Below are 96316 nucleotides of genomic sequence, written 5' to 3'. Positions count from 1 at the left end.
TCTCAAGACCACCCTCGAGGCCATCGCCGCCGGCCATCCGCAAGGCCGCATCGACGAACTTCTCCCGTGGAACTTCAAGCCGTCAAGCTGAACCTGAGGTGGGATGCAGCCGCCGCTTACTGAGCAACGCCCTCGCGCCAATATAGTCGCTCACTTGCCCAGCGGTGACGAACAGATCGATCGGCCTTCCCTGACTGTCGCAAATGGCATGCTACTTGGTGTTCATGCCGCCTTTGGTTCGGCCGATCAGACGACCGCGCCCCCCTTTTTTTGACGCCCAGACTGGACGCCGTTCGGTGGGCCTTCAGGTAGGTGGCGTCGATCATCACGGTCTTCCTCTCGCCGTGCCCGGCTGCCAACCCGGCCAGCATCTGTGCGAAGATACCCTTATCGCTCCAGCGCTTCCAACGGTTGTAGAGCGTCTTGTGCGGACCATACTCTTTCGGCGCATCCCTCCAGCGCGAGCCATTGCGGTTTATGAAGATAATCCCACTCAGAACACGCCGGTCGTCGACACGCGGCTTGCCGTGGGACTTCGGGAAGTAGGGTTCTAAACGCGCCATCTGCGCGTCGCTCTGCCAGAAAAGATCAGACATGTTCACCGCTCGTTTTCGACCGCTGAATCATGCCGTTCCGCAGAAATCAATAGGTCCTGAGCCTAGACGTGGATTTCGCTTCGGTCTACCTCGGGGTATGATGGGTCGCCTATACTTAGGTTCAGGCAACGCATAACGGGGGGCTTCTGATCAGTCTCTCGTTGAGGTGCCGTCTTCGCAGAATGGTACGCATATTTTACGCTGTATTTGTTCTTTCGTATTGAAATATATGTACAAAATGATGCCGTGTGGGGGCACCATATCAGCATAATATCATTGATTTGTTTGGGTTTTTCGCCTGTTTTGTCCCACGCGCTTTTGTCGTGGGACACTTTGGGCATCACTGTAGCGGCGCGGTGGCTTTGGCCGAACGGGACGATTACTTTGGCGAAAAAGTTTTGTAGCCTAGGCTACAGACTCATTGAATTTCACAGCCAGAACAAGACGGTTGCGGCGAGCATGATCGTTGAGGAGAACGCTTCCGGGCACCTCTCATAGCGGGTTGCGACGGGCTTCCAATCCTTCAGGCGGCCGAACATGATCTCGATCACTGCCGGGCAGTGCATCGCGCAGCAATGTCACGAGAGGCGCAGTTGCGCAGTTTGTAAAGCCGCTTGTCGCATTTGACTACCGTCTTGCGGAGCCTGAATCACGCCAAAAGCCGGAAATCAATGGGGCGGGAGCTTATTCTTCCGGGCGCGGCTCCTGTGCTGGCAGCCCCTCCCGAAGCCGGCGCATGTGATGTTCGATCCGCCACAGGTGATAGCTGACGCGATGCAGCCAGCGCACCGCGTCCAGTTTCAGGCCGATGAGATCGCCGGGCTGGTTCCGCCGGGTGGCGTGGGACAGGATATGGGTCCGATAGGCCTCGCGCTGGTCGCGGAAAAGATGGCGGATACGGTCCATCCTCGCCTCCGTCTCTCCGGTGATCTGCGCCTGCGCGGCATCGGCGCAACTGGTGGCGAGGATTCGGCGCAGGCGGGACAGGCGGTGATCCCCGGCCATCACGGCGATCCGGTTGTCCTGGGTGCAGCGGAAATACAGCCGTTGCAGGTGGTCGAGCACGTGCCAGGCGGAGACCAGCCGGGCATTCACCGGATCGTCCGCTTGCAGGGCCGGGATCGCGTGGACGAAGCGGCGCACCTCCGAGATCGCTGTCCCGATCTCGTTGAGTCGGGTCCGGTCCTCCTCCGTCGGCTCCGGGTGCTGCAGTCGCATGGCCAGGAACCGCGACTGCGCGTCGACCGTCGCGGTCAGGGCGGCGATGGCGGCATCGGTGGCGGCGGGGGGGTCACGCAGCATCTCTTTGCCGAGGCTGCCGGTCAGCCCGGAGCTCCGGTCTCGCACGAGGAAGATCACCAGCCGGGCGAAGGCCGCGGTAAAGGGCAGGATGACGATCACGCCGACGATGTTGAAGCCGGAGTGAAAGGCCACCAGCGCGATCTGGTCGTCGACCTGTCCCTCCCAGGCGGCGAGCAGCGCGGTGTAGGGTGTCAGCAGGAAGAAGGCCATGACCCCCGTCAGGCAGTTGTAGATGACATGCGACAGCCCGGTGCGCCGCGCCGCGGTGGAACCGCCCAAAGTCGCCAGCACGGTCGTTGCCGTGGTGCCGACATCCATGCCGATCACCATCGCCATGGCCTGCGGCAGGTTGATGGCCCCGGCCCCCAGCGCGGCGAGGGCGGCGATGACACCGGCGCTGGAGGATTGGGTGATCAGGGTGATCGCGATCCCGATCCCGATCAGCTCGATCCGGCCCAGCAGGCTGTCCTGTGGAAAGTTCCCGGGGGTGACGACGCCTTCGAAAGCGGAGAGGCTGGATTTCATCACCTCGATACCGAGAAAGATCAGCGCGAAGCCGGTCAGCGCAAGGCCGATGAGCCGCAGCCGGGCACCGCCAAAGAGCCGGGCCATGGCGCCGATGAAGACCAGCGGCAGGGTGATCTCGCCGAGATCCATCTTGAAGCCAAGGATGGTGGCCAGCCAGCCGGTCATGGTGGTGCCGATGTTGGCGCCGAAGATGATCCCGAGCGCCTGCGGAAAGCTGAGCAGCCCGGCGCTGACAAAGCCGACCGCCGTAACCGTGGTGGCGCTGGAGGATTGCAGGATGGCGGTCGCGGTGGCCCCGGTGAGCGCCCCGCTCAGCGGGGTCTTGGTGAAGCGCGACAGCACCTGGCGCAGGGCCTGCCCGGAGAGCCCCCGCAACCCTTCGGTGAGCCAGATCATCCCGAAGAGAAACAAGCCGGCGCCACCGAGTGCATTCACGACATCGGCCAACATGATCCGAGTATTCTCCGGCCCGCCGGGCAATTCAAGAGGTGGGGGCAGGGGTGTCCTCAGGGCGAAGGGCCGAGGGAGGGATGGGAGTGGGCGGGGCAGGGGGCGTCTGCGGGGGCGGGGGATCGCGCAGCGCCGTCGAACGGGAAGATCCGACAGCGGCGAGGCGGGCGCCTCTCCTCTGTCCGCCCTCGATCCGTCCGAAGGCATGTCGCGCCGCCCCCTGGGGGGCGGACGCGTGGATCGGTTTCTGGCCGGTGGCCGGTTCCGGGCGGATGAGGGCTCAGTCCAATGTGTTCTTGAAGATCTTCCCGTCCTTCATGATCAGGTCGAAATTGGCAGCCGCGTCGGCGACCAGGTCGATGTCCTCCAGCGGGTTGCCGTCGACCAGGATCAGGTCGGCGTAAGCGCCGGGTTCGAGAACGCCGAGCGGGCCGGCCTGATAGGGGTGGCGGGGGCCGGCGAGCTCGAGCAGCTCGGCATTGGTCGACGTGGCCATCTTCAGCACCTCGTAGGGGGTGTACCAGGTGCTCATCTTGGCCAGGAACTTGCCCTGTTTCTCGGCCAGCGCCGCGTCGAACAGCATGTCGGTGCCGAAGGCGACCTTCACCCCGATCTCCTTGGCCATCTGGATCGAGGCGGTGGTGCCGTCGGTCACGTCGACCCATTTCTGCACGCTGACCGGATCCCTGAAGGTGAAGGCATCCTCATCGTTCAGCAGCGGCTGGACCGACAGCCAGACGTCGTGCTCCTTCATCATCTCGAGAGTCTCGCGGCTCAGAAGATTGCCGTGCTCTATGGTCTTCACCCCGGCCTCGATTGCCATCTGGGCGGCCGCATCGGTAAAGATGTGCGAGGCGACATAGGTGTTGTAGCTCTCCGCCACCTCGACGAAGGCCTTGAGTTCGGCCAGGGTGTACTGGCTCACGTCCAGCGGATCGTAGACCGAGGACACACCGCCGCCGCCGGAAATCTTCAGCTGGCTCGCCCCCATCCGCATGACTTCGCGCGCGCGCATGGTGATGTCGTCGACACCGTCGGCGATCAGCATCAGCCCGACCCGGTTCCAGTACCAGAGCGAGTCGCCGGGGTTCGAGGGCACATCCTGATAGGCGCCGTAATCGAAATGCCCGCCGGTCTGGCTCATCGGCGGGCCCGAGGGCAGGATGCGCGGCCCGACGATCTCTCCGGCGTCGATCATCTTCTTGGTGGCGAAGGGGTTGCCGCCGACATCGCGCACGGTGGTGAAGCCGCGCATCAGCGTGCGCTCCGAGCCCATGGCGCCGCGGATGGCGATTTCGAGGATGTCGCCGGTGGCGACGGTGCTCTGCGGTGCGCAGCAATAGGAGGTGTGCCAATGCACGTCGATCAGGCCGGGGATCATGGTGCGCCCGCCGCCGTCGATGACGGTGCCGCCGGCAACGGCGAGGTCTGCGGTCGATATCTCGGAAATCAGATTGCCGGTCACGACGACATTGGCATTTTCGATGAGCGCTTCGTGCACACCGTCAAAGACATTTACATTGGTGATCAGAATCGGCGTAGCATCCTGGGCGGTGGCCATTGCGGCCCCGGAGGTCATTAAAGCGGTTGCCAGTAAAATAGATCGCATAGCGGGCTCTCCGTTTGAAATACATTCAAACGCTAGCATTCGATCCCGACACCGCAGAGTGGAATCACTATGCAGAAATTTAAATCTGAAGATGAATTCCGCAGGGCGCCCCCCGTGCATTTCCGCACGACGACGGGCAGGCTTTTTCGTCAGGGGCTTGTGGACGGTCAGGTCGTCCAGTTCAAGCCGGGCGTCGGCAGGGATGCGCTGTCCATGCTGTTGTCGCCGACGCTGTGCCTGGCGCATCAGCTCTTCCCCCATAGCGCGGCAGTGTCCACGACGCAGAAAGCCGAGAACGCCAATTTCACCCTGCCGCTGGAAACCGGTGCCGCCTGGCGGGTGAATGGCCGCCCGGGCGCGCACCGGGTTCTGTTCCTGAATGCCGGGCTGACCGAGACGCAGATTATTGCGCCGAACCGCAATTCGATTTTCGGTCGGGTTTCCGAGGCGCGGCTTCAGGCTTCGCTCGATGCGCTGTCGGGCGGAACCGCGGCGGCGGTCAGAAGGTTTTCCGGCCCGATTGAACTGAGCGCCGCGAGCCATGCGTTTCTGCGAAACGCCTTTCTGGATATTCTGGAAGAGAGCCGTGAAATCTTGCCGCTGAATTCGGGGCAGGGCACGTATCTGGAACACAGCATTGCGGATATTCTGGCGCAGGGCCTTCTGTCCGCCGGCGACATGCGCCCCAGGCTCCCGCTGGTGGGCCGCGATCCCTATGCGCTTTACCGTAAGGTCATCGCGTATCTGGAGCAGGCCGGCGACAGGCCGGTCTGCCTGAGCGAGCTTTGCAGCGCGGCCGGTGTCAGCGCCCCGACGCTGACGCGCGCCTTTCGAGAGGTCGTGGGCGTCTCGCCGATGAAATTCGAACGCCTGCGGCGGTTGGCGCAGGCCCGCAATGACCTGCTGCGCGATCCTGATCCGAGGTCGGTGGTCAAGCGCTCCGCCCTGCGGCACGGGTTCCGGGAGCTCGGCCGGTTCAGCGCCCTTTACAAGGCGAGCTATGGGGGCTTGCCGTCTCAGGCCCGCGGTCCTTCGGGCTAGGCCGGCCCCGGTCTCTGTGGCGTCGTGGCCTTCCGGCTGGGCTCTTGGCGGGCGCTGCTGCCACGACTGCAGGGAAAATGACGCCGCACCGTTGCCGGGGGCCAAGGGATGTGGCACAAGCCATGCGAGGGACTGAACAAAAGAGTTTAGCTATGACAGACTTCGCTGCCCTGCGCCGGATGATGGTCGACACCCAGATCAGACCGGCGGATGTGACGAAATACCCGATCATCGACGCGCTGCTGGCTGTCCCGCGGGAGATCTTCGTGCCTGATGCGCTGCGCCCTGTGGCCTATGCCGGCGAGGATGTCGAGCTGGGCGGGGATCGCGTGCTGCTGGAGGCCCGGACGCTGGCCAAGATGCTCGATACGCTGGATCTGGGCCTGGACGAGCTGGTGCTGGATGTAGGCTGCGGGCTGGGCTATTCCGCCGCCGTCATCGCCCGGCTGGCGCAGGCCGTCGTCGCGGTCGAGGAAGACGAAACCATGGCCGCAGAGGCGCCGGCGCTGCTGGCCGAAGCGGGCGCGGACAATGCCATCGTGCATCAGGGGCCGCTGGCCGCCGGTGCGGCCGAACATGGCCCCTATGATGTGATCATCGTCGAAGGCGGCATCGAGGTGCTGCCGCAGGCGCTGGAAGACCAACTGAAGGAAGGCGGCCGGATCGCCTGTATCTTCATCGAAGGAGCCCTGGGCGAGGTGCGCGTCGGTTACAAGATCGACGGCAAATTGTCCTGGCGCTACGATTTCAACGCGGCGGCGCCGGTCTTGCCGGGCTTCGCGAGACAGCCGGAATTCGCGCTGTAAAAGTTTTGGGGGGCGCAGCCGGCCGGCCGCGCCCCCTGACAATCTTGACCCGGGAGCGACGGGACTTCGGAGAAGCAAGAGATGAGCAAGGCAGGGTTCAGAAGTTTTTTCAAATCGGCCGCACTGGCCGGTAGCTTGGCACTTGCGGCAACGCTGCCGCAGTCGGCCTGGGCCGAAAACATCGTCGATGCAATGATCGGCGCCTATAATACCAGCGGTCTGCTGGAACAACAGCGCGCGGTGCTGCGGGCTGCGGATGAAGATGTGGCCATGTCACTGGCGGCGCTGCGTCCGGTCCTCAACTGGACGACCGAAGTATCACGGACGCTGGCGCGGGCCCGCAACAGCGGGGTGCGCGTCAATTCCTACGAGACGGATTTCTTCACCGGCCTGACGCTCAGCCAGCTGCTTTACGATGGCGGCGCCTCGGTTCTGGGCCGGCAGGCGGCGCAGGAAACCGTGCTCTCCACCCGTCAGGCCCTGCTGAACATCGAACAGCAGATCCTGTTCCGGGCGGCGTCGGCATATCTGAACGTGGTGCTCTATTCCGAAAACGTGCGCCTGCGGGAAAACAACGTTCGCCTGCTGGGCGAGGAACTGCGCGCCGCGCAGGACCGCTTCGACGTCGGTGAGGTGACCCGGACCGATGTCGCCCTGGCCGAAGCTCAGCTGGCCTCGGCCCGCTCCAGTCTCGCCTCGGCGCGGGGTACGCTGGTCAGCGCGCAGGCGGAATATGTCAACGCCACCGGCCACAAGCTGGCCCGCCATGCCGGCGAGCCGCGGCTGCCGAAAGCGGCGGCCTCGCAGCAGGCGGCGACCGATATCGCCGTGCGCAATCACCCCAGCATCCTGTCGGCTCAGCACGATGTGAAAGCGGCCGAACTGGCCGCCCAGGCAGCGTCCAAGGCGATGGGACCGTCCGCCTCGCTCTCTGCCAGCTTCGGGCTGTCGGAATCGATCACTGGCGATGATTACACCCACAGCGTTGGTATCGGCGCTTCGGTGAGCCAGCCGATCTATCAGGGGGGGGCGCTGTCGGCGAACTATCGCGCTGCCCTGGCCCGCCGCGATGCCGCGAAGGCGGCGCTGCTGTCGGCGCAGAAGGATGTGATCCAGGGCGTGGCCAATGCCTATGTCCGGCTGGAAGTCGCCAAGGCCAACCTGATCTCCTCGGCAGAGCAGGTGCGGTCGGCTCAGGTCGCCTTCGACGGTATCCGGGAAGAGGCCAAGCTGGGCGCACGGACCACGCTGGATGTGCTGTCGGCGGAGCAGGACCTGCTCGACGCGCAGACCAACCAGATTTCGGCCCGCTCGGAAGAGGGGATCGCGACCTATCAGCTGCTGCAGGCGCAGGGCCTGCTGACGGCGGAGCGGCTGGGGCTGGCGGTTCAGATCTACGATCCGACGCTCTATTACAATCTGGTGCAGAGCGCGCCGTCGAAGGTCAGCAAGCGAAGCCGCGATCTGGACCGGGTGCTGAAAGCGCTGGGCAAGCAGTGACAATTCTCTCTTTAGGTTGTGAGAATCCGGCCGAGCGGCTAAGATTCCCTCCTGAGGTGAGAGTGAGAACAACAGATGCCTAAGCCGGTCACGAATGCGCAGATCGAGGATGTGCTGTCCTCGATCCGTCGTCTTGTCAGTGAGGAAACGCGGAACGAACCGCGCACGGTGGCGGACCCCGCCCCCGTGACGCCCGCAGGTGCCAGCGATCTCCGATCTGGCGGGAACTCCGATGCCGCGCCGGTTGCCGCTGCCGACCGTCTGGTCCTGACGCCTGCGCTGCGGGTGGATGAGGCGGAGGCCCCGTTGGCCGAGGCTGTGCCGCAGGTGCTGAGCGCGGAATCGCTGCCCGGTGAAGAACTTCTGCTCAGCCATTCCCATCGCTTCGATCCGGCCGCGCCTGCGGAGGAGGCCGGGCTTGCGATCGTCGATCCCGAAGCGGAGGCGGTGACCGAGGCGGAGCTTGCCATCTGGGATCTGGCCGAGCCGACTGCGGAAGAGGACTTCGCGTCCGATGGCGAGGCGGTGGCGCTGCCGGACGATATGCCTGTCGAGGATGGGGACCAGCCTGAAGCGGTGGCCGAAACCCTGGGCGCAGTGCTCGCCGCAGAGATCGAGGGCGCGACCGCAGAGGACGTGCCCGCGGTGGACCCCGTGGATGAGGTTCCCGCGACCGACACCACCGCAGACAGCGATATCTCCGCGGCTTTGCGCCGGGTGGCCGCGCTGAGCGGCGAGGCCCGGGCAGAGAGCGCGTCGGAACCGGCGGCAGAGGAAGAGGCGCCCTATATCGAGCCCGCCTTCCAGTCCAGCCGCAGCGAGGCGCTGAGCGCCAAGATCGCGGCGCTGGAGGCCGCCATCGGGCGCACCCGCGATCAATGGGAACCCGACGGCGACAGCAGCGATGCCTATGCCGGCACCAAGGTCGAAACCATCGCCTGGCGCGATGATCCGGCACCGCCGCGCGGCGAACGGACAGCGTCGCCGGACACGCTCGACGCGGTGACCGAAACGACGCCCGACGAGGCGCCGCTGATGGCCGAGGAAGACACCATCCTGGACGAGGACAGCCTGCGCGAGCTGGTGGCCGAGATCGTCCGCCAGGAGTTGCAGGGCGCGCTGGGGGAGCGGATCACCCGCAATGTCCGCAAACTGGTGCGTCGGGAAATTCACCGGGTGATGGCGGTTCAGGATCTGGACTGAGCGTTCGCGCATCGGCGCAGGCGCACCGGGGTACCGGGGCGTCGGGCGCATCTCGGGGGGGCTCAGGCCCGGCTTCAGGCCCGAATCGGGGCGGCGCAGCGCAGCAGGGCGTCGACGTCCAGATGCTGCTCCAGATGCTCGGCCAGCGCGTCCAGCGTGTGCTCCACATCCGCCTCATAGTTCAGCGCGGCGGTGTGGCCCAGCCCGGCCAGGAAATCGGCCCGGAAGGCATCCTCGGCGAAGAGACCGTGCAGGTAGCTGCCCCGAACCCGCCCGTCAGCGGAGGCGGCGCCTTCGCTCCGCCCGTCGATCTCCAGCCAGCCCCGGGCGCAGTCCGGCCCCTCGGTGCGGCCCAGATGGATCTCGTAGCCGCAGACCGGTAGCCCGCCGTGGCGGGTGGTGCCGTGGCGCCGGATCACTGTCTTGTCGCCGGTCATCACCGTCTCCACCTGCAACAGCCCCAGCCCGGGATCGCGCCCGGCCGGGCCCTCCAGCCCCTCCGGGTCGGCGATGCTCTGCCCCAGCATCTGATAGCCGCCGCAGAGGCCCAGAACATGGCCGCCGCGCCGCAGATGCGCCTGAATGTCGATGTCCCAGCCCTGGGCGCGCAGGAACGCCAGATCGCCCCGGGTCGACTTGCTGCCGGGGATCAGGATCAGGTCGGCATCGCCCGGCAGGGCCCGGCCCGGTGCCACGATCTCCAGCGTCACGGCCGGTTCAGCGGCCAGCGGGTCGAGATCGTCGAAATTCGCCATCCGCGGCAGCTGCGGCACCGCCACCTTGCAGGTACCGCCGGGACGCGAGGCGATGTCCATCATATCCTCGGCCGGCAGCCGCCAGGCCTGATCGAACCAGGGCACGACACCGAAACAGGGCCAGCCGGTGCGCGCGGCGATATCGTCGCGGCCGCGGTCGAACAGCCGCAGATCGCCGCGAAACCGGTTGATGGCAAAGCCGGCGATGCAGGCGCGGTCGGCATGGTCCAGTACCGCCTGGGTGCCGACGATCTGGGCGATCACGCCGCCGCGGTCGATATCGCCGACCAGAACCACGGGCACCGCTGCCGCCTGGGCAAAGCCCATGTTGGCGATATCGCCGACGCGCAGATTGGTCTCTGCCGGGCTGCCGGCGCCTTCGATCAGGACGATATCGGCACTGGCGGCCAGCCGGTGAAAGCTTTGCAGCACCGTCCCGAGCAGGGCGCCCTTGTTGGCCTGGTAAAACGCCGCCTCCTGGCTGGGCTGCCGGCGCCCCTGCAGGATCAGCTGTGCCCCGGTCTCGCTCTCGGGCTTCAGCAGCACCGGGTTCATGTCGGTCACCGGATCGCGGCCGGCAGCGCGCGCCTGCAGCGCCTGGGCGCGGCCGATCTCGCCACCATCGGCGGTGACGGCGGCATTGTTCGACATGTTCTGCGGCTTGAACGGAGCGACCCGCAGGCCGCGCCGGCTCAGCGCCCGGCAGAGCCCGGCGACCAGAAGCGATTTTCCGACGTTGGAGCCGGTGCCCTGGATCATCAGCGCGCGGGGGGCAGGGGGCATGGCGGGCGTTCCTTTACATGCGGTCGCATGGGCTGGGGGCCGTCCCCCGGCCAGCGGTGTCGCACAGCGGCGCAGCGATCACCAGCCCCGGGGCGCGGGGACGGGCGTGGAATGGACCAGCTGAAACGACAAACGCGCCCTCGTCGAAACGAAGACGCGTTTTTCAGAACCGGCCCCCGGATCGGGGGCCCGGGCAGTCTTGGGATCAGGCAGCCTCGGCCTCGGCCTGAGCAGCGTGGCGGCGTTCGCTTTCCTCGCGCGACAGGGCGACGGAGGTCCGTACCCCTTTGCCGACGAAGTCCATCAGGCCCGACACGACACGTTCGTTCGGGTCGATGCCGGCGCAGCTCAGCACTTCGCGGCCGTCGCGCGACCGGGCCCAGCGGGCGATCTGCTCCGGACCGTTGCCGTACTTCTTGTCGTCGGCGATGGCATCGTCGAGGGCGGCCAGTACCACGGCCGCGAACAGTTTACGCGCACGATTGCCTTGCTCGTTATTGAAGGCGGTGCCGTCAACGAAATCTTTCATCCCGTTTTCCTTGTTTTTCTTGCTCTTGCAATTTTCGGCGTGCTGCTGCTTATGCCGTATTGCTAACGATTCGGGCACCCCGTTTCTGCATGGCAGCATTGCCGGTGTCGCATGGCTCGGTCAGGATACAGCACGACATATCGTTGTCTTGCCAGGCAGCACGCTGCCAGATATAGGGGCGCGGACCCCTGCATCAACCTTGTGTCTAAGGATTTTCACTCAATGGCCAAGATCAACGGAAACGAAATCCGCCCCGGCAATGTTCTTGAACATAACGGCGGTCTGTGGGCGGCTGTCAAAGTTGACCACGTCAAGCCGGGCAAGGGCGGGGCCTTCGCCCAGGTGGAGCTGCGCAACCTTCGCAACGGCTCCAAGCTGAACGAACGCTTCCGCAGCGCCGACAAGGTCGAGCGTGTGCGCCTGGAGCAGAAGGACATGCAATTTCTCTATGAAACCGATGGGATGCTGGTTTTCATGGATACCGAGACCTACGATCAGGTCGAGCTTGCCGCCGAGATCCTCGGCGATCGTCGCCCCTTTCTGCAGGATGGCATGACCATCGTGGTGGAATTCTACGATGCCGAGGCGCTGAACGCTACGCTGCCGCAAAAGGTCACCTGCAAGATCGCCGAGACCGAGCCGGTGGTGAAAGGTCAGACCGCGGCCAACAGCTTCAAGCCGGCGATTCTGGAGAACGGCGTGAAGGTCATGGTGCCGCCCTTCGTGGGTCCCGACGAGGACATCATCGTCAACACCGAAACGATGGAATACGCCGAGCGCGCCTGAGCCGCCCGGCGGACTTCGGCCGAAAACGAAAGGCGGGTGGCTCTCACCCGCCTTTTTGCTTGCTTGCAATTTGTCAGAAGTTTTCCAAAATCGCCGCCCGCGCGCGAATCAGGCTGCGCTCATCGACGAAACGCGGGGTAGAGTGCATGTACTCGCGGAAGGCCTCGCCATAGCCCTGCAGCAGCCAGCGCTCCTCGTTCAGCACGAAGAGGAAGTAGAGCAGGAACAGCACTGCGGCCAGTCCCAGCGTGATCGGAGAGCCGCTGGCGATGCCGAGCCCCACCGTCGCCAGCACCGAGGTGACGTACTGAGGGTTGCGCGAATAGGCGTACATGCCGCCGGTGACCAGCCCATCGCTTTCGCAATAGGTGTTCTCGATCCCGAGGAAGCGATAGCCCCAGAGCGTGATGCCGAAGGCGGCGACCATCAGCGGCACACCGATGGCATAGCGGCTCCAGTGGCCCCAGCCATGGGTGCCGATTTCCAGCAGGGCGAAGACGACGGTGCTGCCGCAGAAGATGCGGAACAGCCCGAAGGCGAGGTGGTGGCGCAGCGGCGCTTCCTCCCCGGCGGGCCAGAAGCCGAAGCGCGGGCGATAGAGGTTCCAGGCCAGCGCGCCGCCCAGCAGGACGGCGGAGACGATGGTGGCGATCAGCGCATAGCTGTGGATGGTCAGCAAGAGGTCGGTCATGGATCTGTCCGGTGTTGCAGGGGCTGTGGATCGAATGCCGCCCCGGCAAAACACGGCGATGCAACACGCCGGTGACAGTTCGATGTCACTTCCTCTGCATTTGCTCCGGCCACTGGTTTCGATCCCGGAACCGTTCCTGGCAGCGGCAGGGCAGGGGGATCAGATCAGCCGGACCGCCTGGCCCGCCGCCTCCATCTCATCGCCGGCGCGGTCGAAACGCAGATAGGCGATGCCGTCGCCGCCCGACTGGGTGTAGAGCACGCCCACCGGTTTGCCCCCGGCGGTGATCTCTGTGCCCACCGGCACCTCGGCGGCGACGGCGACGCGCCGCAGGCCCTTGCGCAGCTCGGTCTTGTGTTTCATCCGCGCGGTGACCTCCTGACCGACATAGCAGCCCTTGCGGAAGTCCACCCCGTTCAGCCGGTCGAAGCCGGCCTCGAGGATATAGCTGTCCGGCGTCAGCTCGATCCCCGCTTCGGGGATGCAATGGGCGACGCGGATGGCGTCCCAGTCGCTGCCGTCATCGGCTTCGGGCTCCGGGCTGTAGCGCCGCCAGCCGAGCGCCGGGTGGCGCGGATCGGCCAGCGCCCCTTCGGGGGCAGGGCCGGTGCCGCGCTGCAGCTGCAGCCCGGAGGGCCCGATGGCGACCTTCGAGCGCAGCTTGTACATGGTCAGCCGGCGGGTGAGATCCTCGGCAAACCCCTCGGCCACGTCGAGCAGGACGCTGCCGTCCGCCTCGCGGGCGAGGAAGAAATCGGCCAGGAACTTGCCCTGCGGCGTCAGCAGAGCGGCATAGACCAGCCCCTGATCCAGCCGGCCCACGTCGTTGCTGATCAGCCCCTGCAGGAAATGATCGGTCTCGGGTCCGGTCAGGCGCAGGATGCGGCGCTCGCTCATGATCGACTCTCCGTCATGGTTTCTTGTCGCGGTTGCTTCGTGATATAGGAAGGCGCCGGGGCTTGAACAGGGCCGTTCTGGCGCCCCGGGGACGACAGAAGGACCTGCCCGTGACAGCACCGATCAGCCTGGTGATCCCGACCCTCAATGCCGAAGCCGAGTTGCCCCATTGCCTCGCGGCCCTGACCGAGGGGCTGACGGCGGGTCTGGTGCGCGAACTGGTGATCAGCGATGGCGGATCGGGCGATGCGACCCGGGAAATCGCCGATGCGGTGGGGGCGGAGCTGATTGAGGGACCGGCTTCCCGCGGCGGGCAACTGCGGCGGGGCGTGGCGGCGACGCGCGGCGACTGGCTGCTGGTGCTCCATGCGGATACCGTGCTGACACCGGGCTGGACCGCCGCCGTGGGCGCGCATCTGCGGCAGGACGATGCGCCGCCGGCCTATTTCCGGCTGCGGTTCCGCGATGGCGGCCGGCGCGGCCGGCTGGTGGCGGGCTGGGCCAATCTGCGCGCCGGGCTTTTCGCGCTGCCCTATGGCGATCAGGGGCTGCTGATCCGGCGCCGCGATTACGAGGCGGCGGGCGGTTATCCCGATCAGCCGCTGATGGAGGACGTGGCGCTGGTCCGCCGGCTGGGCCGGCCGCTGACCGCGCTGCCGGTGATCGCCGAGACCTCGGCCCGGCATTATGCCCGGCGCGGCTGGCTGCGCCGGGGCGCGCGCAATCTCTGGACGCTGGCGCGCTATTTCGGCGGTGCCGATCCCGAGGGGCTGGCGGCGCGCTACTACCGCTGAGCGGTCCCGATCCTCGCCGCGGGTCGGGCAGGGGGCGTTGCCCCCTCGGGCCTGTGGCCCTCACCCCCAGGATATTTCCCCCCAGGTCGAAGGGGGCGGGGCGCCTCAGCCGAAGAGCTTCTTCAGGCCGCGGCGCAGCCAGCCGGAGGGCGGTCCGGCATCGGCAGGGGTGCGGGGCGCCAGCGCGGCGGTGCCCTCGGGGTCGATCACCGTCTTGCCGTCCTGGAACTGCAGCCGGTAGAGATCGGCATAGATGCCGCCGCGGGCCAGAAGCTCCTCATGGGTGCCCTGATCGACGACCTGGCCGCGATCCATCACCACGATCTTGTCGGCATTGCGGATGGTGGCGAGCCGGTGGGCAATGACCAGCGTGGTGCGGCCGCCGGAGAGCTGGTCGAGGGCCGACTGCACCACTTTCTCCGATTGCGCGTCGAGGGCGCTGGTGGCCTCGTCCAGCAGCAGGACGGGGGTGTTGCGCAGCAGCGCGCGGGCGATGACCACCCGCTGGCGCTGGCCGCCCGAGAGCGCCGAGCCGCGCGGCCCCACCAGGGTGTCGAGACCGGCGGGGAGCTTGGCGAGGAAATCGCTGACATGGGCGGCGTCGAGCACGCGCTTGAGGTCCTCCTCGCTGACATCGTCGCGGCCGAGCAGGATGTTCTCGCGCAGGGTTTCGTCGAAGAGGAGTGCGTCCTGGCTGACCACGGAGAACAGGCCGCGCAGATCGCCCAGGCTGAGATCGCCGACCGCGACATCGCCGACGGTGACAGCGCCGGCCTGCGGATCGACCAGCCGGGTCAGCAGGTTGAAGACGGTGGATTTCCCCGCCCCCGAGGCGCCGACCAGCGCGGTGGTCTTGCCGGCCTCGGCGGTCAGGCTCAGCCCGCGCAGCACCTGCGCCTCGCCGTAGTTCAGGGTGACATCGCGCAGCGCGACATCGGGCAGGCCCTGAGGCGCCGGTTTCGGATGTTCGGGCGAGAGCAGGCGGATCGGCGCATCGGCGAGCTCCTTCAGCCGTTCCAGCGCGGCGGCGGCGACCTGCCAGGCGGCGCTGATATTGGCGAGCCGGCGCATCGGGTCGAAGGCGAGGCCGATGGCGGTGAAGAAGCTCATGAACTGGCCGACGGTCTTTTCGCCGGCGATGATCTCGGAGCCGCCGTAGAGCAGCACCCCCATGAAGCCGAGCCCGGCCATCACGTCGATCAGCCCGGAAATCGTCGCGGTGCCCACCGAGGCCTTGACCTCGGCGCGGACGAACCCGTCCATGTGGCGGCCGAAGCGGTTGGCCTGATAGCTTTCCAGATTGTTCAGCTTGATCGGCACGATGCCGTGAAAGATCTCGTCAAGCCGGGTGGAGAGATCGGCGCCCAGATCGCGGGCCTGCGAGGCTTTCTTGCGCACGTACCGCTGGGCGGCGGCCACCGGGATCAGGCAGAGCGGCACGCCGAAGAGCATCACCGCGGTCCAGCGCCAGTCGACGTTGACGGCGACGCCCAGAAGCACCACCAGCGCCACCAGGTCGCGGCCGGCGCCGGTGATCACCACCTGCCAGACCTGGTTGATCGAGGTGACATCGGACTGCACCCGCTGGATCAGGAAGCCGGGCGGGTGGCTCTGGTGAAAGGCGGTGTCCTGGCGCACCAGCCGGGCCAGCAGGTCGCGGCGCAGATCGGCGGCCGACATCTGCGAGATATAGGTCAGCAGCACCTTCTGGATGCCGCCGGCGATGCCGCGCAGTGAAAACAGCACCAGAAAGGCGATGCTGACCCAGACCAGCGCGCCGGTATTGCCGGCGACGAAGATGTCGTCGAACATCGGCTGCATCATGTAGCTGACGGCGCCGACGGTGGAGCCCTCGATCAGCATGAAGGCCATGGCGAGGAGGATCAGCCCGAGGTGGCGGCGCAGATAGCCCGACCAGAGCCATGTCATCAGCTCGCGAGAGGAGGTGGGTTTGCGGCTCATGCGCGGTGGCTCCCGATCCGGGCCGGGCTTGGGGTGTGCGTTTGGCTCATGCGCCGGAATTAAGCTGCATGAGCCCGGCGCGCAAGTCGCAGCCGTTCCGGGCGCTTTGCGATTGACGAGGGCGGTCGCGGGACTACTCTGGCGCGGAATTCCGAAGACAGGCTTCCGACATGAGCAATGATATCTCTCTCGCGCAGGGCCGCGAGTATCTGGCGATTCCCGGCCCCTCGGTGATGCCCGATGCGGTGCTGCAGGCGATGCACCGCCCGGCTCCCAATATCTACGAGGGCGCGCTGATCGATATGGTGGCGGGGCTGATCCCCGATCTCAAGCGGGTGGCGCGGACGGCGCATAACGCGGCGATTTACATTTGCAACGGTCATGGCGGCTGGGAGGCGGCGCTGGCCAATACCGTGGCGCCGGGCGAGAAGGTGCTGGTGCCGGCGACCGGGCGGTTCGGCATGGGCTGGGCCGACACCGCGCAGGGCCGCGGGATCGAGACGCAGATCCTCGATTTCGGCCGCAAGACGCCCTGGGACCTGGATCAGGTGGCCGAGGCGCTGCGGGCGGACAGTGGCCAGACCATCAAGGCGGTGCTGGCGGTGCATGTGGATACCTCCAGCTCGGTCCGAAACGATGTGGCGGGGCTGCGCCGGGTGCTGGACGAGGTCGGCCATCCGGCGCTGCTGATGGTGGACTGCATCGCCTCGATGGGCTGCGACCGGTTCGAGATGGACGCCTGGGGCGCCGATGTGGCGCTGACCGGCAGCCAGAAGGGGCTGATGGTGCCGCCGGGCCTGGCCTATGTCTTCTTCAACGACCGGGCGGCAGCGGCGCGGGCGAAGATGCCGCGGGTCAGCCGCTATTGGGACTGGAGCCCGCGGGCCGAGCCGGAGGCGTTCTTCCAGTATTTCGGCGGCACCGCGCCGACGCATCATCTGTTCGGGCTGCGCGCGGCGCTGGACATGATCCATGCCGAGGGGATGGAGCATGTCTGGGCCCGGCACGCCCGGCTGGCGCAGGCGATCTGGGCCGCCTGCGAGGCCTGGGGGACGGAGGGGCCGCTGCGCCTCAATGTCGCCGATCCGGCCTATCGCTCGCACGCGGTGACGGCGCTGCGGATCGGCGCGCCGCATGGCACTGCGCTGCGCCGCTGGGTGCAGGACAACATCGGGCTGACGCTGGGGATCGGGCTGGGCATGTCGGAACCCGACGACCCGAAGGGCGACGGATTTTTTCGGCTGGGCCATATGGGCCATGTCAACGGCCAGATGATCCTGGGTCTGCTGGGCGGACTGGAGGCGGGGATGACGGCGCTGGAAATCCCGCATGGCGCCGGTGCGATCGAGGCGGCGGCGGCGGTGATCGCCGGGCGCTGAGGAGGGGAGGGGGCGCTGCCCCCTCTTTGCGCGGGACGCGCAAATTCACCCCCGGAGTATTTTCGCAGAGAAGAAGCCGCCGGCGGGTCTCCCCTCCGGCGGCGGGATCAGCGCGCCGCGGCGGCGGTGAGCGCGGCGGGCAGGGCGGCGGCGAAGGCGTCGAGATCGGCCGGGCGGCCGCAGCTGACGCGGATGCAGCGGTTCTGGGGCGCGGCGAAGGGCATGCGGACGAAGATGCCGCGGGCGCCGAGCTCCTCGACCACCGCCTTGGCGAAGGCGCCGTCGCGGCCGCAGTCGATGGCGACGAAATTGGTCGCTGAGGGCAGGGCGCACAGCCCGTGGTCGGCGGCGATGGCGGCGATCCGGTCGCGGGCGGTGGCGATCTCGGTCCGGACATGCGCCAGCCAGTCGGCATCGCGCAGCGCCGCCAGCGCGCCGGCCTGGGCGGCGCGGTTCATGCCGAAGTGATTGCGCACCTTGTTGAAGGCGTCGATCAGCCCCGGCGCGGCGATGGCATAGCCGACCCGGGCCCCCGCCATGCCGTAGATCTTGGAGAAGGTGCGCATGCGGATCACCCGGGGATCGTCGGCGTCGATCGGCGCGGCGGTGCCCTCGGGGGCGCATTCGACATAGGCCTCGTCGAGGATCAGCAGGCTGCGCTCCGGCAGGTCCTGCATCGCGGCGACGATCTCCGCGCCCGGGCGCCAGGTGCCCATCGGGTTATCGGGATTGCAGAGGTAGACCAGCTTGGCATCGACCTCTGCCGCCTTGGCGAAGAGGCTGGCGGGATCTTCGCGATCCTCGACATAGGGCACCTTGTGCAGCACCCCGCCGAAGCCCGCGACATGATAGTTGAAGGTGGGATAGGCACCTTCGGAGGTGACCACGGCATCGCCTTCGCCGACCAGCAGCCGCACCAGATAGCCCAGCAGCCCATCGATGCCTTCGCCGACCATGATGTTCTCGGGGCGCACGCCATGATGCGCGGCCAGCGCGGCGCGCAGATCGTGGCTCTGGGCATCGCCGTATTTCCAGATCTCGGCCGCTTCGGCGCACATCGCCTCTACCGCCCGGGGCGAGGGGCCGAAGACATTCTCGTTCGCGCCGAGGCGGGCGGTGAAGGGGGTGCCGCGGTCGCGTTCCTGGGTTTCGGGCCCGACGAAGGGCACGGTGGCGGGCAGGGCTTGGACAAGCGGGGTGTAACGCGGTTCAGTCATGGCCGGCAGATACTCCGGGAACGGGGCTTCGGGCAAGCGGTTTGAATGCCCTAACGTCCGACTGGATTTCAGCGCCGGCTCAGGGGCACAGTGGCGGCGCAATCAGAGGAGGGGATGCCATGGCGCGCGTCGCGGTGGACTATCAGGATCATATTGCCCGGGTGACGCTGACCCGGGGCGACAAGATGAACGCGCTTGACGATGCGATGGTCGATGCGATCCTCGCCGCGGGCGAGGAGGTGGCAGCCTCGGACGCCCGCGCGGTGGTGCTCTCGGGCGAGGGCAAGAGCTTCTGCGCCGGGCTCGACATGGCGAGCTTTGCCAAGATGGGGCAGATGTCGGATATCGAGAGCTGGCTGATGGAGCGCACCCATCACGACGCCAACAAGATGCAGGAGGTGGCGATGATCTGGCGCCGCCTGCCGATGCCGGTGATCGCGGCGATCCGGGGCGCGGCCTTTGGCGGCGGGCTGCAGCTGGCGCTGGGGGCGGATATCCGCATCGCGGCCAGGGACGCGAAATTCGCGGTGATGGAGATGAAATGGGGCCTGGTCCCCGACATGGGCGGCATGGCACTGCTGCCCGGGCTGGTGCGGTCCGACGTGCTGCGGCTCTTGACCTATACCGCCACGCCGATCGGGGCCGAGCAAGCCGAGGGCTGGGGGCTGGTGACCGAGCTGGCGGAGGATCCGATGGCCCGCGCGCTGGAGATCGCGACGCATATCGCCGGCCAGAGCCCGGCAGCGATCCGCGCCGCCAAGCGGCTGATCGAGGTCGCCGAAAGCGCCGGGCAGGCGGAGGTGCTGCTGGCCGAATCCCGCCTGCAGGCGGGGGTGATCGGCAAGCCCGAGCAGATGGAGGTCGTGATGGCGCAGATGCAGGGCCGAAAGCCGGTGTTCAAATAGACGCAGAGATGCGGGCCGGGCAGGAACCCGGCCCCCGAGTGTCCGGTCAGCAGGGCGCGGCCAGGCGGTTGCGTTCAGTCGGGTGCGGTCAATCCAGCGGCGGGCCGGTAAACGTCAGGTGATGGCGTTCGGCGGCGGTCACGATGGCCGGCATGTCCTCCGGGATGCGGAACTGCCCCGCTGCCATCTCAGCGAAGAAGCCTTCGAACCCGCCCGGCGTCAGGATGATCAGATGGCGGCTCTCCCCATCGCCGGTCACCTTGAAGGTGTGCTCCTTTCCGCGTGGGATGAACACGGCTTCCCCGGCCGCCGCGATCTGTTCCGCGCCTTCGATCCAGACCCGGCATCGGCCGGTCAGGATGACGAAGATCTCGTCCTCGTTATGATGGATATGCCGCGGCGGGCCGCTGTCGGGAGGCGAGGTGCTGTCGACGATGGACATCGTCCCGTTGCTGTCCTCGGGGCTCAGGATCGTCTTGTACGTCACGCCGAGCCAGTCAATCACGTCGCGGTTCTGTGCAGAATGTGCCACCGCAGCCTCCTCCCAAAGTATTTTCAACAATAAGTGTGAGGGAATGTGGCGCCACCGCCGGCGTTCAAGTCAAGCCACCATTTCCCTGACGGCAGGAGAGGAGGGCGCCCGGCGTGCGGAAACGATAGGGGCCGGGGAAATCTTCCCCGGCCCCGTCGGTTTGCGGTTCTGACTGCGGCAGCGCCTATTCCAGCTCGGCGAGCCGTGCCAGCGCTTCTTTGATCCGGGCCTCTTCCTCCTCGCGGGCGGCGAGGTTGGCGCGGGTTTCCTCGACCACCTCTTCCGGGGCGGATTCGGCGAATTTGGGGTTCTTCAGCCGGCCGCGCAGACCGCCGAGTTCCTTGGCGAGCTTCTGCAGCGCCTTTTCCAGCCGCGATTTTTCCTCGGCGATATCGATGATGCCGGCCAACGGCAGGCCGAAGGTGGCGCCCTCGGCCGGGATCGTCACCGTGCCCTTCGGCAGGCTGTCGGCGCTCTCCAGCCCTTCGATCCGCGCCAGCCGCTTGATCAGCGTCTCGTTGCGGTCCCAGGCGGCCTGGCCGGTGGCGTCGATTTCGGTGACCAGCATCGGCACGTAGAGCCCGACCGGCACATGCATCTGCGCCCGGGCGGAGCGGACCGCCTCGATCAGCGCGATCACCCAGTTCATCTCGTGATCGGCCTGGGCGTCGACCAGATCGGCCGGTGCGTAATCGGGCCAGTCGCCATGCACCAGCATCTTGGCGCGGGTGCCAGACAGGCTCCACAGCTCCTCGGTGATGAAGGGCATGATCGGATGCAGCAGGATCAGGCACTGATCCAGCACCCATTTCATCGTCAGCCGGGTTTCCGCCTGAACGCCGGCGTCTTCGCCCTGTAGCAGCGGTTTGGCGAATTCGACGTACCAGTCGCAGACCTTGCCCCAGACGAAGGCATAGAGCGCGTTGGCGGCATCGTTGAAGCGGAAGTTCTGCAGCGCCTCGTCAACCTCGACCCGGACCTTGGCAGTTTCGCCGATGATCCACTTGTTCACCGTCTGCGCCGGGGTGGGGATGCTGTCCGCCGCCACCTCGAACACGCCGTTCATCTCGGCGAAGCGCATGGCGTTCCACAGCTTGGTGCCGAAGTTGCGATAGCCGGCGATCCGCTGGGTATCGAGCTTCAGCACCCCACCGAGCGAGGCCATCGCCGCATTGGTGAAGCGCAGCGCGTCGGCGCCGAATTCGTCGATGATCTCCAGCGGGTCGACCACGTTGCCGACCGATTTGGACATCTTCTTGCCCTTGGCGTCGCGGACGAGGCCGTGCAGATAGACCGTGCTGAAGGGGATCTGATCGACCACCGCCAGCTGCATCATGATCATCCGGGCGACCCAGAAGAACAGGATGTCCTGCCCGGTGACCAGCACGTCGGTGGGGAAATAGCGGCCCAGCTCCGGCGTCTGCTCCGGCCAGCCCAGCGTGCCGATCGGCCACAGGCCCGAGCTGAACCAGGTGTCCAGAACGTCCGGGTCCTGCCAGACCGGATAGACCAGCTTGGTCGGATCCTGATCCATTTCATATTGCGCCAGGCTCGCGGCGAACATCTCCACCGCGGCGTGTTTGTCGGCCACCTCGACGATGCGGGCATCGGCGATCGGCACCGGGGTATCGGCCAGTTCGTCGCGGAAGGCCTGCGTCACCCCGTCGAAATCGGCGGCGCAGTGATGCACGGCGCCCATATGGACCAGGCCGTTCAGCAGCAGCCGGCCCATTTCCACCACGTCGAGCGCGCCATCGCCCTCGTCATCCTTGAAATCCGGCGCCGAGAGGTCGAGCCCGTACCACACCGGGATCTGGTGGCCCCACCACAGCTGGCGCGAGATGCACCAGGGCTCGATATTCTCCAACCAGTGGTAATAGGTTTTCTCGCCGCTTTCGGGGATGATGGTGATGTCGCCGCCGCGCACCGCGTCCAGCGCCGGGCCGACGATCTTGGCGGTATCGACGAACCACTGATCGGTCAGCATCGGTTCGATAACTACCTTGGAGCGGTCGCCGAAGGGCTGCATGATCGGCTTGTTCTCGACCAGGGGCACCCGTTCGTCGTCCTCGGCGGTGATCATCACCGCCAGGCCTTCCTCAGTGATCTGCTCGACCACCCGTTTGCGCGCCTCGAAGCGGTCGAGCCCGCGCAGATCGTCGGGCACCAGGTTCAGCGTGTCGACTTCCAGCTCGGTGAACTCGGCGCCACCGGCGATCTCCTGCGCCCGGGCCGCGCAATCGGCATAGGAGAGGCCGTCGGCGCGCAGATGGCCCTTGGTGTCCATCAGCCGGTACATCGGAATGCCGCCGCGCTTGGCCACCTGATAGTCGTTGAAATCATGCGCGCCGGTGATCTTCACCGCGCCGGACCCGAAGGTGGGATCGGGGTATTCGTCGGTGATGATCGGGATCAGGCGGCGGAACTCTTTCGGACCCACCGGGATTTCGCAGAGTTTGCCGACGATGGGGGCATAGCGTTCGTCCGAGGGGTGCACCGCAACGGCACCGTCGCCCAGCATGGTTTCGGGCCGGGTGGTGGCGATGGAGATGTAATCGCGTTCCTCTTCGAGGATGACGTTCCCGTCATCGTCCTTCTCGATATAGGTATAGGTCTCGCCGCCGGCGAGCGGGTATTTGAAATGCCACATATGGCCGGCGACTTCGATATTCTCGACCTCGAGATCGGAGATCGCGGTCTCGAAATGCGGGTCCCAGTTGACCAGCCGCTTGCCGCGATAGATCAGCCCCTTGTCGTACATGTCGACGAAGACCTTGATCACCGCATCGTGGAAGTTGCCCTCTTCCCCCGCCGGTGCCCCCGGCGCGCCGGACATGGTGAAGGCGTTGCGGTCCCAGTCGCAGGAGGCACCGAGCCGTTTGAGCTGGTTGATGATGGTGCCGCCGGACTGCTGCTTCCATTCCCAGACCTTGTCGGTGAAGGCCTCGCGCCCCATCTCGCGGCGTGACGGTTGCTGGGTGCGGGCCAGTTCGCGTTCCACCACCATCTGGGTGGCGATGCCGGCATGGTCCTGACCGGGTTGCCACAGCGTGTCGAAGCCGCGCATCCGGTGCCAGCGCACCAGAATATCCTGCAGCGTGTTGTTGAAGGCGTGGCCCATGTGCAGGCTGCCGGTCACGTTCGGCGGCGGGATCATGATGCAGAAGGTCTCGGCCCGGCTGGCATTGGCGCCGGCGCGGAAACAGCCGGCCTCTTCCCAGGCCTTGTACAAACGGTCTTCGGCTTCCGCCGCGTTGAAGGTCTTGTCCATCGCCATGCGGGAGGATCCCCTGATCAGTCACTGTCGGTTTGGCCCAATCTCCTAGCGAATGGGCCGGGCAAGGGAAAGGTGGCGCAGAGACTTTTTCCCCATTGCGGCCGCGGCGAAAGCGGGTGACAGCGCCGCCCCCGGCGGGCAAACATGCGGCAGCGGCCCGGTGAACGGGCGGATCGGACGGGGCAGGACAGGACGGAGACAGGCGCATGGACGAGATTCGGGTCTATGGCTTCGATGGCAAGGGCGGCGCGCGCCCGCTGCCCACCGACCGGCTGCGCGCCCGCGATCCGGCGGCCACTGGCTCGGGCTTCGTCTGGGCCCATGTCGACGGTTGGACCGCGCCGGGGCGCGACTGGCTCGTGGCCACCGGGATGGAACCGCTGGAGCTGGAGGCGATGCTGGCTGAGGAGACCCGGCCGCGCTGCGCCATTCACGGCGATATCGTGCTGGTGAACCTGCGCGGGGTGAACCTGACCCCGGGGGCGGAGCCGGAGGACATGATCTCTCTGCGGCTGTTCATCTCGGAACATGTCGTGATCACCACCCAAATGCGGGATTTGCAGGCGGTGGACGATCTGATGGATTCGCTCGACCGCGGCGCGCCGGGGCCGGTTTCTCCCGGCGATCTGATCGCGCGGCTGGCGCTCAGGCTGGCGGATCGGGCCGAGCCGGTGGTGGCGGCGCTGAACGAACGCGCCGACAAGCTGGAGGATGCGGTGGACGCGCCCGAGGGACCGGGCCGTGAGGAGCGGGCGGAACTGGCCGACATCCGCCGCGAGGCGATCCTGCTCAGGCGCTACATGTTTCCGCAGCGCGACGCGCTGTCGACGTTGGAGATCGAGGACCTGGCCTGGCTGACCCAGCGCGACCGCGGCCGGCTGCGCGAGGCGACCGAGCGGGTGACCCGTCTGGCCGAGGAACTAGATGCGATCCGAGATCGGGCGCAGGTGGTGCAGGATCAGATCACCGATCTGCGCGCCGAGGCGATGAACCGGCAGATGCTGCTGTTGTCGGTGGTCGCCGCGATCTTCCTGCCGATGAGCCTGCTGACCGGGCTGCTGGGCATCAATGTCGGCGGCATTCCCGGGGCGCATTCCCGGCTCGCCTTCTGGCTGGTCTGCCTGCTGCTGGTGGCGATGGGTGTCGGGCTGGGCTGGCTGTTTCGCCGGCTCGGCCTGCTGGGCAAGTGAGGGGAGCGCGCTGGGGGCGCTGCCCCCGCCGCCTGCCGGCGGCTCCTCCGGGGCATTTCGGGCCAGAAAAAGCCCCGCGGCGGCGCTCAGGGGGCGTGGTCGATCCTGGTGCTGAGGTGAATCAGGCTCTCCAGGCTTTCGACGCCGTCGATCGCGCCGATCCGGTCGAGCCGGTCCTCCAGTTCGGCGGTGGTCCGGGCGGCGATCTGGATCATCAGGTCGAACCGGCCGGAGGTGGTGTGCACCATTTCGATCCCGGGAAGCCCGCGCAGCGCCGCCAGCACCGCAGGCCCGCTGCGCGGGGCGCGCGACAGCAGCACCGTGGCGCGCAGCGGCGGGCCGTCGATCGGGGCGGTGCGCAGGGTGTAGCCGGCGATCACGCCGCTCTGTTCCAGCCGGTCCAGCCGGGTCTGGACGGTGGTGCGCGGCAGGTCGAGACGGCGGGCGAGATCGCTGACCGGCCTGCGCGCATTCTCGCGCAGGAGCGCAAGCAATTTGCGATCATTTGTATCAATCTGCATAATATTTATGGCACTCTGACGAAAAATACTTGTCGTTATGACGTATTTCAGCGTGATTTCGACGAAAAACAAGGTCAGGTTGGGAAAATGTGATGAGAGGACATCCGGTGAAACATCTGGCGACGCCCTGGGTGGAACCAGAGACCTACCTGACGCGCATGCGTCCCGATCATCCGGTTCTGTTCCTGTCACCGGACGAGCTGCAGAGCACGGCGCGGCGGTTTCAGGAGGGGTTTCCGGGGCTTGTCACCTATGCGGTCAAGGCCAATGAGCGCAGCGAGGTGCTGTCGAACCTCGATGCCGCCGGGATCGCGGGGTTCGATGTGTCCTCCCCGTCGGAAATGCGCGCGGTGCGGGCAATCAATACCGCGGCGGTGCTGCACTACAACAACCCGGTGCGCAGTCCGGCCGAGGTCACGGCCGGGATCGAGATGCGCGCCGCCAGCTGGTCGGTTGATGAGCTTTCGGAGCTGCGCAAGCTGGAGGAGGTGCCGCGCAGTACCGAGGTGGCGGTTCAGTTCGCCCTGCCGGTGGGCGGCGCGGCCTATGACTTCGGGGAGCGCTCCGGTGCCTCGCCGGCGCGCGCGGCAGAGCTGCTGGCGGTGGTCGCGGCCTCCGGCTGGCGTCCGGCGCTGTGTTTCCATCCCGGCACCCAATGCGAGGATCCGCAGGCCTGGGTGCGCTATATCGAGGTGGCGGCGCAGATTGCCGAACAGGCGGGGGTCCGGATCGCCCGGCTGAATGTCGGCGGCGGCTTTGCCGCGCATCGGTCGGGCCGCGCGCCGGACCTGCAGGCGGTCTTCGATGCCATCGGGGCGGCGACGGCCCGCGCCTTCGGCGACGCGGCGCCGGCGCTGATCTGCGAACCGGGGCGGGCCATGGTGGCGGAGGCTTTCACCCTCGCGACCCGGATCAAGGGGATGCGCGACGATGGCCGGGTGGTGTTCCTGAACGATGGAATCTACGGCGGGCTGATCGATCTGCGGGACATGGGGCTGCCGGAGCGGGTGCGGGTGCTGAGCCCGGAGGGCACGCCGCGCCAGGGGCTCAGGGTGCCGCGCTGCGTCTTCGGGCCGACCTGCGACAGTCTCGACCGCCTGCCCGAGGGGCTGCTGCTGCCGTCCGATGCGATGCCGGGCGACTATGTGCTGTTCGATGCGATGGGCGCCTATTCCATCGCCATGTCGACCGGCTTCAACGGTTATGGGCTGCGTCATGTGGTGACGGTGCTGGGGCTGGGTGGACTTTCCGGTCAGGCGGATTAGGCTTCGCCCCGGGAGAATTCGCAGGAAAAGGCGCGCCAATGGAGAAATTCGGGAAAAGCCAGCCGGTTACGCGGGTGGAGGATCTGCGGCTGTTGACCGGGCACGGACGGTATGTCGACGATATCGCGCCGGAGGGCGCGCTGCATGCCTATGTTCTGCGCGCGCCGGTGGCGCATGGCACCATTGTGTCGCTGGACGTGGAGGATGCGCGCACCGCCGAGGGGGTGCATCTGGTGCTGACGGCCGCCGATCTGGAGGCCGCCGGGATCACCGCCGGGATGTCCGGCGTGGTGCTGGACAACCGCGACGGAACCAAAGCGGCGGCGCCGCATCGGCCGGTGCTGGCGGAGGAGAAGGTTACCCATGTCGGCGAGCCGATGGTGCTGATCGTGGCGGAGACGCTGATCCAGGCACGCGACGCTTCGGAGATGATCACCTTCGATATCGAGGATTTGCCGGCCAAGATGGACCTGGTGCCGGGGGGCGCGACGATTCACCCGGAGGCGCCCGACAACCGCGCCTTTGACTGGGGGCAGGGGGACGAGGCCGCGACCGAGGCGGCCTTTGCCGAGGCCGCCCATATGGTCAGTCTGGAGGTCGGCGACAACCGGATCATCGTCAACCCGATGGAGCCGCGCGGCTGTTTCGCCGAATGGGACGGGCAGCGGCTGCATCTGGCCTTCGGCGGCCAGGGGGTCTGGGGCATGAAGGCCGAACTGGCGCGGATACTGAATCTCGACAAGGCGGACGTGCGGGTCACCAACCCGGATGTCGGCGGCGGCTTCGGCATGAAGGCGGCACCCTATCCGGAGTATTTCGCGGTGGCGCAGGCGGCGCGGACGCTGGGCCGTCCGGTGCGCTGGATGGCCGATCGCAGCGAATCCATGCTGTCGGACCACGGCGGCCGCGATCTGGTGTCGCTGGCCGAACTGGCCTTCGATGCGGATCACCGGATCACCGCCTATCGGGTCAGGACCCGATGCAATCTCGGCGCCTATAATTCCAACTTCGGCCAGGCGATCCAGACGCGGCTGTTCTCCCGCGTGCTGATGGGGGTCTACGACGTGCAGACCACCTGGCTGCAGGTGGAGGGCTATTACACCAACACCACCCAGGTGGACGCCTATCGCGGCGCCGGCCGGCCGGAGGCGATCTATGTGCTGGAACGGGTGATGGATCGCGCCGCGCGCGAGCTGGGCACCGATCCCTGGACGCTCCGTCGCAAGAACTTCATCCGGCCGGAGCGGTTCCCCTATACATCGGCTACCGGCGAAACCTATGACGTCGGCGATTTCGACAAGGTGCTGAGCCGGGTGGAGCAGGAGGCCGATGCCGCCGGTTTCGCGGCGCGGGCGGCGGCGGATGCGGCGCGCGGACTGCTGCGCGGGCAGGGGCTGTGCTATTACATCGAAAGTATCCTCGGCGATCCGAGCGAGGGCGCCCGGGTCGAATTCTGCGACGACGGCACGGTCAACCTCTATGTCGGCACCCAGTCGAACGGGCAGGGACACGAAACGGTTTATGCCCAGTTCCTGTCGGATCAGACCGGGATCCCGGCGCATCTGATCCATGTGGTGCAGGGCGACAGCGACCGCATCGCCAAGGGCGGCGGCACCGGCGGATCGCGGTCGGTCACCACCCAGAGCACCGCGACGCTGGCCGCGGTGGATACCATGATCGCGGCCTTCGCCCCCTATCTGGCCGACAAGATGGGGGTCACCCCCGAGGCGGTGGGCTTCGACGAGGAACGTTTCCGCGCGCCGGGGTCGAACCTGAGCCCGACGATGATCGAGGCGGCGGAGATGGCCCGGCAGGATCAGCGCAGCGATCTCCTGGTGCACGAGGCGCGGGCGACGCTGCCCGGGCGGTCCTATCCCAACGGCGCCCATGTCGCCGAGGTGGTGATCGATCCCGAAACCGGCCGGGCGCATGTGGACCGCTATACCGTGGTCGACGATTTCGGCAATCTGATCAATCCACTGCTGGCCGAAGGTCAGGTGCATGGCGGTGTCGTGCAGGGGCTGGGACAGGTGTTCTGCGAACATGTGGTCTATGACGAGGACGGTCAGCTTCTGACCGCCAGCTTCATGGATTACGCCTTGCCGCGGGCAGCGGATGTGCCGATGATCGGATTCACCTCTGAGCCGGTGCCCTCCACCGCCAACCTGATGGGGATGAAGGGCTGTGGCGAGGCGGGCACCGTCGGGTCTCTGGCGGCTGCGGCCAATGCGGTACAGGACGCGCTGTGGCCCCTGGGGGTGCGGCAGGCCGACATGCCGTTCACGCCGCTGAAACTGTGGGAGTTGCTGAAGGATGGTGCTGAGGCGGCTGCGTGACCGGGTCTTCGGCTGGTTCAGCCGGCCGCTCCGGTCGGAACATTCTGCCGAGACCCGATATCGTGGCCCGCTGACCCATGTGATCATCCTCGACGGCACCATGTCGTCGCTGGAGCCGGGGTATGAGACGCATGCCGGAACGACCTATCGCCTCTGTCGAGAGATGGGGGCGCGGGTCTCGGTCTATTACGAGGCGGGAGTGCAATGGCCGCATTGGCACGCCACCGCCGATGTGGTGATGGGGCGCGGCATCAACCGGCAGATTCGCCGGGCCTATGGCTATCTCGCCTCGCGCTATCATCCCGGCGATCGGATCTATCTGATGGGCTATTCGCGCGGCGCCTATGCGGTGCGCTCGCTGGCGGGGATGATCGATCAGGTCGGGCTGCTGCGTGCCGAGAGCGCCACCGAGCGCAACATCCGCAGCGTCTATCGTCACTATGAGATGACACCGCTGAGCGCGGCCGCCCGGGCCTTTGCGCGGGCGCATTGCCACCCGTCGGTGGAGATCGAGATGGTCGGGGTCTGGGACACCGTCAAGGCGCTGGGGCTGCGGCTGCCGTTCCTGTGGACGCTGACGGAGGAGCGGCACGCCTTTCACAATCATCACCTCGGCGCCTCGGTCCGCAACGGGTTTCACGCGCTGGCGCTGGATGAGACCCGGGCGGTCTTCGAGCCGGTGCTGTGGACCGGATCGCGCGACTGGCCGGGACATGTGGAACAGGTCTGGTTCCGTGGCGCCCATGGCGATATCGGCGGCCAGTTGGGCGGCTATGAGGTGGCCCGGCCGCTGGCCAACATGTCGCTGGTCTGGATGCTGGAGCAGGCCGAACGCTGCGGCTTGCCGTTGCCGCAGGGCTGGGCGTTGCGGTTCTTCACCGACCCCACGGCGCCCTCGGTCGGGACCTGGCGCGGCTGGGGCAAGCTCTTCCTGCTGCGCAAGCCGCGGGTGGTGGGCGTCGATCCCTCCGAACGGATCTATGAAAGCCTGTCGTCGACACGCCACTGAACACGTCCCCGGACGAGAGGAGGGCTGCCGGTGACAGCGGCTCCGCGACCGGGAGAGTTGGGGGGCTCTGCCCCCGGCGCCTCTGGCGCCTCCCCCGGGATATTTGGACCCAGGTCGAAGCAGGCAGGGGGCGGGCTCAGCCAGGCAGGCGCATGACGATGCAGGTGGTGGAGCCGGTGGCATAGAGCTTGTCGTCGGCGACGCCGCGGATTTCGCCATGGGCCACGCCGGTGGAGCGGCCGACGTGATCGGCGATGCCGATGCTGTCGACTTCCACGCCGATCGGCACCGGGCGCAGGATGTTGATCTTGTATTCCAGCGTTGTGTAGGTGGCGCCGCGATCGACCATGGTCTGCACCGCGCAGGCCATGGAGCTGTCCAGCAGCGTGCCGTACCAGCCGCCGTGGACCGAGCCCAGCGGGTTAGTGAAATCGAAGCCGGGGCGGCCGCGGAACACCACGCGGCCCTTTTCGATCTGATGCAGGCGATAGTTCAGCGTGCGGGAGATCGGCGGTGCCGGCAGTCGGCCGTCGCGCATCGCCTCCATGAATTCGAGCCCCGAGAGCTTCGACAGCTCTTCGGGGCTCAGCAGATCGTCCAGGCTTTCGGCGTATTTCATGGCATGTCCTCCTCCTCGCGCCGGGACGCTAGCATCCCGGTGGGGGCGGACAAGCCGTTACGCCACGTTCTGCAGGTTCGCTTTCGGCGTCACGCCGAGGGCGTGGCAGACATCGCGGGTCAGTTCCGGCCGGTTCAGCGTGTAGAAATGCAGCCGCTCGACGCCGCCGGCCAGCAGATCGCTGCAAAGCTCGGTGCAGAGCGCTGTGGCCAGCAGATCCTCGCGGCCATCGCGCACTGCCTTGTCGAAGGCCTCCTCGACCCACTGCGGGATATGGGTGCCGCAGCGGCGGGCGAAGTTGCGGGCGCCCTTCCAGTTCTCGATCGGCAGGATGCCGGGGGTGATCCGGCTGCCGTCGATACCGGCCTTTTCGCAGGCGTCGCGGAAGCGGAAGAAGGTTTCCGCCTCGAAGAAGAACTGGGTCAGCGCCTCATCAGCGCCGGCGTCCAGCTTGCGCTTCAGCCAGTCGATATCGGCCTGGGCCGAGGCGGCCTCAGGATGGACGTCCGGATAGCAGCCGACGCGGATCGAGAACTGGCCGGTGGCGGCCAGCGCCTCGATCAGCTCCACCGAATTGGCAAAGCCGCCGGGGTAGGGGGTGAACTTGCCTTCGCCTTTCGGCGGGTCGCCACGCAGCGCGACGATCTCGGTCACGCCGGCCTTGGCGAAGCTGTCGGCGATGGTCAGGGTCTCTTCCCGGGTGGCGTTGACGCAGGTCAGATGCGCCGCCACCTTCAGGCCGGAGGACTTGTGCAGCGTCGCCACGGCATCGCGGGTCAGGTCACGGGTGGTGCCGCCGGCCCCGTAGGTGACGGAGACGAACCGCGGGTCCAGCGGTGCGAGCGATTGCACCGTGTCCCACAGCCGGAAGGAACCTTCCAGATTCTGCGGCGGGAAGAATTCGAACGAAACTTCGGGCACTTTGGGGGTCACAGGAGTGGTCACGGGTCTATCCTCAAATTTTCACTCTTGTCGCATATTCCCCATTGTGAGACAAACTCATAATTCTCATCAACAACATGAGTCAAACTGTGGGTTTCCATCTGGAGTTCCGCCATCTGCGGACCATCAAGGCCATACACGACTGTGGCGGGCTGGCCCGGGCGGCCGACCAGCTGCACATCACCCAGAGCGCGCTGAGCCATCAGATCAAGGGGCTGGAAGATCAGGCCGGGGTCGAACTGTTCGTGCGCAGATCGAAGCCGATGCGGCTGTCGGCGGCGGGGCTGCGGCTGTTGCGGCTGGCCGAACAGGTGCTGCCGCAGATCGAGGCGATGGAAAAGGAATTCGGGGCGCTGAAAAGCGGCCGCGCCGGGCGGCTGCATATCGCGATCGAATGTCATGCCTGTTTCGAATGGCTGTTCCCGGTGCTGGAGAGCTTTCGCCGCAGCTGGCCCGATGTCGATGTCGATATCCGTCCGGGGCTGGCCTTCGACGCGCTGCCGGCGCTGCTGAAGGGGGAGGTGGACCTGGTGGTCTCCTCCGATCCGGAGGTGCTGCCGGGGGTGGAATTCATCGAACTGTTCGATTACGCGCCGGTTTTCGTGGCCGCCGCCTCGCACCCGCTGGCGGCGAAACCCTGGATCGACGCGGAGGATTTCCGCGATCAGACCCTGATCACCTATCCGGTGGAACGGTCGCGGCTGGATATCTTCAGCCAGCTGCTGGGGCCGGCCAAGGTGGAACCGGCGGCGGTGCGGCAGGTGGAGCTGACGGCGATGATCCTGCTGCTGGTGGTGTCGAACCGCGGGGTTTCGGTGCTGCCGGACTGGGTGGTGCGCGAGGTCAAATACAGTTCCGACTATGTCACTCGGCCGCTGACAGAGGCGGGGATCACCCGCGGCCTCTATGCCGCCGTGCGCGACGAGGATCGCGACAAGCCCTTCATGCGCGAGCTGATCACGCTGGCCCGGCAGGAAGCGCGCAAGCTGCAACAGGCCTGAGACCGCCGGGACCGGGACAGCGGGTCTCCGGGGCGGACATCATCGAGACGATCGGAAAGGATTATCATGCGTGTCATCGTTCATGGGGTCGGCGCCATCGGCGGCGTCATTGCGGGCGGCCTTGCGCTGAGCGGCCAGGAGGTCGTGGGTATTGCCCGTGGTGCCCAGCTGGAGGCGCTGCGGAGCGGCGGGCTCACCCTGCGGGGGCCGGGTTGGGTGGAACACACGCGGTTCGACTGTGTCGCCGATCCGTCCGACATCGCTCTGACGCCCGAGGATGTGGTGATCCTGACGGTCAAGGGGCAGGACACGGCGGCGGCGCTGGGCCAGCTGCGGGCGGCGGGGTTGAGCGATCAGCCGCTGTTCTGCGCCCAGAACGGGGTGGCAAACGAACGCGCGGCGCTGAGGTTGTTTCCGAATGTCCATGGCATGACGGTGATGTCTCCGTCGCAGTTCACCGTGCCGGGCGAAGTGGCGATCTTCGCCGGGCCGCGGATGGGGATCTTCGATCTCGGTCGCTATCCGGGCGGGGCCGATGCCGCAGATGAGGCGCTGGCGGGCGCGCTCAACCGAGGCAATTTCGCGGCCTTCGTGGCCACCGATGTGATGGCGAGCAAATACGGCAAGCTGCTGCTGAACCTGCGCAATATCTGTGAGGCGGCGCTGGGGGACGGCGATCTGACCGACCGGCTGGCCGAGGCTGCCCGGGCCGAGGCACGGCAGGTGCTGCAGGCGGCCGGTATCGGCTGGCAGGATGTCGGCCTCGCCGATCCGCGCCGCAAGGAGTTCATGCAGATGGCGCCGGTCGAAGGGGTCGGCCGGGCCGGAACCTCGACCGCGCAGAGCCTGGCGCGCGGCGCGGGGTCGATCGAGACCGATTATCTGAACGGGGAAATCGCGCTGATCGGGCGTCTGAACGGGATCGAGGCGCCGGTGAACGGCTATCTGGCGGCCCTGGGGGCGCGGATGTTGCGCGAGGGGATTGCCCCGGGCGCGGTGTCGCCCGGGGAGGTCGCTGCGGTTCTGGGCCTCTGAGCCCGGAGCGGCGGCGGCTCAGATCAGCTTGACGATCTGCTTGCCGTGGTTGCCGCCCTTCAGCATAGCCATGAAGGTGGCCGGCGCGTTTTCCAGTCCTTCGGCGACATCCTCGACATAGGCGATCTCGCCGGAGGCCACCTTCGGCGCGATCTCTTTCAGGAAGCTGCCATAGCGGTCGTAGTGGTTGGAGATGATGAAGCCCTGCACCGACAGGAATTTCACCAGGATATTGCGCCACAGCGCCGGGGCGGTCAGCCCCTCGGCGGCAGCCCCGGCGCCGAGCGCGCCGGCATCGTACCAGGCGATCATGCCGCAGATCGGGATGCGGCCGAAGTTGTTCATCAGCGGGATCACTGCCTCCAGCACCTTGCCGCCGACATTCTCGAAATAGATGTCGATACCGTCCGGGCAGGCCTCGGACAGGGCGGCGCGCAGGTCGCGGGCGCTGTCATAGGCGCGGTGGTCGAGGCAGACATCGAACCCGAAAGTCTCGGTCGCCATCTTGCATTTGTCGGCGCCGCCGGCGATGCCAACGGTGCGCAGCCCGGCCAGCCGCGCCACCTGACCCACCATCGAGCCCACCGGCCCGGTTGCGGCGGCGACCACCAGGGTTTCACCGGCCTTGGGCTGGCCATAGGCGGTCAGCCCGTGCCAGCCGGTGAAGCCCGGCATCCCCAGAACCCCCAGCGCCGTGGTGATCGGCGCCTGGGCCGGGTCGATCTTGCGCAGCATCTTGGCCGGCAGGCAGCCATGGGTCGCCCAGCCGAACATGCCGAAGGCGAAATCGCCGGGCTGGAAGGCGGCGCTTTTCGAGGCGATGACCTCACCGACGCCGCCAGCCTCCATGGTGCCGCCGATCGGCACCGGCGCGGCATAGGATTTGGCGTCGTCCATCCGCCCGCGCATGTACGGATCGAGCGACATGTAGTGCACCCGCACCAGCACCTCGCCCTCGGCGGGTTCGGGCATCGGGACGGCTTCATAGCGGAAGTTCTCTGCGGCCGGGGCCCCCTGGGGGCGGCTGGCCAGGGCCACGCGGTACATCTGTTCGGTCATTTCGGCGTCTCCTCTTCGCGCGATGTCGACGGCACGGTGGCGCCGGACGTCCCTGTTGGCAAGCCGGCCGGGTTCTGACGTAACGGCAGAGATGCCATGCGATCGCCTTGTTTTGCGGTGTTTTGCGGTTGGCAAGCCTGTCTCCCGCGCGTATACGCGCGATCTGATCCTCAGGATCCGCCGAACGACCCCCAGACTGTGCCCGCGCCGCACCCGGCGCACCCCGACCGAGACAGGAGCCGGAACCATGATTGGCAGCGCCAACCTCAACATCATGATCAAAGCCGCACGCAAGGCGGGGCGGTCGCTGGTCAAGGACTTCCGCGAGGTGGAGAACCTCCAGGTCTCGATGAAGGGCGCCGGCGACTTCGTGTCGAAGGCCGATCTGGCCGCCGAAGCGATCCTGAAGGACGAACTGATGGGCGCGCGCCCGACCTACGGCTGGCTGGCCGAAGAGGGCGGCGAAACCCCGGGCGAGGATCCGACCCGGCGCTGGATCGTCGATCCGCTGGACGGCACCACCAACTTCCTGCACGGCCTGCCGCATTGGGCGATCTCCATCGCGCTGGAGCACAAGGGCAAGATCGTCGCCGGTGTGGTCTATGACGCTGCCAAGGACGAGATGTTCTTTGCCGAAAAGGGCGCGGGTGCCTGGATGAACGAAAGCCGCCTGCGGGTGTCGGGCCGCAACCGGATGATCGAGGCGATCTTCGCCACCGGCCTGCCGTTCGGCGGCCGCAGCGATCTGCCGGCGACGCTGCAGGATCTAGCGCGCCTGTTGCCGGTCTGTGCCGGGGTGCGCCGCTGGGGCGCGGCTGCGCTCGATCTGGCCTATGTCGCCGCCGGTCGCTACGACGGGTTCTGGGAACGCCGTCTGAACCCTTGGGATCTGGCCGCCGGTACCCTGCTGGTGAGCGAGGCGGGCGGTCTTGTCCAGCCGATCGATCCGGAGGGACGCATCCTCGACGACGGCGAGGTGATTTGTGCCAACGAGCCGATCTTCAACGCCTTCTCCAAGGTCATTCGCGGCTGAGCCTGCGGACGCGCCGGGAACTGCCCGGCAGGACGACGGCTCAGTTCGGGCCGTCGAGCCGGTAGTTGATCCCGTCTGTCCAGGGGATATCGGCGAAGTCGCGCGGCGTGATGCCGTCGAGACAGCCGATGTTGACCCCGCATTCCGCCGGATCCGACCGCCGTTGGTGGTGGGTATAGATGCCGCAGGTCTTGCAGAAATAATGCCGCGCCGTATGGGTGCCCCAGGTATAGACGCCGAGGGCTTCCTCGCCCTGTAGCACCTTGAGCCTTGCGGTCAGCGCGGTGACCGCGCCGGGTCCGCGCCGGCGGCAGAGCGAACAGTCGCAGCGCCGCGCCGAGGCCAGCCCTTCGGGCAGATAGGCCTCGATCACGACGGCGCCGCAATGGCAGCGGGCCAGCCGGGTTTCGGGGGTGGTGCTGAATTCGGTCATCGGCGTCTCGGAACCTTTGGGATGTGGCTGGTGCCATAGCGGTAGCGGGCGGCGGGATTGGCGGGCTGGCCCCGCTGTGCGGCCCAGAAACCAGGGCCGCCGCGGCGCAGCCACAGCGGCAGCGTCAGGATCAGCCCCACCGCGAAACCGCCGGTATGCGCCCAATAGGCGACCCCGCCCTGGGTCGGGTCGGCCTCCAGCCCGCCGATGAACTGCATGGCAAGCCAGAGCCCCAGCATCAGCCAGGCCGGGACGGTGAAGATGCGGAAGAAGATGATCAGGATCAGCAGGATATCGACCCGCGCCCTGGGGTAGAGCAGCAGGTAGCCGCCCATCACCCCGGCGATGGCGCCGGAGGCGCCGACCGTCGGCACCTGGGATCCGGGGGCGGCCGCCACGTGGATCAGCCCGGCGCCGGTGCCGCAGGCGAGGTAGAACAGCAAGAACCCCACATGACCCATCTGATCTTCCAGATTGTCGCCGAAGATCCACAGAAACAGCATGTTGCCGGCCAGATGCATCAGCCCGCCATGCAGAAAGGTAGAGGTGATCAGCGTCGCATAGCCTTCGCCATAGCTCAGCCGGACCGGGAACAGCGCATAGGGCAGGAACACCGTCTGCATGATCTGCCGTTCCGGCAGCGTCCAGTAGCTGAAGAAGATCGCCGCGTTCAGCGCGATCAGCGCGTAAACGACATAGGGCGTGCTCCGGGAAGGGTTGTGATCGCGGATCGGAAACATGGGGCCGAGGCTGCGGGCAAAGCCTGCCAAGGTCAAGCGCCTGCCGCCGCGCCGGGCGGATGTCGCCGCCTGCCGGCGAAGGGCCGCCGGCGGACGCGCGGGACCGCCCTGGTGGAAACAGCCCCCGTTTTCGGGCTGCGGGGACAGGGCGGAATGTGCACAGTCCGGGAGGGAACAAAGGGAAAGGTCCGCCTCTGTGCCGGAAACGCTTGCCGCGCTTAAACAGCGCTACCCCGGGGCTGAAACGTTCAGATTTGGTGACAGTGCCGCCTTGTGCAATGCGCTGCTCGCCCTCGTCCGTGCCGGAAGGAAAGTCGCCACCTGCGGCGCCCTGCGGGACTATCAGGCGGGGGAGCCCATGCCGGTCGTCGGGCGGCGCGATATCGCGCTGACCTGGAACGGTGCCCCGGCGCTGGTCATCGAGACGGTGGAGATCATCCAGTGCCGGTTCGATGAGGTGAGCGAGGCGATGGCCCTGGCGGAGGGTGAGGACGACAGCCTGGCCGGCTGGCAGGAAGGGCACAGCGGGTATTTCGCCCGGAACGGCGGGTTTTCCCAGGACATGCAGGTGGTCTGGGAACGCTTCGTTGTCGTCGAGGTTCTGGACTGACCGCGGCGCTGCTGTTCCCGGGGCGCGGTCCCGGTGAGACGGCCGCCGCGTGACCTTCGCGGCCCGAGGGCCGGATACCTCCTCGCGGCGGATCGGTGGCGATAGGCGGAGGGTCTCCGCCGCTCTGTCCGAACCGGGCCGGGTGCTGTCAGCTCATGCCGCCGAGCAGGGCGGCATTGCCGCCGGCGGCGGTGGTGTCGACGCAGATATGGCGTTCGCCGCGCACCCGGGCCACATCGGGGCGCCCGGCGATCAGAGGCACGATCGGACCTTGCCGCCGGGCCAGCGCCAGCTCGATCCGCCGGGCCGTCGCGTCATCCCCCCACCAGAGCACGCCGCCGATTTCCGCCGCCGTCTCCAGCCGTGCGGGATCGATGTCGCCGCTGGCGCGGATCGCCCGGCCGCCCAGATCCTCGACCGCGCGGGCTTGCGCCTCCGCCGCGGTCGCACCGGGCCCGAGGCAGAGGAGCGGCGGCCGCGCCACCAGCATCAGCCGGTTCGATTCCCCGGTCGGGCCGGGCAGGGTGATGGAGCTGGCGGGGCCCGCGGCGCCGGCTGGCGTCGGCAAATCGGCCATTGCCCCGGCCCAGGTTTCGTCCGCCCGCTCACGGGGCAGGGCGCAGAACCGCGGCAGATAATTCGGCCCGCCCGCCTTGGGACCGGTGCCGCTCATCCCCTCGCCGCCAAACGGCTGGCTGCCGACGATGGCGCCGATCTGGTTGCGGTTGACATAGATATTGCCGGCCTGCAGCCGCTCGGTCACATGCTGGACACGGTCGTCGATCCGGGTCTGCAGTCCGAAGGTCAGCCCGTAGCCGGTGGCGTTGATCTCGTCGATCACCCGGTCCAGATCGCCGGCGCGGAAGCGGGCGACATGCAGAACCGGGCCGAAGATTTCTTTTTCCAGATCGCCGATGCCATCGACCGAGATCAGAGTCGGAGATACGAAGGTGCCGCCCTGCGGCACGCGCAGTTCCTCCAGCACCCGCCCCCTGGCGCGGGCGCGGTCGATATGGGTTGCGATATCGGCCAGCGCCTCGGCGTCGATCACCGGTCCCACATCGGTGGAAAGCTGCCAGGGGTCGCCCAGTCGCAGCACCGCCATGGCGCCTTTCAGCATGCTCAGCAGATCGTCGGCGATCTCTTCCTGCACATAGAGGCAGCGCAGCGCGGAACAGCGCTGACCGGCGGATTGAAAGGCGCTCTCGACAATCGCCTGCACCGCCTGTTCCGGCAGGGCGGTGGAATCGACGATCATCGCGTTCAGCCCGCCGGTCTCGGCGATCAGCGGCGCCCCGGGGGCGAGCGCATTGGCCATGGTGGCGCGGATCTTCAGCGCGGTGTCGGTGGAGCCGGTGAAGGCAACGCCGCCCACCCGCGGATCGGAAGTGAGCGCGGCACCGATATCGCCGAAGCCCGGCAGCAGCTGCAGCGCGCTGCGCGGAACGCCGGCCTCGTGCAGAAGTTCCACCGCGCGATGGGCGATCAACGGCGTCTGCTCGGCGGGCTTCGCCAGAACCGCGTTACCGGTGGCGAGCGCCGCGGCGATCTGGCCGGTGAAAATCGCCAGCGGGAAGTTCCACGGGCTGATGCAGGTGAAGCTCCCCACCGGCGCCGCATCGGGCATATGGGTGGCGTAGTAGCGCAGGAAATCCACCGCCTCGCGCAGCTCTGCCACCGCGTCGGGCAGGCCTTTGCCGGCCTCGCGGGCGAGAAGCGCGAAGATCTCGCCGAAATGCGCCTCGTAAAGATCGGAGGCGCGGGTGAGTACCGCCGCCCGGTCCGCCGCCGGCGCGTCCCAGGGCCGGGCGCGGCTCAGCGCGGTTTCCACATCTGCCGGGCTGGCGCAGGCGACGGTGCCGGGCTGATCGTCGGGCCGGCCCGGGTTGGCGACTGGCTGTGGCGGCATCGGCGCGGCCGGGCCGGCCAGCAGTGGCGCGGCGGTCCAGCGATGATCGGCGAAAGGCGCGCGGGCAGCCTCGATCGTCTCCAGCGTCGGCCGGTGATGCAGATCGAAGCCGCGGGAATTGCGCCGTTCCGGCTGGAACAGCGCGGTGCCGTTGGGCAGCGATGGGGTGGGGGCCGCGATCGCTTCGAACGGGTCGGCGGCGACGGTTTCCGGCGGCACGCTGTCATCGACGATCTGATTGACGAAGGATGAGTTGGCGCCGTTTTCCAACAGCCGCCGCACCAGATAGGCCAGCAGATCCCGATGCGCCCCCACCGGCGCATAGATGCGGCAGCGGTGGCCGTGGCGCGCCTTGACCAGATCGTGCAGGGTCTCGCCCATGCCGTGCAGTCGCTGGAATTCGAACGGCCGGTCGCCCGCCATGTGCAGGATCGCGCTGACGGTATGGGCGTTGTGGCCGGCGAACTGGGGATAGATCCGGTCCGTCATCCCCAGCAGCTTGCGGGCATTGGCGATATAGGAGACATCGGTGGCCGCCTTCTGGGTGAAGACCGGAAAGCCGGCCATCCCCATCACCTGGGCGCGCTTCACCTCGGTGTCCCAATAGGCACCCTTGACCAGCCGCACCATGATCCTGCGGTCGTGCCGCTCTGCCATCCGGTAGAGCGTGTCGATCGTCACCCCGGTGCGCGGCCCGTAGGCCTGGACCACCACACCGAAACCGTCCCAGCCGGCCAGCGCCGGTTCTGCCAGCACCTGGTCGATCACCTCCAGCGACAGCGTCAGCCGGTCGGCCTCTTCCGCGTCGACGTTCAGCCCCATGTTGGCCGCCTTGGCCAGCAGCGCCAGCGCCCGCAGGCGCGGCACCAGGGTGTCCATCACATTGGCGCGCTGCGCCACCTCGTACCGCGGATGCAGCGCCGAGAGCTTGACCGAAATGCCCGGGTTGTCGCGGATGTCGTTATGGCTGCAGGCCTCCGCGATCGCGGTGATGGCGCGAGAATAGGACAGGTGATAGCGGGCGGCGTCGGCCTCGGTCCGGGCCGCCTCTCCCAGCATGTCGTAGGAATAGGTGAAGCCCCTGGCCTGCATGACCTCGGCCCGTTTCATCGCCGCGACGATGGTCTCGCCCAGCACGAACTGCCGGCCCATTTCCTTCATCGCCCGGCCGACGGCGGTGCGGATCACCGGTTCTCCCAGCCGCTTGATCGCGCCTTTCAGCGCCCGGACCGGGCTGGGGCGGCGGTCGTCCAGCACCCGGCCGGTCAGCATCAGCGCCCAGGTGGAGGCATTGACCAGCGGGGAGCTGGAATGGCCCATGTGCCGCGCCCAGTCGCTGGGGGCGATCTTGTCCTCGATCAGCGCGTCGATGGTCTCGGCATCCGGCACCCTGAGCAGCGCCTCGGCGAGGCACATCAGCGCGATCCCCTCATCGGTGGAGAGCCCGTATTCGGCCAGAAACACCTCCATCAGCCCCGGCGCAGCGCTGGAGCGGATCTCGCGGACCAGCTGCGCGGCATCGGCGCAGATCTCGGCGCGGTCGCTGTCGGAGAGATCGGCCTGAGCGATCAGCTGCGGCAGCAGCTGCTGCGGGTCGGCATAGGTCTGGGCGTCGATCTGGTGGATCGTTGCGGGATCGAGGGTGGTCATGGCGGGCTCCGATGCATTTCCGCCTTCATACATCCGGATTATCGGGACATTTGCCCGATGATTTGATATCTGCAGCCATATGATCTGAAAATTTGGAAATTTTCAATGCAAATGAACTTTCCTGATCTGGACCGGTTCGATCAGGCGATTCTGGACGTTCTGACCGAGGAGGGGCGGCTGTCCATCGCCGATCTCGCTCGCCGGATCGGCCTGTCGAAATCGCCAACCCAGGCGCGGCTGCGGCGGCTGGAGGCGGAGGGGATCATCACCGGCTATCGCGCGCTGGTCGATCCGATCCGGCTCGGCCTCGATCACATCGCCTTTGTCGAGGTGCGGCTGACCGACACCCGCGAAGCGGCCCTGGCCGCCTTCAACGCCGCGGTCGCCCGGATCGGCGAGATCGAGCAGGTGCATCTGATCGCTGGCAATTTCGATTATCTGATGAAGGTGCGCACCCGGTCGATGTCGGATTACCGGCGGGTGCTGGCAGAGAAGATCTCCACCCTGCCGCATGTTGCCGGCACCTCGACCTATGTGGCCATGCAGGCGGTCAAGGAAGACGGGCCACTGCGCACCGCCGGGGGCGCGGACTGAGGGCGGCGGGCGGGCCCGACCCTGCCTGCGCTTTGGGCCGTCGTGGTTTTGTCGCAGGCGAGAAATATCTTTGCCGCAGACGCGGGGCGGTCCGTCTGATAGTCAGAAGGACAGCCGAAACATCGAAGAGAGGAGTGGACCGGATATGGCCGTAACGTTGCAGGATCTGATGGATGCCGCCAATGCGGCGGTGCCGCGTATCGATGGCACCAAGGCGCAGGAGCTGGTCGCCGGGGGCGCACTGCTGCTGGATGTGCGCGATGCGCCCGAGCTGCAGAAATCGGGTCATGCGCTGGGGGCGCATCACATCCCGCGCGGCATGCTGGATTTCCGTGCCAGCCAAGGCAGCCAGTTCCACGATCCGGAACTGAGAACCGACCGTCCCATCGTGGTGCATTGCGCCTCTGGCGGGCGCGCGGCGCTGGCCGGCAAGCTGCTGAAGGACATGGGCTATGCCGAGGTCTACAACATGGGCGGGCTGGAAGGCTGGAAAGACGCCGGCGGCCCGATGGTGGAGCCGGTCGATCCCGGCATGTGACCGGTCTGGCGCGCCGCCTGCGGCGCGCGCGTCGCCCCTCTTTGGGGGCGACACTCAGGCGTTCAGAAAGGCGCGCACTGTCGCCTCGAACTCCCGCGGCTTGTCCGCGTGCAGCCAATGGCCGGCGCCGGCCAGCTTGGCAAAACGTGCGTTCGGAAACAGCGCCCGGATCTTGGGTCGGTACTCCGGCTTGACGTAATCCGACTCGGCCCCGGAGAGAAACAGCGCCGGGCCGTCCCAATGCCCGGTGACCTCTGGGAAGGAGAGGATCTTCGGCATCTCGGCTTCGAGCACATCGAGGTTCAGCCGCCAGCGCCTGTCCTTGAGGTCGAGCGACTGGGTGAAGAAGCTCTGCAGCGCCTTCTCCACCCCCTGGGCGGCCAGCTGCGCTTCTGCGTCCGAGCGGCGTTCCACCGTGCTGAAATCCACCGCTCGCATCGCGGTGATATGATGGGCCTGGCTGTGGCCATAGGCCACCGGGGCGATGTCGCCGATGATGAGCTTGCGGACCAGATCGCCATGCCCCAGCGCCAGCATCATCGCCGACTTGCCGCCCATCGAATGGCCCAGCACATCGGCCCGGCCGCCGTGGGCGGCGATCACCTCGGCCAGATCGGCGGCCAGATCGGCATAGCCGTGCTGCGGCGACCACGGGCTCTGACCGTGGTTGCGCATGTCGACGGCGATCACCTGGCGTTCGTCCGACAGGCGTTTGGCGATGACGCCCCAGTTGCGGCCCGATCCGAACAGCCCGTGGGCGATCAGGAGCGGCGGCTCCGCGGTGGGGGTGCCGTGAAGAATAGTGTTCAGCATGGCCTTGGTGATAGCGCTGCGCGATCGGCCGCGCCAGCCCCATCGCGCGCCGCCCCTGTGCGGAGGCCGCTTTCGCGCGGGGCATTGAGCCTGCCGTCGGGCATCGCTACTCTCCCCGGGTTCGCCGCTGCCCGAGGCCCGTTGCCGTGACCGATTCCGCTTCGCTCGAAACCCGTATCGCCGAGATCACCCGGCTTCTGCATCAGAAGCTGGGGGTGAAGGGCGGCACCCTGACGGCGGCGCTGAAACCGGCGCGCCGGCATCTGCCCCGGCACATCCGCCACCAGGCCGACCGGCTGGCCGCGGCCGAGCGCTTCGCCGATCATCCGAAGCTGCGGCTGACGCTGGCGACCGGCGACCTGGGGCAGGCGGCCGATGAGGTCGGCCGCCATCTGAAGGCCATCGATCTGGCCGACCGGCGTCTGGGCTGGTGGCTGGGCATGCTGGGGGGGCTGGCGGTCAATATCCTGCTGTGGTTCGCCCTTCTGATCGTCGTCCTGCGCTGGCGCGGCTTTCTCTGACCGCGCCTTTGGCACGGGCCTTCGGCGAGGATATTTTCAGCCAGAAAAGGACCGGGGCGGTCTCTCCGGGGTAGGGCGCCGGCAACGCGAAACGGCCGCCCCCGGGAGGACGGCCGTCTGAAACCTGACCGCGATGCGGATCAGAGCGCGGGGTAGAGCGGGAAGCGGGCGCAGAGCGCGGCCACTTCGGCTTTGACCTTTTCCTCGACCTCGGCATTGCCTTCGGCGCCATTGGCGGCAAGCCCGTCGACAACCTCGATGATCCAGTCGGCGATTTGGCGGAACTCGGCCTCCTTGAAGCCGCGGGTGGTGCCGGCGGGGGAGCCGAGCCGCACACCCGAGGTGACGGTGGGTTTTTCCGGATCGAAGGGCACGCCGTTCTTGTTGCAGGTGATATGGGCGCGTTCCAGCGCCTTCTCGGTCTCATTGCCCTTCACGCCTTTGGGGCGCAGGTCGACCAGCAGCACATGGGTATCGGTACCGCCGGTGACGAGGTCGAGACCGCCCTTCATCAGCTGATCGCCGAGCGCCTGGGCGTTCTTGACCACCTGCGCGGCGTAATCCTTGAACTCGGGGCGCAGTGCCTCGCCGAAGGCCACCGCCTTGGCGGCGATCACATGCATCAGCGGGCCGCCCTGGATGCCGGGGAAGATGGCCGAGTTGATCTTCTTGGCGATCGCCTCGTCATTGGTCAGGATCATGCCGCCACGGGGACCGCGCAGGGTCTTGTGGGTGGTGGTGGTGACCACATGGGCATGCGGGAAGGGCGAGGGGTGCTGACCCCCGGCGACCAGACCGGCGAAATGCGCCATGTCGACCATCAGGTAGGCGCCGATCTCGTCGGCGATCTCGCGCATCTTGGCGAAATCCACCTGGCGCGGGATGGCCGAGCCGCCGGCGACGATCAGCTTCGGTTTGTTTTCCTGGGCCAGTTCGCGGATCTGGTCGTAGTCGATCCGCTGGTCCTGCTGGCGCACGCCGTATTGCACCGCGTGGAACCATTTGCCCGACTGGTTCGGCTTGGCGCCGTGGGTCAGGTGGCCGCCGGCGTCGAGGCTCATCCCCAGGATGGTGTCGCCGGGCTGGATCAGCGCCTGGAACACGCCCTGGTTGGCCTGACTGCCGGAGTTCGGCTGCACGTTGGCAAAGTCACAACCGAAGAGCTGTTTGGCCCGGTCGATCGCCAGCTGTTCGGCGATATCGACGAACTGGCAGCCGCCGTAATAGCGCTTGCCGGGGTAGCCTTCGGCATATTTGTTGGTCATGATCGAGCCCTGTGCTTCAAGCACGGCGGCGCTGACGATGTTCTCGCTGGCGATCAGCTCGATCTCGTCGCGCTGGCGGCCCAGCTCAAGGCCGATGGCCTTGGCGATCTCGGGATCGCGGTCGGCGAGGGTTTGGGTGAAAAAGCCGGTCTCACTGGGCGCGCTCATGGTAACTCCCATCATCTGCGGTGGATGGCGGCGTTCCTACTGGAAAGGCGGGGCTACGAAAAGCCCGGAATGCGACGTTTCGGCGGGATGCGGCGGCAAGGCTGGTCAAGACGGGAAAGGTATGTTTGTTTCGGAACCGATTGCGCAACACCGGAAACCCCTGCCATGACTCTGAAAATCGCGTTCCTGGCCAGTCAGGCGCCGGTGGCGCAGGCGGCGCGTACCGAGCTGATCGGACGCTATGGCGATGTCACCCCAGAGGCGGCCGATGTGATCGTGGCGCTGGGGGGCGACGGGTTCATGCTGCGCACGCTGCATGCGACGGCGGGGCTGTCGGCGCCGGTCTACGGGATGAATCGCGGCACCATCGGCTTTTTGATGAATGAATACAGCGAGGACGATCTGAAAACCCGGCTGGCCGCCGCCGAGGAGGAGATCATCAATCCGCTGGCGATGGTGGCGGTGGACCGGGAAGGCCGGCGGCACGAGGCGCTGGCGATCAACGAGGTCTCGCTGCTCCGGGCCGGGCCGCAGGCGGCGAAGCTGAAGATCAGCGTCGACGGTCGGCTCAGGCTGGCCGAACTGGTCTGCGACGGCGCGCTGCTGTCGACCCCGGCGGGCTCGACGGCCTACAATTATTCGGCGCATGGGCCGATCCTGCCGATCGGGTCGGATGTGCTGGCGCTGACCGCGATCGCCGCGTTCCGGCCGCGCCGCTGGCGCGGGGCGCTGCTGCCGAAGACCGCCAAGGTGCGTTTCGACGTGCTGGAACCGGAAAAACGCCCGGTGATGGCGGATGCTGATTCCATCTCGATCATGGACATCGACTGGGTGGAAATCCGCTCGGAGCCGAAGGTGCGCCATCGGATCCTGTTCGATCCGGGCCACGGGCTGGAAGAGCGTCTGATCTCGGAGCAGTTCACCTGAGACGATGGTGCCTTCCCGGCGCCGACAAAGACAGATCGTGCCAAGTCTGTCTATGATCTCCTTCACAGAAACGACGCGGTGAGGATGGTAGAATATCACCATCTGCTAAGCGGATACCGGTTTCGCGTGAGTGGGACCGGAGTTCAATTGAGGTGAAGGTCAATTTCAAAAGCTCCGGGCGCGGGGGAGTGAGTGAGCCCCGCGCCCGAATTTTTGCGGCTCAGCCCATCCGGGACCAGAGCGCCTCGCTCAGCGTATCGAGACGGGATTCGATGGCGATGCTGGCGTCGACTGCCAGATCCTCGCGCCAGCGGCGGGCGACGATCTGCACGTTCACCGGGGTCGGGCCCGCCGGCAGATCCGCCAGCAGGGCCGGGACGTTGGCCGCGGGCAGCCCGATGTAGTTCATCGAATAGGACCAGAGCGATCCTCCCATCACTTCGCGCATGCCCTCGGCCCCTTCGGTATCGCGGTCGGGGCGGAAGAAGGGCTGCGGCAGGAAGGGCGTGAGGACCAGCGGATAGGTTGCGAGGAACTCGGACCAGACCCGGGCGTAATAGCTGCGCTTGGCCATCATCTGCAGCAGCTCGGTGCCCTCGTAGGGCGGGAACTGGGCGTAATATTCGTCGAAGACGGCCTGGATGGTGGCAGAGCCCTTGGCGCGGATATCGGCTTCCATCAGCGCCTTGGCCTCGCCCATCAGGGTGCGATAGCCCTCGATGCCGATCTCGCGCAGCATCGGCGGCTCCACCTCCTCGACCTGATAGCCGGCATCGACCAGCGCGTCGCGCGCCAGATCGAGGGCGCGGGACACCTCCGGGTGCAGGTCGAACTCATAGGTCTCCTTGGTGAAGCCGACCTTGATCGGCCCGTCGAGCGGCGCCCCTTTCCAGTCCAGCGGCACGTGATAGGGATCGCGCGGGTCGGTCCGGATCATCGACGGCATCGACAGATGCAGATCCGCGGCGCTGCGCGCGATCAGCCCCTGCACCGACATCGCCTGGGACAGCATGCCCCGCTCGGCGGTCTGGCTGGGGTTATAGGCCGGCACCCGGCCCATGCCCGGCTTGATCGTCACGACGCCGTTGGCGGCGGCGGGAAATCGCAGCGAGCCGCCGATATCGTTGCCATGGGCGAGGGCGCCGATGCCGGCCGCCACCGCCGAGCCCGCCCCGCCGGAGGACCCGCCCGGCGACAGGTGATCGCCCCAGGGGTTGCGGGTGCGGCCGTGCAGCGGGTTGTCGGTGTCGGCGCGAAACGAGAATTCCGGCGTATTGGTGCGCCCGATCACCACTGCCCCGGCGTTGAGCAGATTGTCGACCAGCGGCGCATTCGCCGGCGCGATCATGTCCTTGAGAGCGACCACCCCGTTCGAGGTGGCCTCTCCGGCCTGATCGACGTTGATCTTGATGGTCACCGGCACGCCGTGCAGCGGGCCGCAGGGGGCGCCGTCGGCGCGGGCCTTGTCCAGCGCGGCGGCACGTGCGCGCGCGGACTCGGCCAGGCTGACCACGACGGCATTCAGCGCCGGGTTCACCGTCTCCATCCGGGCGATGGCGGCGTCGACGGCGGCCGTGGCGGTGATATCGCCGGCAGTGGTCCGGGCGGCGGTTTCGGTGGCGCTCAGGCGCCAGAGATCTTTGTTTGACATATGTAACTCTCCTGCACGGGGCAGCCTAAGCCCGGGCGGGGAGAGTGCAAGCGGAGCTTTGCGGATTCGCGGCTCCGCCCACCGGGGCGCCTAAAGGCAGGGCGCCCCGGGCCAGGCGTATCAGTCCTTGGCGTAGCCGATGGTCTGCAGCGCGACCTTGATTTCGTCGAGCACGGCGGGATCGTCGATGGTTGCCGGCATCTTGTAGGGTTTGCTGTCGGCGATGGAGACCATGGTGCCGCGCAGGATCTTGCCCGAACGGGTCTTGGGCAGGCGGTCGACCACCACGGCCAGCTTGAAGGCGGCCACCGGGCCGATCTGGTCGCGCACCAGCGTGACGCATTCCTTGACGATCTCGGCGTGATCGCGGTTCACCCCGGCCGACAGGATAAGGAAGCCCAGCGGCGTCTGTCCCTTCAGCGCGTCCGAGGCGCCGATCACCGCGCATTCGGCGACGTCGGGATGCGAGGCGAGAACCTCTTCCATCGCGCCGGTCGACAGGCGGTGGCCGGCGACGTTGATGACGTCATCGGTGCGCGCCATGATGTAGAGATAGCCATCCTCGTCGATCATGCCGGCATCGCCGGTCTCGTAATAGCCGGGGAAGGTATCGAGATAGCTCTTGCGGAAGCGCTCCTCGGCATTCCACAGCGTCGGCAGCGTGCCCGGCGGCAGCGGCAGCTTGATGGCGATGGCGCCGAGCTCTCCCGCGGGAACCGGGTGGCCGGCGTCGTCCAGCACCTGCACGTCATAACCCGGCATCGGCACCGAGGGCGAGCCGAGCTTGATCGGCAGTTCCTCGATCCCCAGCGGGTTGGCGGCGATCGCCCAGCCGGTCTCGGTCTGCCACCAGTGGTCGATCACCGGCACCCCGAAATGCTTCTGCGCCCATTGGATGGTATCGGGGTCGGCGCGCTCGCCGGCGAGGAAGATCGCCTGCAGCTCGTGCTTGGCATAGCGTTTGATCCACTCGCCGTTCGGATCCTCGCGCTTGATGGCGCGCAGGGCGGTCGGCGCAGTGAAGAAGCTCTTGACCCGGTTGTTCTGGATCACCCGCCAGAAGACGCCGGGGTGGGGGGTGCCCACCGGCTTGCCTTCGAAGACGATGGTCATCGCGCCGGCCAGCAGCGGGCCGTAGCAGATATAGCTGTGCCCGACGACCCAGCCGACGTCCGAAGCGGCCCAGAACCGGTCGCCGGCCTCGATGTTGTAGATGTTCTTCATCGTCCATTGCAGGGCGACGATATGGCCGGCGGTGTGGCGCACCACGCCCTTGGGCTGGCCAGTGGTGCCGGAGGTATAGAGGATATAGGCCGGGTGATTGCCCTCGACCGGCACGCATTCGGCCGGTTTCACCCCGTACTGGAAGCCGTGCCAGTTGAAATCGCGGCCCTCGATCAGCTTGGCGACTTCCTGTTCGCGCTGGAAAATGACGCAGAATTCCGGCTTGTGCTCGGCCAGCTCGATGGCCTCGTCCAGCAGCGGTTTGTAATGAACCACCCGGTTGGGCTCCAGCCCGCAGGAGGCGGCGATGATCGCCTTGGGCGTGCAGTCGTCGATGCGGACCGCCAGCTCATGGGCGGCAAAGCCGCCGAAGACCACTGAGTGAACCGCGCCCAGACGGGCACAGGCCAGCATCGCCTCCAGCGCCTCGGGGATCATCGGCATGTAGATGATGACCCGGTCGCCCTTTTCCACGCCGCGCATGCGCAGTGCCCCGGCCAGGGAGGCGACGCGCTTTTGCAGCTCGGCATAGGTGATGCCCTTGGTGGCGTGGGTGATCGGGCTCTCGTGCTGGATCGCGATCTCGCTGCCGCGGCCGGCTTCGACATGGCGGTCGACGGCGTTCCAGCAGGCGTTCACCTTGGCGTCGGCGAACCATTCGTAGATCGGGGCCTTGTCGTCGAACAGGGCCTTCGAGGGGGGCTCGATCCAGTCGATGGCCTGGGCCGCTTCCATCCAGAAGGCCTCAGGGTCGCGCTTCCAGCCTTCGTACACGTCCTTGTATGCCATGGTACTCCCTCCTCTAGCGTCTGTGCTCGTGTTACGAGCCGCGTTCCCTTCGGGCAAGCCGGGTGCAGGACTTCGCGTCAGATTATCGCAATAAAGTTGCCGGGGGGAGGCGTGGGGGACAGGAAAATTTTGCAAACATGGCAAAGCGATCGGGGGCGAAGCAAAGCGGCCCGCGACTTTGCAAACTTCTCAACCCCGGACGATTGCAAAACGCCCGGGGTCTGATTCGCGATGCCCGGCGACGTCAGCCGTAGTGGGCCACCGGCGTGCCGGCGATGGCGCTCATGTTCAGCAGCCCGCGGGTGGTGATCGAGGGGGTCACGATATGGGCGCGGTTGCCCATCCCCATCAGGACCGGTCCGACTTCGAGCCCGCCGCCCTTCATTTTCAGGATGTTACGCACCCCGGAGGCGGCATCGGTATTGGCGAAGACCAGCACGTTGGCGGCGCCCTTGAGCCGGGTTTCGGGGAAGATGCGTTCGCGCAGATCGGCATCCAGCGCGGCGTCGATATGCATCTCGCCTTCGTAGTTGAAGTTGCGCGGTTCGGAATCGAGGATCTCCAGCGCGGCCCGCATCCGTTGCCCGGTGCCGCAATCGAGGTTGCCGAATTGCGAATGCGAGCAAAGCGCCACATTCGGCTCCAGCCCGAAGCGGCGGACATGGCGCGCGGCACCGATCACCGTTTCGGTGATCTGTTCGGGCGTCGGGTCGTGATGCACATGGGTGTCGGCGATGAACAGCGGCCCGTCTTCCAGAATCATCAGCGACAGGGCGCCGACCGGATGCAGCGCCCCGCTGCCCAGCACCTGCTGGATATAGTTCAGGTGCCACAGGTACTGACCGAAGGTGCCGCAGATCAGGCTGTCGGCCTCGCCGCGCTGGACCATCACCGCGCCGATGGCGGTGGTATTGGTGCGCATGATGGCGCGGGCCAGATCGGGGGTGACGCCCCGCCGCGACATCAGCGAATGATAGGTGCCCCAGTAATCGCGATAGCGCGGGTCGTCCTGCGGGTTGACGATCTCGAAGTCGCGGCCCGGGCGGATGGTCAGCCCGTAGCGTTCGCAGCGCCGCTCGATCACGTCGGGCCGGCCGATCAGGATCGGTGTCTCGGTGGTCTCCTCCAGCACCGCCTGCGAGGCGCGCAGCACCCGTTCGTCCTCGCCCTCGGCAAAGACGATGCGGCGGCTGGCGGTGCGGGCAGCTTCGAACACCGGGCGCATCATCATCGCCGATTTGAACACCGAGCCGTTCAGTTTCTGCTTGTAGGCGGCCAGATCCTCCAGCGGCCGGCTGGCCACGCCGCTTTCCATCGCCGCCTTGGCGACGGCGGTGGCGACGGTGCCGATCAGCCGGGGATCGAAGGGTTTCGGGATCAGGTAATCGGCGCCGAAGGTCAGCTGTTCCCCGCGATAGGCGGCCGCCGCCTCGGCGCTGGTGGTGGCGCGCGCCAGCTGCGCGATGCCGTCGATACAGGCCAGCTGCATCGCATCGTTGATCTCGGTCGCGCCGACATCCAGCGCGCCGCGGAAGATGAAGGGGAAACACAGGACGTTGTTGACCTGGTTGGGATAGTCCGAGCGGCCGGTGGCGATGATCGCGTCGGGGGCGACCTTGCGTGCCTCCTCGGGCAGGATTTCGGGCGTCGGGTTGGCGAGGGCGAAGATCACTGGGCGGCTGTTCATCTTCGCCACCATTTTCGGCGTCAGAACGTTGGGGCCGGACAGGCCGAGGAACATGTCGGCGCCTTCGATCACCTGATCCAGATCGCGCAGGTCGGAGGGCTGGGCATAGGCCGCTTTCTGCGGGTTCATGTCCACCTCGCGCCCCTCGTAGACCAGCCCGTGAATGTCGCAGAGCCAGACGTTCTCACGCCGGACGCCGAGCTTGAGCAGCATGTTGAGGCAGGCGATCCCGGCGGCGCCGCCACCGGTGGAGACGATCTTGATATCCTCGAAGGCCTTGCCGGCGACATGCAGCGCGTTCTTGGCGGCGGCGCCGACCACGATGGCGGTGCCGTGCTGATCGTCGTGGAACACCGGGATGTTCATCCGCTCGCGGCAGATCTTCTCGACGATGAAACAGTCGGGCGCCTTGATGTCCTCAAGGTTGATGGCGCCGAAGGTCGGCTCCAGCGCGCAGACGATCTCGGCCAGCTTCTCCGGATCGGGTTCGTTCAGCTCGATATCGAAACAGTCGATGCTGGCGAATTTCTTGAAGAGCACGGCCTTGCCCTCCATCACCGGCTTGGAGGCCAGCGCCCCGATGTTGCCGAGCCCCAGCACCGCGGTGCCGTTCGTCACCACCGCCACCAGATTGCCGCGCGCGGTGTAGCGGGCGGAATTGGCCGGATCGGCCTTGATCTCAAGACAGGCCTCCGCCACCCCGGGTGAATAGGCGCGGCTCAGGTCGCGGCCGTTGGCCATCGGCTTGGTCGCGCGAATCTCGAGTTTCCCGGGCTTGGGATATTCATGATAGAACAGCGCGGCCTGCCGCAGGTTCTGATGCTCGCTCATCTGGGGTGCTCCGTTGGGAGAGTATAGTTTAATATTAAACCTCTTTCGATCCGGGCGAAACCGCGGATTTGCATCGCACGTGTTTCCATGCGGCCTCCGGGGGCGCGGGGCAGGGCCGGCCGGGCGCCTGCGGCGTATCCGGCCTTGCATCCCGGCGGCGGGGTCGCAAGATGGGCAAAAACACCGGAGAGTGAGATGTCCCTGAGAGCCGCAGCCACCACCGTTTTCGAAAACGCCTATGCGCCCTATTCCAAGTTCAAGGTCGGGGCGGCGATCCGCGCGGCCTCGGGCACGGTCTACACCGGCTGCAATGTCGAAAATGTGTCCTACCCCGAGGGCACCTGCGCCGAGGCCGGGGCCATCGCCGCCATGGTCGCCGCCGGAGAGACGGTGCTGCATGAGGTCTATGTCATCGCCGACTCACCGATGCCGGTGTCGCCCTGCGGCGGCTGCCGGCAGAAGCTGGCGGAATTCGGCGCCGGTCATGTGCCGGTGATCATGGGCACCATTGCCGGCGAGGAGCAGGTGATGACACTCGCGGAGCTGCTGCCGGGCGCCTTCAACACCGACCATATGAAAAAGAGCTGATCCGATGGAGTCGCGTCTGGATGCGCGCAGGGTGCTGTCCCGGCTGCGCCGGGGCGAGGCCCCGACGGAGGAAGAGCTGCGCTGGTTCGCCGCGGGTCTGGCCGATGGCCGGGTCAGCGATGCCCAGGCCGGCGCTTTTGCCATGGGGGTCTGTCGGGGCGATCTGGGGGCGGCGGGGCGGACCGCGCTGACCCTGGCGATGCGTGACAGCGGCGCGGTGATGGGCTGGGCGCTGGACGGCCCGGTGGTCGACAAGCATTCCACCGGCGGCGTCGGCGATTGCGTGTCACTGGTGCTGGCGCCGGCGCTGGCCGCCTGCGGCGCCTTCGTGCCGATGATCTCGGGCCGTGGGCTGGGTCATACCGGCGGCACCCTCGACAAGCTGGAGGCGATCCCCGGCGTCTCCACCCAGTTCCCGGCCGATATGCTGGCGCAGATCGTCACCCGCGCCGGCTGCGTCATCGCCGGCGCCTCGGCCGATATCGCGCCGGCGGACCGCCGGCTCTATGCGGTGCGCGATGTCACCGGGACGGTGGAAAGCCTCGATCTGATCACCGCCTCGATCCTGTCGAAGAAGCTGGCGGAGGCGCCGCAGGCGCTGGTGCTGGACGTGAAACTGGGCAGCGGCGCCTTCATGAAGACGCCGGAGGCGGCGGCAGCGCTGGCCCGCGCCCTGACCGAAACCGCCAATGCCGCCGGTTGCCGTGCCTCGGCGCTGATCACCGATATGGCGCAGCCGCTGGCGCCGGCGCTGGGGAACGCGCTGGAGGTCGATGCCGCGATGCAGGTGCTGGCGGGGCAGACCACCGGGTCGTTGCACGCGCTTTCGGTGGCGTTGGGGGGGCAGCTGCTTTGCGATGCCGGTCTGGCCGACACCATCACGGCGGGGGAGGCGGCGATTGCCGCCGCGATCGCCGATGGCCGCGCGGCGGAGCGGTTCGGGGCGATGATCGCGGCGCAGGGCGGGCCGCTCAGCTTCGTTGACACCTGGGGCCGCTTCCTGCCGGAGGCGACGGTGATTCACGAAATTCCGGCGCGGGCTTCCGGCTATGTCACCGCCATCGATGGCGAGGCGCTGGGTCTGGCGGTGGTGGCGCTGGGGGGCGGGCGGCAGGTGGAGACCGATACTATCGATCCCGCCGTCGGCCTCTCCGATGTGATCCGGCTGGGCGCCCGGGTGGAGGCTTCCACGCCGCTGGCGCTGGTTCATGCCGCCCGCGAGGACGCGGCGCGGCGGGCGGCGGCGATGGTGCGCGCGGCGATCACCATCGGCCCCGATCCGGTCCTGGTTCCGGAGTTGATCCACGACAGGATCGCACCATGACCCGGGCGTTTCTGGTGGTGATGGATTCCGTCGGCATCGGCGGCGCACCGGACGCCGGCCGGTTCTTCAACGGCGAAACGCCCGACACCGGGGCCAATACGCTGGCCCATATCGCCCGCGCCTGTGCCGAGGGGCGGGCGGATCAGGGGCGTTGCGGCCCGTTGCGGCTGCCGCATCTCGATGCGCTGGGTCTGGGGGCGGCGATCCGGCTGGCCTCTGGGGCTGTGGCGCCGGGCCTCGGGGCGGTGCCGCAGGGGCTCTGGGGAGCGGCGAGCGAGGTGTCTCCGGGCAAGGATACGCCGTCGGGGCATTGGGAGCTGGCCGGCCTGCCGGTGCCCTGGGACTGGCACTATTTCCCCGATACCCGGCCGGCCTTCCCGCCGGAGCTGAGCGCGGCGGTGGCACGGGCGGCGGGAACCGACGGCATCCTGGGCGATTGCCATGCCTCGGGGACCGAGATCCTCGACCGGCTGGGGGGCGAGCACATACGCACCGGCTGGCCGATCTGCTACACCTCCGCCGACAGCGTGTTTCAGATCGCCGCGCATGAGGAGCGTTTCGGGCTCGACCGGCTGCTGACGCTCTGCGCCGAGGTGGCGCCGCTCCTGCACGCGATGAAGGTGGGCCGGGTGATCGCGCGCCCCTTTGTCGGCACCGCGGAGACCGGTTTCACCCGCACGCCGCATCGTCGCGATTTCGCCATCGCTCCGCCGGCGCCGGTGCTGACCGACTGGGTGCAGGCCGCCGGTGGTCATGTGCATGCGGTGGGCAAGATCGGCGATATCTTCTCGATGCAGGGCATCGACGATGTGGTGAAGGGGACGGATGCGGCGCTGATGGATCATCTTGGCGGGCTGATCGACAGCGCCGGGGAGGGCAGCCTGACCTTCGCCAATTTCGTCGAATTCGACAGTCTTTACGGGCACCGCCGGGATATCGCCGGCTATGCCCGGGCGCTGGAATGGTTCGATGCGGCGATCGGGCCGCTGATCGCCCGGCTCAGGCCCGGGGATCTGATGATCCTGACCGCCGATCACGGCAACGACCCGAGCTGGAGCGGCACCGATCACACCCGCGAACGGGTGCCGGTGCTGGGGGCCGGGCGGGGGGCGAAGCCGGTCGGGCTTCGTGGCTTCACCGATGTGGCCGCCAGCATCGCCGATCACCTGAACCTGGCGGAGCGGGGGCCGGGGCGGAGCTTTTTGTGATGTTCCGCGTGTTTTTCCCCAGTGCCGGCGGCTTGGGCTTGCGGCAGAGGGGAGGCCCGGCCTAAAGGAAAGACCACAGTTTTATCGCCATCCTTCCGGGAGAGACCGCCATGCAAGAGCATCTGACCGTCGTCGATCATCCGCTGGTTCAGCACAAGCTGACCCTGATGCGGGACAAGGGCGCCTCCTCGGCCGAGTTCCGCCGGCTGCTGCATGAGATCACGCTGCTGCTGGCCTATGAGATCACCCGCGAGATGCCGATGACCACCCGCGCCATCGAAACGCCGCTGGAAGAGATGGACGCGCCGATCCTGGCCGGCAAGAAACTGGCGCTGGTGTCGATCCTGCGCGCCGGCAACGGCATGCTGGACGGCGTGCTGGAACTGGTGCCCTCGGCCCGGGTCGGTTTCGTCGGGCTCTATCGCGACGAAGAGACGCTGAAGCCGGTGCAATATTACTTCAAGGTGCCGGAAGGCATGAACGACCGGATGGTGATCGTGGTCGATCCGATGCTGGCCACCGGCAACAGCTCTGCCGCCGCCATCGACCTGCTGAAACAGGCAGGCGCCACCGATATCCGGTTCCTCTGCCTGCTGGCTGCCCCCGAGGGTGTCGCCCGAATGAAGGAAGCTCACCCCGATGTGCCGATCGTGACCGCCTCGGTCGATCGCGGGCTGAACAGCAAGGGCTATATCATGCCCGGGCTGGGCGACGCGGGCGACCGGATGTTCGGCACCAAGTAAACGGTTGGCCCGGGGGCTGGGGCATGGGCTGCCCCGGCCAAGTCCGCGCTTTACTCAGCCGGGGAATTGCGGCATCCTGAGGGCCACATCTTGTGGGGCCTGGGATGAAATTTACAAGAGTTATTGCTGTTACATTGGTCGCCGCTGCCATCGGCGCCACGTCCGCCGGGGCGCAATCGCTGCGCTCTCCGGCCGCTGCCACGCCGGCGGAATTCCCGCCCGCCTCGTTTCAGGGCAAGCAATATGTCGACAGTCGCGGCTGTATATTCATCCGTGCGGGGATCGACGGCAATGTGACCTGGGTGCCGCGGGTGTCGCGGGATCGCAAGCAGGTCTGCGGCTATCAGCCGACATTGGCCGGCAGCACCGCCGCCGCCGCGCCCGCGCAGACCAGGGCGCCGGCCCCGGTGGAGATCACCTTGGCGCCGTCGCAGCAGCCTGCCGCCCCGGCGCCCAAGCCGCTGCCGCAGGCGGTGACGACCCGGCCGGCCCCGACCCTGGCGCCGACCGCCCCGGCACCGCGCATGGTGCGGCGCCCGGCCCCGGCACCGGTGGTGGTGATGCAGCCGAAACGGACCGAGATCGCCCCGCGCCGCGATATGCCGGCGCAGCAGGGCGGCCCCTGCGCCAATGCGTCGACCTTCAGCCAGCAATATATCAACCGCGGCCCCGGTGTACGCTGCGGGCCGCAGGCGGAACCGCCGGTGACCTACGGCCAGGGCTGGGGGCCGCAATCCTCGATCTACGATCCCAACGCCCGCGCCGTGCCGCGCCATGTCTATGAGCGGCGGCGCAACACCACCAATGTGTCGATCCCGGCCGGTTATCGCCCGGTTTGGAAGGATGACCGGCTGAACCCGCATCGGGCCGAGCGCCGGCTGACTGCCGCGATCCCGCGCCAGGTGCAGGGGCCGCCTACGGGCTACGTCCCGGTGGTGCGCGACGACGACCGGCTGAACCCCTATCGCGCTGGGAGAACCCCGGCGGGCGATGCGCAGACCGATCAGATCTGGACCCGGACGGTGCCGCGGGTGCTGGTGCAGGTGCCGATCGACCGCCCCGTTGTGGTCGTGCCCGCCGAAGTGGCGAAATCCCCGGCAGAGCGGGGGCCGAAGCCGATCCTGCGGTTGTCGACCCGGTCGGAACCGGTACGGCGGACCCAGGACGTCTCCAGCCGCTGAACTGCCCTGAGGCGCCATGCCCCAGGGCAGCGGCGGCGGGGCCAGACCGCCACGTCAGCCGACGCAGATGTTCTGCAGCAGCAGCCAGTCGCGATCGCGCAGCACCGGGGCGGCATCCTGCCCCGCCATCGGATCGGCCTCGATCAGTCCCAGAACGCTTTCTCCGGTGATGTCCAGCGCATAGGCATAGGGGCTGGAGGGCACCCGAGCCCGGGTGAATTCCGCCAGAAGGGACTCGTTGCTCAGTTCCGGGCGTGGCGCGACCAGCACCTGTTCGGCGTAATCGTCCAGGGTCTTTTGGGTCACCTCGCCGGTGGTGAGCAGGCGGAAGGTGGCCAGAATCCCGCCGTAATCCAGCAGCTCCGCCAGGGGATCGATCTGCCGGGCGCGCGCCTGTTCGGCCAGGATGAAGCCGGCGACGACGGCCGGATCCTCGTATTCCTCGATCAGCGCCCGGTTCAGCAAAACGATATCGCCGGGCAGATGAAGGGTCTGCCGGGCGCCGGTTCTCAGCACCACCAGCCGGCCGGCACCGGTGCGCTGCGCAAGCTGTTTCAGCACCGGGCGGCTGTCGGCGCTGCGACAGGCCTGACCGGCCACCCGTTCGATCCGGCTGAGCAAGGCGTTGCCGATTTCCTGACGCTTGATGGCGGGGACCACCTGAACCGTATGGCGCTGCAGCGCGCCGGGCAGCCAGAAGACCAAAAGGATCAGCACCAGCGCAACGCTGGTGGCGACGCTGGCGAGCCGCAGCCGCCCGGGTTTCGGCCTGGCCCGGCTGATCGCGCTGCGGACCTTCTCGATCGCCGCGATCATCGTTTCTTCGTCTTCACCGAGCTCCAGCGTTTCGCCGGGGTCGCCATCGGGGGAATATATGGCCGGCAGGTTGCCGGGATTCTGCCGCAACACCGCAGCGAGCGACCAGTGGGTCAGCGCCCGGTCGTTCATATCGGTCACGGTCAGGGTCGCTTCGCCAATGGAAACGATGACTTCGCGTCTTTGATCGTCAGGGGTCGGACGCCAAAGCCCGCTGGCTTCGAGCCGTTGATATTCGCGCAGCGCCGTCATGTCGCCTGGTTCTGCCGTGCCTCGGTTTTGGGTGGACAGTAGCACGGCAGCAACACGGGCAGCAAACGGCTTTGCTGCCCGTGACGCTGTGACAGGCGGGTCCCGGCTCAGGCGGCCTTGAGACCCAGTTTCGAGAAGATCAGGGCCGCCGGGCAGAAGCCGGTGAAGGCCGACTGGAACAGGTTGGCGCCGACGAAGACGGTCAGCCACACCCAATAGGGGGAGACGAACCAGGTCAGCAGAACGGACAGCAACACCATGAAGCCGGCCAGGGCCATAACAGCGCGATTGATGGTCATTTCGGTATCCTCTTGAGTACAGGCGCACGCGGGGCGTCTTTGTATTCGAATTTAGGAATACGTTGAGCGGAATGCAAGGGGTCCGATGCAGGGGGCCGCAATCTGTCTGTCGCAATGCTCAATCGCTGCGCGGACAGGCTTCGATGCCGGGTCAGACGGCCGGGCGCAGACAGATCACCCCGGCGGCGGGATAGCCGGGCAGCGGGCGCACGGCGGGCCGGCCCAGACGCAGCACCAGATCCCGCAGGGTCAGGCCCAGATAGCGCATCGAGCATAGACAGCGGCCATCGCGGGTCAGGCACAGCCGGCCGTTGCGAAAGGCCAGCCCATAGCCGCGGCCTTCCAGCGCCTGTTCCACCGCGGCCCAGCTGGGGCAGGCGGCAATCAGCGGTGTCAGCCAGCCACGCAGCAGGGCGGCGGATTCACAGTCGATGTTCGGATGGTCGATATCCAGCGGCCTCGGCCGCGAGGCAGTCAGCGTTTCGGGGTCCATCGGTCTCTCCTCCCGTTGCGGTTTTCCCCTTCCTCCTCGGGTCTGAAGAAGTCTGGAGGATGTCTGGGATCAGACAATAATTTTCATAAAAATCGGGCAATTGTGGCGCGAATTGTGGCTTGGGTAGTATTAGTCGCGCCGGCACGCGGGATTTGTTGCGATTTTGGAAACTGGCGGGAAATCGCGTGTTGCGCCGGCCACCGGCGCGGGGGCTCGGATTCCGGCCTTGACCCCCCTGACGGCAGACAGCAGGGTCGCCGCGACAGAGCAGAGAGAGTTCATGGCCGGACAGTCCGCCCCCTTCGCCCCTTTCGAATGGATGATCGCCTGGCGCTATCTGCGCGCCCGCCGCGCCGAGGGTGGCGTCAGCGTGATGACCTGGATCAGCCTGATCGGCATCACCCTGGCGGTCTTCGCCCTGATCGCCACGCTGGCGGTGCGCTCCGGCTTTCGGTCGGAATTCGTCGGCACCATCCTGGGCGCCAACGCCCATGTCACCGTCTATAGCCCCGGACGGGTCACCGAGGCCGGCAGCATCGACCGGACCATCGGCGATTATACCGAAATGGCCGGCCGGCTGGCGGCGGTGGCGGGGGTGACCCGCGCCGCGCCGGTGGTGCGCGGCCAGGTGATGGCCAGCTTCCGCGGGCGCAATTCCGGGGTCGAGGTCTATGGTATCTCGGCCGCCGATCTCGCCAGCCTGCCGGCGATCGCCGACGGCGAACAGGCGCAGGGCTCGCTCGACGATTTCGCCGGCGGCATCGCCATCGGCTCCGGCGTCGCCCGTGAGCTGGGGGTGATGGTCGGCGACCGGATCAAGCTGATTTCCCCCGACGGGGTGAAGACGCCGATGGGCACCAGCCCGCGGGTCAATGTCTATCCGGTCACCTACATCTTCTCCGCCGGGCGCTGGGACATCGACCGCACCCGCGCCTATCTGCCGCTGTCCGAGGCGCAGAGCTATTTCAACCGCGAAGGCGTGGTCGACGAGATCGAGGTGATGGTGGAGGCGCCCGAGCGGGTCGAGGCGCTGCTGCCCGCGCTCTATCAGGCGGCGGGGGAGGGTGCGCGGCTCTGGACCTGGCGCGATGCCTCGGGCGGGTTCCTGCGGGCGCTGCAGGTCGAGGACAACGTGATGTTCGTCATCCTGTCGATCCTGGTGCTGATCGCGACGATGAACATCGTTTCGGGGCTGATCATGCTGGTCAAGAACAAGGGCCGCGACATCGGCATCCTGCGCACCATCGGCCTGAGCGAGGGCTCGATCCTGCGAGTGTTCTTCATCTGCGGCGCCTTCACCGGCATCATCGGTACGGCCATGGGGGTGCTGCTGGGCTGTCTCTTCGCCATCTATATCGACCCGATCTTCTCCTTCGTGAATTACGTCGCTGGCGGAGGTGTCTGGGATCCGGCGATCCGCGGCATCTATTCGCTGCCGGCGGAGCTGCATCTGTGGGACGTGATGAAGGCGGTGATCCTGTCGCTGGGGCTGTCCTTCGTCGTCACCATCTTTCCGGCCCGCCGCGCGGCCCGGCTGAACCCGGTGGAGGCGCTGCGCTATGAGTGAGGCGATGCTGCAGCTCGACGGGCTGACCAAGGGCTATCTGCAGGGCACGCCGGGCGCGGTGGAGGTGCTGCGTGGCATCGATCTGACCCTCTCGGCGGGGGAAACCGTGGCGCTGGTCGCCCCCTCCGGCGCCGGCAAGTCGACGCTTCTGCATATCGCCGGGCTGCTCGATACGCCGGATGCCGGCCGGGTGGTGATCGCCGGCCAGGACATGAGCGGCAAGGGCGACCGGGCGCGCACCGCGATGCGGCGCCAGGACATCGGGTTCATCTATCAGTTCCACCACCTGCTGCCGGAATTTACCGCCGCCGAAAACGTGATCTTGCCGCAGCTGGCCAATGGCGCCGGCCGCGCGGCGGCGGCAGCGCGCGCCGCCGAGCTTCTGGACCGGGTGGGCCTGTCGGCCCGCGCCGGTCACCGGCCGGCAGAGCTCTCGGGCGGGGAACAGCAGCGGGTCGCCTTCTGCCGGGCGCTGGCCAACCGGCCGCGGGTACTGCTGGCCGACGAGCCGACCGGCAACCTCGATCCCGAAACCTCCGACCGGGTGTTCGGCGCGCTGATGGCGCTGGTCGCCGAAACCGGGCTGGCGGCGCTGATCGCGACCCACAACATGGAGCTGGCGGCGCGGATGGACCGGGTGGTGCGGCTGGACAACGGCCGGATCGAACCGGGTCCGGTCTGAGGCGCGGGCAGGGCGATCAGGGCGACCTTGCGGCAGCCTGCCGCGACGGCTTGGCCTTTGTCGCAGGCTTGCGATATGATTCCACTCGAAACCACCGGCTTCAGCAGCACGAAAGGCCAGACCCGCCAATGGCAGTCGCACCTATCCGCCTTCTCCTTGTCCTCAGCCTGCTGGCCGGGGCGGGCGCCGCCGCCGCCGAAACCGGCAGCAAGGCGGCGCGCCGGGGGGGCGAGCTCTATCAGGCGCATTGCGCCACCTGCCACGGGGTTGCCGCCGACGGTCGCGGTCCGATGGCCTCGGTGCTGGTGGTTCCGCCGCGCGATCTGACCGGGCTGGCCGCTGCCAACGGCGGTGTCTTCCCGCTGCAGCGGGTGGCAGCCCGGATTGACGGCCAGGACCCGCTGGTCAGCCACGGCAGCCCGATGCCGGTCTATGGGCTGTTCTTCGAAGGCCGCGCCCGCGCGATCCGCCTGCCCGACGGGAGCGAGATCACCACCACCGGGCCGATCGCCGATCTGCTGGCCTATCTGCAAACCCTTCAGCACAGGTGACCGCCGTGACCACCCGCTTTCTGACCCCCAACCGCCTGTTGATCTCCCTGCCGCTGCTGGCGGTGCTGGCGGCCTGTGTCGCCGATCAGATGGGCATGCCCACCGCCGCCGAGGGCGAGGCGCTCTTTGCCGACAACTGCACCGCCTGCCACGATTATCACGGCGAGGGCGGGGCGCTGATCTCCGGCGTCAAGGCGCCGGACCTGACCCGGATCGCCCTGCGCAACGGCGGCACCTTCCCACGGACCCGCGTGCTGTCGCAGATCGACGGCTATGGCCGTGGCAAGGTCTCGGCCGATATCATGCCGGAGTTCGGATCGCTGCTGGAGGGCGATCTGGTGCCGGTGGAGGTCGAGGGCACGATGACGCCGACGCCGCGCCCGCTGGCGGCGCTGCTGGCCTATCTGGAAAGCATCCAGGTCGAGAGCTGAGGTCTATCCTCTGCCGGCGGGGCAGGAGGGCCGCCTGCGGTCCCAGGGGCCGGGCGGTGACGGGGGCTCTGCCCCCCTCGCCTGCGGCGAGTCCCCCGGGATATTTGGGCCAGATCGAAGGGGGCCGGATCGAACCGGTCGGTCAGTCGCAGATCCCGGCGAGAGTCACGCCGCGCCAGGGCAGTACCACGTCGCTTTCCCGGCGGCGGGGCAGCGGCGCCAGCGGCAGCGCCTCGGACAGCATCCGGTGCAGCCGCCTGGTGCGGGCGGCCTGGGGCGCGAGGCTGCGGCAGCAGACGTATTCTTCCATGATCGCGCCCTGCTGTTCGTAGCCGAAGTCGAGAAACGCCGGAGCGCTGGTCAGGTCGAAGAGATAGGGATCGTCGGTGCCGCGATGCTCGGCGGCGGCGCGCAGCGGGCTGTAGCCGGTTCGGGCGCGGTTCTGCCATTGCCAGACATGGGTCATCTCATGGGCGAAGAGCATGGCCTCGCTGAGGTAAAGCCGCTGCGGATAGTGCGGCAGGTAGTCGGCGAGATACCAGTCACGGGTGAAGAGGATGCGGTTGAAGAGGGTGACCGCGGCAGGTTTGGCGGTGACGATCTCATCGGTGGCGGGGGGCAGGATGCGTTCGCCGCAGGTCACCCGCGGGCGCGGCTTGCGGTGAAAGGTGATGCTGCCGAGCGGCGCGCCGCGCACCAGGCGGACGCGGTCGAGATCCATGGCGCGCCCCTGCAGGGTTTCGGCGAAGGCCATCTCATGGTCGGTCAGTGGCCGGCCGCAGGTGGCGAGGCCGAGCAGCGCGAGGGTCAGGACGGCGAGGGCAAGGCGCATCCGGTCACAGGCTCATGGCGAGGACGCGGCTGATTTCGCTGAGCGAGCGGCCGGACTGCGCCATCCACTCGTTGAAGGCGGCCTGCACCCGGTTCAGCGCGGTTTTCGACGTGGCGGGCCTGTCGATCACGCCTTCGGCGATCAGCCGGGCGGTGACGTCGCGTGACAGGATGAAGCTGTCGCGGCCGGCAAACCGCATCGCATACTGGCCGGTGGTGCCGCCGAGCCGGCTGCCCTCGCGGCGGATCAGGTCGAGCAGACCGACGAAATCATCGGAGGGCCAGCCGCCCAGCACCTGGCCGGCGCCGCCCTCATCGCGCAGGCGCAGCAGGAAGGCGGCGTTTTCCCGCACGGTGGCAAGCTTGGCGCCGTTGCGCACAACATCGGGGTTGCGCAGGATCGCGTCGAAGCGGTCGTCGGAGAGAAAGGCGCAGGCGCCGGGGTCGAAGCCGTCGAAGGCGGCCTCGAAACCCGGCCACTTGGCTTCGATCACCTTCCAGTTGAAGCCGGCCTGAAAGATGCATCGGGTCATGATCGACAGCCAGCGATCCTCGGGCAGGCGGGCCAGCTCTTCGGGGCTGAGCGGCTTCGGCAGCCCGGCCTCCAGCGCGGCGGCGCCGCCGTGGCGATCGGCGGCGAGGGCGAAGATTTCGTCGAAGGAGCGCATCGGATCAGCCGGCGTAGAAGGTGGCGGTGGCGGTGGCGACCGGCTTGCCGCTCTGCTCCTCGATCATCTCGGCGCGGGCGAAGACCAGCGCCTTGCCGGCGCGCACCACCTCGGCGCGGCAAAGGATGGCGGTGCCGACGCCGGGGCGCAGGAACTGGGTGTGCAGATCGGTGGTGGCGAAGGGGCGCGGTTCGGGGAAGTGGGCGATCACGGCCAGCGCCATGGTGGTATCGGCCAGCGCGGCCAGCGCCTGACCGGAGACGATGCCGCCGACCCGGGCCAGATGATCGCCGAGCGGCATGCGGATCAGCACGTGATCGGGATCGACCTCCTGCACGGTGAGGTCCAGCGCCTGGACCCAGTCGGCGAAATTCTCGGCGAAGACTTGCTGTGCGATCTCTGGGGTCATGCGGGCTCTCACTCTGCGGTCGGGGGCAGAGTAGACCTCGGGCGGGCGCCGCGTCGAGGGGCTTTGCGGCCCGGCCGCGGCGTTTCGCTGGTGGCGGGTGGGGCGGGATGCTAGGACAGCGGGGTTCCGGCCGCGATCAGGAGGTCCCGTGATGCATCTGGCCTTTGTTTCCGTCCCCGAACGGGGCGCCGCCGACCGGCTGCTGTCGGAGTTCGCCGACCGCTGCCTGGCCGGGGGGGCGCGGCTGGCGGGGGTGGTTCAGCACAACAGCGACTGTCCGGAGCAAAGCGGCTGCGACATGGATTTGCAGCTGTTGCCCTCTGGCGACCTGATCCGCATCTCGCAATCGCTGGGGGCGGGATCGCGTGGCTGCCGGCTGGATACCGCGGCGCTGGAAATGGCGGTGGGCCGGGTCGGTCCGCTGCTGGAACAGGGCGCCGATCTGCTGATGATCAACAAGTTCGGCAAGCACGAGGCCGAGGGGCGCGGGTTCCGGCCGCTGATCGGCGCCGCGCTGTTGCAGGAGGTGCCGGTGTTGCTGGGGGTGAATGCCACCAATCGCGCCGCCTTTCTGGAGTTCGCGGGCAGCTTCGCCGAGGAACTGGCGCCGCGGCCCGAGGCGCTGGATGCCTGGTTCGCGCGCAGTCGCGGGGCGGCCCTGGCCGCGGGCTGAACGGTCGGGCGGTTTGCGGTCTTTATCCCGGCGCGGGGCTGGCGTATCGCTCTGCCACCGCCAACGGGGCGGGTGCTGCAGCAGGAGGATCGCGGATGCGGGTGCCATACAGCCGGCTGAGCCGGGCAGAGCTGGATCGTCAATTGTCTCCCAGCCTGTCGGCCAAGGATTTCATGGCGGTTCTGACCCGGCACGAGGCCGAGACCGCGGCGCTCGATTCCGCAGAGGAACTGACCCGTCACACCGATATCGCCTATGGCCCCGGGTCGCGGCAGCGCTATGACGTGACGACGCCGGTGGCGGGCAGCGGGTTGCCCTGCCTGGCCTTTGTCCACGGCGGGTTCTGGCAGGAGGGGTCGAAGGCCGGGTCGGGCTTTGCCGCTGAGGCCTGTGTCGCGGCGGGGCGGGCGCATGTGGCGATCGGCTATACCCTGGCGCCCGAGGCCTCTCTGGCCGCCATTCTCGAGGAGATTGCCACCGCGCTGCGGCATCTCAGGACCCATGCGGCGGACTATGGCATCGATCCGGCGCGGATCGTCCTGGCCGGGCACTCCGCCGGCGCGCATCTGGCGGCGGCGATCCTGGCCGGGCTGGGCGGGGACGATCTGCCGGCGGCGCTGGCGGGCTATGTGCTGATCAGCGGCGTCTACGATCTGGCGCCGGTGGCAGCCTCCTACGTCAACGAAGCCGTCGGTCTCAGCCCGGCGGATGTCGAGGCGCTGTCGCCGCTGCTCTATCTGCCGGCGGCGGATCGCCCGGTGCATCTGATGATCGGCGCCGATGAGCCGGAGGCCTTCCGCCGGCAGAGCGATGCGCTGGCGATGCTCTGGGGGCGGGAGCTGAGCCGGATCAGCATGGAGCGCTTTGCCGGCCGCGATCATTTCGACATTCTCGACGAGCTTGCCGTCAGCGACAGCGAAACCGGGCGGCGCATCGCGCAGATGATGGCGGGCTGAGGGCGGCGGCCGGGGCCGCCCGCTGTCCGGGTCTCAGGCGCTGGTCGAACTGCTCTGCGACGACTGGCTCTTGCGCTGCTCCAGCCGGTCCAGCGTGTCGTTGAGCACGCTGATCAGGTCCTTCTTCGAGATCGGCTTGCTGAGGAAACCGTCCATCCCGGCGGCTTCGCAGCGCAGGCGGTCCTCCGGCATCGCATGGGCGGTCAGGGCGACGATGACCGACGCGGGCAGGCCGCGGCTGCGTTCCATCGCGCGGATTTCCTCGGAGGCGGTCAGCCCGCCTTTCACCGGCATGGAGATATCCATCAGGATCAGGTCCGGCTTTTCGGCGATGTAATTGTCCACCGCCTCCTGGCCGTTGGACCAGGTGGCGATATGGGCGACGCGCTTGCCGATCATCTTCTCGATGATCAGCTTGTTGGTCTTGTTGTCCTCCGCCATGCAGACCCGCAGCGGCAGAACCGGTTCCGGGGCGCTGTCGGCGGCATGGGTGGGCGCGCGCTGTGCCGGCGGATCGTGGCGGATCGCCCGGCACAGGCTGCGGAACAGCATATCGGTGCGCACCGGCTTGTTCAGGCAGAATTCGACATCGCCGCGCGTCAGTTCGCGCTGCAGGGTTTCCAGATCGCCCGAGGACAGGATGATGAAGGGTAGGTTCTGGGCGCCGGGCAGCTCGCGCAGGGCGCGCAGCAGGTCGACGCCGTTCATGCCCGGCATGTGGTGGTCCGAGATCACGATATCGGGAAGCGGCTGCTTGCCGCTGCGCAGGGCCGACAGCGCGGCGCGGGCGCTGTCGTAGGCGACGCTCTGCATGCCGAAGCCGCTCAGCCGTGCGGTCAGGATGCGGCGGTTGATCTCCAGATCGTCGACCAGGATGGCGGTTTTGCCATGCAGGGTCTCGGGTTCGAAGAACAGCGCCGAGACGCGGGTTTCGGTGCGGCTGGGCGGTTCCGTCAGCTCCATCGGCAGGATCATGCGGAAACAGGAGCCCTCGCCGGGGGTGCTTTCCACGGTGATATCGCCGCCCATCAGCCGCAGCAGCCGGCGGGTGATCGCCAGCCCCAGGCCGGTGCCGATCCGCGACCGGGTGTCATCGGAGCCGACCTGTTCGAAATCGCGGAAGATCGCGTCGAGCTTGTCGGCGGGAATGCCGATACCGGTGTCGCTGACGGAGATCTCGAAGCGATGGTCGCTGAGTTCCGCCACCCGGATGGTGACATGACCGCTGTCGGTGAACTTCATGGCGTTGCCGGCGACGTTCAGCAGGCACTGCCGCAGCCGCGATTCATCGCCCACCACCCAGGCCGGCAGTTGTTTCTGGAAATCGACGCAGAGTTCGACCCCCTTGGCATAGCCGGTGGGGAACAGCAGGTCGGCGGCGTCCTGCACGCAATTGTGCAGGTCGAAGGGCTCGGGAATGATGGTGATCTTTCCGGCCTCGATCTTGGAGAAATCGAGGATATCGTTGATGATCGTCAGCAGCGCCGAGGAGGAGCCCAGGATGGTCGAGGCATAGCCGCGCTGCTCCTCGTTCAGATGGGTTTCGTTCAGCAGCTCCGCCATCCCCATGATGCCGTTCATCGGCGTGCGGATCTCGTGGCTCATGTTGGCCAGGAAGCGCGACTTGATTTCCTCGGCATGGCGGGCGGCATCTCGGGCCCGGGCCAGATCGCGGTTCATCACCGCCATCCGCCACCAGGCATAGGTCAGCGCGCTGATCGGGATCAGGCTGGCCAGCGTCAGGATCGCCACCAGCATGATGCTGAACCGCTGGAAGGCGCTGTAGATGGTGGCGCGATCGCTGCTGATGTTCACGAAAATCTCGGCGGCGCCGATGACCGGGCCGCTGTCGCCGTCGGCGCGGATCGGCAGGACGCTGCGCGAATAGTGATCGGCCGGGTTGCGGCCCAGCCAGGCCTGATTGATCTGGGTGACTTCGGAAGCGCCCTGCAGAACCGCCTGGATGGCATCGTGATCGATCGTGGTGGTGCCGGGGAGGCCGGCCCCTTCCGGCCGGCCGTCGGTGTGGTCGGAGGACAGGACAAGCCGCCCGTTGCGATCGAAGATACGGTAGAGCAGGACGTTGCCGAAGGCTTCCGCGTCATGGCGCTGGATCGGGGCGCTGCCGGTCGCGTCGGTCTGCCGCAGCAGGTCGGAGAAGCTGTCGACATGCAGCACATAGTGATTGTACCAGCTCTTGGCCGAGGCGGCGGCGGTAGCGGTCAGGGTGGAGGCCGTGACACGGGTGCGGGCATCGACGACCAGCCGGCCGGCCACGAAGACGACCATGGCCAAAAACAAGATCGACCAAATCCATATCCTGAGCCTGCCCTCGGTCATGCCATTTCCCCTTCGTCTCAGTTCGGGGGATTGGGCGCTGAAATCGCTAACTTCGGGTTAAGGACGTCCTCAAACTGGGGGAAGCGGTGGTAAAAACATGTTTGGGTTGTGTGTCTTTTCCGGGGCTCAGCCGGCGAGAGGTCTGAACGAGACCTGCGAGATCAGCCAGTCGCGGAAGGCTTCGGCCTGGTCGGCGCCGGATTCGGGGGTCACGATGTAATAGGCGTTGTCGGTGGAATGCGGCCGGTCGAGGGCGACGCAGAGGTCGCCGGCGGCCAGATCCTGTTCGATCAGATAGGCCGGCAGCAGGGCACAGCCGAGCCCGGCGCGGACCGCCTCGATGGCGAGGGAGAACTGATCGACCCAATGGCCCTCGCGGGCATCGGGCATCTCCAGCCCCTGGCGGTCGAACCAGTCGGTCCAGAGGGTGGGGCGCTCGGAGAGGTGGATCTTGGGCAGCGCGGTCACTGCGGCGAGGTTGTCGCCGGCATCCCCGCGCAGGGCGCCACCGACGACAGGCAGCACGATCTCGCTGCACAGATAGGTGCAGGTGCCGCCGGGCCAGACCGGCTGGCCGTAATGGATCGCCAGGTGGCACTGCCGTTCCTCCAGATCGAAGACCTCGCGGGAGGTGGTCAGATCGAACCGGGTTTCGGGCGCGCGGGCGAGATAGTCGGGCAGCCGGGGCATCAGCCAGCGGGTGGCGAAGGTGGGCAGGGCGTTGACCGACAGGACCCGGTCGCCGCTGGCGCCGGCATGCGCATGGCGCATGGTGACCTCGGCCATCCGCAGCAGGCGGCGGACTTCCGGTAACAGGTCGCGCGCCGCCGGGGTCATCACCACCCGACCCGGCAGACGTTCGAACAGCGGTTTGTCGATCTGCGCCTCAAGCTCGCGGATCTGTCGGCTGACCGCGCTCTGGGTCAGGGCCAGATCCTCGGCCGCACGGGTAAAATTCCCATGTCGCGCGGCGCATTCGAAGGTTTGCAGCAGGCGGATGTCGGGCAGAAAGCGGCGCTGTCGGATCACCTTGGTCCCCGCAGATCGGTTCTTGGGCTCGCAGGCGGGGATGATGCCGCGATCCCCGGGCGGGCGCAAGTCGCCATGCGCAACCGGAATGGGGGCAGTCGCATCCATCGTTCGGCCCCCGGCCCGGTTTTGGCTAGGATCGGGGTAACCGCTGCATCATCACAAGGGCCCCCGCCATGTCCGACACCTATCTGCCCGCCGATGCGATCCGCACGCTGTTCTCGCGCGCGATGTCGGCGATGTACCGCGCCGAGGTGCCGGCCTACGGCACGCTGCTCGATCTGGTGAAGGCGGTGAACGACGAGGTACTGGCCGCCGATCCCGAACAGCACGCGCGGCTGGCGGCGCTGGGAGAGCTCGACCGTATCGGTGAGGAACGCCATGGCGCCATCCGCCTCGGTACCGCCGCCGAACTGGCGACGATGCGGCGGCTGTTTGCGGTGATGGGCATGTATCCGGTGGGCTATTACGATCTCAGCGTCGCCGGGGTGCCGGTGCATTCCACCGCCTTCCGGCCGCTGGAGGATGCCGCGCTCAGCGCCAATCCCTTCCGTGTCTTCACCTCTCTGCTACGGCTCGACCTGATCGAGGACGCGGCGCTGCGGCAAGAGGCGGCGGAGGTGCTGGAGACGCGATCGATCTTCACCCCGGGCTGCCTGGCGCTGATCGACACCTTCGAGGCGCAGGGCGGACTGGACGCGGCGCAGGCTGAGAGCTTCGTCGCCGAGGCGCTGGAAACCTTCCGCTGGCATGCCGAGGCTAATGTCAGCCAGACCATGTACCGCCGGCTGCATGAGGCGCATCGGCTTGTCGCCGATGTGGTGGCCTTCAAGGGGCCGCATATCAACCACCTGACGCCACGCACGCTGGATATCGACACGGTGCAGCGGCGGATGCCGGAGGCGGGGATCGCCCCCAAGGCGGTGATCGAAGGGCCGCCGGCGCGAAAGGTGCCGATCCTGCTGCGGCAGACGTCCTTCAAGGCGCTGGAGGAGCCGGTGGATTTCCTTGCCGACGGCAGCAACGCGCCGGGCCGCCACACCGCCCGCTTCGGCGAGATCGAACAACGCGGTCTGGCGCTGACGCCGAAGGGGCAGGCGCTCTATGACCGGCTGCTGGCCGAAACCCGCGCCACGATCACCCCGAAGGCGGACGGCTCCAACGCCGCCGCCTATATGGAGACGCTCGGGACGGTCTTTGCCGCCTTCCCCGACGATGCCGAGACGCTGCGCCGGGAGGGGCTAGGCTATTTCCGCTATAGCCCGACCGGCAAGCCGGCCAGTGCCGCAGATCTCGGCCGCGATGCGGAGGCGCTGGTGGCCGCCGGGCTGCTGCGGGCCGATCCGATCGTCTACGAGGATTTCCTGCCGGTCAGCGCGGCGGGGATCTTCCAGTCCAACCTGGGCGACGAGGCTGCGCAGGCCTTTGCCGCCAATCCCAACCGGGCGCTGTTCGAAGCTGCGCTCGGGGCCCGGGTGATCGACCTGCACCAGCGCTATGCCGAGGCCGAGGCGGCCTCGCTGGCACGTGCGCGGGCCGCGCTCGCCGCCTGATCCCGACCTGCCGGCGCCGGCGGTTCTCCCCGCCGATCGCGCCGGCCCGACCCTGAAAGGATATCGAGATGTCTAGCAAATCCCTCGCGGTGGTGACCGCCGAAACCATGGCCGCCTGTGGCGTGACCGCCCCGCTCGACGCCGCCGACGGGCTGGCGGTGACCTCTCCCGTGACCGCCGAGGTGGTCGCCACCCTCGTTCCCCACAGCGCAGCCGAGGCGGAGGCGATGATCGCCAAGGCCGACGCGGCCTTCCGCAAATGGCGGATGATCCCGGCGCCGCGCCGGGGGGAGCTGGTGCGCCTGTTCGCCGAGGAACTGCGCCAGTCGAAGGAAGACCTGGGCCGCATGGTGTCGATCGAGGCCGGCAAGTCGCCCTCCGAAGGGCAGGGCGAAGTGCAGGAGATGATCGACATTTGCGATTTCGCCGTGGGCCTGTCGCGCCAGCTCTATGGCTTGACCATCGCCACCGAACGCCCCGGCCACCGGATGATGGAAACCTGGCATCCGCTGGGGGTCGTCGGCATCATCACCGCCTTCAACTTCCCCTGCGCGCCCTGGTGCTGGAACGCCGCGCTGGCGCTGGTCTGCGGCGATCCGGTGGTGTGGAAACCGTCGGAGAAGACACCGCTGACCGCGCTGGCGGTGCAGGCGGTGCTGGATCGCGCGCTGGCCCGCTTCGGCGATGACGCGCCCGAGGGGCTGAGCCAGGTTCTGGTCGGCGGCCCCGAGCTGGGCGAGGCGCTGGTCGACAGCCCCAAGGTGGCGCTGATCTCGGCCACCGGCTCCACCCGCATGGGGCGGATCGTCGGGCCGAAGGTCGCCGCACGCTTCGGCCGCTGCATCCTGGAGCTTGGCGGCAACAACGCCGGTATCGTCTGCCCCTCGGCCGATCTGGACATGACGCTGCGCGCTGTAGCCTTCGGCGCCATGGGCACCGCTGGTCAGCGCTGCACCACCATGCGCCGGCTCTTCGTGCATGAAGCCGTCTACGACCAGTTGGTGCCGGCGCTGAAGAAGGCCTATGCCAGCGTCACCGTCGGCAACCCGCTGGAGACCGCGGCGCTGGTCGGTCCGCTGATCGACAAGGCCGCCTATGACGGCATGCTGGTCGCTCTGGAGGAAGCCCGGGCGTTGGGGGGCACGGTGCACGGGGGCGAGCGCGCCCCTGAGGTATCCAACTCCGCCTATTACGTGCATCCGGCGCTGGTCGAGATGCCGGAACAGGCCGGCCCGGTGCTGCGCGAAACCTTCGCGCCGATCCTTTATGTCATGAAATACAGTGACTTCGATGAGGTGCTGGAGCAACATAACGCGGTCGGCGGTGGGCTCAGCTCGTCGATCTTCACCACCGACCTGCGCGAGATGGAGACCTTCCTGTCGGCGCGCGGTTCCGACTGTGGGATCGCCAACGTCAATATCGGCACCTCGGGGGCCGAGATCGGCGGCGCCTTCGGCGGCGAGAAGGAAACCGGCGGCGGTCGTGAATCCGGCTCCGACGCCTGGCGCGCCTATATGCGTCGCGCCACCAACACCATCAACTATTCCAAGGACCTGCCGTTGGCGCAGGGCGTGGTCTTCGATATCGATTGACCGGAGCATGGGCCGGCGAGGAGGGGCGCCCTGCGGCGCCGGCCCGACAAACTGACGCCACGCGATTCGAGGTTTTGAATGTGAGATCGGGGCTGCCACAGCGCTGCGCATAACGCATAGCTCCCTTCCATCGTTGCGCTGAGCGCAATGCTGCTACTCTGCCAGCGAAAGCCTGAAGGGGGGAGGGCGCAGGGATCGCGACAGCTATACCCGGTGCAGTCATCGCTGCGGGAAGCCACGCGGGACCGGTGGCCGCCGACTGAGATGCATTCACCCGGGCGCGGGGCAGGGGCGGGGCCGAGCCGGGGGCTGCGCGATCGGTTCCCCGGCCCCGTTACTCCGGCGCTTCCGGCCAAGGCCTCGACTTTCGGGCGCAAAGCCCTGTCAGACGGGGGTTTTCACGCCTTTCCCGCGCCGTCGACACATGCCGCTGCCGGTCGGAGTGGACGGCATTCGGATGGTTCCGGGCGCAGGGCCATGTCGACGCCGGGCTGGATGTGCCGGGGGGAGAGTAGGAAAGATGGCCGGCGAAGCGGCTGTCAGAATAAAGCTCCGCTGCGTTGCAGCAAACTTGCGGAAACCAGCATTCTTGCGGCGGTCTAACGAAATTTTATTAGCGGCCATGGCATTTCGGCGCCGGGCTGCGGCCTCGACAGGGGCGGTCAGATGTGGGAACTGAACCCGGACAGGCGCCCGGTTTCCGCCGGGGCTGTTCGCAGGCAAAGACATTCGGGGTGGCCCCGGCGGCCAGGCCCGAGACCCCAACGCGAAGGATTTGTCCATGTATGATGACCGCGTGCGGAACCCCGCGCTTCTGGATCGTATCGTCAGCGCCGAAGAGGCCGCCCTGCACATCAAGGACGGGATGATGGTCGGCATGAGCGGCTTCACCCGCGCCGGTGAGGCCAAGGCCGTCCCGATGGCTCTGGCGGCGCGTGCGAAGACGGAACCGCTGCAGATCACGCTGGTCACCGGCGCCTCGCTGGGCAACGATCTGGACAAGACCCTGGCCGAGGCACATGTGCTGTCGCGGCGGATGCCGTTTCAGGCCGATCCGGCGCTGCGCAAGGCAATCAATGCCGGTGAGGTGATGTTCGTCGATCAGCACCTGTCGGAAACCGTCGAGATGCTGCGCACCCGCCAGCTGGGCCCGGTCGATGTCGCCGTGGTCGAGGCGGTGGCAATCACCGAGCAGGGCGGCATCGTGCCGACCACCTCGGTCGGCAACTCCGCCAGCTTCGCCATCCTCGCCGACAAGGTGATCGTCGAGATCAACCTGTCGCAATCGGCGCAGCTGGAAGGGCTGCACGACATCTTCATTCCGACCCACCGCCCGGTGCGGATGCCGATCCCGGTGGTCTCGCCGGAGAGCCGGGTGGGGGTTCCGTTCATCCCGGTCGATCCGGACAAGATCGCCGCCATCGTCATCACCGAGAAGCTCGACAGCTCCTCGACCATCCTGCCACCGGACGACGGCACCCGCGCGATTGCCGGCCATCTGTCTGAGTTCCTTCAGAATGAGGTGAAGCGCGGGCGGTTGAGCAATTCGCTGCAACCGCTGCAGGCCGGCATCGGCACCATTGCCAACGCGGTGCTGCACGGGCTGATCGACACCCCGTTCCACGACCTCAAGATGTATTCCGAGGTGCTGCAGGATTCGACCTTTGACCTGTTCGACGCGGGCAAGCTGGATTTCGCCTCCGGTTCTTCGATCACCCTGTCGGAAGAGAAGTACAAGGAAGTTTTCCCGCAGCTGAACAAGTACAAGTCGCGGCTGATCCTGCGGCCGCAGGAAATCTCCAACCACCCCGAGGTGGTGCGGCGGCTGGGCATCATCGGCATCAACACGGCGCTGGAATTCGACATCTACGGCAATGTGAACTCGACGCACGTGGGCGGCACCAAGATGATGAACGGTATCGGCGGCTCGGGCGATTTCGCGCGCAACGGGTATCTGTCGATCTTCGTCACCAAGGCGACGGCCAAGGACGGGCTGATTTCCTCGGTGGTGCCGATGGTCAGCCATGTCGATCACAACGAGCATGACGTTGATATCCTGGCGACCGAGTTCGGCCTTGCCGATCTGCGTGGGCTGGCACCGCGGGAGCGGGCGCCGCTGATCATTCAGAACTGCGCCGATCCGCTCTATCGCGATCAGCTGATGGACTACTACAAGCGCGCCGTCGCCCGTGGCGGTCACACCCCGCATGTGATGGAAGAGGCGTTGTCCTGGCATGTGCGGCTGGCCGAAACCGGCAGCATGAAATGACCCGCGCCGCGCCCCTCTAGGGGGCGCGGACCTCTGGCATCGGCGGTAGGCGTGGCTCTGGCGTGCGCCGGTCCGGGCGATGTGTGGCGCCGGCCATGACCTGCGGCGATTTGCGCTTTCCATAACCGGAACGAAACGGGCGGCGTCCCGGGGGCAGTCCCCGGGGCGCCGTCCTGTCTTCTGGGGCCGGTCTTATGGGGCCTGTCTTATGGGTGCAGTGCCTGAAACGCATCAGCCCCGCGCCAGGGGCACGGGGCTGAGCAGAGAGAGGGGGAGGGACCGGGGCCGGTCCCGACTGTCATCGCGCCGGCGTCAGAACATCGCCTGTGGCAACCACAGTACCAGCAGCGGGAAGGCCACCAGCAGCGCCAGGCGAGTGAAATCGGCCAGGATGAAGGGCAGGATGCCCTTGACCACGGTGGCCAGCTTCACGTCGCCGGCGGCGGCCTGCACGATGAAGAGGTTCATGCCGATCGGCGGCGTGATCAGGCCGATCTCCGCCACGGTGACCACCACGATGCCGAACCAGATCAGGTTGTAGTCCAGCTCGGTCGCCACCGGCGCCAGCAGCGGCACGGTGAGCAGGATCATCGACATCGAATCCATGAAGCAGCCCAGCACCACGTAAAAGACGAGGATCAGGACCATCACCAGCAGCGGGCTCAGGCCGGAGTTCTGGATCAGCCCGATCAGCAGTTGCGGCAGACCGGTTTCCTCCAGGAAGGAGTTGAACAGCGCCGCGCCGATCAGGATGAAGAAGATCATGCCGGTCAGACCGGCGGTCTCGAAGACCGAGGCCCGCAGCGCCGCGAAGGTCAGCCCGCCGGAGATCTGCGCCAGGAAGAAGGCGCCGACCGCGCCGATGGCCGCCGCCTCGGTGGGAGAGAACCAGCCGAGATAGATGCCGCCGATCACCAGCGCGAACAGCGCCACCACCGGCCAGATCTGGCCCATGAAGGTCAGCCGGGCGCTCCAGCCCATGCGTTCGGCGCGGGGCGCCAGCTCCGGCTTCATCTGCACCTTGATCATGATCGCCGCCGCATAGAGCGCCGCCCCCAGCAGACCCGGGATCAGCGCCCCGATGAACAGCTGGCCGATCGAGCTTTGGGTCAGCAGGCCGTAGACCACCAGCAGCACCGAGGGCGGGATCAGCACGCCGAGTGTGCCGCCGGCCGCCACCGTGGCGGTGGAGAGGGATTCGTCGTAGCCGTGGCGCTTCATCTCCGGCAGGGCGACCCGGCCGATGGTGGCGACGGTGGCCAGCGAACTGCCGCAGATGGCCCCGAAGAAGGCGCTGGCGCCCACCGTGGTCACTGCCAGGCCGCCGCGGCGATGGCCGATGAAGCTGTTGATCACGTCGAACAGCGACCGCGACAGCCCGGCATGAGAGGCGAAGACGCCCATCATCACGAACAGCGGGATCACGCTGAAGGAATAGGGGAAGATCGATTCGAAGGGGGTGGAGCCCAGCACATAGGCGGCCCCCATCCAGCCGTTCAGATACCAGTAGCCGACCACGCCGATCGCGCCCATGGCCACCGCCACCGGCAGCCCCAGTGCGATCAGCACCAGCGCGGCGATGAAGCCGCCCAGACCCAGATACGCCTCGCTCATGCGCGGGCCTCCTTTCTGTCTTTGCGCACCGCCTCGGCCAGATGCACCAGGATCCCGATCAGCGAGGCGGCGAGGCCGACCAGCAGAGGATACCAGTACCAGGCCACCGGGATGCCCAGCTGCTGCGACCGGTCGCCGAACATGGTGCGCATCTTGAAGGTCTCGAACCCGTACCACAGCATCAGCCCGATCACCGCCAGCGCCACCAGCGCGGCCAGCACCCTGAGCGGCAGTTTCAAGGCCGCCGGCAGCATGTTCAGGACGAAGTCGACGCCGACATGGGCGGCGGACTGGAATGCAAAGGGAATGACCAGCCAGGCGCCGGCGACGACGAACAGCTGGACCAGATCGACCACGCCTTCGATCGGCATGCCGAGATTGCGGCCGACCACATCGACGAAGGTGACCAGCGCCGCGGCGGCATAGGCCAGAACACCGAGAACGGCGAGCCCCGAGACCACGAGGCGGGGCAGGGATTTGACGGAGACCATGGCGGTTCGCTCCTCTCCTCTCGAACGGAAACCGGCCCGGGTGGTCATGCCACTCGGGCCGGGGATGTCAGTATCGCGGCTCAGCTCTCAGTGCGAGGCTTCGTATTCCGCGACCTTTGCCTGCATCGTCTTGTAGATTTCCTCGGCATTGTCGACGCCGGCGGCTTTCACTTCTTCGAGATAGTTCTGCATCATCGGCTGCAGGGCCTCGCGCCAGCGATTGCGCTCTTCTTCCGACAGCGTGGTGATCTCATGACCGGCGTCGATGGCTTCCTGACGGCCGGGTACGTCCCACTTGTTCCACCAGTCGCCGAATTTCGGCACCAGCGCATCGCCGGAGTATTTGTCGATGCAGGCCTGAGCCTCGGGCGACAGGCGGTTGAAGGAGCGTTCGTTCATCACGAAGAAGAAGGACACGGTATAGACGCCGGCTTCCAGGTGATATTGCAGAACCTCGTTCAGGCCGAAGGACTTCACCGGGTCCCAGGGGAACACGGTGCCGTCCAGAACGCCGCGCTGCAGGTTTTCATAGACTTCGCCCGGCGGCAGGCCCTGCGGCGAGGCGCCGAGGAAGGACAGCATTTCCGACACCGCCGGAGACGGGGTGCGGATGCGCAGACCGTCGAGGTCCTCCATCTTCTCCACCTTCTTGGAGGCGGTGTGGATCACGCCGGGGTTATGGGCGTGCAGCGCCAGCACCTTCAGACCCTTGTATTCCTCTGCCAGTTCGTTCGGCAGCATCGACCACAGCGCATAGGTGGCCGCGGCCGAGCTGTCGCTGAGAAAGGGCATGTCGATCAGCGAGGTACGCGGGAAACGGCCCCGCGGAATGCCGGTCAGGCCATGGGCGATGTCGACGACACCGGCCATCACCTGTTCCTGCTGGCGGGCGACATTGCCCAGCTGGGTGCCGGCGGGGAAGATTTCGAATTCGACCTCGCCGCCGGTGCAGGCGGTGACCTCTTCGGTCCAGGGCAGGATGAAGTCGGTGTGGATGCCGTGGACGGTGGGCAGGTAGTGGCTGAGCTTCAGCTTGGTCTTGGCCTCGGCGGCGACGGTGCCGCTCAGGGCCATGATGGCCGAAAGCGCCGCCCCGGCGAGCAGGTTGGGTTTCAGTTTCATCTGTGATCCTCCCGTTTGAGATCCAGTCTTGGGTTGCCTTGTCATAAAGGGGGCCTGGGCCGGGTCCTGCGCGTCAGAGCGCCAGCTTGATCCGGCCTCCGTTCTTCGCCCGCGAACAGCAGGACATGATGCGGCGGTTCTCGGCGCGCTCGCTGCGGGTCAGCACCATGTCGCGGTGATCGATATCGCCCTCCAGCACGGTGACCTCGCAGCTGCCGCAAAGCCCTTCGCAGCAATCCGAGGCGACATCGATGCCCGCCGCCAGAATGGCATCGAGCAGGGTCTGGTCGGCGGCGACGTTCAGCGTCAGGCCGGAATCCATCAGGTCGACCTTGAAGGCCTGTTCCTTCTCGGGGTCGAGGCCGGTGTCATGGGCGGTGAAGTGCTCAAAGTGGAAGGTGCTTTCCGGCTTGTCGGCCGTCAGATCTTCCAGCGCGGTGATCATCCGTTCCGGCCCGCAGCAATAGATCTGCCCGCCGTCCGGCAGGGCGGCGACGAGTGCCGCCAGATCGGCCCGGGTGCCATCCTCGCCGGTATGCAGATGCAGGTGATCGCCGTGATCGGCCTCCAGCCGGTTCAGCAGCGCCATGGTCGCGCGCGACCGGCCGCAATAGTGGATGGCATAGGGCTTCCCCAGCGCCTTCAGCCGGTCGGCCATGGCAACGATCGGGGTAATGCCGATGCCGCCGGCGACCAGCACATAGGCGGCCGCGTCTTCGTCCAGGCGGAAGAGGTTGCTGGGCCCGCGCAGGCGCAGTTCCATCCCTTCGCCGATATGATCGTGGATATAGCGCGATCCGCCGCGGCCCTCGTCCTCGCGCAGGATGGCGAGGTCATAGCCCGGGGCATCGGCGCGGCCACAGAGCGAATACTTGCGGTCGTACTCGCCCAGCACCAGTTCGACATGGGCGCCGGCGCTCCAGCGGGGCAGGGGGCGGCCCTTGGCGTCTTCCAGCGTCAGCCCGATGATGCCTTCGGCCTCCTGCCGCAGGCCGGTGACGCGGACCTTGCGGGCGATGTCGCGGCGCGACGGCGCGCCGACGGGGAAATAGAGGTGATCGTGGGCCAGCTGCGGGTGTTCGCGCTCCGGGTTCAGCGCCGGATCCCATTCGACCCAGACGTGATCGGGGCCGCGGAAGGAGGTGTTGGGCAGATAGGTGAACTCCTGCTCCGCCAGCCGCAGGTGGGGCAGGCGGCGAGTCATCTCCTCAAGGAAGATGCGCATCTCCATCCGGCCGATGTTCTTGCCCATGCACTGGTGGCTGCCATAGCCGAAGGTCAGGTGATCGACGGCGTTGTCGCGGTAGATGTCGAATTTGTCGCCATCCTCGAAGTGCCGCTCGTCCTGATTGCCGGAGGCCTGCACGATCAGCAGCTTGGCGCCCTCGGGCAGGTCGACGTCGCCGACCCGCGCCGGCGCGGTGGTCTGCCGCCGCCAAGCGACGATGGAGCCGGCGTAGCGCAGACATTCCTCGACCGCATTGGGGATCAGGCTCGGGTCGGCGCAGATGTCGTCCCAAGCCTCGCGGTTGCTCAGCAGCGTCTTGAACATATTGGCGGAGGCCAGCGAGGTGGTCTCATGCGCCGCGACGATGATCGCCATCATCATCGAATGCACATAGCTGTCGGTGACCACATCGGGCATCTCGGCGTTCTTGCGGATGGTCTCGTGCATCCAGCCGGTGCCCTCGGGCTCCTGCTTCATCTTCTCGATGATCTTGCCGGCGTATTCCCAGAACTGGCCGACGTCATGGGCGATGGCGACCTGCTCGTCGTCGGTGGGCTTGCCCCAGGTATTGACCGAATGCGCCACCGAGAAATTGCGCAGCACTGCGATCTCGTCCTCCGGCACGCCGAGGAAATGCAGCGCCACGTTCAGCGGCACCTCGTAGAGCATGGCGTCGATCAGGTCGACGCGGCCGTCGTTGATGAAGGCGTCCATCTTCTCGCGGGTGAGGCGACGGACCATGTCCTGCTGTTGTTCCAGGTTGGCGGGGATGAAGTGATCCATCAGCGCCCGGCGGCGTTCCATATGCGCCGGCTCGTCCTCGTTCACCATGGTGCGGTTCATCGCATAGCCATAGCCCTTGAGGACTTCCATCGCCTCGGGGGTGGCGGGGGTGATCTTCTCCAGCACGTTCCTGGGAGAGAACAGGATGCCGTCACGGAACACGGTCTTGATGTCCTCGTAGCGGCTGACGACCCAATACCCCAGCTTCGGGCTGTAGAAGACCGGCAGCTGGTCGCGCGACCAGCGCAGCGCCTCGGCCGGGTCGATCTGATAGGGGCCTTCGAAGGCGTCGAAAGCCTCGGCCATCTGCGAAACAGGGCAGCCGCCGGCGCTGGCCGCGGCGTGCATCGGGCACCCACCGGAGATCTCTTGTGTCTGTTGCGGTGTTGTCATGTGCTTTTCCTCCCTGCATCGAACGATTTACGAATAGTGAACAATCGTTGACTGATAGTGGATCTACGGTGCATGTTATCCATCTGTCAATCCCGCTTGCCGCTGGTTTCGCAGTTTTGCTAAAGCCGGCGCCGGTTCGGATTGACGAACCCGAGGGAGGAAGAGGAGCGGATATGTCGAGCGGAAAGCTGCAGACATTGGATCGCGGCATCGCGTTGCTGATGCTGGTCGCGCGCGGGGAGGGTCGCCTGAAGATCGCCGATCTGGCCGATCGGCTGGGACTGCATCGGGCCATCGCCTATCGCATCGTGGCGACGCTGGCCGACCACGGCATGGTCACGCGGCTGCCCGATGGCTGTATCGTGCTGGGCAGTGGTGCGGTGATGCTGGGCACCCATGCCGAGGGCAGCCTGCGTGCGCTGGCCCGCCCGGTGGTCGAAGATCTGGCCGAGGCCACCGGTTGCACCGCCTTTCTGGCGATGGCGCAGGGCGGTGATTGCGTCGCCATTCTGGCGGCGGAGCCCCGGGGGGTGATCTTCAACGTGCATTATCGTGTCGGCACCCGCCACCCGCTGGAACGCGGCGCCTCGGGCCTGGCGATCCTGGCAGGCCGGCCGGAGCAGCCCGACGATCCCGAACCGGTGCGCCGCGCCCGGGCCGATGGCTTCGCACTGACCCAGGGGGAGTTGCAGAAGGGCGCAATGGGGGTGTCGAGCCCGGTGCGCATCTGTGCCCCCGGGGTCGAAAGCCAGGCCATCGCCGGGATCGAGCTGTCGGTGGGCGTGGTGGCGCTGGAAACCCTCGACGTGGCGCCGGTGAGCACGGCGGTGCGACAGGCGGCGCGCGATCTCAGCGCGCTGCTCTGCGGCGCCTGAGGCGGTGGATCGGGTCGGTCCGGCGGTTTTGCCTCCGTCCGGCGCCGCTGTCTGCGGGGTTTCTGCGCAAAACGTCGCGCCAACACGAAGTCTTTACAATATTTGAGGAAATTGATGCAGCTGCCCCATGGCAATGGCGGCAGAGATCGCCGATAGTCATGGTTGGGAGATGACGCGGCGCCCCGGTCAGCGGTGGCGGTGCGAAACGACCGGAAGGATGACAGGCTTTGGCTAGACCGACGATGCTGTTGCCAGCGCAGGCCATCGCGGATCGCCCCGGCGATTCGTCGATCTGGAACACCCGACCGCGGCGCCGGTCCGCTGGCGGTCCGGAGGGGCGGCCATGACCGACTCACCAGCCGCTCCTGGCGCGACAGACCCGCAGGGCGCGGCCCGTGCATCGGGCAGCGTCTCGAAGGTGTCGGGCGCGGTGGTGGATGTCCGCTTCCCGCAGGGCCAGCTTCCGGAAATCAACACGGCGCTCAAGGTGCTCTGGGACGGCGATTACAGTCTCACGCTCGAGGTGCAGCAACATACCGATACCGATACCGTGCGCTGCGTGGCGATCCAGGAGACCGCCGGGCTGGCCTGCGGCACCGAGGTGGTGAACACCGGCGCCCCGATCCTGATGCCGGTGGGCAACAACGTGATGGGCCGGCTGCTGAACGTGGTGGGGGAGCCGATCGACCGGCTGGGCGATCTGCCTGCCGATACCCCGCGCAACCCGATTCACCGCGCCGCGCCGAAGCTGACGGATCAGACCGCGGGGGGAGAGCTGTTTCTCTCCGGCATCAAGGTGATCGACCTGCTGGCGCCGCTGGCGCGTGGCGGCAAGGCGGCGATGTTCGGCGGCGCCGGCGTCGGCAAGACTGTCCTGATCATGGAGCTGATCCGCTCCATCGCCGACCGGTACAAGGGCACGTCGGTGTTTGCCGGGGTGGGCGAGCGGTCCCGCGAGGGGCATGAGCTCTGGCTCGACCTGAAGCATTCCGGGGTGATCGACCGCACCATTCTGGTCTTCGGCCAGATGAATGAACCGCCGGGCGCGCGCTGGCGCGTGGCGCTGAGCGCCCTGTCGGTGGCGGAGCATTTCCGCGACGAGATGGGGCAGGACGTGCTGTTCCTCGTCGATAACGTCTTCCGTTTCGTGCAGGCGGGGTCTGAGGTGTCCGGGCTGCTCGGGCGGCTGCCGTCGCGGGTAGGCTATCAGCCGACGCTCGCCACCGAGATCGCTGAGCTGGAGGAACGCATCGCCTCGGTGCGCTCCGCGGCGGTGACCTCGATCCAGGCGGTCTATGTGCCGGCCGACGATTTCACCGATCCGGCAGTCGCCACCACCTTCACTCATCTCGACAGCGCCATCGTGCTCAGCCGCGACATGGCGAGCGAGGGGCTCTATCCGGCGGTCGATCCGCTGGCCTCCAGCTCCACCCTGCTGGACCCTTCCATCGTCGGCGAGCGGCATTACCGGGTGGCCGAGCAGGTGCGCCAGCTGATCGAGCAATATCGGGAACTGCAGGAGATCATCTCGCTTCTCGGGGTCGAGGAGCTCAGCGCCAACGATCGCCAGGCCGTGGGCCGCGCCCGTCGTCTGATTCGGTTCCTGACCCAGCCCTTCGCGGTGACGGCGCAGTTCACCGGTCGCGCCGGCGCCTCGGTCTCGCTGGAAGACACGCTGGCGGGCTGCGAGGCGATCCTTTCGGGCGAGACCGACGACTGGGAAGAAGGCTCGCTCTACATGATCGGGACCATCGACGATGCCCGCGCCAAGGAGGCCGCGGCCAAGGGAGAGACGATCGCCGCCTCCGCCGCGGATCAGCCGGCCGGGGGCGCGGCGTGAAACTGGTGGTGACCACGCCCACCTCGGTGGTGACCACGGTCGAAGACGTGGCCCACGTCCGGGCCGAGGATGCCTCCGGCGCCTTCGGCATCTTGCCGGGCCATGCGGATTTCGTCACCGTGCTGCCCACCTCCGTCGTCACCTGGCGGGACAGAGCCGGCAAGGAGGGCTTCGTCGTGGTGCGTGGCGGTGTCCTGACCGTGCGCGACGGCGCGGTGACCGAGATCGCCGCGCGGGGGGCCGCCAGCGACCGCGATATCTCCACCCTCGGCAAGGTGGCGTTGGAGCAGATGGAGAAATCCGAGGAGACCGAGGAAGGCAGCTGGACCGCCGATACCCGGCTGCATCTGGCTGCAATGCGGCAGATCGAACGGGTGCTGCAGGCGCAGCGCGGTGCGGATATGCCGCTGCCGCGGCTCGATGCCGGAACCCGGGGCGGCGGCGAGGGGGCGGGCGTATGACCGACCCGCGGCGCGAGGATCACGATGACATGGAGGAGGCGATCGAGCTGCGCAAGGCGCGGCGCGACCGCTGGCAGCGCGAGGGCGAGCGTCCGATCTGGAAGAACATGTCGATGTTCGGCGCACTGGGCTGGCTGATCGTGGTGCCGACGCTGCTGGGGGTCTTTGCCGGTCGCTGGCTGGACGACAAGCTGGGCAGCGGTATCACCATCACCGGGGCGCTGACCTTTCTGGGTGCCTGCCTGGGGTTCTATCTGGCGTGGAAGAGGATGACGCAGGAATGACGATGCCCGACCTGCCGCAGATCGCGCTCTGGCTGGGCGCCGGGCTGGCCCTTGGTGCCTTCTATTTCTGGATGCTGGGCCGCAGCGTCGCCGCCTTCGGCCAGGCCGAGGGCCGTCGGCGCGCCATCGGCTATGTGGTGCTGCGGCTGGCGGTGGCGGCCGGGGTGATGACGCTGGCAGCGCTGCAGGGCACCGGGCCGCTTTTGCTGACGCTCCTCGGCTTCATCGTCGCCCGAACCGTGGCGATCCGGCGCGCGAAGGGGGCGGAGTGATGGAGGCCGATCCGCTCTCGATCGAGGTTCTGTTCCATATCGGCCCGGTGCCGATCGCCCGTCAGGTGGTGACGACCTGGGTGATCATGGCGGCGATGGCGATTTTCCTGCGGATCTTCCTGCGGGCGCCGAAACGCGATGCGGGCCCGGTGCAGGCGGCGCTGGAAATCGTGGTGATGGCCATCGTCACCCAGCTGCGCGAAGTGCTCGACCGCGATCCCTGGCCCTACGTGCCGCTGCTGGGCTCGCTGTTCCTGTTTCTGGGCATCGCCAACCTGTCGGCGATCCTGCCGGGGGTGAAGACCCCCACCGGCCACATCGAAACCCCGGCGGCGCTGGCGTTGATCGTGTTCTTCTCGGTGCATTTCTACGGGCTGAAGGTGCGCGGCATCGGCCCCTATCTGCGCCACTATGCCCAGCCGACCCCGTTTCTGCTGCCGTTGAACATCCTGTCCGAGATCACCCGGACCTTTTCGCTGATGATCCGGCTGTTCGGCAACATGATGAGCCATGAGTTCATCATCGCCGTTCTGATGCTGCTCGCCGGTCTGTTGCTGCCGATCCCGTTCCTGCTGCTGGGGGTGCTGATCGGACTGATTCAGGCGTATATCTTCACCATCCTTGCAAGTGTTTACATTGCCGCCGGCATTGGCGCGGCGGAGGCCTGAGAGGGCCGAGAGAAAGGGGACGACATGGACAATCTCGTAGAAGTCGGCAGTGTTCTGGGGGCGGCGCTGGCCGTCGGCATCGGCGCCATCGGGCCGGCATTGGGCGAGGGCCGGGCGGTGGCGGCGGCGATGGACGCCATCGCGCGCCAGCCGGAGGCTTCGGGCACGGTGTCGCGGACGCTGTTCGTCGGTCTCGCGATGATCGAGACGATGGCGATCTACTGTCTGGTGATCGCGCTCCTGCTGCTCTACGCCAACCCCTTCGTCAGCTGACACGATGCAGATCGACTGGTGGACACTGGCGTTTCAGGTGGTCAACTTCCTGGCCGTCGTCTGGCTGCTCAGCCGGTTGCTGTTCCGTCCGATCCGCCGCGTCATCGAAGAGCGTGAGGCCGCCGATCGCGCCGCGGCGCAGGCGGCGCAGGCCAAGGTCGACGAGGCTCTGGCGGTAAAGCAGGACTATACCGCCAGACTGGCCGATTTCGCCGAGGCACAGCGCCGCGAGGAAGCTGATCTGCACAAGCAGATGGCCGAGGAACGGGACGCGCTGCTGGCGAAGGCGCGGTCGGAGGCGGAGAAGCTTCTGGACGAGGCCCGCGCCCGGATCGAGGCCGAGCGCAGCCAGACCGTGGATCAGCTGCGCGCCCAGATCGGCGAACTGGCGACCGGCATGGCGCAAAAGGCGCTGGGGGCGCCCGACATCGTCACGCCGGGGGCGGCGCTGGCGCAGGCGAGCGCCCGGCTGGCGGCGCTGTCTGGCACCGATCTGAAGGATCTGGTGACCGACCTGGGGGTCGAGGGCGCCGGGGTGACGGTGGTGACCGCCGCCGATCTGCCCGACCCGGCCCGGGACCGCTGGCGGCAGATGCTGCAGGAGCGTTTCGGCGCCGCTCTGGCCATCGGGTTCGAGACCGATCCGGCGCTGATCGGCGGGGCGGAGCTGCGCTTTCCCCACGCTGTGCTGAGTTTTTCCGTCGCTGCGCGGCTGCGCGAGGCGGTCGAGACTGTGAAAGGATAGCCGATGACGATGCGGGACGAGGCCGAAAGCTATCTCGAAACCGCCCGGAGCCGCCTGCAGGGCGCGGAGGCCGATCCCGAGCTGGAGCGCACCGGCCGCGTCGAGGAGATCGGCGATGGCGTGGCGATCATCTCGGGCCTGCCGCATACCCGGCTGGACGAGCTGATCCGCTTCGAGGACGGGACCCTGGGTCTGGCGCTGACGGTCAGCGAGACCACCCATGGCTGTGTGCTGCTGGCAGCCGGCTCCGGCATCTCCGCCGGCAGCAAGGTGACCGGCACCGGCACGGTGGCGCGGGTGCCGGTGGGCGAGGGGCTGCTGGGCCGCGTCGTCTCCGGCATCGGTGAGCCGATGGATGGCGGTCCGGCGATCCAGGCCGAACGCGAGGATCCGATCGAACGGCCGGCACCGGGCATCGTCGACCGCGATCTGGTGACCGAACCGCTGCTGACCGGGGTGACGGTGATCGACGCGATGATCCCGCTGGGCCGTGGCCAGCGGCAGCTGATCGTCGGCGACCGCAAGACCGGCAAGACCACGGTGGCGATCGACACCATCATCAACCAGCGCGACAGCGATGTGATCTGCGTCTATGCGGCCATCGGCCAGAAGGCCTCTACCGTCAACCGGGTGATCGAGGCGGTAAAGGCGCATGGCAACATGGACCGCTGCGTCTTCGTCGTCGGCAATGCCGATGCCTCCCCCGGGGCGCAGTGGATCACCCCCTATGCCGCCTGCACCATCGCCGAGTATTTCCGCGACAAGGGCCAGCATGCGCTGCTGATCCTCGACGATTTGAGCAAGCATGCGATCGTCTATCGCCAGCTGTCGCTGCTCCTGCACAAGCCGCCGGGACGCGAGGCCTATCCCGGCGATGTCTTCTATCTGCACGCGCGGCTTTTGGAACGGGCGGCGAAGATGTCGGCGGAGAATGGCGGCGGATCGCTGACCGCGCTGCCGGTGGCAGAGACGCTGGCCGGCAACCTCACCGCCTATATCCCGACCAACCTGATCTCCATTACCGACGGGCAGATCTATCTGGAGCCGAAGCTGTTCTACGAGGGCCAGAAGCCGGCGGTGAACGTCGGCATGAGCGTGTCGCGCGTCGGCGGCGCCACCCAGGCCAAGGCGATCAAGTCGCTGGCGGATTCGCTGAAGCTCGATTACGCGCAGTTTCTGGAACTGGAGGTGTTCACCCGGTTCGGCGCCATGGTGGACGCGCGCACTCAGAAGAAGATCGACCACGGCCGCCGGCTGCGCGCGATCCTTGGCCAGAACGAATACGCGCCCTTGCCGCTGTCGCGTCAGGTGGCGCTGCTGCTGGCGGTGTCCGAAGGCAAGCTGGACGATCTGCCACTGAGCGAAATGGCGCGGTTCCGGGCCCGGATCGCCGAACGGCTGCCCCGCGACCGTCCGCGCGCCGCCGCCGCCATCGACGAGACCGGCCAGCTGACCGACGAGTGCCGCGCCGCCCTGCGGGAGCTGATCGATCTGTGCCTGGCGGAAATCGCCCCGCCGTCCGCCGACGGGACGGCTGAGACCGGGGCCAGGACGGGGACCGCGACAGGGCAGGGGGCCTGAGGTGGAGGAGCTCTCCCGCATCCAGGCCCGGCTGGAAAGCCTTGGCGATCTCGATGAGCTGGTCGGGGCGCTGCGCTCTATGGCAGCCTCCCGCGCGCGGGAGGCGCAGGAGGCATTCGCCGGCACCCGGGCCTATTGCGATATCGTCGAACGGGCGATTTCTGAGATCGCGCCGCTGGTGCGTGACCTGCCCGACCGGGACGGGGGCGAACGGATCCTGCTGGTGCTGACCTCGGAAAACGGGTTCGTCGGCGGCTTCAACACCCGGCTGATCGACCGGATGGCCACGGAACGCCGTGCCGGAGAGCGGCTGATCATCGTCGGCCGGCGCGGCCGGGTGACGGCGCAGGAACATCGCATCGCCCCGGACCACGCTTTCGCCATGAGCACCCATGTCGACGGCGTGACCTCTCTGGCGCGGCGGATCGCGGCCCGGCTGTCGCAGGTGGCCGAGGCGCGCATTCTCTTTGCCGAGCACCGCCCCGGCGCCGCCTTCGATATCGTCGTCGAACAGGTGCTGCCGATCGGCGCCGCGACGCTGGAAAGCCTGGGTGCGCCGCCGGCCAGCCCGCCGCTGCACCAGCTTCCGGCGGAGGAGCTGATGCAGCAGCTGTCGGGGGAATACCTGTTTGCCAAGATCGCCCATGGCATCATGGAAAGCATCGCCAGCGAGAATAACGCGCGGCTGACCACGATGGATGCGGCGTCGCGCAATATCGCCCGCAAGCTGGAGCTGTTGCAGCGAGACGAACGCGCGGCCCGGCAGGAGAAGACCACCACCGACATGATCGAGGTGGTCACCGGCGCCCAGGCGGTCAGCGCCGGACGCTGAGGCGCTGAAGCGCAGGGGCCGGGGGCTCAGACCGTCATCATCTCCTCCGGGCGGAACTGCGCCGCGACATTAAAGAACAGATCCACCAGCGCGTTGCGGTCGTCGGCCAGGGCGAAGACCACCTCGTCGACGCGGGAGCGGAACTCCGGAACCGGCAGCCGCCGCACCACATCCGCGCGGTAGGTGCCATAGCGCCACATGAACCCGACGCCGATCCCCAGCGCCACCGCCTCATAGACCGCGTCGCGGGTATCGGCGATCAGCCGCGGCTCGGGGCTGAGGCCGGCGGCGCGGAAGCCGCGGTCGACCAGTTTCTGCGTCGAGGAGCCCGGCGAACGGAAGACCAGCGGGCTTGCCGCCAGTTCCGCCAGCGTGACGCTGTCGCGCGCCGCCATCGGATTGGAGGGGGAGACGATGGCCACTACCTCCTGGCTCAGCACCGGGGCGCGGCGGAACCGCGGATCGGGCGGCAAATCGGGCAGGACGGCGACATCGACCTCGCGTCGCGACATCGCCGCCAGGATGTCCTGATGCGAGCCGCTGTCGACGGTCACCGTCAGCGTCGGATGCTGCGCCAGCACCCGGCCGACGATGGCGATGCCGGGCATCGAGTTGCCCAGCCCCACCCGCAGCCGGTGCTTGCCGGTCGGCCCGCGTCGCGCCAGCACCCGCGCGGCATCGCGTTCGGCGGCCTGAATGCGGTTGCCGATATCGCAGAGCTCAAGACAGGCGGGGGTCGGCCGCAGCACACCGCGCACCCGGTCGAACAGGTGGATGTCATGGCTGCGCTCCAGCTCGCGGATCTGCTGCGAGACGGCGGAATGCGAAATGCCGATTCGGCGCGCTGCGGCGGCGAAGGAGCCTTCCTCGGCCACGGCGGTCAGCGCTCGCAAACGCGAAAAAGTGAGCCCGGAGGGAAGCTCTGAAAGGGAAGCTGTCATGATCCGAAGCTTTAGCTTTCGGACGTAACGGCACGGTTACAGAGCGGCCCGATACCGCAGCCATCGCCATGGTCGACCGGCCGGGCGGTGCCGAGACTGACCCAAGGACCGAAGACCCAGACCCGGGACCGCTGGCGGTTCCCGCAACGATAGGATTTTGCATGCCACACCCGATCCGCCTGAGCGATTTTCTGGACAGCCCCGGACCTGACCGCGCCGCCGTTCTGGCCGATCTGGACGGCTGCCTGCTCTCGGGAGAGACGGTGCTGCCGGATGTGCCGCGGCTGCTGGCGCGCTGCGGCGACCGGCTGTGGATCGTGTCGAATAACTCCACCGACACCGCGCAGACGCTGGCGGTGCGGTTGGCGCGGCTGGGCCTGCCGGTGCCGGCAGGGCGCATCCTGCTGGCCGGGGAGATGACGCTGCGGACGTTGCAGGCAGAGCGGCCCGGCGCCCGGGTGGCGTTGTTCGCGGCGTCGCCGCTGCAGGTGCTGGCCTGCGCGCTGGGTCTCTATCCGGACCGCCGCCGTCCCGATCTGATGGTGATCGCCCGCGATACCGGGCTCAGCTTCGACGATCTGGCCGAGATCATCGCGCTGGCCCATGCCGGGGTGCCGGTGCGGCTGACCAATCCCGACATCACCCATCCCGGCGCCGACGGCACCCCCTGTCCCGAGACCGGCGCGCTCTGGGCGGCGGTGACGGCGGCGGTTCCGCGGGCGGCGGCGGTGAGCCTTGGCAAACCCGCCCCGGACCTGCTGCGCCGGGCGCTCCGCCGCGCCGGCGTCGCCCCGCGCGATGCCGTGTTCATCGGCGACACGCCGGAAACCGACGGCGCGGCGGCGGCCGCTGCCGGGGTCGACTTCGTGCTGCTGGCGCGCCCCGGCGCCCCGGCCCGCGATCTTCTGCAACGGGAAGCCTCCTCATGCTAAGCTACAGCCTGCGCACTCTGACCCGGATGGCGCTGACCTTTCTGGCGATCATCACCATCGTCTTCTTCGCCACCCGCCTGTCGGGCAACGCCATCGACTTCGTGGTGGGCGAGAACATCACCAGCGAGGACCGCGATCTGCTGATCGCCTATTACGAGCTGGATAAGCCGGTCTTCGCGCAATACCTCGCCTTTCTGAAATCCTTCACCGACGGGCAGTTCGGGCTGAGCTTCATCGAACGCCGCCCGGTCAGCGAGATCGTGGTGGAACGGCTCTGGCCCTCGGCGCAGCTGCTGCTCTCGGCGATGGCGCTGACGCTTCTGGTGTCGCTGCCGCTGGGCATCGCCGCCGCCATCTGGCGCAAGAGCTGGGTCGGCAGCGCGGTGATGGTGCTGGCCTTCCTGGGCTATGCGGTGCCGAACTTCGTGCTCGCCGTGGTGATGGTGCTGATCTTCTCCTACTGGCTGAACTGGCTGCCGGTGGTGGGCAACGGGACGCCCTGGCATTTCATCATGCCGACCATCGCCATGGCCGGCGTGCTGATCGCGGCGCTGACCCGGTTCACCCGCAACGCCATGCTGGACGTGCTGGGGCAGGATTACATGCGCACGGCACGGGCCAAGGGCCTGCCGGAGAGCCGCGTCATCCTCAAACACGGGCTGCGCAACGCCGGCATCACCATCCTGTCGGTGGTGGGCCTGCAGGTCGCCGGCCTCGCCGCCGCCGGGTCGGTGGTGATCGAGGCGATCTTCGCCTGGCCGGGCATCGGCGATCTGCTGGTGAACGCCGCGCTGCGCCGCGATTACCCGGTGCTGCAGTTCGGCGTCGTCACCGTGGCGCTGGCCGTCATCGTCATCAATGCCGCCGTCGATCTGGCCTATGCCTGGGCCGACCCGCGGCTGCGTCAAACCGTGAACGCCTGAGGCTGCCATGACCCATTCCCCCACCATCACCGTGCCGTCGCGCCTGTCTGCCGCGCTGAGTTTCTGGCGCCGTGCCGATCCGATCCAGAAACTGGCGATCCTGGTTGCGGTCGGCCTGATCGGGATGGCGCTCTTCGCGCCGCTTCTGGCGCCCTTCGAGCCCAACTCCCAGAGCCTGATTTCCCGGCTGCGCCCGCCCCTTGGGTTCGAGCGGGCCAAGGCCGGCTATCTGCTGGGCACGGACGAACTGGGCCGCGACGTGCTGTCGCGCAGCCTCTACGGGCTGCGGCTGACGCTGATGCTGGCGGTCCTGGGCGCCAGCCTGGGGCTGGTGATCGGCGGCGTTCTGGGCCTGCTGGCCGGGATCGTCGGCGGCCGCACCGAGGCGGCGATCATGGCGGCGGTCGATACCCAGATCGCCATGCCCTTCACCCTGATCGCGCTGTTCCTGCTGGCGATCCTCGGGTCTTCGATCGAGGTGATCGTGCTGGTGCTCGGCCTCTACGGCTGGGAGCAATACGCCCGCATCGTCCGGGCCGAGGTCCGGCGGATGATGAAGATGCCCTTTATCGAGGCCGCCCGCGCCGCCGGCGCCAGCCCGCTCAGGATCGCGCATCACCATCTGCTGCCCAACATCGTCTCGCCCATCGTGGTGCAGTTCACCCTGTCGCTGTCGAACATCGTGCTGCTGGAAAGCACGCTGTCCTTCCTCGGGCTCGGGGTGCAGCCGCCCACCGCCACGCTGGGGTCCATGGTCGGGATCGGCCGCGACTTCATGCCGACGGCGCCGTGGATCGTGATGGTGCCGGCGGTGATGATCCTGCTGATCACCTTCGCGGTCCAGATCCTCGGCGACTGGCTGCGCGACGGCGCCGATGTCCGGCTGCGCGCCCGCTGATCCGCCTCCGATTGCAACAACAGAAGGCCGCCAGGGCCCGTTTCCATCCTCAGACCATCCAGCACCACGGAGTATACCCATGCTGAGACTGCTGCTTACCACCACGCTCGCTGCCGGCCTTGCCTCCGGTCTCGCGGCGCAGGAGATCACCGTCGGCGCCGCCAACGTGTCGAGCTATCTCGATCCCGGCCGCGATCATTCCAACGTCGGCTCGCAATTCTACTACAACACCTTCGACACGCTGATCGACAAGAACCACGACACGCTCGCCGCCGAATGGCAGCCGGCGCTGGCCATCGAATGGCATCTGGTCGAACCCACCGTGATGGAACTGAAACTGCGCGATGGCGTGGTGTTCCAGAACGGTGAGCCGATGACCGCGGACGATGTCGTCTTCTCGCTGAACCGGATGTATCAGGCGACCTTCCCGCCCTATGTGGTGCGGTCGCGCGACCGGCTCGACAACTTCGAGAAGGCCGATAAGGTCGACGACCTGACCGTGCGGATCACCGTCAAGCGGGAAGAGCCGCTGTGGAACACCCTGCTGAACCTGCAGCAGGTCATGATCATCCCTGAAGAGTATACCAAGGGCCTGACCGGCGATCCCAAGGTCGCCGAGGATGACGATTTCGAGGCCTTCTCGCTGGCACCGGTCGGCACCGGCCCCTATCGCGTCGCCGAATTCGTGCCGGGCGAGCGGCTGGTCTGGGAACGTTTCGACGACTTCTGGGGCGAAAAGGCGCCGCTGGAACGGGTCGTGGTGCAGCAGATCCCCGAGACCGCCTCGCGCGTGACCGCGCTGAAGACGGGTGAGGCCGATATCATCACCAATATCGCGCCGGACCAGCTGTCGCTGATCGAAAGTGATCCCAAGCTGCGCGCCGTCGGCAGCGCCACGCCGCTGTTCCACCTGATGATCATGAACGTGAACCACCCGACGCTGAAGGACCCGCGCATCCGTCAGGCGATGAGCATGGCGATCGACCGCGACACGCTGAACGAGGCGCTGTGGTTCGGCAAGGCGGTGGTGCCCGACAGCCATACCTATGAGGAGTTCGGCGATCTCTACATGCCGGAGCTGAAGACCTTCGAATACAACCCCGAGAAGGCGAAGCAACTGCTGAAGGAAGCCGGCTACGACGGCGCCGAGATCACCTATGACACCCATCCGACCTATTACACCAACGGTCTGCTCGCCGCGCAGGCGATCACCGAGATGTGGAAAGAGGTCGGCATCAACGGCAAGGTGCGCATCGTCGAGAAATGGAACGGCGGCGCGCCGGACATGATGACCCGCAACTGGTCGAACCCGATGTATTTCGCCGATCCCTTCGGGTCCTTCGGCGTGATGTGGGCGCCGAACGGGCCGTCCGAGGGGCAGGGCCGGTTCAACACGGATGCCGCCTATGCCGAGGCCTGGGAACGGTTCCGCTTCTCCAAGGACGTGGAGGCCCGCAAGGCCGCCTATGCCGAGCTGATGGAACGCATCAAGCAGGATCCGCCGTTCCTGCTGCTGTACCGCCCCTATGAAAGCTGGGGCATGAGCAAGGCCGTCAACTGGGCGCCGAAGCCGGGGCATATCCCCTATGTGCTCGATTTCCGCGCCGGTGCGATCTCCTTCGCGTCGAACTGATCCGACCCCCGGGGCCTGCCGATGCGGCGGGCCCTTCCTTCCCTCTGACGAAAGACCCCTGACATGACCCTCCGCCTTGCCACCGTTGCCGATATCCACCACGGCACCCCGTCCTCGACCAAGCGCGGCGATGCCGCCATGGGCCTGATGGAGGAGTTCGCCCGCTATGTCCGCGACGCCGATGTGACCCATGTGCTGGATCTGGGCGACCGGATTTCCGATGTCGATCACGACACCGACCTGCGGCTGGAGGCGGAGGTGGCCGAGGCCTTCCGCGCCATCGAGACACCGGTCTGGCACCTGAACGGCAACCACGACCGCGATCACCTGAGCGTCGCCCAGAACGAGGACATCCTGGGCCAGTCGCTGGGGCATGAGACCCATGACATCGGCGGCTGGCGTATCGTGCTGTGGCGGGCCGACAGCCGGATTTACCGCCATCCCGACCAGTCCGGCTTTGTCCTGCGCGAGGTCGATCTGCTGTGGCTGTCGCGCACCGTGCAGGCCGCCGACCGGCCGCTGCTGATCGTCAGCCATGTGCCGCTGTCGGGGCATTCGCAGATCGGCAACTATTATTTCCAGAACAACCCGTCGCTTTCCACCTATCCGATGGCAGAGCGGGCCCGCGCCGCGCTGGCCCAGGCGCGGGTGCCGGTGGTCTGCCTGGCCGGCCACGTGCATTGGAACACCGTCACCACGGTGGACGGTATCGCGCATCTGACCCAGCAGTCGCTGACCGAGAGCTTCACCACCGAAGGCGCGCCCGCCGGGGCCATGGGAGTGATCGAACTGGGCGAGACGGTGCGCTGGTCGGTCGACGGGCTCGATCCCTTCCGGGCCGAGATCACGCCGGGCCTGCGCCGCTGGACCCCGCCCTTGCCCGAGTTCCGCACCCATCCCGAGCTGCGCGCTCGCCACATTCCCGCCGAGAGCTGAGCCATGTCCCGATCCCCGCTTCTCTCCGTCGAGGCCCTGAGCCTGAATTTCGGTTCCTTCAGCGCGGTGCGCGATCTCTCCTTCGATATCGCCAGGGGAGAGACCGTGGCGCTGGTGGGGGAGTCGGGATCGGGAAAATCCGCCACCGCGCTGGCCATCCTGCGGCTGATCGAACGCGAGGGCGGCAGCATCGTCAACGGCGCGGTGCGTCTGCACGGCAGCCCGGGCCTCGATCTGGCGGCGCTCGGCGACCGGCAGATGCAGGCGGTGCGGGGCAACCGGGTGTCGATGATCTTCCAGGAACCGATGACGGCGCTGAACCCGGTGATGCCGCTGGGCGAGCAGGTGGCCGAGGTGCTGCGGCTGCATCAGGGGTTGAGCAAGGCTGAGGCGCGGATCGCCGCCTGCGCCGCCTTCGAACGGGTGAAAATCCCTGAACCCGAACGTCGGCTGGATCAGTTCCCGCATGAGCTGTCGGGCGGCCTGCGCCAGCGGGTGATGATCGCCATGGCGCTGGCCTGCCGGCCCGACGTGCTGATCGCCGACGAACCCACCACGGCGCTGGATGTGACGACCCAGGCGGAGATCCTGGCGCTGATCCGGCAGCTGCAGCAGGACATCGGCATGGCGGTCCTGTTCATCACCCATGACATGGGGGTGGTTGCGCAGATTGCCGATCGCGTGGTGGTGCTCTGCCGGGGCGACAAGGTCGAGGAAGGCCCGGTTGAGGAGGTGTTCCTGCGCCCCGTCGCCCCCTATACCCGCGCCCTGATGGCGGCGACCCCGCGGCTGGGCGCCGGGGCGCCGGGGCCGGTGCGCCCGCAGGCGACACCGGTGCTGGCGGTGGAGAACCTCTCTGTCCGCTTCCCGATGCGGCGGGGGCCGCTGCCGGGCCGGCATCTGGACTATCACGCGGTCAACGGCGTCTCGCTGCGGGTTGAGCGGGGCGAGACGCTGGGGCTGGTGGGGGAATCCGGCTGCGGCAAGTCCACCCTGGCCCGCGCCGTGCTGCGGCTGGTCGACGTGGCCGGTGGCCAGGTGCATCTGGACGGTGAGGAGATCACCCATCTGGAGGCGGCGGACCTGCGCCGGGTCCGGCATGTGGCGCAGATGGTGTTCCAGGACCCCTTTGCCAGTCTCAATCCGCGGCTGCCGGTCTATGACCTGATCACCGAACCCGCTCATATCCAGCAGCCGATGCCGCGCGCCGCCCGCATGGCGCTGGCGGAGGAGCTGCTGGTCAAGGTGGGGCTGGAGCCAGAGGCGGCGCTGCGGTTCCCGCATCAGTTCTCCGGCGGTCAGCGACAGCGGCTCTGCATCGCCCGGGCGCTCTCGGTTCGGCCGGCGCTGATCGTCGCGGATGAGGCGGTCTCGGCCCTCGATGTCTCGGTCGCCCGGCAGGTGACCGACCTGATGGCGCGGCTGCAGGCGGAGGAGGGGGTGTCGTTCCTCTTCATCAGCCACGATATCGCCGTGGTCGAACGGGTCAGCCAGCGTGTGGCGGTGATGTGGTCGGGGCAGATCGTCGAAACCGGCCCGACCGAGTCGGTGCTGCGCGACCCGCGTCACCCCTATACCCGCCGGTTGCTGGCGGCGGTGCCGGTGCCCGATCCGCAAGACCGCCGGCTGGGGCAGGGACGCCCGGCCCCGCTGCCGGCGCCGAAGCTGCTGTTGCCGGTGGCGGAGCGCCCGGATCGCGCGCCCCTGCAGGAGGTGGCACCGGGCCATTGGGTGGCGCGGCACGATACGGTCCGGGACCTGATCGATCTGGGCCATGGCTGCGCCGGGATGCCCGCGCCACGCGACTCGCAGGCCCGCCGCAGTCTCGATCCGGTGTGAATCGGTGGGAGATGGGGCAGGGGAGGGGGAAAATCCGGCCCGGCCGCGGCCGCGAGTCTCTCTTTTCGGGGCGACTCGTGGTGTGCCGGGGTCGATTTCCGCCAAGATCGGCCGAAAAGATGGCCCAATCGGCCGGGCAGGGGGCCTGAACCCTGCCATCGGCGCCGGAACCCACCGGTCCGGCACGTCGCGATTTGCCTTGAAAACAGGGGTTTTCGGCCTTCTGGCAAAAAAAATCGCAAAAACGTCACGAATCTGCTTGCGGGTCTTTGGGGTTATCCGTAAAAGCCCCTTCACCGGCGGCGCTGAGGCGCTACGGGGCGCCACGGAGGCGGACGGAACGGAAGGCGGCGGCGCTGCCTGAGGGACCTGAGGCCGAGGTGGTGGACAGAAAT

General features: G+C 67.3%; 86 protein-coding genes and 2 pseudogenes. 51 read left to right on the top strand and 37 right to left on the bottom strand.

What is annotated here, in order from left to right; translation table 11 throughout:
* Positions 1-91 (top strand): transposase domain-containing protein (locus QO033_RS25360; protein WP_456107298.1); only part of this gene is annotated, 91 nt, incomplete at its 5' end.
* A 27-nt stretch (positions 92-118) separates the two neighbouring features.
* On the opposite strand, the pseudogene QO033_RS20260 reads toward QO033_RS25360, so the two are convergent.
* The 4 genes and pseudogenes from QO033_RS20260 to QO033_RS20245 all read right to left on the bottom strand — a co-directional run.
* Positions 119-596 (bottom strand): annotated as a pseudogene (locus QO033_RS20260) (IS5 family transposase); the annotation flags it as partial.
* A gap of 428 nt (positions 597-1024) precedes the next feature.
* Positions 1025-1236 (bottom strand): annotated as a pseudogene (locus QO033_RS20255) (hypothetical protein); the annotation flags it as partial.
* Between the two features lie 44 nt (positions 1237-1280).
* On the bottom strand, positions 1281-2876 hold the full coding sequence (locus tag QO033_RS20250) for a Na/Pi cotransporter family protein (protein ID WP_284482790.1): 1596 nt from the start codon (positions 2874-2876) through the stop codon (positions 1281-1283).
* A 280-nt stretch (positions 2877-3156) separates the two neighbouring features.
* Positions 3157-4437 (bottom strand): metal-dependent hydrolase family protein, encoded by a 1281-nt coding sequence (locus QO033_RS20245; protein ID WP_284482789.1) that lies wholly within the window; start codon positions 4435-4437, stop codon positions 3157-3159.
* A gap of 117 nt (positions 4438-4554) precedes the next feature.
* Here QO033_RS20245 and QO033_RS20240 point away from each other — a divergent pair, with 117 nt between their 5' ends.
* The 4 genes from QO033_RS20240 to QO033_RS20225 all read left to right on the top strand — a co-directional run bounded on the left by QO033_RS20240 (position 4555) and on the right by QO033_RS20225 (position 9035).
* Positions 4555-5526, top strand: coding sequence for a helix-turn-helix transcriptional regulator (locus QO033_RS20240; RefSeq protein ID WP_284482788.1), 972 nt, complete (start codon positions 4555-4557; stop codon positions 5524-5526).
* 152 nt (positions 5527-5678) lie between these two features.
* Positions 5679-6332 (top strand): protein-L-isoaspartate O-methyltransferase family protein, encoded by a 654-nt coding sequence (locus QO033_RS20235; RefSeq protein WP_284482787.1) that lies wholly within the window; start codon positions 5679-5681, stop codon positions 6330-6332.
* Between the two features lie 81 nt (positions 6333-6413).
* Positions 6414-7832, top strand: coding sequence for a TolC family outer membrane protein (locus QO033_RS20230; protein WP_407682134.1), 1419 nt, complete (start codon positions 6414-6416; stop codon positions 7830-7832).
* A gap of 75 nt (positions 7833-7907) precedes the next feature.
* Positions 7908-9035, top strand: coding sequence for a hypothetical protein (locus QO033_RS20225; protein WP_284482785.1), 1128 nt, complete (start codon positions 7908-7910; stop codon positions 9033-9035).
* Between the two features lie 74 nt (positions 9036-9109).
* Here QO033_RS20225 and QO033_RS20220 read toward each other — a convergent pair whose 3' ends face one another.
* Both QO033_RS20220 and QO033_RS20215 read right to left on the bottom strand, forming a co-directional pair.
* Positions 9110-10573, bottom strand: coding sequence for a cobyric acid synthase (locus QO033_RS20220; protein ID WP_284482784.1), 1464 nt, complete (start codon positions 10571-10573; stop codon positions 9110-9112).
* Positions 10574-10778: 205 nt separating this feature from the next.
* A complete protein-coding gene (locus QO033_RS20215) occupies positions 10779-11102 on the bottom strand; it encodes a DUF6280 family protein (RefSeq protein ID WP_284482783.1) in 324 nt (107 codons plus the stop codon).
* Positions 11103-11324: 222 nt separating this feature from the next.
* Between QO033_RS20215 and efp the strand changes: the two genes are divergently transcribed.
* On the top strand, positions 11325-11888 hold the full coding sequence (gene efp / locus QO033_RS20210) for an elongation factor P (protein ID WP_284482782.1): 564 nt from the start codon (positions 11325-11327) through the stop codon (positions 11886-11888).
* Between the two features lie 73 nt (positions 11889-11961).
* On the opposite strand, the gene QO033_RS20205 is transcribed toward efp, so the two are convergent.
* Both QO033_RS20205 and ygfZ read right to left on the bottom strand, forming a co-directional pair.
* Positions 11962-12579, bottom strand: a complete 618-nt coding sequence (locus tag QO033_RS20205; RefSeq protein ID WP_284482781.1) for a methyltransferase family protein — start codon at positions 12577-12579, stop codon at positions 11962-11964.
* 159 nt (positions 12580-12738) lie between these two features.
* Positions 12739-13596 (bottom strand): CAF17-like 4Fe-4S cluster assembly/insertion protein YgfZ, encoded by an 858-nt coding sequence (gene ygfZ / locus QO033_RS20200; protein WP_284482780.1) that lies wholly within the window; start codon positions 13594-13596, stop codon positions 12739-12741.
* Here ygfZ and QO033_RS20195 point away from each other — a divergent pair.
* On the top strand, positions 13587-14270 hold the full coding sequence (locus QO033_RS20195) for a TIGR04283 family arsenosugar biosynthesis glycosyltransferase (RefSeq protein WP_284482779.1): 684 nt from the start codon (positions 13587-13589) through the stop codon (positions 14268-14270). The genes ygfZ and QO033_RS20195 overlap by 10 nt on opposite strands.
* A 105-nt stretch (positions 14271-14375) precedes the next feature.
* Here QO033_RS20195 and QO033_RS20190 read toward each other — a convergent pair whose 3' ends face one another.
* A complete protein-coding gene (locus QO033_RS20190; protein WP_284482778.1) occupies positions 14376-16232 on the bottom strand; it encodes an ABC transporter ATP-binding protein in 1857 nt (618 codons plus the stop codon).
* Positions 16233-16402: 170 nt separating this feature from the next.
* Here QO033_RS20190 and QO033_RS20185 point away from each other — a divergent pair, with 170 nt between their 5' ends.
* On the top strand, positions 16403-17611 hold the full coding sequence (locus QO033_RS20185; RefSeq protein ID WP_284482777.1) for a pyridoxal-phosphate-dependent aminotransferase family protein: 1209 nt from the start codon (positions 16403-16405) through the stop codon (positions 17609-17611).
* A gap of 107 nt (positions 17612-17718) precedes the next feature.
* Here the strand turns inward: QO033_RS20185 and QO033_RS20180 are convergent, their stop codons facing one another.
* Positions 17719-18828, bottom strand: a complete 1110-nt coding sequence (locus tag QO033_RS20180; protein ID WP_284482776.1) for a pyridoxal phosphate-dependent aminotransferase — start codon at positions 18826-18828, stop codon at positions 17719-17721.
* A gap of 119 nt (positions 18829-18947) precedes the next feature.
* On the opposite strand from QO033_RS20180, the gene QO033_RS20175 reads away from it, so the two are divergent.
* On the top strand, positions 18948-19733 hold the full coding sequence (locus QO033_RS20175; protein WP_284482775.1) for a crotonase/enoyl-CoA hydratase family protein: 786 nt from the start codon (positions 18948-18950) through the stop codon (positions 19731-19733).
* A gap of 88 nt (positions 19734-19821) precedes the next feature.
* Here QO033_RS20175 and QO033_RS20170 read toward each other — a convergent pair whose 3' ends face one another.
* Positions 19822-20265 carry a cupin domain-containing protein gene (locus QO033_RS20170; protein WP_284482774.1) on the bottom strand — a complete coding sequence of 148 codons (444 nt, stop codon included), beginning with the start codon at positions 20263-20265 and terminating at the stop codon, positions 19822-19824.
* Positions 20266-20449: 184 nt separating this feature from the next.
* Entirely contained in the window at positions 20450-23542 is a 3093-nt protein-coding gene (locus tag QO033_RS20165) for a valine--tRNA ligase (protein WP_284482773.1), read from the bottom strand.
* A 206-nt stretch (positions 23543-23748) separates the two neighbouring features.
* On the opposite strand from QO033_RS20165, the gene QO033_RS20160 reads away from it, so the two are divergent.
* A complete protein-coding gene (locus tag QO033_RS20160; RefSeq protein WP_284482772.1) occupies positions 23749-24732 on the top strand; it encodes a zinc transporter ZntB in 984 nt (327 codons plus the stop codon).
* Between the two features lie 86 nt (positions 24733-24818).
* On the opposite strand, the gene QO033_RS20155 is transcribed toward QO033_RS20160, so the two are convergent.
* Positions 24819-25253: an Lrp/AsnC family transcriptional regulator gene (locus tag QO033_RS20155; RefSeq protein WP_284482771.1), complete on the bottom strand. Its 435-nt coding sequence runs from the start codon at positions 25251-25253 to the stop codon at positions 24819-24821.
* Positions 25254-25345: 92 nt separating this feature from the next.
* Here QO033_RS20155 and QO033_RS20150 point away from each other — a divergent pair, with 92 nt between their 5' ends.
* Genes QO033_RS20150 through QO033_RS20140 form a run of 3 tightly spaced genes read left to right on the top strand, consistent with a single transcriptional unit; the run spans position 25346 to position 29863 of the window.
* Complete coding sequence (locus QO033_RS20150) at positions 25346-26518, top strand: alanine racemase (protein WP_284482770.1); 1173 nt, start codon at positions 25346-25348, stop codon at positions 26516-26518.
* Positions 26519-26556: 38 nt separating this feature from the next.
* The gene (locus QO033_RS20145; protein ID WP_284482769.1) at positions 26557-28854 is read left to right on the top strand and encodes a xanthine dehydrogenase family protein molybdopterin-binding subunit; all 2298 of its coding nucleotides are present in this window, start codon (positions 26557-26559) and stop codon (positions 28852-28854) included.
* Positions 28832-29863 (top strand): DUF2235 domain-containing protein, encoded by a 1032-nt coding sequence (locus tag QO033_RS20140; protein ID WP_284482768.1) that lies wholly within the window; start codon positions 28832-28834, stop codon positions 29861-29863. Before QO033_RS20145 ends, QO033_RS20140 begins: the two co-directional genes overlap by 23 nt.
* 136 nt (positions 29864-29999) lie before the next feature.
* Here QO033_RS20140 and QO033_RS20135 read toward each other — a convergent pair whose 3' ends face one another.
* Both QO033_RS20135 and metF read right to left on the bottom strand, forming a co-directional pair.
* On the bottom strand, positions 30000-30482 hold the full coding sequence (locus QO033_RS20135; protein WP_284482767.1) for a PaaI family thioesterase: 483 nt from the start codon (positions 30480-30482) through the stop codon (positions 30000-30002).
* A gap of 57 nt (positions 30483-30539) precedes the next feature.
* Positions 30540-31427: a methylenetetrahydrofolate reductase [NAD(P)H] gene (gene metF / locus QO033_RS20130; protein WP_284482766.1), complete on the bottom strand. Its 888-nt coding sequence runs from the start codon at positions 31425-31427 to the stop codon at positions 30540-30542.
* 86 nt (positions 31428-31513) lie between these two features.
* On the opposite strand from metF, the gene QO033_RS20125 reads away from it, so the two are divergent.
* Both QO033_RS20125 and QO033_RS20120 read left to right on the top strand, forming a co-directional pair.
* Entirely contained in the window at positions 31514-32425 is a 912-nt protein-coding gene (locus tag QO033_RS20125) for a LysR family transcriptional regulator (protein WP_284482765.1), read from the top strand.
* 66 nt (positions 32426-32491) lie between these two features.
* Positions 32492-33460 (top strand): ketopantoate reductase family protein, encoded by a 969-nt coding sequence (locus QO033_RS20120; RefSeq protein ID WP_284482764.1) that lies wholly within the window; start codon positions 32492-32494, stop codon positions 33458-33460.
* 18 nt (positions 33461-33478) lie between these two features.
* Here QO033_RS20120 and QO033_RS20115 read toward each other — a convergent pair whose 3' ends face one another.
* Positions 33479-34519 (bottom strand): NADP-dependent oxidoreductase, encoded by a 1041-nt coding sequence (locus QO033_RS20115; protein WP_284482763.1) that lies wholly within the window; start codon positions 34517-34519, stop codon positions 33479-33481.
* Between the two features lie 247 nt (positions 34520-34766).
* Here QO033_RS20115 and QO033_RS20110 point away from each other — a divergent pair, with 247 nt between their 5' ends.
* A complete protein-coding gene (locus QO033_RS20110) occupies positions 34767-35552 on the top strand; it encodes an inositol monophosphatase family protein (protein ID WP_284482762.1) in 786 nt (261 codons plus the stop codon).
* Positions 35553-35592: 40 nt separating this feature from the next.
* On the opposite strand, the gene QO033_RS20105 is transcribed toward QO033_RS20110, so the two are convergent.
* Both QO033_RS20105 and QO033_RS20100 read right to left on the bottom strand, forming a co-directional pair.
* Positions 35593-35985 (bottom strand): GFA family protein, encoded by a 393-nt coding sequence (locus tag QO033_RS20105; protein ID WP_284482761.1) that lies wholly within the window; start codon positions 35983-35985, stop codon positions 35593-35595.
* Positions 35982-36725, bottom strand: a complete 744-nt coding sequence (locus QO033_RS20100; protein WP_284482792.1) for a rhomboid family intramembrane serine protease — start codon at positions 36723-36725, stop codon at positions 35982-35984. The genes QO033_RS20105 and QO033_RS20100 overlap by 4 nt, the downstream gene beginning before the upstream one ends.
* Here QO033_RS20100 and QO033_RS20095 point away from each other — a divergent pair.
* Positions 36724-37335 carry an ASCH domain-containing protein gene (locus tag QO033_RS20095; RefSeq protein WP_321170055.1) on the top strand — a complete coding sequence of 204 codons (612 nt, stop codon included), beginning with the start codon at positions 36724-36726 and terminating at the stop codon, positions 37333-37335. The two genes, QO033_RS20100 and QO033_RS20095, sit on opposite strands and share 2 nt — an antisense overlap.
* A 148-nt stretch (positions 37336-37483) precedes the next feature.
* On the opposite strand, the gene putA is transcribed toward QO033_RS20095, so the two are convergent.
* A complete protein-coding gene (putA, locus tag QO033_RS20090) occupies positions 37484-40894 on the bottom strand; it encodes a bifunctional proline dehydrogenase/L-glutamate gamma-semialdehyde dehydrogenase PutA (protein WP_284482759.1) in 3411 nt (1136 codons plus the stop codon).
* Positions 40895-40999: 105 nt separating this feature from the next.
* Between putA and QO033_RS20085 the strand changes: the two genes are divergently transcribed.
* Entirely contained in the window at positions 41000-41488 is a 489-nt protein-coding gene (locus tag QO033_RS20085) for an Lrp/AsnC family transcriptional regulator (RefSeq protein ID WP_284482758.1), read from the top strand.
* A 145-nt stretch (positions 41489-41633) separates the two neighbouring features.
* On the top strand, positions 41634-42026 hold the full coding sequence (locus QO033_RS20080; protein WP_284482757.1) for a rhodanese-like domain-containing protein: 393 nt from the start codon (positions 41634-41636) through the stop codon (positions 42024-42026).
* A gap of 54 nt (positions 42027-42080) precedes the next feature.
* Here QO033_RS20080 and QO033_RS20075 read toward each other — a convergent pair whose 3' ends face one another.
* A complete protein-coding gene (locus tag QO033_RS20075) occupies positions 42081-42839 on the bottom strand; it encodes an alpha/beta fold hydrolase (RefSeq protein ID WP_284482756.1) in 759 nt (252 codons plus the stop codon).
* A gap of 146 nt (positions 42840-42985) precedes the next feature.
* Between QO033_RS20075 and QO033_RS20070 the strand changes: the two genes are divergently transcribed.
* Positions 42986-43360: a hypothetical protein gene (locus QO033_RS20070; RefSeq protein WP_284482755.1), complete on the top strand. Its 375-nt coding sequence runs from the start codon at positions 42986-42988 to the stop codon at positions 43358-43360.
* A gap of 140 nt (positions 43361-43500) precedes the next feature.
* Here the strand turns inward: QO033_RS20070 and glyA are convergent, their stop codons facing one another.
* Positions 43501-44793, bottom strand: coding sequence for a serine hydroxymethyltransferase (glyA, locus tag QO033_RS20065; RefSeq protein ID WP_284482754.1), 1293 nt, complete (start codon positions 44791-44793; stop codon positions 43501-43503).
* A gap of 165 nt (positions 44794-44958) precedes the next feature.
* Between glyA and QO033_RS20060 the strand changes: the two genes are divergently transcribed.
* Positions 44959-45720 (top strand): NAD kinase, encoded by a 762-nt coding sequence (locus tag QO033_RS20060; RefSeq protein ID WP_284482753.1) that lies wholly within the window; start codon positions 44959-44961, stop codon positions 45718-45720.
* 220 nt (positions 45721-45940) lie between these two features.
* On the opposite strand, the gene QO033_RS20055 is transcribed toward QO033_RS20060, so the two are convergent.
* The 3 genes from QO033_RS20055 to QO033_RS20045 form a co-directional block, all read right to left on the bottom strand.
* Positions 45941-47371, bottom strand: a complete 1431-nt coding sequence (locus QO033_RS20055) for an amidase (protein WP_284482752.1) — start codon at positions 47369-47371, stop codon at positions 45941-45943.
* A gap of 120 nt (positions 47372-47491) precedes the next feature.
* Positions 47492-49384: a propionate-CoA ligase PrpE gene (gene prpE, locus QO033_RS20050; protein ID WP_284482751.1), complete on the bottom strand. Its 1893-nt coding sequence runs from the start codon at positions 49382-49384 to the stop codon at positions 47492-47494.
* Between the two features lie 244 nt (positions 49385-49628).
* The gene (locus QO033_RS20045; RefSeq protein ID WP_284482750.1) at positions 49629-51902 is read right to left on the bottom strand and encodes an NADP-dependent malic enzyme; all 2274 of its coding nucleotides are present in this window, start codon (positions 51900-51902) and stop codon (positions 49629-49631) included.
* A 195-nt stretch (positions 51903-52097) separates the two neighbouring features.
* On the opposite strand from QO033_RS20045, the gene QO033_RS20040 reads away from it, so the two are divergent.
* The 5 genes from QO033_RS20040 (at position 52098) to QO033_RS20020 (ending at position 56946) form a co-directional block, all read left to right on the top strand.
* A complete protein-coding gene (locus QO033_RS20040) occupies positions 52098-52490 on the top strand; it encodes a cytidine deaminase (RefSeq protein WP_284482749.1) in 393 nt (130 codons plus the stop codon).
* A gap of 16 nt (positions 52491-52506) precedes the next feature.
* On the top strand, positions 52507-53814 hold the full coding sequence (locus tag QO033_RS20035; protein WP_284482791.1) for a thymidine phosphorylase: 1308 nt from the start codon (positions 52507-52509) through the stop codon (positions 53812-53814).
* Positions 53811-55022 (top strand): phosphopentomutase, encoded by a 1212-nt coding sequence (locus tag QO033_RS20030; protein ID WP_284482748.1) that lies wholly within the window; start codon positions 53811-53813, stop codon positions 55020-55022. The genes QO033_RS20035 and QO033_RS20030 overlap by 4 nt, the downstream gene beginning before the upstream one ends.
* 110 nt (positions 55023-55132) lie before the next feature.
* Positions 55133-55765, top strand: a complete 633-nt coding sequence (gene upp, locus QO033_RS20025) for a uracil phosphoribosyltransferase (protein WP_284482747.1) — start codon at positions 55133-55135, stop codon at positions 55763-55765.
* Positions 55766-55869: 104 nt separating this feature from the next.
* A complete protein-coding gene (locus QO033_RS20020; protein ID WP_284482746.1) occupies positions 55870-56946 on the top strand; it encodes an SPOR domain-containing protein in 1077 nt (358 codons plus the stop codon).
* A 54-nt stretch (positions 56947-57000) separates the two neighbouring features.
* On the opposite strand, the gene QO033_RS20015 is transcribed toward QO033_RS20020, so the two are convergent.
* From QO033_RS20015 to QO033_RS20005, 3 genes are all read right to left on the bottom strand, one after another.
* Positions 57001-58014: a hypothetical protein gene (locus QO033_RS20015; RefSeq protein ID WP_284482745.1), complete on the bottom strand. Its 1014-nt coding sequence runs from the start codon at positions 58012-58014 to the stop codon at positions 57001-57003.
* 107 nt (positions 58015-58121) lie between these two features.
* Entirely contained in the window at positions 58122-58313 is a 192-nt protein-coding gene (locus QO033_RS20010) for a YgaP family membrane protein (protein ID WP_284482744.1), read from the bottom strand.
* 151 nt (positions 58314-58464) lie between these two features.
* Positions 58465-58806 (bottom strand): hypothetical protein, encoded by a 342-nt coding sequence (locus tag QO033_RS20005; protein WP_284482743.1) that lies wholly within the window; start codon positions 58804-58806, stop codon positions 58465-58467.
* Between the two features lie 280 nt (positions 58807-59086).
* Here QO033_RS20005 and QO033_RS20000 point away from each other — a divergent pair, with 280 nt between their 5' ends.
* The 4 genes from QO033_RS20000 to QO033_RS19985 all read left to right on the top strand — a co-directional run bounded on the left by QO033_RS20000 (position 59087) and on the right by QO033_RS19985 (position 62037).
* Positions 59087-60373 carry a lipoprotein-releasing ABC transporter permease subunit gene (locus tag QO033_RS20000; RefSeq protein ID WP_284482742.1) on the top strand — a complete coding sequence of 429 codons (1287 nt, stop codon included), beginning with the start codon at positions 59087-59089 and terminating at the stop codon, positions 60371-60373.
* A complete protein-coding gene (locus tag QO033_RS19995) occupies positions 60366-61055 on the top strand; it encodes an ABC transporter ATP-binding protein (protein ID WP_284482741.1) in 690 nt (229 codons plus the stop codon). Before QO033_RS20000 ends, QO033_RS19995 begins: the two co-directional genes overlap by 8 nt.
* Positions 61056-61183: 128 nt before the next feature.
* A complete protein-coding gene (locus tag QO033_RS19990) occupies positions 61184-61606 on the top strand; it encodes a c-type cytochrome (RefSeq protein ID WP_284482740.1) in 423 nt (140 codons plus the stop codon).
* Between the two features lie 5 nt (positions 61607-61611).
* Positions 61612-62037 carry a c-type cytochrome gene (locus QO033_RS19985; RefSeq protein WP_284482739.1) on the top strand — a complete coding sequence of 142 codons (426 nt, stop codon included), beginning with the start codon at positions 61612-61614 and terminating at the stop codon, positions 62035-62037.
* Between the two features lie 142 nt (positions 62038-62179).
* Here the strand turns inward: QO033_RS19985 and QO033_RS19980 are convergent, their stop codons facing one another.
* From QO033_RS19980 to QO033_RS19970, 3 genes are read right to left on the bottom strand one after another with little or no spacing between them, the layout of a single operon-like run.
* Entirely contained in the window at positions 62180-62869 is a 690-nt protein-coding gene (locus QO033_RS19980) for a hypothetical protein (RefSeq protein ID WP_284482738.1), read from the bottom strand.
* A gap of 4 nt (positions 62870-62873) precedes the next feature.
* Positions 62874-63536 (bottom strand): DNA-3-methyladenine glycosylase I, encoded by a 663-nt coding sequence (locus tag QO033_RS19975; RefSeq protein WP_284482737.1) that lies wholly within the window; start codon positions 63534-63536, stop codon positions 62874-62876.
* 4 nt (positions 63537-63540) lie between these two features.
* Entirely contained in the window at positions 63541-63945 is a 405-nt protein-coding gene (locus QO033_RS19970; RefSeq protein WP_284482736.1) for a PaaI family thioesterase, read from the bottom strand.
* A 151-nt stretch (positions 63946-64096) separates the two neighbouring features.
* On the opposite strand from QO033_RS19970, the gene QO033_RS19965 reads away from it, so the two are divergent.
* Entirely contained in the window at positions 64097-64618 is a 522-nt protein-coding gene (locus QO033_RS19965) for a DUF2478 domain-containing protein (protein WP_284482735.1), read from the top strand.
* Between the two features lie 95 nt (positions 64619-64713).
* Positions 64714-65574: an alpha/beta hydrolase gene (locus QO033_RS19960; RefSeq protein WP_284482734.1), complete on the top strand. Its 861-nt coding sequence runs from the start codon at positions 64714-64716 to the stop codon at positions 65572-65574.
* Positions 65575-65607: 33 nt separating this feature from the next.
* On the opposite strand, the gene QO033_RS19955 is transcribed toward QO033_RS19960, so the two are convergent.
* Positions 65608-67914, bottom strand: a complete 2307-nt coding sequence (locus QO033_RS19955) for a response regulator (protein WP_284482733.1) — start codon at positions 67912-67914, stop codon at positions 65608-65610.
* Positions 67915-68040: 126 nt separating this feature from the next.
* Complete coding sequence (locus tag QO033_RS19950) at positions 68041-68943, bottom strand: LysR family transcriptional regulator (protein WP_284482732.1); 903 nt, start codon at positions 68941-68943, stop codon at positions 68041-68043.
* A gap of 176 nt (positions 68944-69119) precedes the next feature.
* Between QO033_RS19950 and hglS the strand changes: the two genes are divergently transcribed.
* The 3 genes from hglS (at position 69120) to QO033_RS19935 (ending at position 74357) form a co-directional block, all read left to right on the top strand.
* A complete protein-coding gene (gene hglS, locus QO033_RS19945; RefSeq protein ID WP_284482731.1) occupies positions 69120-70496 on the top strand; it encodes a 2-oxoadipate dioxygenase/decarboxylase HglS in 1377 nt (458 codons plus the stop codon).
* 68 nt (positions 70497-70564) lie between these two features.
* Positions 70565-72088: an L-piperidine-6-carboxylate dehydrogenase gene (amaB, locus tag QO033_RS19940; RefSeq protein ID WP_284482730.1), complete on the top strand. Its 1524-nt coding sequence runs from the start codon at positions 70565-70567 to the stop codon at positions 72086-72088.
* 781 nt (positions 72089-72869) lie between these two features.
* The gene (locus QO033_RS19935) at positions 72870-74357 is read left to right on the top strand and encodes an acetyl-CoA hydrolase/transferase family protein (protein ID WP_284482729.1); all 1488 of its coding nucleotides are present in this window, start codon (positions 72870-72872) and stop codon (positions 74355-74357) included.
* A gap of 312 nt (positions 74358-74669) precedes the next feature.
* Here the strand turns inward: QO033_RS19935 and QO033_RS19930 are convergent, their stop codons facing one another.
* The 4 genes from QO033_RS19930 to QO033_RS19915 form a co-directional block, all read right to left on the bottom strand.
* A complete protein-coding gene (locus tag QO033_RS19930; RefSeq protein WP_284482728.1) occupies positions 74670-75971 on the bottom strand; it encodes a TRAP transporter large permease in 1302 nt (433 codons plus the stop codon).
* The gene (locus tag QO033_RS19925; RefSeq protein WP_284482727.1) at positions 75968-76462 is read right to left on the bottom strand and encodes a TRAP transporter small permease; all 495 of its coding nucleotides are present in this window, start codon (positions 76460-76462) and stop codon (positions 75968-75970) included. The genes QO033_RS19930 and QO033_RS19925 overlap by 4 nt, the downstream gene beginning before the upstream one ends.
* Before the next feature lie 87 nt (positions 76463-76549).
* The gene (locus QO033_RS19920) at positions 76550-77584 is read right to left on the bottom strand and encodes a TRAP transporter substrate-binding protein (protein WP_284482726.1); all 1035 of its coding nucleotides are present in this window, start codon (positions 77582-77584) and stop codon (positions 76550-76552) included.
* A gap of 73 nt (positions 77585-77657) precedes the next feature.
* Positions 77658-79988 carry a cytochrome P450/oxidoreductase gene (locus QO033_RS19915; RefSeq protein WP_284482725.1) on the bottom strand — a complete coding sequence of 777 codons (2331 nt, stop codon included), beginning with the start codon at positions 79986-79988 and terminating at the stop codon, positions 77658-77660.
* 173 nt (positions 79989-80161) lie between these two features.
* Between QO033_RS19915 and QO033_RS19910 the strand changes: the two genes are divergently transcribed.
* From QO033_RS19910 to QO033_RS19865, 10 genes are all read left to right on the top strand, one after another.
* Entirely contained in the window at positions 80162-80863 is a 702-nt protein-coding gene (locus QO033_RS19910) for an IclR family transcriptional regulator (protein ID WP_284482724.1), read from the top strand.
* A 343-nt stretch (positions 80864-81206) separates the two neighbouring features.
* A complete protein-coding gene (gene atpD, locus QO033_RS19905; protein WP_284482723.1) occupies positions 81207-82703 on the top strand; it encodes a F0F1 ATP synthase subunit beta in 1497 nt (498 codons plus the stop codon).
* Positions 82700-83164 (top strand): F0F1 ATP synthase subunit epsilon, encoded by a 465-nt coding sequence (locus QO033_RS19900; RefSeq protein WP_284482722.1) that lies wholly within the window; start codon positions 82700-82702, stop codon positions 83162-83164. Before atpD ends, QO033_RS19900 begins: the two co-directional genes overlap by 4 nt.
* Positions 83161-83448, top strand: coding sequence for an AtpZ/AtpI family protein (locus tag QO033_RS19895; protein WP_284482721.1), 288 nt, complete (start codon positions 83161-83163; stop codon positions 83446-83448). Before QO033_RS19900 ends, QO033_RS19895 begins: the two co-directional genes overlap by 4 nt.
* Positions 83445-83720: an N-ATPase subunit AtpR gene (locus QO033_RS19890; protein ID WP_284482720.1), complete on the top strand. Its 276-nt coding sequence runs from the start codon at positions 83445-83447 to the stop codon at positions 83718-83720. Before QO033_RS19895 ends, QO033_RS19890 begins: the two co-directional genes overlap by 4 nt.
* A complete protein-coding gene (gene atpB / locus QO033_RS19885) occupies positions 83720-84388 on the top strand; it encodes a F0F1 ATP synthase subunit A (RefSeq protein ID WP_284482719.1) in 669 nt (222 codons plus the stop codon). Before QO033_RS19890 ends, atpB begins: the two co-directional genes overlap by 1 nt.
* A 24-nt stretch (positions 84389-84412) precedes the next feature.
* On the top strand, positions 84413-84661 hold the full coding sequence (locus tag QO033_RS19880; RefSeq protein WP_284482718.1) for a F0F1 ATP synthase subunit C: 249 nt from the start codon (positions 84413-84415) through the stop codon (positions 84659-84661).
* Between the two features lie 4 nt (positions 84662-84665).
* Positions 84666-85406 carry a F0F1 ATP synthase subunit delta gene (locus QO033_RS19875; RefSeq protein ID WP_284482717.1) on the top strand — a complete coding sequence of 247 codons (741 nt, stop codon included), beginning with the start codon at positions 84666-84668 and terminating at the stop codon, positions 85404-85406.
* 3 nt (positions 85407-85409) lie between these two features.
* A complete protein-coding gene (locus tag QO033_RS19870; RefSeq protein WP_284482716.1) occupies positions 85410-86987 on the top strand; it encodes a F0F1 ATP synthase subunit alpha in 1578 nt (525 codons plus the stop codon).
* A 1-nt stretch (position 86988) separates the two neighbouring features.
* On the top strand, positions 86989-87819 hold the full coding sequence (locus QO033_RS19865) for a F0F1 ATP synthase subunit gamma (RefSeq protein WP_284482715.1): 831 nt from the start codon (positions 86989-86991) through the stop codon (positions 87817-87819).
* A 26-nt stretch (positions 87820-87845) separates the two neighbouring features.
* Here the strand turns inward: QO033_RS19865 and QO033_RS19860 are convergent, their stop codons facing one another.
* A complete protein-coding gene (locus QO033_RS19860) occupies positions 87846-88760 on the bottom strand; it encodes a LysR family transcriptional regulator (RefSeq protein ID WP_284482714.1) in 915 nt (304 codons plus the stop codon).
* A 161-nt stretch (positions 88761-88921) separates the two neighbouring features.
* On the opposite strand from QO033_RS19860, the gene QO033_RS19855 reads away from it, so the two are divergent.
* The 6 genes from QO033_RS19855 to QO033_RS19830 all read left to right on the top strand — a co-directional run bounded on the left by QO033_RS19855 (position 88922) and on the right by QO033_RS19830 (position 95921).
* Positions 88922-89692 carry an HAD-IIA family hydrolase gene (locus QO033_RS19855; protein WP_284482713.1) on the top strand — a complete coding sequence of 257 codons (771 nt, stop codon included), beginning with the start codon at positions 88922-88924 and terminating at the stop codon, positions 89690-89692.
* A complete protein-coding gene (locus QO033_RS19850) occupies positions 89686-90615 on the top strand; it encodes an ABC transporter permease (RefSeq protein ID WP_284482712.1) in 930 nt (309 codons plus the stop codon). The genes QO033_RS19855 and QO033_RS19850 overlap by 7 nt, the downstream gene beginning before the upstream one ends.
* A 7-nt stretch (positions 90616-90622) precedes the next feature.
* Positions 90623-91513, top strand: a complete 891-nt coding sequence (locus QO033_RS19845; protein WP_284482711.1) for an ABC transporter permease — start codon at positions 90623-90625, stop codon at positions 91511-91513.
* A 79-nt stretch (positions 91514-91592) separates the two neighbouring features.
* Positions 91593-93146 (top strand): ABC transporter substrate-binding protein, encoded by a 1554-nt coding sequence (locus QO033_RS19840; protein ID WP_284482710.1) that lies wholly within the window; start codon positions 91593-91595, stop codon positions 93144-93146.
* Positions 93147-93209: 63 nt separating this feature from the next.
* Entirely contained in the window at positions 93210-94082 is an 873-nt protein-coding gene (locus tag QO033_RS19835) for a metallophosphoesterase family protein (protein ID WP_284482709.1), read from the top strand.
* A gap of 3 nt (positions 94083-94085) precedes the next feature.
* A complete protein-coding gene (locus tag QO033_RS19830; RefSeq protein WP_284482708.1) occupies positions 94086-95921 on the top strand; it encodes an ABC transporter ATP-binding protein in 1836 nt (611 codons plus the stop codon).
* Positions 95922-96316 lie beyond the last annotated feature (395 nt).

The sequence above is a fragment of the Pseudodonghicola flavimaris genome, assembly GCF_030164425.1.
Lineage (GTDB): Bacteria > Pseudomonadota > Alphaproteobacteria > Rhodobacterales > Rhodobacteraceae > Pseudodonghicola > Pseudodonghicola flavimaris.
This window is presented reverse-complemented; position numbering and strand designations above follow the sequence as displayed.

Coding starts and splice junctions, on each gene's coding strand:
- QO033_RS20250 (WP_284482790.1), bottom strand. CDS start 2,876: ATGTTGGCCGATGTCGTGAATGCACTCGGTGGCGCCGGCTTGTTTCTC.
- QO033_RS20245 (WP_284482789.1), bottom strand. CDS start 4,437: ATGGCCACCGCCCAGGATGCTACGCCGATTCTGATCACCAATGTAAAT.
- QO033_RS20240 (WP_284482788.1), top strand. CDS start 4,555: ATGCAGAAATTTAAATCTGAAGATGAATTCCGCAGGGCGCCCCCCGTG.
- QO033_RS20235 (WP_284482787.1), top strand. CDS start 5,679: ATGACAGACTTCGCTGCCCTGCGCCGGATGATGGTCGACACCCAGATC.
- QO033_RS20230 (WP_407682134.1), top strand. CDS start 6,414: ATGAGCAAGGCAGGGTTCAGAAGTTTTTTCAAATCGGCCGCACTGGCC.
- QO033_RS20225 (WP_284482785.1), top strand. CDS start 7,908: ATGCCTAAGCCGGTCACGAATGCGCAGATCGAGGATGTGCTGTCCTCG.
- QO033_RS20220 (WP_284482784.1), bottom strand. CDS start 10,573: ATGCCCCCTGCCCCCCGCGCGCTGATGATCCAGGGCACCGGCTCCAAC.
- QO033_RS20215 (WP_284482783.1), bottom strand. CDS start 11,102: ATGAAAGATTTCGTTGACGGCACCGCCTTCAATAACGAGCAAGGCAAT.
- efp (WP_284482782.1), top strand. CDS start 11,325: ATGGCCAAGATCAACGGAAACGAAATCCGCCCCGGCAATGTTCTTGAA.
- QO033_RS20205 (WP_284482781.1), bottom strand. CDS start 12,579: ATGACCGACCTCTTGCTGACCATCCACAGCTATGCGCTGATCGCCACC.
- QO033_RS20190 (WP_284482778.1), bottom strand. CDS start 16,232: ATGAGCCGCAAACCCACCTCCTCTCGCGAGCTGATGACATGGCTCTGG.
- QO033_RS20185 (WP_284482777.1), top strand. CDS start 16,403: ATGAGCAATGATATCTCTCTCGCGCAGGGCCGCGAGTATCTGGCGATT.
- QO033_RS20180 (WP_284482776.1), bottom strand. CDS start 18,828: ATGACTGAACCGCGTTACACCCCGCTTGTCCAAGCCCTGCCCGCCACC.
- QO033_RS20175 (WP_284482775.1), top strand. CDS start 18,948: ATGGCGCGCGTCGCGGTGGACTATCAGGATCATATTGCCCGGGTGACG.
- QO033_RS20165 (WP_284482773.1), bottom strand. CDS start 23,542: ATGGCGATGGACAAGACCTTCAACGCGGCGGAAGCCGAAGACCGTTTG.
- QO033_RS20160 (WP_284482772.1), top strand. CDS start 23,749: ATGGACGAGATTCGGGTCTATGGCTTCGATGGCAAGGGCGGCGCGCGC.
- QO033_RS20155 (WP_284482771.1), bottom strand. CDS start 25,253: ATGCAGATTGATACAAATGATCGCAAATTGCTTGCGCTCCTGCGCGAG.
- QO033_RS20150 (WP_284482770.1), top strand. CDS start 25,346: ATGAGAGGACATCCGGTGAAACATCTGGCGACGCCCTGGGTGGAACCA.
- QO033_RS20145 (WP_284482769.1), top strand. CDS start 26,557: ATGGAGAAATTCGGGAAAAGCCAGCCGGTTACGCGGGTGGAGGATCTG.
- QO033_RS20140 (WP_284482768.1), top strand. CDS start 28,832: ATGGTGCTGAGGCGGCTGCGTGACCGGGTCTTCGGCTGGTTCAGCCGG.
- QO033_RS20135 (WP_284482767.1), bottom strand. CDS start 30,482: ATGAAATACGCCGAAAGCCTGGACGATCTGCTGAGCCCCGAAGAGCTG.
- QO033_RS20120 (WP_284482764.1), top strand. CDS start 32,492: ATGCGTGTCATCGTTCATGGGGTCGGCGCCATCGGCGGCGTCATTGCG.
- QO033_RS20115 (WP_284482763.1), bottom strand. CDS start 34,519: ATGACCGAACAGATGTACCGCGTGGCCCTGGCCAGCCGCCCCCAGGGG.
- QO033_RS20110 (WP_284482762.1), top strand. CDS start 34,767: ATGATTGGCAGCGCCAACCTCAACATCATGATCAAAGCCGCACGCAAG.
- QO033_RS20105 (WP_284482761.1), bottom strand. CDS start 35,985: ATGACCGAATTCAGCACCACCCCCGAAACCCGGCTGGCCCGCTGCCAT.
- QO033_RS20095 (WP_321170055.1), top strand. CDS start 36,724: ATGGGGCCGAGGCTGCGGGCAAAGCCTGCCAAGGTCAAGCGCCTGCCG.
- QO033_RS20100 (WP_284482792.1), bottom strand. CDS start 36,725: ATGTTTCCGATCCGCGATCACAACCCTTCCCGGAGCACGCCCTATGTC.
- putA (WP_284482759.1), bottom strand. CDS start 40,894: ATGACCACCCTCGATCCCGCAACGATCCACCAGATCGACGCCCAGACC.
- QO033_RS20085 (WP_284482758.1), top strand. CDS start 41,000: ATGCAAATGAACTTTCCTGATCTGGACCGGTTCGATCAGGCGATTCTG.
- QO033_RS20080 (WP_284482757.1), top strand. CDS start 41,634: ATGGCCGTAACGTTGCAGGATCTGATGGATGCCGCCAATGCGGCGGTG.
- QO033_RS20075 (WP_284482756.1), bottom strand. CDS start 42,839: ATGCTGAACACTATTCTTCACGGCACCCCCACCGCGGAGCCGCCGCTC.
- glyA (WP_284482754.1), bottom strand. CDS start 44,793: ATGAGCGCGCCCAGTGAGACCGGCTTTTTCACCCAAACCCTCGCCGAC.
- QO033_RS20060 (WP_284482753.1), top strand. CDS start 44,959: ATGACTCTGAAAATCGCGTTCCTGGCCAGTCAGGCGCCGGTGGCGCAG.
- QO033_RS20055 (WP_284482752.1), bottom strand. CDS start 47,371: ATGTCAAACAAAGATCTCTGGCGCCTGAGCGCCACCGAAACCGCCGCC.
- prpE (WP_284482751.1), bottom strand. CDS start 49,384: ATGGCATACAAGGACGTGTACGAAGGCTGGAAGCGCGACCCTGAGGCC.
- QO033_RS20045 (WP_284482750.1), bottom strand. CDS start 51,902: ATGAGCGAGCATCAGAACCTGCGGCAGGCCGCGCTGTTCTATCATGAA.
- QO033_RS20040 (WP_284482749.1), top strand. CDS start 52,098: ATGTCCCTGAGAGCCGCAGCCACCACCGTTTTCGAAAACGCCTATGCG.
- QO033_RS20030 (WP_284482748.1), top strand. CDS start 53,811: ATGACCCGGGCGTTTCTGGTGGTGATGGATTCCGTCGGCATCGGCGGC.
- upp (WP_284482747.1), top strand. CDS start 55,133: ATGCAAGAGCATCTGACCGTCGTCGATCATCCGCTGGTTCAGCACAAG.
- QO033_RS20020 (WP_284482746.1), top strand. CDS start 55,870: ATGAAATTTACAAGAGTTATTGCTGTTACATTGGTCGCCGCTGCCATC.
- QO033_RS20015 (WP_284482745.1), bottom strand. CDS start 58,014: ATGACGGCGCTGCGCGAATATCAACGGCTCGAAGCCAGCGGGCTTTGG.
- QO033_RS20010 (WP_284482744.1), bottom strand. CDS start 58,313: ATGACCATCAATCGCGCTGTTATGGCCCTGGCCGGCTTCATGGTGTTG.
- QO033_RS20005 (WP_284482743.1), bottom strand. CDS start 58,806: ATGGACCCCGAAACGCTGACTGCCTCGCGGCCGAGGCCGCTGGATATC.
- QO033_RS20000 (WP_284482742.1), top strand. CDS start 59,087: ATGGCCGGACAGTCCGCCCCCTTCGCCCCTTTCGAATGGATGATCGCC.
- QO033_RS19995 (WP_284482741.1), top strand. CDS start 60,366: ATGAGTGAGGCGATGCTGCAGCTCGACGGGCTGACCAAGGGCTATCTG.
- QO033_RS19990 (WP_284482740.1), top strand. CDS start 61,184: ATGGCAGTCGCACCTATCCGCCTTCTCCTTGTCCTCAGCCTGCTGGCC.
- QO033_RS19980 (WP_284482738.1), bottom strand. CDS start 62,869: ATGCGCCTTGCCCTCGCCGTCCTGACCCTCGCGCTGCTCGGCCTCGCC.
- QO033_RS19975 (WP_284482737.1), bottom strand. CDS start 63,536: ATGCGCTCCTTCGACGAAATCTTCGCCCTCGCCGCCGATCGCCACGGC.
- QO033_RS19970 (WP_284482736.1), bottom strand. CDS start 63,945: ATGACCCCAGAGATCGCACAGCAAGTCTTCGCCGAGAATTTCGCCGAC.
- QO033_RS19965 (WP_284482735.1), top strand. CDS start 64,097: ATGCATCTGGCCTTTGTTTCCGTCCCCGAACGGGGCGCCGCCGACCGG.
- QO033_RS19960 (WP_284482734.1), top strand. CDS start 64,714: ATGCGGGTGCCATACAGCCGGCTGAGCCGGGCAGAGCTGGATCGTCAA.
- QO033_RS19955 (WP_284482733.1), bottom strand. CDS start 67,914: ATGACCGAGGGCAGGCTCAGGATATGGATTTGGTCGATCTTGTTTTTG.
- hglS (WP_284482731.1), top strand. CDS start 69,120: ATGTCCGACACCTATCTGCCCGCCGATGCGATCCGCACGCTGTTCTCG.
- amaB (WP_284482730.1), top strand. CDS start 70,565: ATGTCTAGCAAATCCCTCGCGGTGGTGACCGCCGAAACCATGGCCGCC.
- QO033_RS19935 (WP_284482729.1), top strand. CDS start 72,870: ATGTATGATGACCGCGTGCGGAACCCCGCGCTTCTGGATCGTATCGTC.
- QO033_RS19930 (WP_284482728.1), bottom strand. CDS start 75,971: ATGAGCGAGGCGTATCTGGGTCTGGGCGGCTTCATCGCCGCGCTGGTG.
- QO033_RS19925 (WP_284482727.1), bottom strand. CDS start 76,462: ATGGTCTCCGTCAAATCCCTGCCCCGCCTCGTGGTCTCGGGGCTCGCC.
- QO033_RS19920 (WP_284482726.1), bottom strand. CDS start 77,584: ATGAAACTGAAACCCAACCTGCTCGCCGGGGCGGCGCTTTCGGCCATC.
- QO033_RS19915 (WP_284482725.1), bottom strand. CDS start 79,988: ATGACAACACCGCAACAGACACAAGAGATCTCCGGTGGGTGCCCGATG.
- QO033_RS19910 (WP_284482724.1), top strand. CDS start 80,162: ATGTCGAGCGGAAAGCTGCAGACATTGGATCGCGGCATCGCGTTGCTG.
- atpD (WP_284482723.1), top strand. CDS start 81,207: ATGACCGACTCACCAGCCGCTCCTGGCGCGACAGACCCGCAGGGCGCG.
- QO033_RS19895 (WP_284482721.1), top strand. CDS start 83,161: ATGACCGACCCGCGGCGCGAGGATCACGATGACATGGAGGAGGCGATC.
- QO033_RS19890 (WP_284482720.1), top strand. CDS start 83,445: ATGACGATGCCCGACCTGCCGCAGATCGCGCTCTGGCTGGGCGCCGGG.
- atpB (WP_284482719.1), top strand. CDS start 83,720: ATGGAGGCCGATCCGCTCTCGATCGAGGTTCTGTTCCATATCGGCCCG.
- QO033_RS19880 (WP_284482718.1), top strand. CDS start 84,413: ATGGACAATCTCGTAGAAGTCGGCAGTGTTCTGGGGGCGGCGCTGGCC.
- QO033_RS19875 (WP_284482717.1), top strand. CDS start 84,666: ATGCAGATCGACTGGTGGACACTGGCGTTTCAGGTGGTCAACTTCCTG.
- QO033_RS19870 (WP_284482716.1), top strand. CDS start 85,410: ATGACGATGCGGGACGAGGCCGAAAGCTATCTCGAAACCGCCCGGAGC.
- QO033_RS19860 (WP_284482714.1), bottom strand. CDS start 88,760: ATGACAGCTTCCCTTTCAGAGCTTCCCTCCGGGCTCACTTTTTCGCGT.
- QO033_RS19855 (WP_284482713.1), top strand. CDS start 88,922: ATGCCACACCCGATCCGCCTGAGCGATTTTCTGGACAGCCCCGGACCT.
- QO033_RS19850 (WP_284482712.1), top strand. CDS start 89,686: ATGCTAAGCTACAGCCTGCGCACTCTGACCCGGATGGCGCTGACCTTT.
- QO033_RS19845 (WP_284482711.1), top strand. CDS start 90,623: ATGACCCATTCCCCCACCATCACCGTGCCGTCGCGCCTGTCTGCCGCG.
- QO033_RS19840 (WP_284482710.1), top strand. CDS start 91,593: ATGCTGAGACTGCTGCTTACCACCACGCTCGCTGCCGGCCTTGCCTCC.
- QO033_RS19835 (WP_284482709.1), top strand. CDS start 93,210: ATGACCCTCCGCCTTGCCACCGTTGCCGATATCCACCACGGCACCCCG.
- QO033_RS19830 (WP_284482708.1), top strand. CDS start 94,086: ATGTCCCGATCCCCGCTTCTCTCCGTCGAGGCCCTGAGCCTGAATTTC.